This window comes from Paenibacillus sp. FSL H8-0332, from assembly GCF_037963835.1.
Lineage (GTDB): Bacteria > Bacillota > Bacilli > Paenibacillales > Paenibacillaceae > Paenibacillus_AQ > Paenibacillus_AQ rhizoplanae.
Window position 1 is genome coordinate 2,823,884 of sequence record NZ_CP150145.1, and the last position, 115,343, is coordinate 2,939,226.

A 115,343-nucleotide genomic window follows, 5' to 3' on the forward strand; every position below is an offset into this window, starting at 1 on the left:
GCGGAGAAGCGGCGGTCAAGGAGCTGCCGGGCAAGTCTGCTGAGCTGCTAAGTAACGTTACGGCGGAGCATTATATGACCAGTGAAGGGCTGATTACGGAGGATACGATTGCCAGCTCGGAAGCCGGTCTGAAAAAGTCGGAATATATCACAGTCGTGTTTATTCTGCTGATTCTGTTCGTGGTGTTCCGTTCGTTCGTGGCTCCGTTCGTACCGCTGCTGACGGTGGGGCTGAGTTATATCGTGTCCCAGTCGATTGTCGCGTTCCTGGTGGACCGCTTTGACTTTCCGCTGTCGACGTTCACTCAGATCTTCATGGTCGCTGTCATGTTCGGGATCGGGACCGATTACTGTATCCTGCTGATCAGCCGGTTCAAGGAGGAGCTTGCTCATTCGGAGGATACACAAAGCGCGATCATCGCCACTTACCGGAAGGCCGGTGGAACGGTGTTCTATTCAGGGCTGGCCGTCTTCGTCGGCTTCGTGGCGATCGGCTTGTCCAAGTTCATGCTCTATCGTTCGGCGGTGGCGGTGGCGGTCGGCATAGCGGTGATGCTGCTTGCACTGGTGACCGTTGTGCCGTTCTTCATGGCAGTGCTGGGTCCTAAGCTGTTCTGGCCCTCCCGCGGCAAGCTGGAGCACAGTGAGAGCCGGATCTGGGGAGCGGCCGGTTCGTTCTCGCTGAAGAGACCCTGGGCCGCGCTGCTGATTGTGGCTGCGGTTGTGGCACCGTTCCTGCTAACCTACAGCGGGAAGCTGAGCTTCAACAGCATGGATGAGATCGGGCCTAACTACGCCTCGGTCAAAGGGTTCAATATTATATCTGAGAGCTTCGGACCGGGTGAATCCATGCCGGGCAAAATTGTCATCAAGAATGACGACCGGATGGACACTGCTGAGTACATGGGCCTTGCAGAGAAGATCAGCCGCGAGCTGGAAAAAGTGGATGGCGTTAAGGCTGTGCGCAGCATGTCCCGGCCTACCGGGGAGCAGATTAATGACTTCCTGATTCCTACTCAGGTGGCTACGCTGGCGGACGGTCTGGATCAGAGCAGTGAAGGGTTAACCAAGATCCAGAGCGGGCTGAGCGAAGCAAGCAAGCAGCTGAAGGACAATGGGCCTAAGCTTGCCGAGGCCGCCTCGGGCAGCGCGAAGCTGACAGAAGGAACGGCTGAGCTGAAAAAAGGCATTGACGCGCTGGGCGATGGCCTAACGCGGATCGAGGAGGGTATCCGCAGCGGCGGGGCCGGAGCGGGAGAGATCAAAGCCGGCCTGGCGCAGGCGGCAGGCAGTGCGAAGCAACTGGCACAGGCCAATGCCGCGCTGCTCGAAGGGTACAAGAAGATCGGCGGCGGCCTGACCGCGCTGAACGGGGGCCTCACCGGTCTGCAGACACAGCTTCAAGGCGTGGCGGATGCACTTAACGGTCTGGGAGCTTCCTTCACTGGACTGGAAGCCGCCTATCCGGAGCTGCTCCAGGATGTGAATTACCAGACGATCAAAGGTACAGTTACGCAGAGCGGTACGGGAGCTGCGGGACTTGCCGGAGGACTGGGCCAGATCTCGGCCCAGCTGAGCGGTGCGGCGGCCGGATTGACGGAGGCCAATGCCGGATATTCCAAAGCGGCAGCAGGGCAGGCTGCGCTGGCGAAGGGGCTGGATCAGCTGGTAGCCGGTATCGGCAAGCTGCAGTCCGGGCTGAAGCAGGCGGCAGACGGCCAAGGGCAGATTGTCGGCAAGCTTCCGGCGATCACTACCGGGCTTACACAGCTCCAGGGCGGGCAGAAGCAGCTTGCCGACGGGTTCGGTGAGCTTACAGGCCAGCTTGGCCAGCTAACGGACGGACTGACCCAAAGTGCGGATGGTCTGGGACAAATCACCGGAGGCTTAAGCTCAGCGCAGGACTACCTCAAGCAGATTCAGGATGCCAAGGATGATGAGCTGAGCGGGTTCCTGGTTCCGGCAGAGGCGCTCAAGGCCAAGGGGATGCAGCAGGTATTCGATACCTATCTGTCCGGGGACCGCAAGGTCATGACCCTGGATGTGGTTTTCGCCGGTAATCCATACAGCGCGAAGGCTATTGACAGTGTCGGACAAATTCAGGCTGCGGTTGACCGTGCCGTGGCCGGCACCAAGCTGGAGAATGCGGAGACAGCCATGAGCGGCGTGACCAGCACCTACAATGATTTGCAGACCATCTCCAATGAAGATTACACGCGTACAGTCATTCTGATGCTAAGCGGTATTTTCATCATCCTGGTGGTGCTGTTCCGCTCGATGATTATGCCGCTGTACATCATTGCCTCATTGTTAATCACTTACTTTACGGCACTGGGCATCACCGAGGCGATCTTCGTGCATCTGCTGAACTATTCGGGAATCACCTGGACGACGCCGTTCTTCAGCTTCGTTATGCTGATTGCCCTCGGGGTGGACTATAGTATCTTCCTGATGGACCGCTTCAATGAGAATAAAACCTGGGATGTACGGGAAGCCATTCTCCACGCCATGCGCAATATGGGAACTGTAATTCTCTCTGCCGTTGTGATTCTGGGCGGCACCTTCGCCTCGATGTACCCTTCAGGGGTGCTGTCGATGATGCAGATTGCTACAGTCGTGTTATCCGGTCTGGCGCTGTATGCACTGGTATTCCTGCCGTTCTTCGTGCCGGTGATGGTGCGCATGTTCGGCCGGGCCAACTGGTGGCCGTTCCGTCCGGCGGCTGCGGACGATCAGCCGAAATCACTGGATATGTAACGTTCTTCACTACAAGAGATGAAACAATAAAGAGCAGGTTTCCCGGTTATATGGGGCCTGCTCTTTGGCTGTTTACGCAGAAAACATAAAAAATCACCGTGCCGATGTAACCTTATCGGCTTGTACATCATCTAAAGAGTATATGAAAGAAAGCACTGAATGGGGATGCGGCAGCTTCCCGGAAGAAGGGGGGCAATCATATTTGAATAACGGACAAGAGGATCTGGTCAGGCGTGCCCAGGCGGGTGACAGCGAGGTCTTCATCCAACTGGTGAAGAGTCAGGAGCGGCGGATGTACAGTATGGCCAAGTCCATGGTCAGGAGTGACGAGGATTGTGCAGATGCGATGCAAGAGACGGTACTGAAAGCTTTTAAAGCCATCTCAGGACTGAAAGAAGCGGCTTATTTCAACACATGGCTGTTTCGTATTCTGATCAACGAATGCAACTTGATTCTGCGCAAACGGGAGAGGGTAGTCGTCATGCCTAATCCGCCGGAGAGCGTACAAGCCATATCCTCGTCCGCAGAAGAGATGGATCTGCGCCAGGCCATTGGCAGTCTTGAAGAGATATCAAGAACCATTGTTAAGCTGCATTATTATCAGGGGTTAACCGTGCCAGAGATTGCCGGGCTGCTTGAGTTATCAGAGAGCGCCGTCAAGACCAGGCTGCACCGCGCCCGTAAGACGTTACAGCAATCCCTGGAGCAACCTGTAGAAAGGAAGGTGAACGGATGAGCCAGCAGCGGTTGGAGAGCAGGCTGGCAGACCTTCAGGAAGAGACTCTTCCTGAACTGCCGGAGCTTGTGCATCTGCGTATGGAGGAGACTTACCGGATCATCAGTGAAAAGGATGAGGTTGGCTTGGAGGCGGCTTCAGAGCATCAGGAGACGCTCAGACGTAAAAGAATGCCCCGGTGGCTGTCCCGGGTGATGATTAGTGCAGCATCTGTGGCCGGAGGGCTGGTGCTCCTGATTAGCCTGGGATTCATCTCCCCGGCCATGGCAGAGACCTTGAAGCAGTTGCCGTTCATGTCAAGCGTATTCCAGCTTGCAGGAGATGCCGGGCTGCGGAAAGCTAATGAAGCAGGGTTAACCACAAATGTCCAGCAGACCGTTACACAGGACGGGATGACGCTAAACGTATCAGAACAAATGTATGACGGAAGCCGTCTGTCGCTGGTGCTGACCCGGTCGAAGGGCGTGTATGCGCACAAGTCTTTTTCAGATACATGGGCTATCCCTGATCCAGAGACAGGCCGCCTTAACCGCCCCATGGATTTTTATGTAAACGGAGAGCTTGTTAATACGGGAGTGAAGATTGCACCCGGCGGGCAGGAGGCCTCCGATTCTGTCATTATTACAACTCTAAATTCAGGGAATTTGCAGCTTCCGGGCACCTTTGATTTCAAAATGTCTGTCTATCTTCCCGGGTTTGCCGACCCGTTCATTTTTGAGTTCCCCGTAACCCGCCAAGTATCGGAGAGCGTCGTTCTTACACCGGATATCCTGAAAACTCATGATCACATTAATCTGATGATTAAACGGCTGGAGGTAAGTACTACTTCAACTCTGCTGGTGGCAGAATTACAAGGAGAAGCCGGGGCGCACATTACGGCTATAGAAGCAAACATTCCGGACAAATATAAGGTGAATGGTCACTTCCCGGTCTATTTTGAACTTTCAGATGAGCAAGGGCGGGAAGTTAGGGGACTCGGCGGCGGAGGCGGGACGGGCGAAGGCAATTTCTTAACCTACACTTTTAATTATGAACCGTTTGAGACTATGCCGGCCCGCATCACCATTAAGCCTACCATTTGGAAGGATGGACAGAAGCAGTACATTCCTGAGCTGGAGGTCACTGTTCCGGTAAAATAGCATATAAAAGCCTCCGGTCAGCAAAGGTTAATTTGCACCGGAGGCTATTTGCTTAGGAAGACCGGGATGAATTTACTTCAGCTTCGCAAAATAACTGCGCAGCGCCCAGCCGCGTTCCTGACGCTTCTTGTACTTGGGCAAGGAGCGGTAGACGGCCAGCGATTCGTTAAAAGCAAGCTTGGCATCCTCCGTGCGCCCCAGCGTCTTGAACATCGATCCAGCCAGATAATAAGCTTCGCTGGAGGAGGATTGAATCTCCTGGAATTGGCTCACATAGTGGAGCGCCTTGTCCTGGTCCACATGCCGGAAGATCTCGGCCAGACGCAGGTAAGGCTGCCCATATTGCGCCCGGCGGTTGATGTCCAGCCCCTTGAGCATCTGGGCTTCGCCTTCGGCAAGCTGGCCCAGCTTGAGGTTGGCGTATCCCAGCTCCACCCAGTATTCAGCGGATGTCTCATAACGGTCGGCGATGGCACTCAGCAACTCCTTGGCCTCGCTGTAGCGTTTGCGTTCAATGAGTAGCCGGGCCAGATCGAATTTGGCGGTGACATCGTTCGGGTTCTGGGCAATGGTCGTCCGTAGCTTCGACATCTGGCGGCTGCGGCGGAATGGCTTGGAGAGGCTGGGCAGAATGCCGACATAACGGCGGTCTAAGAAATATAGAACGACAAGCAGAATGATCAGGGCCAGAAATGGATTGCCGAGCAGCCGGTAAAGCAGCAGGAAACCTAGAATTTTAATCATGAATATGAATTCCCTCCATTACATTTGTGGTTCATTTGTGCTTCCTGCAAATTGGATATGAATAGGCAGGGTAATTATACCATATCAACCTTTTTAGAGGCCACGATAAAAGAGGCTGGGGGCCGGTTATCCAGTTCCGGGTGATCCATAAGCCCCCAGCTCCTGCCTGCACTGCTGTCATTGACAGGCTGCTGCCGAAGTCATAAGCTTTGTGTACAGTCAGATTGTCTCATCGCTATATTAGCTCTTATATAACAGTGTATTCAACTAACACTTGGAAAGAAGGAAGAACCGTGGAGACATTGACAAGCAAGGTCCAGCTGCGTCCTCTGGGACGCTCTGAGTTATCGGTATCGCCGCTTGGCCTGGGCTGCTGGCAGTTCAGCCGGGGCAAAGGATTCGTAGGCCGTTACTGGAGCAATATCACAGACGCGGATATTCTGGATATCGTGCGGGTCAGCCTGGAAGGCGGCATGAACTGGGTGGATACGGCAGAAGTCTATGGCGGCGGCAAGTCGGAGGAGGCGCTCGCTCATGTGCTGGATCAGCTTCAGCAGGAAGGCAGCCCGCATGCGGCTCCGCTGATTGCGACCAAATGGTGGCCGATGCTGCGGACAGCGCACTCGATTACCTCCACGATTGATCAGCGGATTGCTTGCCTTGGCGGCAGAGACATTGATCTGTACCAGATCCACCAGCCGTTCTCCTTATCCTCCATTGCCAGTGAGATGAAAGCAATGGCGGGACTGGTACAGGCCGGCAAAATCAGGTATGTCGGGGTAAGCAATTACTCAGCCAAGCAGATGGTGGAAGCGCACCGCATCTTGCAGACCTACGGGCTCACCCTGGTCTCCAATCAGGTCAAATACAATCTGCTGCACCGCAGCATCGATCAGAACGGCATCATGGCTGCGGCCAAGGAGCTGGGTATCTCGATCATCGCCTATTCCCCGCTCCAGCAGGGTATCCTGACCGGACGGTTCCACGCAGATCCGTCGCAGATTAAGGCAGTCTCGCGGTCCCGGCGGATGATGTCCGGCCTGGACGACAAGAGCCTGGCCCGCAGCAAGCCGCTGATCACCTCCCTGACCGCACTCGCTGACAAATACGGGTGCACACCGGGACAGATTGCGCTGAATTGGCTGATTCATTATCATGGTGACACCGTAGTTGCGATTCCCGGCGCTTCCAAGGTCCGTCATGCCCGGGAGAATGTCGGCGCTATGACCTTCCGGCTGGAGCCGGAGGAGCTGGAGCTGCTGAATGAGGCCTCCTGGGCTGCCTTGAAGAAGTAACACGGAATTCGGGCAGCTCTTCATTAACTCAAACGGGGAGTGAACTGACATGAATCAGAAATGCTGGCTGGTTGTCCAATATCCCATGAAGAGTCTGCAAGGGAGCCAGCGCGATCAATGGTTGAGGGATAAAGTAACGGAATACCTGAATCTCTTTTTAGCGGATGCGGAGCTTGGCTATGTAGACGGGTCTGAGATGGGCAAAACAGTATCAGACCCGCAGCAATTTGTACTTAACATCTTTTGTGTCATTACGGATGAACAACGGGGTACAGGTCTGATCAAAAAAGTAATAAGAGAGCATAGGCTTGATTATACCCGGATCAAACTGGCCACGATGCCCTTTGAGGGCGGAGGAACCTATACGCTGAAATATGCCTCTAAGAAAGGCGTGACTGATTTTTCGTTATAGCCATTATTTAGTCGAGCTGATGAATGAATAGAATGATACTCAACGGCGGACCCGGACTTTGATTTTCAAGTCCGGGTCCGCTATTTCCATTTTTCTGAGATAAAACTGTTTAGGACTGGAAAGAGCAGGTTATATAAGGGATAAGATGCTTCGCACTCACGCAAATAAGGTGAAGATTATGGAAGGAGGTTGAACTTCAATGAGTATGAGCGTACATAACCTTATGGCTTTTAATCATCAGTTTTTTAGACCTCAGCCTGTTATCAATCCCAAAGCGCAGAGACAGGAAGACAAAGTCCAAAGCTTTCAGGAAGTCCTTAACGAGAAGCTGAGCAACTATGGCGACATGAAGAAATAAGCAATGGAGCAGCAGAACTATTTTCCACAGAAGATCTTGCAGCAAATCATAGAGCATTCAGCAAAAGCAGCAAAAAGGTGCCTCCCGGAACTCGGAAGGCACCTTTTTGCTGCGCGCTGGACATGGTAGCACCTGCTTCATTCTGCCATCCTGCAGATTAACGTTTGCTTCGAACGTGCTTTGATTTACGCAGCTTGGGTTCGGAGCCCGGCGCCTGCCGCATGATCCATTTCAGATAAGCGGCAATCTGCGGGTCGCTGCGCAGTCTCTCCAGTGTCGTAAGGCCAAGAACAACGAGATCGCTGTTGGTATACAAGGCATGAATCTGCCGGTGGCAAGCCTTACACAGAAGGGCAGTCGGGAGCAGGCTGCCGCCTTTCTCGCGGGGGATCAAATGATGAACGGTAGTTGCAAGAGGAGAACGGCCGCACAGCTCACACGTGTCCAAGGCCCGGGCAGTCATATCTTAAGGCCGGACGTCAAAGAATTCACAGCGGCTGCGCGAGTAATAGGTTAGATCACTGACCCGCGACTGGATCACAACATCCGAATCAGTGAACCGCACTATAGTAGCGCCGGAATTCACCAGATGGTCATCCTGGAAGACGCGGACGGGCAGCTTGCGGTCAATCGCTTCCTGCAGATCCTGGTCAGTGAGTAGTGGTCGGTTGATGGGCATGGATATAAATCTCCTTTAGATAGGGATAACTGCTGCTTCAGCAAATACGATCAGTATACCCGTCTGCCCGCCAGAAATCCACTTAACACTTACTTGAGCAGATCCTTCACTTTATAAGTACAGGAGGACGGGATGCCTTGAATGTCATATTGAAGGGTTAGAACTTCATCCTTCCTTGCGGCCTCCACGGAGAAAGCCTGCGCTTCCCGGTTGGTCAACTGCACCTCAAGGGACTTGTTTTTGCCGGTTGAATAATTTCCGTAAGACATCTGCACAACGTTCCCGTTGGTCTCTTCTATAGAGACAGCTCCTCCAGAAGTAGCAGGGGTCGCTACAAAACGGACTGTCGTATAACAGCCTGCGTCTCCGGAAGACAAGGCCCACCTGCCTTCGATATCTGCTGCGATGCCTGAGCGTTTCGTGTATCCGTACCAGCCCAGCGCGGCGATCAGCACAATAAGCACGGGAACTATAATATTCAATTTATTCATCGCTGAAGCTCCTTCCCTGGTAAATAATACATTATTTACTCGTAGGAAATGGATCTTAAGCTGAGCTATCCAAAGGTCACCTCTCCAATTTTAGCATTATATCATTTGATAGATTTTAGTTCGACCAATGAAGGAACTGGCTAAATGCGTTTGGTGCGATAAAGAGGTGGCAAGAGAGCGGGAGTTAAGCACCCCCATATGTATGACATCCAACCAGCGGCAACCGAATGTGTCGTCATTGCTGGAATCATGTTCGCGAGGTCTACAAGGAATCCTGGGGTGAGGACATCGGAGAGTTCAAACCGATTCAGAGGAAGGCTAAGGCCTGAAACTACAACCCTAGTGCAGACCTGTGCAACACTAATTGCTGTCGGGTAGAAACAGTTTGAAATGCGCAGGTGGTCCACCAAACACCGCGGTCCACTTGCCATCCACGCCGGGAGCCGGGGGCGACAAAGGTTACAGCGGCTTATGCCGTCATTGATAGATTACAATGGGAATAAAATTGCGGAGCTAGAACAAGTCGTAGAGGCACAAGAAGGTCGCATATCCGCCTTGGAGAAGCGTCTGAACATCTCCGGCAAGGAAACATATGCTAAGGACTACAAGAAGGCCGTACAGGCAGCTAACGACGGTGGAATCATCACTATATCGGCTGACAAGTCAAGCATTGAATTAAATGTAATCACAATGATGGTGAATGCAAGGCTGGCGAATAAGGCGTTAATTTCATTTTTCAAAAACTTTAAATCTGAGGTGGAGTAATCATGAAAAGCAAATGGCGTAACTAAGGCATGTGGGTATCCTTGACGGCAGCTGTGCTGCTGGGAGTCCAGACGGTCGGCATGGAGCTGGCCCCGGAGAAATATGACGAGGTTACTGCGGCCGTCAGTGCTGTCCTATGTGTGCTAGTAGTGCTGGGGATCGTTAGTATTCCAGAAACTGGTAAAGAATACACAGAGAAAGAATAAATTTATACACCCACTGGCTACGGCTGGTGGGTGTTATATATAACGACAATCTAATTTGATATAAAAAATACATATATTTGAATATTAAATGCAAAATATGTAATTGACATTTGTTAAAAAAGTATATTTATAGAATTAAAAGAAAATAATTTCAATAAAATTAACATAAAAAGGATTAAATATATAAAAATGTTTGTTGTTTGGTTTTTGATTGATGTAATATAAAAATATTCCAAACATAGAAAGAGAGTGCGAAATATGAAAATGAAGAAAATTATGACAACTGGTTTAGCTGTATCTCTATTTGCTGCTTTAGGTTCACCTGTTTTTGCCGAAGATACTGGTAATTCTCAAGTAAGTCCATCTACATTTGAAGTTCGCCAACCCCTTAATACTGAAACAGCTATTGAAAATTCCCAAGATGTTATTGAGAGTTCTTCAAATGCTTTTACCGAAAGTAAAGTTCTAACATTCGATGAAATGGTTGCGGTAATGGTAAAAGACAAAGGTATTACTGCCGAAGAAGCCACTAATTTAATAGTGAATGGTGGAAATACGGCGAGTAGAATGACCCAAGAGGCTAAAGAAGCTGCTGCTAGATTAGCGACGTATAGAACTCTTAGTTCTCAGATTAATGCTTGGACCAATTACAAACCAACTTTAAAGTTTTATTGTGAGACTAGTGAGGGCGGCTCTTTCCATGGAATTGTAAAAGTTCTTAACACATCATTGGATCGAGCTTATAATGGCATGTCTAAAGGATTTAATGGTACTGTTTTTATACATCTAGAACATGCAAATAAAATTCATTTTGTTGTAGATGGAGACTTTTTCAACAACAGCACCTCAACTGTTGGCTTTGATATGAGTCTCGGAGTGGGTGAAGCTGCCAGTATTGGGTTTAATGCTTCGTCAACTTCTAATCAATTCGGATACATGAATTATTCTGGTGATCTTTACTGGTAATAAGAATAACTAATTAAACATACAAAAAACATGAGGGACAATTAAAACAATCCCTCATGTTTTTTGTTATTACTGGACGAAGAGAAGTTTTACAACAATAACAGTCGGAGAATACTCATTAAATTAAACACTGCCTCAATAAGTTAAGGTATAGGTCGTTTCAAAGAGTAGGGTTACTTCGTTGACCTTGGCACATATGATTATACTCTCAATAAAAAAACAAAAAGTTCAATGCTAGCAATATTACGTTTTTTTCCAGATTAGTGTTGTTAAGTAAGGGGATTGGAAATATAATATTCATATGTTCGTATCATTACATTACTTTTGAAGAGTGAAAACGGGAGGGGAACATTTGTGAGTAAGGTCGTATTACTAATTTCAAGTGTCGTTGTAGGTGTGCTTATAATGATATCACCAGGATTTATCACTGGGCATACTTTCGGCTCAACACAATACCAAGGTAGCCTCTATATTGCTGAGTTTGTTGTAAGAAGTTTGGCTTTAATTATTGGATTGATAGTCATATACGATGGAATTAAATCTTTTTTCAAAAGACAGGAAAATATATAAAACAGAGTTTAGAAATACTCTACCCATTACGTGGTAGGGTGTTTCTAAACTTTTCTTTATCGTTACACGAATCGCAAGCACCGAAGCGTGCAAGTCCGAAAGCATCGGCAACGAAAAGCCCGTCATCCTTAACAGGTCGGCGAGCTTTTTTTATAGTGAATAACAAAATAATCTATTTTAAAATTTTGAATATTCATCATATAATGCAAACAAGCTTCCTTGTGTTGGAGGCGATTTTTTGAGTTGTGTTCCAGTTCAATTTACACGTTCATCGAATGCTTTCTCAGAATGAGCTGAATCGGCTGAGTGGCCGCAGGCTGTAAACCAGTAATTGATTCGGATGAATGGGGGCTGATTGACCAGGCGCTCGGGTACTCTCTTTCGAAAGCGGAGCAGATCACAATTATACTATTTGACCCTTACATGATGTGATAAGAGTAGTTACATAACAAAACCCCGGATCGTTATTCCGGGGTTAAATCTATTCACACGCCACTCCGTCACCATCTTTATCAAGCTTTCTGGAGTATCCAGGCTCTCCAGCATAGATCGGCGCAGCACCGGCTGCTCTCACGGCAGAACAGTTCTTGTAGTAAACATCTTGAACTGGTTGCGGGGTTGCTTTTGGTTTCGGTTTTTTAGTAGCGGTAGGCTTCGGTGTTGCAGTGGGCTTAGGTGACGGTTTAACTGTGGGAGTGGGCTGGATAGTAGCTTTAGCCACAACGGTATCATCATATCCTTTATCAGTTGCGTAATCTTTTAAGCTCCATATCCCTAATTTTGCTGCTTGAGCTTTTTTCTGGATAGACCTGAACTGATCAACATTTTTCACATTCGGCTGAAAGACAGCGACTCGTGCAAGACCTTTCTCCAGCAGCAATTCATTTACCATTTTATCATCAACATAGGCGTAAGCAAGGATACGTCCGTACTGGTCACGTTCGGATACATCGAATTCAAGTCTGACTGTATTATCCATAAGCAACTTTGTTGTAAACGCACTCGCCTCTGGCCCGAAGGGCTGTACAGGTTTTGTTTCAGGAGTGTCGATTAGGATGAGCCGCACCTTTTCAAACTTTCCATCTAATTTGACTGTGAAGGTATCACCATCAGTCACTGCGGTGACCTTTGTTTCAATGGTTTTTGCATTCATAGACAAGCTGGCAAGTTCAGCGTTCTTCTGAGTTGTTTCAGATTTAAGCACATATGTGTCGAGAACTTCTGTGTGTTCATCAGTCTTATTAGTAGCTTGTTCCAAGGGAGAGGCTTTTGGAATTGCAATAACGAACAAAATAAAAAATATAATAAACATAACAGCAGAATACTTGGTAATTGTTTTTCGATTTCCCCAGCGAACAATGGCCGGCTTAAACATGCCAACGAACCAAAAAATAATTACAGCAAGTGAGGCAAGAAGAAAGTTCATCCCTAAGGCTTCTCTCAAGGACATGCCTGTAAAAATAGCAATTTCTAATAAAGCGATGATTCCGATGGAAATTAGAAGCTTTTTTGATCTGAACATTAAAATCCCCCTTTGTACGTCTACCTTTTAAACTATCGGTAATTTACAATGATTTGTAAATACTGTAATGATAAAAACTCTCCAGTTTTAGAATCGTAAGTATTTCCACCATAAATCGGCAATATGCCTCCTCAAAAAAAACCGTGGCCTACGGTACACTAAATCTTGTAAAAGAAACCTTTGAGAGGGGTACAGAGGAATGAAAAAAACAAAGAACCTGGCGCTGGCGCTGGTCTCCATCATGCTCATGAGTTCACTCGCAGCATGCGGAGGAAATAACAGCGGCGGCAACAAGTCTGCCGAAGGAAATACGGGTAACAACCCGGCAAGCACAGCATCACCCGCAGCTGAAGGAGACAAGACAGAGCCCGCAGAGAAGGTGGAGCTGTCGTTCTGGACGCTGGGCAACGTGAACTATGAAGAGCTGGCTGCTGCTTACACCAAGGAACACCCTAACGTAACCATTAAAATTCAGAATACCGGTGACCAGACGGCTCACCACAACAATCTGACCACAGCACTCTCGGCGGGTTCGGGCGCACCTGACATTTTCCAGCTTGAGATCGGTTTCATGGAACGCTTCCTGGGAGCCCAGGACAAATTCTACAACCTGAATGATCTCGGAGCCAAAGACATCCAGGCCAACTATCTCGACTGGAAATGGAAGCAGGCTTCCTCCATCGACGGCAGCTTCCAGCTCGGACTTCCGACAGATATCGGCCCGACAGTAGTCTACTACCGCACTGACCTGGCTGAAGCAGCTGGACTGCCAAGCGATCCTGAAGGCTTCGGCGCAGCCATCGATACGTGGGACAAATTCGCCACTGTAGCAAAAGCATTCAAAGACAAGACAGGCAAGTATTTCTCCGACTTGACCGATCTGACGTACAATGCGCTTCGTGACCAGTCGGCAGACGAGATCTACTTCAGCAAAGCGGACGGCAGCTTCATCGGCGATACCAATCCGCAGGTGAAGAAAGCGTATGACTTTACCGTTAAAGGCATTCAAGAAGGCTGGATCAGCAATGTAATGCTCTGGTCGCCTGAATGGGGCCAAGGCATGAACGATGGTTCGTTCGCCGTCGTGATGGGCCCGGCCTGGATGGCCGGCAATATCAAGAGCAACGCGCCGGACTCTTCCGGCAAATGGAAAATCGCCCAGCTTCCTGAGGGCGCTGGTAACTGGGGCGGTTCGTTCATCACGCTGCCGAAGGAAGGCAAGCACTCTAAGGAAGCTTATGATTTCATCCAGTGGCTCGTGAACAAGGATAACCAGCTGGAATCCTTCAAGACCAAAGGCCTGATGCCTTCTATTCCTGCCCTGTACGAAGATCCTGCGTTCGTAGATTTCAAGGATGACTTCTTCGGCGGACAGCAGACGGCGGTGGAATTCGGTAAAGCGGCTAACCGCGTGAAGCCGGTATACTACGGACCGCTGCATGACCAGACCGATACCTTCTTCAAGAATGCGCTGAAAAACGTACTGGAGAAGAAAGCTGATCCGGCCAAAGAGTGGGACTCTGCTGTGAAGCAGGCAAAAACGCTTGCAGAACGCGGCTAACCTGTAATTCGCGGGGAACAGGCTTCCCCAAATGTCCGGATTCACGGAGTATTCCCTCTGTGAATCCGGATTTAGATATGAATTCCCTGGAGGTGTGACATGGCAGAGCCCGTAATTACGAGTCCGCATGCCGAGAGCAAACGACCTTTCCTCACTGAACAAAGACGGAGCCGCTTCACTGCGTATACTTTCATTTCACCGTTCTTTATTCTGTTCTCGATATTCGGACTATATCCAATTTTCTTCACATTCTATTTATCGTTCTACAAGTGGGATGCCTTAGGTCCAATGAAATACGTCGGCTTCAAAAACTTCGAGCTGATTACCTCGGACCCGACCTTCTGGATCTCCTTCAGTAACACGCTGATTATGGGGCTGATGGGTACTGTGCCGCAGGTTATTCTGGCGCTGCTGCTGGCGGTGCTCCTGCATTCGGGGATGACCCGGTTCAAGAAGACCTTCCGCATCCTCTATTTCATGCCGAATATCACTTCGATCGTGGCCGTTACGCTGGTTTTCAGTACGCTGTTCGGCAATAACGGTATGATCAACTGGCTGCTTAACGGAATCGGGGTAGAGAGCATGGCCTTCAACTCCGGCTGGTGGGGGGTCAAAATCGCCATCTCCACCATGGTCATGTGGCGCTGGACGGGCTACAATGCGATCCTGTTCCTCTCGGGCCTGCAGAGCATTCCGATGGATCTGTACGAATCCGCCAAAATCGACGGAGCTAACCGCAGACAGCAGCTTTTCTCCATCACGCTGCCGTTGCTTAAGCCGTTCATTATCTTCGTATCCCTGCAATCTACCATCGGTGCCCTGCAGCTCTTCACAGAGCCTTATGTCTTCCTCGGCCAATCCGGCACCGGATCTACCCGGCAGGAAGGGATCACGATGGTCACTTATTTGTACAGTGAGGCCTTCCGTAACGGCTTCTTCGGCACGGCGGCGGCTACAGCGGTTCTGCTGTTCCTCGTTACGATTCTGTTCTCTGTCCTCAATATGCTGATCTCAAGAGGCGGCAGAGAGACTGGAGGGAAAAAAGCGTGAGTACACTGCGTATGTTCAGAAAAAAACCGGATGATCTCGGCTTCTTCGGCAAGCTGGGCTTCTATCTTCTGCTGATTCTCGGAGCACTGGTCTCCATCTTCCCGTTCTATTGGATGTTTGTGGTCGGGACCAATGACAAGGGAGCCGTGTTCCACGTACCGCCGCTGCTCACCATAGGAGACCAGTTCTTCGAGAACTTCAAGCGGGTACTGGAGAAATCGGACTTCTTCCAGGCGCTCGGCAACTCGCTGTTCGTATCGTCCATGGTGACGGTCTCGGTCGTATTCTTCTGTACACTGGCCGGGTATGCTTTTGCCAAATATGAATTCCCTGGTAAAAACGTGCTGTTCGTCTTCGTCATCGCCACCCTGATCGTTCCCCAGCAGCTTGGCGTATTGCCAACCTATGTCATTATGGCCAAGCTTCACTGGATTGACAGCTTCAAAGCACTGATTGTTCCGGCTATGGTCAATGCCTTCGGCATCTTCTGGATGCGGCAGTACATTTCGTCGGCTGTACCTACCGAGCTGATTGAAGCGGGGCGTATTGACGGGGGAGGACACTTCCGGATTTTCTGGAGAATTGCCGTTCCGGTCATTACACCGGCGATGGCTACCCTGGGTATTCTGAATTTCATGACGGTATGGAATGACTTCTTCTGGCCGCTGGTGGTCTTGAAGAACAAGGAGCATTTCACGATTCAGATTGCATTGCAGCAGCTGTTCACTACACGTGACGGTCTTGATTACGGGATGATTATGTCCGCTACCTTCACGGCCACGCTGCCGCTGCTGGTTGTCTTCCTGCTGTTCAGCCGCTGGGTGATTGCGGGACTGACTTCAGGCGCCATCAAGAGTTAACCGTCTGTCTATCTGGTAAGTAAGAGGATTTACAGAATGCTGTGAAGAATAATAATCAAGTGGAAACGGCTTTGACGTGCTTTTGAAGGACGGCATTCGTTTCAGCGAGAAATAGAAGGATAAGTTAGGGTGTGAAACAGATAAATTCTTCTATTTGGACATAGACCGCAGGAGGAAGGGACCCGTCATGAAGCTCCGCCGCAAAATCTTGTTCGCTATTATTCTTCTTGTATTCATTCCTGTGATTGTTATGGGGATTGTTACGTATGTGAATTATTCGAATGCCATGGAGAAAAAATCAAGTAATTTCTACTGGATCTCCCTGCTGGAGACGGACCGCAAGCTGAAGTTCGCCCTCAGTGAGATTTCATCGATCACCAATTCTGCTATTACACAGCCTGCGATCCAGCAGTCGCTGAAGCAGCAGAATTTCGTCCTCACCTATGACCGCAAGCAGGAAATCAACAACCTGCTGATTAACCATCCGATGATCACCTCGTTTAGCCTATACGGCAAAGACCGGCTGCTGTACCAATACAATGCGCCGATGTCTTTTGCAGATATGCACAAGCAGGTCTGGTTCGGAGCCATGGAGGCTGCCGAAGGGCGTCCTGTCTGGTCCGGTCCCGGAGAGAACGGCTCGGCCAGCGGCGATAAGCCGGTGCTGGTCCATGCCAGAGTGATTAAGGACTATTATTCGCTGGAGGATATCGGCTATCTGGTTGTATACGTGAAGCCGGATCTGCTCGATCAGATTTTCTGGGAGGCTGCGACCCTGAAGAAAGGGGATATTCTGCTGGTCAACAAGCAGGGCAATATCGTCTTTAACAAGTCCGGGGAGCATATCGGAGAACGGACAGATTTTCCTTTTTTGCAGGAGAATTATAACCAGGAGCAGGACTATTACATTGACAATTATCAAGGGGAGCGTTCTCTGATCACTTTCCTGCCTTCACATAACGCGGACTGGTATCTGGCTGCCATTACGCCGATGAACCTGATCTCCTCCGAATCGGTCTCCATCCGCAATATTGCGATTATTCTCGGCATGGTGTCTCTGCTGTCGGCCTTCTTGTTCGACCGTTATTTCATCCGCAGGCTCGTCCGCAGCATTAACAGTGCCGTGAACGGTATGAAGCGGGTCAAGCAGGGGATCTTCACCCCGATTCCGGTTCCGCTGCGGGCCAATGATGAGAGCGATTCCCTGATTGACGGCTTCAACCGGATGAGCTCGCAGATCAATGAGCTGATCGATCAGGTTCAGACTGAACAGGGACGCAAAAAGGAAGCGGAGATGCAGGCGCTGATGGCCCAGATCAATCCGCATTTTATCTATAATTCACTGGAATCGATTAACTCCATGGCGGTGCTGGCAGGCAACCGGGATATCAGCAAAATGGTCATCTCGCTCGGCCGGCTGCTGCGGATCAGCATTAGTCAGAATCAGGAGCTGATCCCGCTGCAAATGGAGTTCGAGCATGTCCGCCATTACCTGGATATCCAGAAGTTCCGGTTCGAGGACAAATTCTCCTATGAGCTGGAGCTGCCCGAGCCGCTGAAATACGTGATGACCCAGAAGCTGATTGTTCAGCCGATTGTGGAGAACGCTTTGTATCATGCCATTGAGCAGATGGAGGAGCACGGGACGATTACGGTCACCGCTCAGGAGAATGGCAAGGATATTATCATTATTGTGAAGGATAACGGGCCGGGCTTCGATCTGGAGGTGCTGATGAGCCAGTGGGATAAGGAGCGGAGCAATCCCAAGAAATACAGCGACAGCGGGGTTGGACTGAAAAATGTGCATGAGCGCCTGAACATCCGGTTCGGCAATCCCTATGGTATTCTGGTCTGCTCCTCACCAGGCTTCGGATCAGCCATCTGCATCCGGATTCCAAGGATACAGCCGTCATGAGAGGGAGAAACGAAATGAAGGACCAGCGGCATGTGCTTAGATGGTTGACCAACTGGGGATGGATTCTGCTCTATATTGTACTGATGTCCGGCGCCGTATGGTTCATTATGCAGGAGGACCGGGAGCAGATTGAGGATACCTCGCCTGAGAAAATCACACTGACCTTCCGGCATTTCTGGATCAAGGAGCATGACCGGCCGCTGCTGGCGATCTTCGAGGAGGTGGTGCGCAGCTACCAGGAGAGCCATCCGAATGTGAAGGTGAACTTCGAGGGGCTGGACCAGAATATCCACCGGGAGCAGAAGCTGAAGAGTGAGATGGTAACCGGCACGCCGCCTGATATGTTCGTTCTGTTCGGCGGGGCGGAGATTGAGCCTTATGTGCGTTCAGACCGGCTGATGGATCTGACCGATTTCACTGTAGAGAACGGTCTCAGCAATCAGTTCAAGGATCTGCATCTCTGGACGTTCAACAAGCATATCTACGGACTGCCGATTGAGGGCAATGCAGAACCGCTCTATTACAATAAAAAAATCTTCACCAAGCTCGGCATTGACACTCCGAATACGGTGGCCGAGCTGGATGCAGTGATGGCGAAGCTGAAGGCAGCGGGGTATATCCCGTTTGCACTGGGGAATGAGGACCGCTGGCCTGCGGGGATATTTGCCCATTATCTGATGGACCGCTACGCCGGACCGGACCTGATTCAGAAGCTGGTTACGGGCGAGGACATGTCGAGCTTCCAGAATAGCGGCTACCTGGAAGCGTTCCGGCACCTGAACAGATGGGTGGAGGCAGGCTATTTCAGTGAAGACTCTAACGATACCTCTACTGAGGGGGCGGTCCGCCTGTTCACTGAAGGCAGAGCAGCCATGTATCTGAACGGCAACTGGGATATCAATTTATTTTCGGGGGACAATGCACCTGACGATTTCCAGAGCCGGGTTGGAGTCATTCCATTCCCTGCGCGGGAGGCCGGGACAGAGCCGTCCATCGCCGGAGGGTATACGATCGGTATCGGGCTGTCTTCGAGCCTCACCGGAGCGAAGCGGACAGCGGCCCTGGAACTAATGAAGGGCTTTTATACGAAAGAGATTCAGACGCGGATTGTCTATGAGGGCCTCCGAATTCCGTCGATGCGGATTGCCTTCGACCCGGATAAGACCGGACCAGTCTTCGCCCAGGTGATGGATATGATGGAGGAGAACCAGCAGAGCTTCGTCCCGTATGACAATCTGTTATCGCCTGAAGTGAAGAAGACCTTCCTCAGTGTCATCGAGGAGATGATTGACGGAGGGCTGCAGGCGGAGCAGGCTTTGCAGCAGCTGCAGGACGCGTCCAAGCAGTATTGGAATCTGATCCGGAGTTCTTCGGGTCAATAAGCCTGGGGGGTGTAAGAGATGAAGGAGCAGCAGGAGAAATATAAGGTACTGCTCGTAGATGATGAGCCGATTATACTGCGCAGCCTGAAGGTTGCGATTCCATGGGATGAGCTGGGCCTGAGCATTGTGGGAGAAGCGAAGAACGGCGAGGCCGCGTTGCAGCAGATTCAGCAGACCGCACCGCACATCATTATCAGTGACATCCGCATGCCGGTGATTGACGGGATCACACTAATGAAGGAGGTGCTGCCGCGCAGCGCCAAGCTGATCTTCATCTTCATCAGCGGCTACGGGGAGTTCGAATATGCCAGGGAAGCTCTGCGGCTGGGGGCCTTTGATTATTTGCTGAAGCCGATTGACCATGACGAGCTGGTGGAGATGCTTAAGCGGGCCAGGGAGCGCCTGGACCGCCAGAAGGAGAACGAGCAGCTGATGCTCTCGGTGCAGACCCTGTCGCTGCTGGCCCGCGAACGCATGCTGGCTGAATTCACGCTGGGCAATCCGCGGCCGCTCCAACATCTCAAATGGCTGGAGAACAGCGAGCTGGAAGGCGAATACTTCATGGCCGTGGTCCGTCTCGACGACTACGCCGCGCTGACGGCGAAATGGAGCGCTGAAGAGAAGCATCTGTGGCTGTTTGCCGTGCGCAATATCCTGGAGGAGTGGTCGCTCGAGAACGGGGCGTTGTCCATCTTCCCGTTCTATAACGGGGAATGGATTCTGCTCTTCCCGGCCAGCCTGAATGACGGCAAGCGGGCACTCGGGGAGCAACTCATTGCCGGGATCAAGCGCTACTCCAAGCTGAACTGCTCTGTCGGCATCAGCAGAAGCACCAGCGGGATTGATCAGCTTAGCACGGTATACCCGTTAGCCTCCCAGGCTCTGTACCAGCGCTTTTATTCCGGTCAGGCCGGAGTCTTCCTGGAAGAGGAGACAGCGGCGGCTGGCAACCGTGAGGTGCAGTATCCGAAGGAGCTGGAGCTGTCCTTAATTGAGAGTATCCGCACGTTGAACCTTGAACGGATGCTGACTCTTTTTGACGAGATGTCCCTCTTCATTGAAGCCCAAAGTCTGCCCCAGCCGCTGGCGGAGCGTCTGATGATTGAGATGAGTGTGGTGCTGTACCGGCAGTTCGAGCATCTGAATACCCATAATGACTGGTCCATTGAAGGGCTGCTCAGCAAGCTGAACGGACTCGGCACACTGCCGGACATGATGAATGTTCTGAAGACCACCTTCCGCGACTGGCTGGAGCAGAGCCATAAGACCGCAGCCCGGGAGGACGGCCGGAGCATCATTGAGAAGGTCAAACGGTACATTGAATCCAACTACCATAAGGATCTCAGCATCGAGGAGGTATCCGAGGTGGCCGATCTCAGCATCAGCCATTTCTGCACCCTGTTCAAGCAAATCTCCGGCTACACATTCCTCGAATTCGTCACCCACTGCCGGATGGAGAACGCCAAATACATTCTGCGCAGCAGCAATGTGAAGGTCTATCAGGTCGCGCCGCTGGTCGGCTATCAGGACCCGAGATACTTCACCCAGGTATTCAAAAAAGCGACTGGCAAGACCCCCACAGAGTACCGTGAGGAGCATGTGAAGCAGGCTTAGCCTTACCAAACCAAGTACAGCAATCTCAACGGAGTACAGAAATATACATAGACAAAAGGTACGTACGTATAAGCGCCTAAGCAACTTAGGTGCTTTTTTGTCGTTTGCTGAAAGGGATAAATACCTCTGAATGCGCCGGAAGCGGGCAATACGGGGAGGAATAACCAATAAAAAATAGACAAATCACAATTAAATCTATAATAAAGTAGACAAAAATAATTAAAGTCTATATATTATTAAACAGATTAGATGTACATCTATTTAGTCTATTTTGAACGATGGAGGATGTTAACGTGTTAAGTAACAAGTATGTACGGATGATTATGCTGTCGAATGTGCTATTGCAGCTCGGGGTGTGGGTGCGGAATTTTGCGATTCTGCTATATGTGACGGAGATTACGCAGAATAATCCTTATTATGTCTCGCTCATTTCAGTGGCTGAATACGGTCCGCTCTTTCTGTTTGCCATCATCGGGGGAACCTTCGCAGACCGCTGGCGGCCCAAACGTACCATGATCGTAAGTGATTTGCTGTCCGCGTGTTCCGTCTTTGTTGTGCTGCTTGTGGTCATGTCAGGCTCCTGGCGGGCTCTGCTGTTCGCAACGATGGTGTCGGCCATCCTGTCCCAGTTCTCACAGCCTTCGGCGATGAAGCTGCTTAAGCGGCATGTGCCTGAAGAGCAGTTGCAGAGTGTAATGGCTATGTTTCAGTCGCTTACGGCGTTCTTCATGGTCATTGGTCCAGTCATCGGCACCTTCATCTATAGTCATTACGGCATTGAGGTCTCGCTTGCGGTGATGGGCGGGATGTTCCTCGGCTCGGCGCTCATTCTGGTCAAGCTACCCGTTGATCATGAGGAGAAGACCGGACAGACCCGCAGCGGGTTCTTGGCGGAGATGATATCCGGACTGAATTATGTGCGTGCAAATCGGGTGCTGAAGAATCTTGGAGTAACCTTTGCCTTCGCCGGGCTTGCCGCCGGACTGGTTCAGCCGCTAGGCGTCTTCATCATTATGGAGAATCTGGGCAGAGACAAAGGCTTCCTGCAGTGGGTGATGATGGCGAATGGAGGGGCGATGCTGCTCGGCGGAATGTTTATTATGAGTAAAGGTAAAACTATAAAGCCGCAAACAATGTTATCCCTAGGTCTCTTGGTCAGTGCGGCAGGAACGGTAGGAGTCGGCTGGTCGCATCACACGGCGCTGACGTTGGCGCTCCATACGGTTAGCGGCTTCTTTTACCCTTGTATCCATATTGGGATCAATACCCTGCTGCTTCGTCATACGGAGACTGCCTATATGGGCAGGGTGGGCGGCATTATGGGGCCGATGTTCATGGGCTTCATGGTGATCGGAATGTCTGTAGCCGGCTATGCCAAAGGCATGCTCTCCCTATCCGCCGTCTTCACCGGGAGCGGCGTGCTGTTCCTTATTGCGGTGTTGATCCTGCTGCCGCTGCTCAGATCGAAGGAGGCGGGGAGGCAAGCTCTCCAGAGTCGACTATGACATTTGTCATATATCAGAGTTGATATTTATGACTTACGGGGATGACACTACTTTCTTTATACTGGAAATATAAGAAGTATCCTTGAATGGATGCATCCGAGGAGGAACCGATCCCGATGACCAACAACCAGATACCCCAGCTCTCTACATTGAAGAAAAGCGTAGCTCCTTACGAGAAAACAGACCTCAGCACAAGCATAAAACAGCTCATCAATACGCTTGGGCCGCTGGTGCTGCTATGGACCGCCGCTTACTTAAGCTTATCCGTGTCCTATTGGCTGACGCTGTTGTTCGCTATTCCGGCTGCCGGCTTTGTCATCCGCACCTTTATTATTTTTCATGACTGCTGTCATGGGTCGTTCTTCAAGAACCGCAAGGCCAATGATATTGTCGGTACCATCACCGGCGTGCTTACCCTGGTCCCTTACCGTCAGTGGAAGCACAGTCATTCGATCCATCACGCCGGAAGCAGCAATCTCGATAAAAGAGGCATCGGAGATATCTGGATCATGACAGTGGACGAATATATGGCTGCCAAACCGCTGACGCGCCTGTATTACCGGATCTACCGCAACCCGCTGGTGCTGTTCGTCATCGGACCGATTGCCGTATTCCTTATCCAGTACCGGTTCAATGCCAAAGGGGCAAGACGCAAGGAACGGATGAATACGTACCTGACCAATGTGTCCCTTGTTGCTCTATATGCTGCGCTTATTCTGCTCATAGGCTGGCAGGCGTTCCTGCTGGTGCATCTGCCGATTGTGTTCGTATCCGGCTTCCTCGGCATCTGGCTGTTCTATGTGCAGCACCAGTTCGAACATACCTACTTCGAGCATGATGAGGAGTGGAGCTACGTGAACGCCGCCGTAGAAGGAAGCTCCTATTATAAGCTGCCGAAGGTACTGCAATGGATTACCGGCAATATCGGATTTCACCATGTGCATCACTTGAGTCCGAAGGTGCCGAATTATAATCTGGAGCTGGCCCACAATGCCAGTCCGCCCTTGCAAAAGGCGACCACCATTACACTCAGCACAAGTCTCGAAGCTCTGAAATACCGTCTGTGGGATGAGGAACGCAAGGTCTTTGTCAGCTTCAAGCAGTTGAAGCAGCGGCTGCGCATGAACGAGCCAGCGTTATCAGAGGGGCTGAAGGTAATCAAACCGGGGTTCCAGAGCGAATAGAAGCAGTAATACGCCAGAAAAGACAGATCCGGAGCCCAGGCTGCCGGGTCTGATCTTTCTTTTGGGGATATCAGCGGGGATGTATGTTAAAATGGGGGTATAAACTTGCTGGCAAAAAGGATGGCTAACATGCAGAAGTGGCATCATATTTTTCATAAAAGCACGGGACTGAGCCCTTATGTGTGGGTTGTTTTTTACATTCTTCCCTTCTATTTCATCTTCCGCTCCTCCTCGGCGAACCGCTGGGTTTACGGGATTCTGATGATTATGGTCTTCTTCGCCTGCTATGTGCTGTCGTTTAAGGCCAGGGGCTGGGTGGTCTATTTCTGGACCAGCGTGCAGATGGTCGTCTCAATTACGATGACGCTGCTGTTCGGGTACATGTACTTTGCGCTGTTTCTGGCTTTTTTTATCGGGAATATTCAGAAAAGGACGGCCTTCTTCACCCTCTATCCGATCCATCTGCTGACAACTATTGTAGCGATTAACTATGAGCTGATTATGCGCAATCCCGTATTCCTCTCGCAGCTGCCGTTCGTGCTCGTCAGTATCATTGCTGTGGTGCTGCTTCCGGTCACAACGTATAACCGCAACAGGCACGATAAGCTGGAGGAACAGCTGGAGGATGCCCATAAACGGATCTCCGAGCTGGGCATTATGGAAGAGCGTCAGCGGATCTCCCGGGATCTGCATGATACGCTGGGACAGCGTCTGTCGCTGATCGGACTGAAGAGTGACCTTGCGGGCAAACTGATTACCAAGAATCCGGCGCAGGCGCTGATCGAGATCAACGATGTGCGGGTGACAGCCCGCAGTGCGCTGAAGGAAGTCCGGGAGATGATTACGCAGATGCGGGGCATCCGGGTTGAAGATGAGCTGGTACGCATCCGGCAACTCCTCCAGGCGGCGGAGATCGGTTATATGCTGGAGGGTGACCCCGTTCTGACCCAGACCTCGCTGATTACCGAGAACGTGCTGAGCATGTGTATGAAGGAGGCGGTAACCAATGTGGTCAAGCATAGCGGGGCCTCGCTCTGCCGGATTCAGATCGAATCCTCGCGGACTGATCTGATTATCAGGGTGAAGGACAACGGCGGAGGGATCGAGAGAACCAAGCTGTATCACAAGGGGCATGGCCTGCAAGGGATGAGGGAGCGGCTGGAATTCGTCAACGGTTCAATGGAAGTGATCCAGGATCAAGGAACTACACTAGTCATTAAGGTGCCGAATGCGTCGCAGCAGCCGGACATGGAGGTGAACGCACAATGATATCCATCGTGATAGCCGAAGACCAGCGGATGCTGCTGGGAGCCTTATCGGCTCTGCTGGACCTGGAGGATGATATGCAGGTGGTCGGTAAGGCAGGCAACGGGGAAGAGGCCGTGAAGCTGGTGAAGCAGCTGCAGCCGGATATCTGTATTATGGATATTGAAATGCCCGCCATGACGGGCCTGGAAGCGGCAGAAGCTCTGAAGGGAGAAGGCTGCAAAATCATGATTCTGACCACCTTTGCCCGGGCAGGGTATTTCGAACGTGCGGTCAAGGCCGGAGTGGATGCCTATCTGCTCAAGGACAGTCCTAGCGAGGAGCTGGCGCTGTCGATCCGCAGTGTCATGGACGGCAAACGCATGTACGCGCCGGAGCTGATGGATGAGGCCTATAGTAAGGAAGCGAATCCGCTGACCGAGCGGGAGAAGGAAGTGCTGGGGCTGATTGCCGACGGCAAGAATACGAAGGAGATCGCCAGCCAGCTCTATATCACCACTGGAACGGTCCGCAACTACATCTCGGTCATTCTGGACAAGCTGGATGTGGGCAACCGGATCGAGGCGATTACGCGCTTCAAGGAGAAGGGCTGGTTTAAATAAAATATCCCTGCGGGGAAGCTGGAACGGCGGCTGTCTTTAGGAGGGCCGGCCGTTTTTTTGTTCGACTATAGAGTTTACATAAACCGCTTAGAACGGAGCTTGACTAGAAGCCAATATAGGACTTATCACCCATCTTTCATCTGAAAGCGATTACTCTATTGGATCGGCCGTCAAGATTTGCTAAAATAAATGCAAACATATGATCCTGTTTGTAGTTGTTTCATGTGAAGTTGGGTAATGAATACTTGTGCCCCGTATGCACGTTCATTCATTCTGCTTACATCCTAATTCAGCCGGGAGGAATCTAATTTGCCAGAGCTAACATCCACGTACGTCGATTCACTTGCACCCAATGCTGCTGCGATCAAGAACGGCCAAGGGCTGGTCCGCAAGAAGAGCTTTGTGGAGCTCCATCAGTCGGAGAACGGAGAGCTATTGTTCGGAAAATGTGCCGGGAGCGGCAAAACGCCCTATGAGTGTTCGGTGGACTTCATCACAGCAGACAGCCCGGTCTTCCGCTGCACCTGTCCCAGCCGCCAGTTCCCCTGCAAGCATGCGCTAGGTCTGCTCTATGCCTATACCGAAGGCCAGACGTTCACGCCTGCCCCGGTTCCCGAAGACATCGCATCGAAGCGCGAGAAGGCCGAGAAGCGGGAAGAGAACAAGGTGAAGCAGGCGGCAGAAGGAGCAGACCCCAAGCCGAAGAAGGTCAACAAATCCGCGCTGAAGAAAAAAATCAACGCACAGCTCGAAGGGCTTGATCTGCTGGAGAAGCTGGTGCTCTCCTTTGTACGCAGCGGCCTGTCCACGATTGACAAGTCTGCGGCCAAGACGGTTCAGGGGCATGTGAAGCAGCTCGGGAACTATTATCTGTCCGGGGCCCAGATTGAGCTGCGCCGCTTCGCAAATCTGATGTTCAGCGGCAAGGATCAGGAGCAGAACTATACATATGCGGTGGAGCAGCTGACACGGCTACACGCATTTATCAAGAAGGGCCGGGCGTATCTCCAGGCCCGGAGCGAGGACCCGGAGCTGGCGCTCGATCACGAATCCACTATTGATGAATGGCTGGGCCATGCCTGGCAGCTTAGCGAGCTGAAGGAATACGGGCTGGTGAAGGAGGGGGCGGAGCTGCTGCAGTTGTCCTTCTACAGCTACAACGATGCGGCCCGTCAGGAGTTCGTAGACCTTGGCTTTTGGCTGGACCTCTCTGCGGAAGGCGGAGAGATTCGCCGGACATTTAACTACCGCCCATACAAAGCGGCGAAGCTGATGCGCGAGGAAGACAGCTTCTTCGACATTGCCGTAGTTCCTCAATTGTACACCTATCCTGGGGACATGAATGCCCGGATCAGGTACGAGTCCATGTCTCCAAGACCCGTGCAAGCTACAGATCTTGAGCGGACGGCCGCCAAGGCTCACCGTTCTTATGTCGAAGTGTTCAAGAAGGTGAAGAACCAGATCAAGAATCCGCTGAGCGACAAGCAGCCGGTCATGCTGCTGCATGCCGCAGCTCTGGGCGTTACAGAGAACGGCCAGTATGTTATGACCGACGGGGAAGGAACAAGGCTGCTCCTGGAGGATCTTCCATCGGTCCCGCAGGGCACGGTGGAACTGCTGCCGTTCCTTCCGGCCGGCGCCCGCGAGGACTGCGCGGTTCTGGTCATGTTCGAGCATGACCTGGACCAGGGACGTCTGCGCGCCCAGCCGCTAAGTGTCATTAAGGACGAAGAGATCACTCGTCTGCTGTTCTAGAGTACTTCACCTATCCACTATCCACATACTTTATTCATATGGGAGGACAATCCATGAGCACAGCGTTATTACAGGAGCTGCATCAGGAATTCAGAAGACTGTATATTGCCGGGAGCGAGCTGGCGGCAGGGGATTTTCGCCTGAAGCGGCTGCTTCCGCAATTTCAGCAACTCGGCGAGCGGTCACCGGTGTTCAAGAAGTTAGGCGAGGGAATCGCTGCGTTGCTTGAACCGGGCAGCCCTGACGGACCTGCACCGGGCGTTCAATTGCAGGAGCATACCCTGCTGCTGGAGTCCGTGCTGTACACCCAGGGAACGACAGCCGTGGGGGGAACTCCCGGACCCTTGCCGGTACGGAATTTCACGCTGCGCACGAATCAGCCATACCGGAAGCTTGCGCCTGTGCTGGAAGCGCTCACCACTACCGGAAGCGGCAGGTATGAGACCGTGCTGGATGCTTATAAGGAAGGGGTCTTTCAGGATCTGCGTCTGCTGCCGCTGGCAATCTCTGCGCTAAATGACCCTTATTCGGAGCTGGCTGAATACGCAATGAACCATATTCTCCCCTCCTATGGGCCGGAGATTGCCGGATACCTGCTGGAGAGCTTCAACCCGGAAGGGGGGCGGAGCGAGGTCCGCAAGCTGGAGGTGATCCGCAAGGTCGGCGCTGACGAATATCTGGATAAGATCTTCCAGGCCGCCGGAAATGGCAGTGAGGAGATCCGGGCTGCGGCTATTCAATGCCTCGGCGGCTATGAGCAATACTTGGATCATCTGCTGGAGTGGTCCACCGACAAGAAGAAAGCCATCCGTGAAGCAGCCTATACAGCGTTGGCGGCAGGCGGTTCGGAGCAGGGCGTGGAACGGCTGGTGGAAGCGTTCACCAAGAAGAAGGACCGCGAGATGCTGGGCAGAGTGCTGGCAGGCGGGCATTCTGCAGAGGTAAGTGCCAGACTGGCGGCATTATTCATGGAGGAGCTGCAGGCCGCGCCGCAGACGAATGCCGACAAGAAGCTGACGGAAAAGGTGTGGGATGAGCTTCTTCCCTACATGACCGCGCTTCGCCACGTGCGCAGCCCGCAGCTGGATGAAATCTACAGCTATATCCTTCAGGAGTATGCCCGTTTCTCCCCGCTGGGCTGGATTCCGCTCATTGACCACGCGGCCTGGTATAAAGAGCGGACATCGGATGGAGCAGCGCTGGCTGAGCTTGAAGAGCTGGATAAGCGGAGCGCGCGGTTCTTGCCGAATTATTTCCGTGTCGCCCAGCAGTCCTTGAGCCCGAAAGAGCTGTACAACCGGTTCGGCGGAAGCTTTATGGATAAATTGAAAGCATTGGTGGGCAAAGAGGCCAAGGATGCGGCTCAGCGCTCGCAATTGCTGATTGATACGATTGAGGAACAGGTGGTGGATATCCGCCGGAGGAATTACGAGGTGGAGTGGGATGCATCAGGAGTCAGACAGCCGTACAGCAGGGAGTTGCTGTCTGCCGAGGAGATTGCGGCAGACTGGGACCCCCGCTGGCTGGACTGGTTCATCAAGCAGGACGCGGTGAATTTGGCCAGTGCCTTTGCCCGGCCGGGTCATCGGGGTGTACAGGACTACCTGCTTGGCAAGCTGCAGGAGCCGTATAAACGCCGCACTTATGATTATATTCCTAATCTCTTCAAAGGCCTTGAAAGGGCGGGAGTGCCGGAGCCGGAGCGGCTGGAACTGCTGATGACCGCCTTGGAGAATAAGAATGTCCACACGCCTTATACGTTTGAGTTCTATGTATTTAAACTGATGGAGCGCTTCCCTGCCAGCTATGCGGACCGGCTGGAAGCGGTCATTCCTAAATATAGATATGAATGTAAGCAGCAGCTGGAATATGTATTGAACAGCCTGCGGAGTGCCAGCTAATACCTGATGAGTCTGGATTCACAAAAACGTTGTATCTAAGGAGAGGTGTACATGTCAACCGAACAAGATCAGCTTCAGGATTACATGCGTCTGCCGGCCGAAATCCTATACCAGGAGGAGCTGGAGGCTCTGCGCAGGGAGGACACTGGACGTATTCCTGCCGGCTGGCAGATGTCACCGCGCTCTGTCCTGACCTTCATCGCTGGCGGCAAGGCGGGCAAGACCGTAATTACCCCGAAATATATCGGGAACACCCGGCTGATCGAGATGGCGGTTGCCACGCTGGTCACCGACCGGGCGCTGCTTCTGATCGGGGAGCCGGGCACGGCGAAATCCTGGCTATCCGAGAATCTGGCGGCGGCGATCTACGGCAACTCAGGCATGGTTGTGCAAGGGACGGCGGGAACAAGCGAAGAGCATGTGCGCTATTCCTGGAACTATGCCATGCTCCTGGCGAACGGTCCAACGCCGGAGGCGCTGGTCAAGAGCCCGATTATGCGGGCGATGGAGGACGGCGGTATTGCCCGGTTTGAAGAAATCTCCCGCTGTGCCTCTGAGGTGCAGGATGCGCTGATTTCGATTCTGTCGGAGAAGACGATCTCCGTGCCGGAGCTCGGCAAGGAGACCAGTGCCCGCAAAGGCTTCTCGATTATTGCCACCGCTAATACCCGGGACCGTGGAGTCAATGAGATGTCCGCAGCCCTGAAGCGGCGGTTCAATATCATTGTGCTGCCTGCGCCGTCGGATCTGGAGACGGAGCTGTCTATTGTGAAGAAGCGTGTCGCTGAGATTGCCTCTTCGTATGAGCTTCAGGCTGCCGTTCCGGCGGATGAAGCGCTGCTGAAGGTGGTTACGATCTTCCGCGAGCTGCGCAGCGGCATGACCCTCGACAAGAAGGAGAAGGTTAAGACTCCAGCCGGTGTGATCTCGACCGCAGAAGCGATCTCGCTGCTGACGAACAGCATGGCACTGGCGGCCAGCTTCGGCAGCGGAGAACTAACTGACAGGGATCTGGCAGCGGGACTCCAAGGGGCGATCGTCAAGGATGACGACAAGGATAAGCTGGTCTGGAAGGAATATCTGGATAATGTAATGAAGAAAAAAGGAGCGGACTGGCGCGGACTCTATCAAGCCTGCAAGGAGATGAACGAGTGAGCAGGGCAGCGGTTGCCGGCGTTCATGTCTTCGGGGTCCGGCATCTGTCTCCGGGCGGTGCCAGGCATGTCCTGGAATACTTGAACGAGCTGCAGCCGACCGCCGTGCTGATTGAGGGGCCAAGTGATGCAAGCGGAGAGATCCGTCATTTAACTCATGCGGTTACGAAGCCTCCGGTGGCTATTCTGGCCTTCACCGAGGATCTGCCCGTGCGGACGGTACTCTGGCCGTTCGCTGTATATTCCCCGGAATATCAGGGGATGAAATGGGCACAGGAGCATGGAGCGGAAGCAGAGTTCATCGATCTGCCTTCCTCTGTAACCCTTGGGCTACAGGATGCGTTGCGGCAGGATGCCGGCGGCCGCCCGGAGCTGCAGCCTGTGGCTGACGAGCAGGGGGAGCCGGCAGAAGAGGAGATTCACGAGCCGGAGTCGGTATACAGCCGGATTGCCCGGCTTGCCGGTGAGCACGACTATGATATGTACTGGGAGCGTAATTACGAGCATAACTCCAGCAGCGGCGCTTACCGCGCCGCGATACTGGCCTTCTCTGCCCAGATGCGTGAGCTGTCGGAGGCCACGGAGCGCGCAGAGCAGCCGCGGGAATATGCGTATAACGCGTTGCGCGAGTCTTATATGCGGCGGCGGATTCAGCTCAAGATTGACGAAGGACATCTGCCGGAGAAAGTTGTCGTGATCTGCGGTGCATACCATGCCGCTGCGCTAGCCGATCCCTCGGAGGGGATGAGCGATGCGGAGCTGGCGTTACTGCCTACACGCTCTACCAAGCTGACGCTGATGCCATATTCCTACTATAAGCTCTCCACTATGTCGGGCTATGGTGCAGGTAACGCGGCTCCCCACTACTTCCAGATGATGTGGGAGCTGATGGCCTCCGGCCGCTCTGAGGAGCTGCCCCATCTCTACCTGTCCTCTGTAGCCCGGCAGGTACGCGGTGCAGGGACACACCGCTCGACGGCCGAAGTGATCGAAGCGGTGCGGCTGGCAGAGTCGCTGGCCGCACTGCACGGCGGAAGCGCACCTACGCTGCGTGATCTGCGCGATGCCGCGCAGACCTTGCTCGGTCACGGCGATCTGGCCGTTATCGCCGATTCGCTGGCCCGGATCGATGTCGGTACGAACATCGGGAGGCTGGCCGATGGCGTCAGCCAGACGCCGATTCAGGATGATCTGAACCGGCTGCTGAAGCGCTACAAGCTGGAGAAGTACAGATCGACTGTAGCCAGCGACCTGGCGCTGGATCTGCGCGAGAACCGCCGGGTGTCAAGCAGCGAAGCGGCTTATCTTGATCTGCACCGCTCCGTACTGTTTCACCGGCTGGAGCTGCTCGGCATCCACTTCGCCCGCAATGTGCCAAGCGGCCAGTCCGGGGCGACCTGGGCAGAGCACTGGATACTCCAGTGGGCGCCGGAGGTGGAGATTGAGATCGTGGAGTCTACCCTGCTAGGGGAGACCGTTGAGGTAGCGGCAGCCTACGTGCTGCGCGAGAAGCTGCTGGAATGCGGTTCGATCACCGAGGCGTCTGCGCTGATCGTCACCGCCTGCGAATGCGGCATGACCACGCAGATGGAGGAGAGCAGCCGCGTGCTGCAGCGGCTTGCGGTAGACAGCCGCGATGTCGTTTCGATTGCCACAGCGGCCAGAGAGCTGGCCAAGATCATCGGCTATGGCGACATCCGCAAGGTGGATACGGCCCCGTTCATACCGCTGCTGGAGGAGCTGTTCCGCCGGGGTTGCCTGTTCCTGCTGGATGCCAGCGGCTGCAATGATGAAGCGGCGGCGCTGATGATCGGCGCGATGAATGACCTGAACAACATCTCGCTGGAGCATAGCGAGACTGCAGATACCGCCCTGTGGCTGCAGGAGCTGCTACAGCTGGCGCAGCGGGATGACCGCAACCCGCGGCTGTCGGGCTTCGCCTGTGCGATCCTGATGGAGCGTGGAGCCATCCCTGCCGGGGAGGTTGCGGCGGAGGTGTCGCGCCGCTTGTCTCCTGGGATACCGGCGGACCTCGGGGCAGGCTGGTTCGAAGGCCTGTCCATGCGTAACCGCTATGGACTGCTGTCGCGGATGAGCCTGTGGGAGCAGTTAAATGACTATATCAACGCCTTGGAGGATGAGGAATTCAAGCGTGCTCTGGTCTTCCTGCGCCGGGCGTTCAGTACCTTCTCCCCGCGTGAGAAGACGATGATCGCCGAGCTGCTGGGCGAGCTGTGGGGCGTGAACACAGAGCAGGCTGCCGAGATTCTGACAGGAGAACTGAAGGAGGAGGAAGCCAAAATGCTGGATGATCTGAATGATTTTGACTTCGGGGATCTGTAGATGGGTGATGAAGAGCTGAAGGAAGAGCTGAAGCATGATGACCAGAACAGCGCCCTTACACGCTGGCGGCTGATTCTGGGGCAGGAAGCGGAAGCGGCTTTGCCCGGATACGGCCAAGGGAGCGGCCGGACGCTAAGTGAGGAAGAGCTGATTATGGATGCAGCGCTGGCTGCTATCTATAATGAGACAGGCGCAGGCAAGGCAGACGGGGGTGCCGCTGCCGGATCGAAGGGCAGAGGTGCAGGCTCGGGACATGCCGCGATTAACCTGTCCAAGTGGCTCGGGGATGTGCGTAATTTCTTCCCGGAGGATGTGGTCTCGGTCATTCAGACCGATGCGATGGAGCGCAAAGGCTGGAAGCAGCTGCTCTTCGAGCCGGAGCTGTTGGCGGCGGTGAAACCGGATATCCAGCTGGTCGGTACATTGCTGGCACTCAAGGGCAAAATCCCGGAGAAAACCAAAGATACCGCAAGAATGCTCGTCCAGGCGCTTGTGGATGAGCTGGTCAAGCTGCTGGAGACCGATATCCGCCGTGCGGTTACCGGAGCGCTTAACAAGCGGCAGCATTCTCCGCTGCCTTCACTCAGCGGGCTGGACTGGAAACGGACGATCGAGCGCAATCTGAAGCACTACGATGCCGAGCGGCGGATGATTATCCCCGAGCGCTTCTTTTATTTCGACCGGGCACGCCGCAGCAAGGAATGGACGGTCATTGTGGATATTGACCAGAGCGGCTCGATGGCCAGCTCTGTGATCTGGGCGTCGGTGATCGGCTCGATCTTCGCCAGTATCCCGGCGCTGAACACGCGTGTCGTTGCTTTTGACACCGAGGTGGTAGACTTGACGGAGCAATGTGCGAATGATCCTGTTGACATGCTCTTCGGCATCCAGCTCGGGGGCGGCACGGATATCCATAAGTCGGTGAAGTATTGCGAGCAGTTCATCGAAGAGCCGAAGAAGACATTGTTCATTATCGTATCGGACCTGTATGAGAACGGCAATCAGGCCGGGCTGGTCCGGCGGATGCGCGAGCTGCGGGAATCTGGAGTGCGGACCATGACGCTCTTGGCCCTCTCCGATGAAGGTAAGCCTTCCTATGATGAACGGCTGGCCGCCCAGCTCGCCCGTGATGGAACGCCTTGCTTCGCCTGTACTCCGGCACTGCTGCCTGTCCTGGTGGAGGGGGCGCTGAAGGGCCAGGAGCTGGGTGAGCTGGCGAAGCGGCTCGGGATGACACGGTAATTTTATGAGAAGAGGAAACACTTACTTTAGAATCACATATTGTGTAACATGCCGCTATCCTTTATAATCGGTTATTAAAAAGCACCTTTCGCTAGGCGCTGCTTGAAAGGAAATGAATTTCATTATGTCGAGGAAGCTCAGAGCGGGTATTGTTGGCGGTACCGGTATGGTCGGCCAGCGTTTCATTGCACTTTTGGAGAATCATCCATGGTTTCAGGTAACAGCGATTGCGGCGAGCGTGAATTCAGCCGGCAAGTCCTATGAGGAGTCTGTTCAAGGCAGATGGAAGCTGTCCACTCCTATGCCCGAAGCCGTCAAAGGCATCATGGTTCAAGACGCCTCCAAGGTGGAGGAAGTGGCTGCGGATGTGGATCTGATCTTCTGCGCCGTAGATATGAAGAAGGAAGAGATCAAGGCGCTGGAAGAGGCTTATGCGCGTACCGGAACTCCGGTGATTTCCAACAACTCGGCACACCGCTGGACACCGGATGTTCCGATGGTGATTCCCGAGATCAACCCGGAGCATCTGGAGGTCATCGCCCAGCAGCGCAAGCGTCTGGGGACAGAGACCGGCTTCATCGCCGTGAAACCTAACTGTTCCATTCAGAGTTATATGCCTACCCTGAATGCGCTTCATGAGTTCAAGCCTTCCAAGGTGGTTGTAACCACTTATCAGGCGATTTCAGGTGCAGGTAAGACCTTTACAGACTGGCCGGATATGGTGGATAACGTGATTCCTTACATCGGCGGAGAAGAAGAGAAGAGCGAGCAGGAGCCGCTGCGGATCTGGGGTAAGGTAACCAGTGAGGGGATTGTCCCAAGCACGCAGCCGGTAATCACCACACAGTGTATTCGTGTGCCTGTTGCTGACGGCCATATGGCGGCTGTCTTTGCCTCCTTTGAACAAAAGCCTTCCCGTGAAGAGATTCTGGAACGGTGGAACAGCTTCCAAGGGCGTCCGCAGCAGCTCGGTCTGCCGAGCGCGCCTAAGCAGTTCATCACGTATTTTGAGGAAGAGAACCGTCCGCAGACCCGTCTGGACCGTGACATTGAGAACGGCATGGGCATCTCCGCAGGGCGTCTGCGCGAGGATTCACTGTACGATTACAAATTCGTCAGCCTGTCCCACAACACGGTAAGAGGCGCTGCCGGCGGTGCGGTATTGATCGCTGAATTGCTTAAGGCCGAAGGATACATTCAGCCCAAATAAGCATCTCTATGCTCTTGGATGGATACCCGTTACGCAGCCTGCCGGAGGTTCTCCGCGCAGGCTGTTTGCAGTTGGACCTGACAATCCGCCCGAAATAATGGTAAGATAGAGTAATGTACGACGAAAACTGAATATTGACGGAGTGATATTGTGGCAAAAAGTAAAGGCGGCGGCACAGGCAGAGGAACAGGCAGCAAGGGCTGGACCCGTTGGAATAAGACGGCAAAACCCGTGAAGCCGGCCAAAAGCGGCCCTCCCGGAACCCCAGGCGCCAAAGGGGCCAAACCAGTCAAGCCAGCTAAGAGCGGCAGCGGCAGCAACAAAACCGGAGGCGCTAAATAAGCGGACATCTGCCCATTGATAATTACCAAATATAAGGGTTATAGGTTGGAGCAACATCTGATTTGTATGTGAATCAGGTGTTCTTTCATATGTAGGACCTGAAAGCGGGCACTTCATGAGAATTAATAAATATATCAGTGAGACTGGTGTTTATCCGCGCAGAGAGACGAACCGGCTGATTGCCGACGGAAGGATCACGATTAACGGGAAGGTCTGTGCGCCTGGAGCAAGTGTGGAGCCTGGAGATGCGGTGGCTGTAGACGGAATTACTGTGACTCCAGACCGGGAGGAGCAGGTCTATCTGGCGCTGAACAAGCCGGTAGGCATTACCTGTACTGCCGCCCGGCACGTGAAAGGGAATATAGTAGATTATATCAACTATCCCTCCCGGATTTTTGCTGTCGGCAGACTGGATAAGCACTCGGAAGGGCTGATTCTCCTGACCAATGACGGGTCGATTGTCAACCGGATGATGCGGTCTGAGCATAGTCATGAGAAGGAGTACCGGGTGAGCGTGGACAAGCCGGTCACGGAAGACTTTTTGGCGGAGATGTCAGCGGGTGTAGATATTCTGGAGACCCGGACCAAGCCATGCCTCACCCGGCGGATCTCGGACAGGGAGTTCATGATTATTCTGACCCAGGGGCTGAATCTGCAGATCCGCCGGATGTGCAAGGCGCTGGGCTACCGTGTGCTCCGCCTGGAGCGGGTGCGAATTATGCATATCACGCTCAGCGGTCTTCCGCAAGGGCAGTGGAGACGGCTAACGGAGGAAGAACTGGGGGAGCTCCACACACAACTGGATGGTTAACCGCAATTCACATACTAAGGTACAGGCTTCCGAAGCAGGCTCTGCGATGGGCACATAGGAAGTCTTGCTGCCACGACACGACATTTAGGAGGATCACATGCGGATTATAAGCTTATTAATAGCCTTAGCAATCATAGCGGGTTGCTCAAGAACAGGGGATGGCGGATCAGCAGATCCGTCCGCAGCGCCAGCCGCTTCCCCGGCAGCGGATCTCTCAGCAGTACCTGGAGGGCATCAGGAGGAAGACGCGGCTGCCGCAGCGCTCGCGGAAGTGTCCCCTGAAATAGCGGATGAGTATTCGGGCTTCGTACATATGGATGCGGTGCAGTTGAACGGGCAGATTTTTCAGGTATATTACTGGAACAAGGGAGAGTTCAGCTACACACAGTTCGCCATCGTCAAGGAGGGCAAAATGGTCTTTGACAGCAAGAAGGCCGGGCTTACCCTGGAAGGCGGCGACATTTGGAATGAGGAAGAGCAGCTCTGGGCCGAAGCGATTGTGCAGAACAACCGGAATACCTTCTTGTTCAGTCTGATGGATAACCGTCCCAAGTACGCGTCTATTGTGGTCGAAGAAATTGACGGCACGATGCAGGTAACCGTTAACGATCTGTTCAGCGTGAATTATGAGGATGTGGATCAGGACGGGAGCGAGGATCTGCTGGCCAGCCCTTATCCGGGGCAATCCCCTCTGGGTCCGGCGCTTATGGGCATCTACCAGCTGGAGGGGACGAATTATGTGCCGGATAAGCTGCTAACCAAGCGATATGCGGTCGATCAGCTTCAGCTCAGTGAGCAGGAGTATAAAAACAATCCGTCCGAGCAGACGTTAGAGCAGCTGCTGAACGCCTACCTGATTCTTGGACAACGCAGTGTCGCGCTGACGCGGTTCGAAGAGTTCCATGAGTGGGCCGGACAGCTTGCCGGTGACGGCGGTTATGTGGACGAATATCAACGGCTGCTGCGCAGCACGGAGACCGCTGAACAAATCAGCGGCTGGATGGACAAGCTGAAGCCGCTGCGTATAACGCGATAAGCCGGAGTGATCGCGGACAAGAAGAAAAGGGATTCCTAGGGCAGGTGATGCTGCTCCGGGAATCCCTTTTCATATACGAATGCGCCTATTGACTTATGAACCTTTTTCATATCATGGACAATATTCTGGGAGATAAAAGAGTTCAAATAATTCTGCAGCACGCCCAGCAGTCCTGACACAACCGTTGTAGCCAGTGAGGCGGCAACGAGCAGGAAGAGCAGCTGCAGATTCTTGTCCGGGAGCGCCCGGTCAATGATCTGCTGAATCAGGAGGGGAGGGAGCAGCCCCAGCACTGCGGATATGCACAGCACGGACATCACCAGCAGCGTCTGCTTCCAGTACGGCACGAAATATTTGACGATGCGTAATAGCAGCGCTTTGGATATCTCCGGCTTCGCCTCCTCCTCATCGAACTTTAATTTGCCATGCCCGAAGCCTCCTCCGGGTCCCATGCCTCTGAAGCCTCTTGACAATAGGGTCACCAGCTTTGCTCAAATTTTAGGGATACTATATATGTAAAAATAATCCTGAAACATGTCTGTCATGGGCATTATACGCCTGGATTTTACGGATGTAAATGCTAAACTGGATAGGCTGGCATGAACCGGAGAACGCGATTGCTGCCTTAAGCTTGGGAGGAGAGAAGCAGAATGATTATTGTTGCACAGGGATATGAAAATAAAGGGCTCCGCTACACGGTGAGATCCGCCTCACCGCAAGATGCCCTGCAGTTGTCCGCGCTGAGGCTGAAGATCGACGGGGAGACGGAGAATTTAGACCGGGTTCAGGGGGAAGGATTCATCGGCCCGGAGGGCTTCCGGTCGCTTATAGCGGCGGATACGGCCAGCGGCACGAACCTGTTCCTGGTTGCCGAGATTCAGGACAGGCTGGCGGGCTTCGCCAGATGTGAAGGAAGTCCGCTCCGCAGACTGGCCCATCAGGCCGAATTCGGAGTCGGAGTGCTGCAGGAGTTCTGGGGATACGGCATCGGCCGGAGCCTGCTGGAGCAGTCTATTGCCTGGGCGGATGCCATCAGCCTGGAGAAGCTGAGCTTGAAGGTTCTGGAGAGGAATGACAAGGCGATCCGGCTCTATGAGAGCCTGGGCTTCGAGGTTGAAGGTGTCCTGCGCAGAGACAAGCGGCTGGCAGACGGACAATTCTATTCTACTATTGTTATGGGCAGATTACGCGGGGACAGCGCAGAAGATTAATGATCTCGGATCTCGGCGGACAAAGGCCGAATGTATGCGGAAAACCGAACACAATGGGTGTGCGCCCTGGCTAAACCTATATGTCACCAGAAAACGGGCGGATGGACAAGTCGGGTATGGTCTATGCGTGGAATGAGGCACCAGCATTGCTCCACCAACATCGTTCCACCCGCAGCGTGCCTGGTTTGAAATTATGAAGAAGGAGCAGTGACGAGCTGCGCGAATCTCCGCGCAGTCTCGCGTATATCCTCAGCTCCGGCAATGGCCGAGATGATGGAGAGACCATCTGCACCCGCCCGGATGACTGGCGGGGCATTCTCCAGGGTGATGCCGCCGATTCCCACTACGGGAATGCTCAGGCCGCTTCGTCTTAGCTCTTCAATGACAGTAGTTCCCCGGACGGCCTGGGCATCATCCTTGGAAGTAGTAGGATAGACAGGGCCGACTCCGAGATAATCGGCGCCGTCCGCGATAGCCTGCCGGGCTTCCGTCAGATTATGTGCGGAGACTCCGATGATCTTATGCTCACCAAGCTGCTGACGGATCAAGCGGGCCGGAAGATCATCCTGGCCGACATGTATCCCGTCCGCATCCAGCGCAGCGGCAAGCTCCAGATCATCATTTACGATGAACGGGATGCCATTGTTCCGGCAGATTTCCCTGAGCTGCCCTCCAAGCTGGAGCAGCGCAGCACCCTTGAGCGCAGAGGGACCTTTTTCCCGGAACTGGAACAGAGTGATACCCCCATCGGCAGCAGCGGTTAATGTATCCTCCGGCGAGAGGCGGCAGTTCACACTGCCCATAATGAAGTACAGCTTCAGCAGTCTGCGCATGTCCTCGCTATCTATCCGTGTCATAGCAGTATCCCCCTTGATCTCATCCGGTTCCCATAAGCAAAATGATTCGTCGGTCCCTGCCCGGCCCCGATGTTCAGACTATCCTCAATTGCCGCTTGAATGAAGGCCTTGGCGGTAAGGACGGCTTCAGGCATGGAATGGCCCAGCGCAAGACCTGCCGTCACCGCAGCCGAGAAGGTACAGCCGGTTCCGTGAGTATGCTTCGTCGCAATCCGCGGGCTGGACATATACTGGAATTCCCGTCCGTCATAGAGCAGATCCACTGCCTCATCTCCTGAGGAGTCATGTCCGCCTTTCAAGATAATGTACTCGGGTCCCATCTGATGAAGCAGTTTTGCCGCCTGTTCCCGGTCTTCCCGGCCCTCAATCTTCATACCTGTCAGCATCTCTGCTTCAGGAAGATTGGGGGTGATGGCAAGCGAGAGAGGAAGCAGGCTTGTAATCAGCGCCTGCACTGCCTCCTGGAGCAGCAGCTGTGAGCCGCCCTTGGCGACCATGACCGGATCGATCACCAGCTTCTGCTGCCAGCCGTACTGCTGCACTTTACTGGCCACCACGCGGATAATGTCACTGCTGAACAGCATACCGGTCTTAATGGCATCCGGCGGCAGATCACTGCCGATCGAATCCAGCTGGGCTGCAACGGTCTCCGGCTCCATCGGATAGACTCCCTGGACACCTAGTGTGTTCTGGGCGGTGAGTGCAGTAAGTGCGGACATGCCGTACACTCCCAGCTCCTGAAAAGTCTTCAAATCCGCCTGAATCCCGGCCCCGCCGCCGCTGTCGGAGCCGGCAATGGTCAATGCTTTGCGTATGCTAGTCATCTTGTTCTCTCCTTTGGTATGTGCCATTTAGGCTTCGAGCAGCTTCAGCCTTGAACGGCTGCTGTATTGCTCCGGGGTCACCAGCGACAATTGATTCAGGAACAAGGTCTGGAAGCTGCCGGGACCTTGGACTTCAGCCGCTTCAGCAGCAAGCTCTGCTGCCACACCGTAGAAAGAGAGGGCTTCAGCAGCAGCCTCAAGTACCTCCCCGCCGCTTACGGCAAGAAATGCGCCTACCACAGCACTGAGCAGGCAGCCGGTTCCGGTCACCCGTGTCAGGATGGAGTGGCCGTTGCTGGCGATATAAGTGCGTTTGCCGTCTGTAATGATGTCTTCCCTGCCGGTGATAATCACGACACAGTTCAGCTTCAGTGCCGCCTTATTGGCTAGAGCGACTACATCGCCTTCGCCTGCTCCGGCATCTACGCCTTTGCTGGCCCAGCTCTCCCCGGCCACATTGGCAACCTCGGCCACATTGCCGCGTAGCGCAGTAAGCTGAAGCTCACTGACCAGCTTAGCCGTAACGTCCGTGCGGTAGGCGGTAGCCCCGGCTCCAACGGGATCAAGCACGAGCGGCACATGGTGGAGGTTCGCAGCCTTCCCGGCCTCGATCATGGAAGCGATGGCGGCTTCATGAAGTGTGCCGATGTTCAGCACAACCGCCCCCGACATGGCGGCGACATCCGCTACTTCTTCGATGGCATCGGCCATGAACGGCGAGGCTCCCAGAGCCAGCAGCCCGTTCGCTGTGAAGTTAGCGACTACGATATTCGTGATATTATGCACCAGCGGGTTCGCTTGGCGTACTTTGGACAGATAAGACATATGAATTCCTCCTGAAGATATAATTTAAAAATTAATAAAGGCATTTTTAACATCCACTTCTCCAGTCAGCAGGCCGTTCTCGCTCAGCCACTGGTTCACCTTCTCCCATGAAGCGCTGTCCTGATAGCCGAAGGGCTGGGAACCGGCATCCATCAGCGGCAGCAGGATCTCCAGACTGCGCTGTTCAATCGCTTCATCCAGCGGTGCGGTGTCCTCCTGATGAGCAAGCAGCAGCTTCAGCGCTTCATCCGGGTGACCGGTTACATACTGCTGGCCTTGTCGTATGGCTTCCACGAATTTGTGATAAAAGCCCTGTGAATCCTGCAGTCCCTGCTCACTGGCGACCAGCACCAGCTCATAATAATCCGGGACCCCGTAATCCACGGGATTGAAGGAGCGGACCGGATAGCCTTGCTGCTCCAGAATCAGCTGCTCATGGTTAATGAACCCGCCCATAATGCCATCCACCCGTCCGGTGGAGAGAGCGGGAATCAGCTCAAAGCCGACATCTACCAGCTTGAGGGAAGAAGGGTCCCCGCCGTCGCTCTTGACCATCGTGTTCAGCATGGCTTCATATAACGGGACGGAGGAATACCCAGCCTGCTTGCCAGACAGCTCTCCCGGGCGGTTAATGCCGCTGTCTGCGGCTACCATGAGATGATTCAGCGGGTGGCGCACCAGCGCAGCGATCGACTTGACCGGAATCTGCTCCCCCCGTGCCATCAATACCTGCGGCTGATAACTGAGTGCCAGATCCACCTTCCCCGCAGCAACAAGCTTCAGCGCATCATTGGTATCGGCCGGCATCTGAATTTCAACCTCAAGGCCTTCCTCAGCGAAATACCCTTCAGCCTCTGCCGCATACAAAAAGGAGTGGACTGCATTGGGATACCAGTCGAGCATAATCGTCAGCTTTTGGGCGGCACTCTTAGTCCCTGCCTCAGAGGTTGCGGTAGTACCAGCCGAGGAGCCGGAGGCCGCCGGATTGTTTGTATTGGCGCAGCCTGCCAGGACAGGCAGCATACAGAGCACCAGAGCAGACAGCAGCATGGCTGGCTTTGAAATCGTATTGTGCAGATAACGGGTATAGCGGATAGTAGTCATGAATAACGTCCTCTTTTCTTCAGAATAATCTTCTCCAGCGCGGCGACTGCCAGAAACAGCAGAATACCGAGTACGGATAACAAGACAACAGCGGCGAACATCTTGGCGCTCTGCAGATTCCCGGCCATTCTGCGGCTGAAATAGCCCAGCCCCTGGCTGCCCCCAAGCCATTCCCCGATCGTTGCACCAATTACACAGTACACAGCCGACAGCTTCAGTCCGGAGAAAAAAGAGGGGAAAGCCAGCGGAACGCCCACCTTCCCGAGAATCTGCCAGCGGTTCGCGCCGTACGTCAGCAGCAGGTCCCGGTAGGCATCCGTGTTCTTGGACAACCCGTCATAGGTGCCAATGACCACCGGGAAGAAAGCGGTCAGGAAGACAACGGCGACCTTGCTCCACAAGGTATAGCCGAACCACATGATGAACAGGGGAGAGAGGGCGATCAGCGGAACCGTCTGGCTGATAATCAGTAGCGGGTACAGCGCCTTAGCCAGCGGACTGAACAGGTGCATGGCGATTCCCAGCAGACTGCCGCAGACCACGGATAGTGCGAAGCCTGTGAGTACTTCAAGCAGGGTAGCAGGCAGATGCACCCCGAATAACAAGCGGCGTTCCTCCAGCAAGGCCTTGCAGACGGCAGACGGAGCCGGAAGGATGAAGGGAGGAACCAGGCCCAGCCGGGCTACAGTCTCCCAGACCGCAAGCGTCAGCAGGGCGAGCAGGGCCGCCGGACCGTAATGCTGGAGCAATCTTCTAGGAGCGGCGGTTCTCATATAGCTTCAGCTCCAATTCCTGGCGCAGGGCGGCGAACTGCGGTTGATAGTTCAGACTGTGATGGCGCGGACGGGGGAGACCGGCTGAGAATTCCTGCATCCCGCTGCCCTCTCTGCCAGTCATTAGATAGATTCTGTCACTGAGCAGGAGCGCCTCCTCCAGATCATGGGTGATGAACAGCACCGTCTTGTCCAGCTCCGCCCATAACTCCAGCAGCCAACGCTGCAGCGAGCGCTTCGTAATGGCATCGAGCGCCCCGAACGGCTCATCGAGCAGCAGCAGGTCATTCCCGGCTGCCACGGTGCGGAGGACCGCCACGCGCTGGCGCATCCCGCCGGACAGCTCCTGCGGATAAGCCCCTTCAGTCTCGTCAAGGCCGAAACGGTGTAGCAGGGTACGGATCTCGGCAATAGCGGCTGCTTTGGGCCGGCTGCGCTTAAGCTCCCAGGGCAGCAGACAATTGTCCAATACGGTGCGCCAAGGCAGGAGGAGATCCTGCTGCGGCATGTAGGCCACACTGCCCAGCCTCTTCGCTGCTGTAGCGGACTCGGCTCCGTTCAGCGTAATCCTGCCGCTACCCGGCTCCAGCAGACCGGCGATGATTTTGAACAAAGTGCTTTTGCCGCATCCGCTCCCGCCTACAATAGAAATGAATTCGCCGCGCTGCACATTCATGGTTAGCCCTGAGAAGACGGGGGTCCGGGACGAACCGGTCCCGAAGGCATAGGACAGATTGCTAATGTTGATCATAAGACTATGTACGAACCTCCTCGGGTTAGATTAAATAACAGCTACGAGAACAACAAAAAGCCCCATTCATTCCCGGAGGCGATGAATGGGGCGGAAGGTACAGTCAGCTGCGGCCCTGTGACGGGAACCACTGTTACATTCTGCTCCACTTCCCTCCGCTGGTATGATCCAGATCAGGTTCAAAGGGTCCGGAGCTTAAGCTCCGTCTCAGTCGGCCGACTCCCCTAGTGAATAATGTTGCTATTGAATTCGTAATTGCTACTTAATATACCACAAATCTCCCTCTTGTAAAGAGCAGGCGGTCAGCGCTTTGCCAGACCGGTCACGAACAAAGTGACGATGCCCCTGGAGATGTCCAGCTTGGAGGCGTGGTGCCGCTTCTGCTCATACAGGTACAGATCGGGACTGAGGACAGAGATTAAGGCTGTGGCCGCAAAGGCCGGATCAATGTCAATTATCTCACCGCCCGCCGCAGCGCGCTGCAGCAGCTCTGTCATCATCACTCCCAGCCGCTGGAAAAAAGGATGCTCAAACTGGGTCAGCTGCTTCTTGCCGGTGAACTCGGCTTTGATCATATTCAGCAGCTCGGCATACTGCTCAATGAAATCAGCAATCTGCTCAATGCTGCTCTGCAGCTGAGCAAGAGCCGGGGCTTCACCGGCACTGGCAGCGACCTGCTGCTCCAGCCCGGACAGGAATTGATCTGCGCTGCCCTTCAGCAGTGCAGAACAGATCTCACCCTTGTCCGTGAAGCGGCGGTACAGGGAGCCTTGCCCTATGCCTGCCCGCTTGGCAATGCTGTACATGCTGACCGCCTCAAGTCCGCTCTCGGTGAACAACTGGCGGGCAGCTTCAAGAATCCGCTGTACATAAGGATCGGCGGACTCGGGCGGAGCGGAGGCTATGGGTTGCGGAGCTGACGGCGGGAGCTGTGCAGCATCGGTGTCTGGCTTTTTCATGAGAACCCCTTTCAGAAAAGAATTGACACTACGGACAATTGTCCGTAGACTATGAATTACACTTACGGACAGTTGTCCGTTCACTCATTATATAGAACAATCTGCCCGCAGGTCAATGTAGAACGCGGACAGCTCAGGAGGAGAAGAGACATGGATCAGACCTTGAAGCAGGAAGCCGATTTCCGGCTGTCCAGTATTCTGGTTCCGCTGCTGGCCATTATTGCAGGAGTATTTATGGTTGTGCTGGACAGTACGGCGATGAATGTAGCCTTGTCCAGGCTGGTGGTTGATTTCAAGACGGATTTGCATACGCTGCAGTGGGTAGTTACCGGATATATGCTGGCTCAGGCTTCCGTTATTCCGTTGTCAGGCTGGCTGTCAGACCGGTTCGGAGCCAAGACGGTCTTCCTGACGGCGGTAATTGTGTTCACGATAGGCTCAATTCTGTGCGCTACACCAAGCAGCGCCGAATGGCTGATTGTTTTCCGGGTCATTCAGGGACTGGGCGGCGGCTGTGTGCTCCCTGTCGGGATGGCCTATGTGTACAGACTGGCTCCCAAAAGCAAAGTTGGCGTTGTCATGGGTATTATGGGCATTCCCGTCCTGTTCGCACCGGCTATTGGTCCGGTATTGTCGGGCTGGCTGGTTGAATACCATTCCTGGCGCTGGATCTTCCTCATTAATATTCCGATTGGCATCATCGCTGTACTGATTGGACTGCGCAAGCTGCCGAATGCGGCGAGGAACAGCGTACCCGGCATGGATAAGCTCGGTATGGTTCTTGGACCGCTGGCTTTTGCTTCGTTAACCTACGGGGTTAGCCAGGGCGCGCAGAGCTGGACCTCTGAGAAAACGCTGATCGGGCTGCTGCTGGGCGCTGTGGCGCTGATCGCTTTTGTCATCGCTGAACTGCGCTCCAAGACACCGCTGCTGGAGCTGCGGATTCTGAAATCCGTTGATTTCACGACAGGAATCATCGTGCAGTGGATTGCCCAGTTTGGCTTATACGGTGCACTATTTTTGCTTCCGCAATTTCTGCAGCAGGCCCGCGGTTTCGGCGCATTTGATACCGGTCTGACGCTGCTGCCGCAAGCCATCGCTTCCGGGTTGATGATGCCGATTGCTGGGATCCTGTTCGACCGGATCGGTGTGCGCTGGCTCGTGGTCTGCGGTCTGAGTCTGGTCTCCGGCGCGTTATTCCAGTATTCCCATGTGGATCTTACCACGCAGAGCCGTGACCTGATCCTCCCGCTGATCATGTGCGGGGCTGGAATGGGCATGATGATGATGCCGATGAACACGCATCTGCTCAACAAGGCGCCAAGCCATCTGGTGAACCGGGTAACCTCGCTCACGAACTCGATGCAGCAGGTAATTACTTCGCTGGCTGTCTCGACTCTGGTGACGATTCTGACTGCAAGAACAACCGCGCGCGGTTTAGAGATGCAGGAAGCGGCAGCTGCTGCCGGGAAAAGTACCACAGGCGCTTCACAGCAAGCGTTGCTGCTGGCCAAGCAAACCGTATTATCGCAGGGCTTCGCGGACACGTTCCACATTATGATGTTTGTCGCGCTTGGCGGTGCGGTCCTTGGACTGCTGCTGCGCCGGGGCCGCCATTCCGGAACTGAACATTCTAAGGAACAGGCAACGCCGGAAATCATGCACGTATAGTAATGCCCATATAGAAGCAGAGCTTATGTTGCCAAAGAGCAGCGATTCTCCTTTTGCCGGAGGATCGCTTTTTGTGTTGATTTCTCTTCTGGATATCCTGATGCAGGAGCAGAAATTGGGGCAAGCTAAGCTATGGAAAATCAATATAACACAAATCCGATGAATATAATCGGAAAAAGTTGTTGACGCAGGTAACACCCCGGTGTTACGATACATTTTGCCGGTAAATACGGTGCCTAAAGAGAAGATACGAGAGGGGATTCATCGAATGAAAAAACTAAGTCTAACTATTATGCTGCTCCTGACCATGGTCACGGCTGCGGCTTGCGGAACCAACAATACTGACAAGACAGCAACGGGCGGCAATACTCCGGCGGAACCCACGGCTGCGGTTACAGAGGGTGCAGCTTCAGGGGAGCAGAACAGCCTGGAGGCCGTCAAAGCCAGCGGCAAGCTGCGCATCGGAACCGAAGGAACCTACGCACCGTTCACCTTCCATGATGCGGACGGCAAGCTGACGGGCTTCGATGTCGAGATCGCCGAAGAAGTGACCAAGCGCCTCGGTGTGAAGCCGGAGTTCATTGAGACGCAATGGGACGGGATTTTTGCCGGGATGGATGCTAAGCGCTTCGATGTGATCTTCAATGAAGTCTCGATCACCGATGAGCGTAAAGTGAAATATGATTTCTCCGATCCGTATATTGTCTCCAAGGCTGTGCTGATCGTCCCCGAGGATAATCAGGATATCAAGACCTTCGCTGATCTGAAGGGTAAAAAAGCCGGTCAGTCCCTCACCAGCAACCTCGGCAAAATCGCCACAGACAACGGTGCGGAGATCGTATCTACCGAGGGCTTCAATCAGGCGATTGATCTGCTGACCTCCGGCCGGATCGATGCTACCGTGAATGACGGCTTGTCCTTCCTAGATCTGAAGAAGCAGAAGCCGGATATCAAGATCAAGAAGGTGGATGAGATTGCCGAAGGCTCGCATAGTGCCGCAGTCTTCCTGAAAGGGAATGACGAGCTGGTGCAGGCTGTGAACGAAGCGCTGACCGCTATGAAGAGCGACGGAACCTACCTTAAGATCTCCGAGAAGTATTTTGGCGCTGACGTATCGAAATGATGGATGACCGCCAAATACAAATATTTCTCGATTCACTGCTGCCTCTGTTTAAAGCCGGGGTGGCTTTTACCCTTCCGCTTGCGGGGGTATCCTTTATTCTGGGGCTGCTGCTGGCGGTGATTACTGCACTTGCCCGGCTGTCCTCCTTCAGGCTTCCAAGGCTGATCGCCCGTTTCTATGTCTGGGTGATCCGGGGAACGCCGCTGCTGGTGCAGCTGTTTATTATTTTCTATGGACTACCCGCCGCCGGGATTGTGCTTGATCCGTTCATCGCCGCTGTCATCGGGTTCACGCTCAGTGTCGGGGCCTATTCTTCGGAGATTGTCCGGGCTGCTATTCTGTCTATTCATAAAGGCCAGTGGGAAGCCGCGTTCTCCGTGGGGATGAGCCGGAAGCAGGCTCTGCGCCGGGTGATATTGCCTCAAGCTGCCCGCGTGTCGGTTCCGCCGTTATCGAATTCTTTTATTAGTCTGGTCAAGGATACTTCGCTTGCGGCCAGTATTACTTATGTCGAGATTTTCAGAAAAGCCCAGCAGATTGTGGCGACATCCTATGAACCCCTGCTGTTATATTGCGAAGCGGCGCTGTTCTATCTGCTGTTCTGTTCCGTATTGTCGGCGCTGCAGAATTACTTGGAGAAGCGGCTGGACCGGTATTCGGCCAGTTAAGGTTAAGGAGGCACACGCATGATTGAAATACGCGATTTACATAAGTCCTTCGGCCCGCTTGCGGTGCTAAAAGGTGTGGATCTCACCGTTGAACACGGCCAGGTGATGGTCATTATCGGACCTTCCGGCTCCGGCAAAACCACGCTGCTGCGCTGCTTCAACCTGCTGGAGACCCCCGACAAGGGCAGTCTTACGCTGAACACGATTAAGCTGGATTTCACCCCGGGCGCCAAAATTCCACAGCGTACCGTACTGTCCCTGCGCCAGCAGACAGGAATGGTGTTCCAGTCTTATAATCTGTTCCCGCATATGACGGCGATCGGCAATGTCATGGAGGGACAGATCACGGTGCAAAAGCGTTCCAAGGAGGAAGCGCGCAGCAAGGCGCTGGCACTCTTGGACAAGGTGGGTCTGGCAGACAAGGCAGATGCGTATCCGCATCAGCTGTCCGGCGGCCAGCAGCAGCGCGTAGCGATAGCCCGCGCCATGGCGGCCACGCCGGAGGTGCTGCTGTTCGATGAGCCGACCTCGGCGCTTGACCCTGAGCTGGTCGGCGAGGTGCTGAAGGTCATCAAGCAGCTGGCCCGGGAAGGAATGACAATGGTCATCGTCACCCATGAGATGAAATTCGCGGCCGATGTGGCCGACCGGATCATCCTGATGGACAACGGAGTTATTTTGGAGCAGGGAACCCCCCGGCAGGTACTGGAGCAGACGAAGAACCCGCGCGCCCTCCAATTCCTTAACCGGTTGAGCGGGGAAGAGTGATTGCGGACGTAGTATATTAAGGCAGACCGGGAGGGGAGTCCTGGTCTGCCTTTTTATTGTTTTGTAGGAAATTATAGTTACTGTCTATTGCGGATAAAGTGTACATAGATTTGTGGAAAAGTGTTCTTGGAATGATACGTAGAGTGACATTGATACTGAATGTGACTCAATGCTGGAGAAGGTATGCTTAAAACCGAATACAATGCAATGGGCTGGTACAGCAGCATATGGACCGAATGTATGTGAAAAACAGTATACATTGTGCTCGTAAGTATGCACACGGTCTGAATATATGTGAAAAACAGCATACATTGTGCTCGTAAGCATGCATATGGACCGAATGTATGTGAAAAACAGCATACATTGTTTTCGCGCGAAGGTAATCTTATTCATCCGTTAGGATGATTTTGTTCATGGGAATCTACGTATAGTTCACCGGAACCTTCCGGAGGTGGGCGGCGAACGTAAATGAAGAGCAGAAGTGCACTTGAATCTGTGTTTGTAACTCCCCCTCTTAAACAGCGGAGCGGGCTCCAAAGCGTCGCCGTAATTTATACTCCATTACAAATACAATAAAAAAAAGGGGGTCCTCATCAGAGCTCCCTCGTTGATATTTCCTCATTTATAAACTAATTTGCCTGAGTAGAAGATGTGATCCTGCGTATGAATCTGGATCACTGTGCTGCCCAGTTTGTGATTGTCACGGTAAGCGGTAACTTCCAGAATGCCGTCCGTGGCTGCGGGTTGGGAAGAGCCGTCTGCTATGGGACTCCAGTAGATTGTGTCACCTGATTGAACTGCGGCAGCTTGCCGCTGTGGGAGTATCTTGGAATCGGCCGGATTCCATAGGAGCAGTTCTCCTTCGGAGGCTTGCAGCTCAATCCTGTCGGCACCTTCAGCAACAAGGGTTAAGGGAAAGCCCGGCACACTGCTCATGAACATAGAATACTTGCCCAACGGAAATTCGACATCGGGTTGTACCGCTACCGGAACGCCGTCTGCTGCATAAGCTGTCACCATGAACCCATTGAATAGTACAGCGGGATTCGCCTGATTTGTACTGCGGACAAGGAGCGGTCCGAGGGCGGCCAGAATGAGCAAAAGCAGGCAAGACAGCGTAACGGCAGTGAACCTCCGGCGAAGGCTCCAGGCCGGGGACTTTGATACGCTTGAATTCACACGGACCCTGCGGATAATGGATTGTTTAAAATCATACTTATGTTTCATCATCGTCGAAATCCCCCTTGAACTTTGTCTTAGCGGAGAATGTTTCACTACACAATAAGCCTACGTATTTCCTGTCAAAAAAACAAGGCTGCCCCCTAGCCGTAACGGCTTCCGGGACAGCCTTTTATCTATCATACGCGGATAAAGCGGTATGAACGAATCCAACTTTCCTTTACTTCTGTGTGCCGCCATCGCTAACGGACTTCAGATAGTCCAGCGTGTTATACAGCATAACTGCTGCTTCAGCGCGGGTAATGGTGCTTTTCGGATTGAACTTACCGCTGGCATCGAGGGTAGTGATCTTGTATTTCAGCGCCCGCTGAATGCTGCCCTGGTAGGAAGGGTCCAGCGCGTCTGCATCTGCAAGTTCAACCGGGACGAGGTTAATCATCGGCAGGTTGCCGGCCTTTTCCACGGCTTGAACCAGCATACTGGTATACAGCTCTTTGGAAATCGGCTTGGCCGGATCGATATTAGCGGGGATATTCACACCATTATAGTGCGCATTGATGAAGGCTTCTGCGTACCAGGCATTATCTTTTACTTTGGAGAAGAGCGCACTTGCCTGGGGAGCCTTATTGAAATCAATTGCCGCCAGGCTAAGCTGGAGACCGCCGGAGATGAACTGTACACCTTGTGCAGTGGATACTATTGCTCCGGGAAGAAACTGGGTATCCGAGATGCCTTTAATGAGGCCCTTTTCCTTTAGTGCATTGATTTGATCCTTGCCGCTTATACTGCCGATATCCTTGAAACTGCTGCCTGCTGCAAACATCTGCCCGCCGAGCGAGAAGGAGAGAAGGGTGGCTGCGGTTAAAGCTGCGATAGTGTATTTTTTCATTGTCATTTGAATTCCACCTCTATTATAGGGTTGGGCCGTTTGGCCTGTATCAACTCCTCTAACGAAGTGAGATCAGAAAAGGTTGCAAGCGTATCAATCCCGATCTGCGGGACCGGTAAGCTACATCACTTCCTGAAATAAAAGATTGCGGTAAGGGTACTTGCTGAACCTGGTTTTGAACAGCAGAGCGATTCCGCTTTCTTCAATCGTAACGGATTTCAGTGACTTGGTCTTCACCAGCCTGCGCACCATGATCCTTACCGCCCGGGTATCCTTACGCCGGATGGCGGCAGCCATAGCTTCCGCGAAGCTCCGGTTAACCGCAAGCTCGCGGTACAACGGGATGATGGAACGCGCTATGCAGCGGTGGGCGTCTGTATTGAAGGTGAACTGGGCGGTTCCCGGCGGAATCGTCGTGCCATTGGTATAGAAGGCAACCGGCAGCGGAAAAGGGAAAGAGATGAAATAACCGATCCCGTTCGTTCCGTAATTCTCCGCGTCTGCAAGTGCGGGGATACTGTGGAGCAAGCTGCCCATCAGGTCCAGGTCGGCAGTGACAATCGCGGTTGTCCATTGCCTGGCATAACTGCGGTTTCCGGCAATTTTCCGGTAGAACGGCAGCATGGCCGCAGCTACGCCGCGCAGTACACGGGCTGTTACAAGCCGCTGCGTCTGCTTAGGTTGTACTTTCGCCATCCGGATCATCCTCACTTTTAAGAGATTAGTTTATATAGAGTATGGGAATTGCGCACAATTCGGAATGGGCAACCACGGTTTCGGCAGAAATATTATCTATGCGTGGAGCGGCAGAGGGGGGCTATTGTGAGCAAGTGATGTTATACTGGTGTCAGGACTTTTCTTTGACGGGCAAGTTTGTTATGCTTATATCGTAACGATTACTAATTATTCTGCAGGAATTGTTCTACTTCCGGAAAGGTGGGAACCCGGGTGAACCGAGTGGCAAATATCAGCCAGCAGTTTGCGGCTCATAATTATAAGCTTACACCACAGCGTGAGGCGATAGTGAGAGTGCTGCTGGATAATGAGAAGGATCATCTAAGCGTGGAAGAGGTATATATGCTGGTCAAGCGCAGTTACCCGCATTTGGGGCTGGCGACGGTCTACCGTACCTTGGAGCTGCTGTGTGAACTTCATATTGTGCAAAAAATGAATTTCGGCGACGGCGTCGCCCGTTATGATCTGCGCGACGACGATCATGTGCATATGCATCATCACCTGATCTGCAATGTATGCGGTAAGCTGGAGGAGATCAAGGATGATTGGCTGGTGGAGCTGGAGGCGCGGGTAGCCCGTGAATACGGCTTCAGTGTGACCGATCACCGTCTGGATTTCAAAGGCACCTATAATAGCTGTCAAAAGAACGGCTGCAAGGGCGACAAGGACTGCCGCGCCGTCTCATAAGCTACATCTGCAACGCACAGAAGGCGCAGGGCTGAAGTTCAGCCTGCGCCTTCTTGTTGTATACGGAATCTGCAGAATACCGCTGCTAGGAGCGGTTCGGCACGAAGGATTTGATCCAGGTTCCGAAGCTGCCGGGATTGCGGGTCTGAACCAGGATCACCCCTTCGCCGCGGAACCGGCAGACCAGGGCCTCGCCGCTGGTTAAGCTGTTCAGCCAGCCGGAGGCTGCTTTTTCCACCTTGTAATCCATATAGTCCGGCCAAGCTACAAGGTGTCCGTTATCGATGATCATCTCTTCGCCCGGTCCGAGGTTAATCGCGTGAATCGCTCCGAAGGAGGAGAGGAAGACGGTACCTCTTCCGCTGATTTCGAGAATGAAGAATCCTTCGCCGGAGAACAGGCCGCGGGTCAGATTCTGCATCTTGGTATTGACCTGAATGCCTTGGGTTCCCGCCAGGAATCCGTCCTTCTGTACGATCAGCTTGTACGACCCATCCAGCTCAATGGCCTGTACATCTCCGATGGAACCGGGTGAGAGCAGCACCTCACTCTGCCCGCGCGTGGCGGTCAGCTCCTGGAAGAAGAATTTCTCCCCGCTCAGCATGCGGCCCAGGCCGCGCATAATTCCGCCGTCCACGGTGCCCCGCAGCTCCACATTCGGTGACATGGCGACCATCGCCCCCATCTCCGCCTTAACGCTCTCGCCCGGCTCCAGCAGGACCTTCAGCATGGCGAAGGCGCCGTCATACAGCACATCATATTTCATATAGTACTCCTCCTCATTTTTGCGGTTATTTGTTATGATCACAGGTATGTATCTTGCTCTTCAAGGATACTGTACCAGATAGTCCAACTGCAAGCTGCGCAAGGATCAGAATAATATGTTAGAATGGAACAGACAGTGCAGCCGCACTGAATATAGGATTGACAAGGAGTGTCGCCGCTTATGGCACGGACAAGAACGCAGAAGGCGCTGCTTAAGGCAGAGCGCTCAGGCACATGGGTTGCAGAAAGAAACCGCAGACTCAATCAGGATTACGGGGCCATCTCCCAGCATGTCAGAGTTACACCCGGCAAACGCGAGCAATTGAATAAGGTCAAACACAAGGAGCGGATCTTCCATGATGGCGCTCCTTTTGCATGTCTGGGCATAACTGCATAATGCTTAAGCCTGTGCCCTGCTGTGAATACGGTACTCCTTGGGCGACATGCCGAACCGGCTGCGGAAGATCCGGTGGAAATAGGTATAGTTCGCAAATCCGCAGGTCTCGGAGACATGCTCCAGCGGCATGGGGCTGAACGTAATCTTTTCCCGGGCCATATCCAGCCGTACATCATTTACATATTTGACAATCGTGGTGCCGAACGCTTCCTTGAACAGATGAACTGCCCGGGAGACCGAGATATCCACATGTGCGGCCACATCCTCAAGCCGGAAGGCGTAAGAGGCATGCTCTTCAACGTACTGCTTCATCCGGTAAGCCAGATAAGCCTTCGGTGAGATCGCGGGCTGATCGATCATCAGCCGGTCAATCTCCATACAGAGAATCTGCAGATAACATGAAGAGATGTCCGGTGAGGAGTCCGACAAGCGGCGCTGCTCCAGCACAAGCTGGCGGAAGAGGCTGAGAATATGATCGTTCATCGGCAGGCGGAGTACCGCCGGACGCTGCTTGCGTCCCCACCATTCTTCAATCCATGGGCCGCTGCAAAAGATATGATAGTCGCCGCTCTCGATCCTCGGCTTGCCGACAGGATAGACTTCTTTGTCGATACTCAGATAGTAGGGGTCATTCGGTGCGAACAGCATGAGATCACCGCTCTCAACGGTCGTAATGGCGCCGTTCTCCCTGGTGCGGCTGCGCCCTTCAGTCTGGAGCCGCAGCAGATAATACTGTACGCCCTCGCTGCGTGACATATGAAATGGTTTGCGGTGGAAGGAGAATCCGGCGGATAGAATGTGGCAAGCGGCAGATGTTGTCATGTGTCCCTCCTAGTCTAATAAATGATAAGCAGATTGTTCATGTTTTAATCATATTATTCATTTTATTATATACGCTTTCATATTACCATGTACCTAAGCGAAAAACATAAAAATGATGTGGAGAAGGCCGTATTGCGGCGCTAAACGCTACATTTACAAACTCTGGAAACAGTGGATGAAACCAAGAGAACTCGTCGTTCTCCAATGTTTACAGCCCGTTTGTTCAGGTGATGTACTTCAGGGAAGATAACCGGGAGTGCGGCGGCAGCAAGAACTGGATAACTCCGGATCATATAAGGAGTGGGAATAATAATGCTTAAGGTTGGACTACAGCTGTACACACTAAGAGAAGAACTGGAACAGGATTTCGAGGGAACTATACGTAAGGTAGCCGAGCTGGGCTACAGCGGTGTGGAGTTCTTCCACTATTTCGGCCGTACGGCCGAACAGGTGAAGGCGCTGCTTGAAGAGACAGGGCTTGTTGCTGTCGGAGCGCACCGCCCGTACGATGCGATGCTGAATGATACGGAGCAGGAGATTCGCTTCAATCTGGAGATCGGCAACCGCAACCTGATCGTGCCTTATCTGACAGAAGAACAACGGAACTGGCAGGAGGTAGCGGCGGGTCTGCGGACCATCGGCGAGAAATGCCAGGCTGCCGGTGCTGTTCTGTCTTATCATAATCATGATTTTGAATTCACGGAGAAGGTTGACGGCCAGCCAGCCTTTGATTATCTGTTCGAAGCGGTCCCTGCTGAGCAGCTTCAAGTAGAGATGGATACATGCTGGGTGTATTTTGGCGGATATGATCCGGCAGAATATATCCGTAAGTACGCAGGACGCCTGCCGATCATTCACCTCAAGGATCTGAAGAAGAAAGAAGACGGCTCACCGGAGACTGTAGTGCTGGGCGAAGGTGAAGTGGATCTGGCTGCGATCATTGAAGCAGCGTCTGCGGCTGGTGTGGAATGGGCAGTGGTGGAGCAGGACTTCTGCAGCCGCTCGCCGCTTGGTAGTGTGGCTGACAGCCTGAACTGGATCAAAACATATGAGAATCAAGGAGGAAGTATTCATGTCTAACAAACTCAAAATTGCTATTATCGGTTGCGGTGGTATCGCAAACGGCAAACATATGCCAAGCCTTGCCCGTCAGGAGAATGCCGAAATGGTGGCATTCTGTGATATCGTGGAAGAACGTGCCCAGGAGGCTGCCAAGACCTACGGCTGCGAAGGCGCTGCCGTATTTACCGATTTCCGTGAGCTGCTGGCAACGGGCGGATTCGATATCGTGCATGTCTGCACGCCGAACGACAGCCACTCCGAGATTACGGTTGCAGCACTGGAAGCCGGCAATCATGTATTGTGTGAGAAACCGATGGCCAAGACCACTGCACAGGCGAAGGAAATGCTGGATGCCGCCAAGCGTACTGGCAAGAAATTGTCCATCGCCTATCAGAACCGTTTCCGCGCAGACAGTGAATATCTGAAGGGGCTGTGTGAAGAAGGGGAACTCGGCGATATCTATTACGGTAAGGCTATTGCGCTTCGCCGCCGTGCGGTTCCAACCTGGGGCGTGTTCCTGGATGAAGAGAAGCAGGGCGGAGGACCGCTGATCGATATCGGTACCCATGCGCTGGATCTGACCCTCTGGCTGATGAATAACTACAAGCCGCGTATGGTAGTAGGTTCTACTTTCCATAAGCTGGGCCAGAAGAAGAATGCCGCGAATGCCTTCGGTCCGTGGGACCCTGAGCAATTCAAGGTTGAAGATTCCGCCTTCGGCTTCATTACAATGGAGAACGGTGCTACAATTGTACTTGAAGCCAGCTGGGCGCTGAACGTATCTGAATTCGGTGAAGCCAAGACGATGCTTGCCGGAACGGAAGGCGGAGCCGATATGAAGGACGGGCTGCGTCTGAACGGCGAACGTGCCGGCCGCCTGTATGAGACTAAGGTGGACCTGTCCTCCGGCGGTGTAGCCTTCTACAGCGGAGCTGCGGAGAATGAAGCAGACCGTGAAGCCCGTCTGTGGCTGGAAGCCGTAAGAGAAGACAAGGACCCGGTGGTTCTGCCGGAGCAGGCCTTCGTAGTTACCCAGATTCTTGAAGCAGTGTATGAATCAGCACGTACCGGACGCGCCGTATATTTCGACGGAAGTTCTGACAACTAAGAGCATCTCCGGTTCACGCGACTATCAGACAAACAGGAGTGGAATCCATGAGTTCAATCAAACATACTGTAGCCATCGTTGGTTACGGCGGAATGGGAAGCTACCATACCCAACTAATCAAAGAGAGTGACCGGGTGGTAGTGACCGGCGCTTTCGATCTGCTGGAAAACCGGCGCGCCTTGGCTGAGGAAGCAGGCTACACCGCTTATTCCAGCTATGAGGAATTGCTGGCAGATCCGGCAGTGGACATCGTTCTGATTGCTACACCGAATGATGTGCACAAGGACATCGCCCTTCAGGCTTTTGAGGCGGGCAAGCATGTAGTCTGTGAGAAGCCGGTTGCCATGTCCTCGGCTGAATTCATCGAGATGCAGGCTGCTGCGGAGTCGGCCGGACGGGTGCTGATGGTGCATCAGAACAGACGCTGGGATGAGGATTTCCGCGTAATCAGGGAGATGTATGAGCAGGCGACGATTGGATCACTCTTTCAGATTGAATCCCGGGTGCACGGTGCTAACGGGATTCCCGGCGACTGGCGTCATGTGAAGGAGCAAGGCGGCGGGATGCTGCTCGACTGGGGCGTGCATCTGCTGGATCAGCTGTTGTTCATGATTGACAGCAAGGTGAGCAGTGTCAGCAGCAGCCTGAGCTTTGTCCTCGGCAATAATGTGGATGACGGATTCGATGCGGTGCTGCAGTTCGAGAATGGGATCAGAGCCATCGTGGAGGTAGGGACAACCAACTTCATCACGATGCCAAGATGGTATGTGAAGGGCACCGGGGGAACCGCTATTATTGAAGACTGGTCGCTGAGAGGCAGAATTGTAGCCCCCAACCACGAATCGGAAAAGATTGAACCGACACCGATCCGCGCAGGTGTAGGCTTGACAAAGACCATGGCCCCGCCTTCAGAAGGCTCGACCGTCCTTGAAGATCTGCCTGCGGCATTAGAGATGCCTTCCAGCTTCTATGATAATCTGGCTGCTGTTATCGAAGGTGCGGCGGAACCGATTGTCAAGAATGCCGAGGTACTTCGAGTGCTGAAGCTCATTGAGGCGATCTTTGAAGCTGCAGAGCGTAATGAGACAGTTAAGAATTTCGATATCTACGGAGCTTAAGCTAAGCTTCAATACGACCCAAGGAGAGGTGGAATCTGCAAATGAAACTTGGAGTATTTATGGTGTTGTTCGGCGGCCGCAAGCTGGAGGATGCATTGGATTATGTGGTCTCCAAAGGACTTAAGGCTGTTGAGATCGGTACCGGAGGGTACCCTGGAAACAGCCATTGCAATCCCAAAGAGCTGCTGGAGAATGAAGCGGCCCTTCAGGAATTCAAGCAGCAAATCGAATCCCGCGGCTTGATCATCAGCGCCCTAAGCTGCCACGGCAACCCGCTGCACCCGCAGAAGGAGCTGGCGGACAAGGACCATGAGGTGTTTGTAGACACCGTGAAGCTTGCACAGAAGCTGGGCGTCAAGGTTGTGAATACCTTCTCCGGCTGTCCGGGCGATCATGAAGGCGCGAAATATCCGAACTGGCCGGTTGCCCCATGGCCGAACGATTACCAGGAGATTCTGGCCTGGCAGTGGGAGAACAAGGTAATTCCTTATTGGACAGAGCAGGCGGCCTTCGCCACTGCACATGATGTGAAGATTGGTCTTGAGCTGCACGGAGGCTTCTCGGTACACACTCCGGCTACCCTGCTGAGATTAAGAGAAGCTGCCGGGGATGCCATTGGTGCGAACCTTGACCCGAGTCATATGTGGTGGCAGGGAATTGATCCGGTACAGGCGATTCATATTCTCGGCCGTGAAGGCGCGATCCATCACTTCCATGCGAAGGATACCGTTATTGATCCGGTGAACGTCAACAAGTATGGCCTGACGGACATGCAGTCTTATGCGAATATGCTGGACCGCGCCTGGCAGTTCCGTTCCGTAGGCTACGGACACGATGTTAAGGTCTGGGCAGATATGATGAGCGCACTGCGTCTGGTAGGCTACGACTTTGTAGTCAGCATCGAGCATGAAGACGGCCTGATGTCCATTGAAGAGGGCTTCTCCAAAGCCGTAGACAATCTCAAGCAGGTGCTGATCGAAGAGCCGCTGTCCGAGATGTGGTGGGTTTAACCGGTGGAGAGCTTCACTAAAGTCCAATTGAACGACCGGCAGCTGAGTCTCTTGACTGCCGCAGCCTTTGGTACAGATATCCAGATCGCCAGCAGCAGGGAGCTGACCGCTGGATTCTTTAATACGGCCTATGATCTAGAGTTAAGCGATGGCCGATCGGTCATTCTTAAGGTGGCTCCGGACCCGGAGACAGAGACTCTAAGCTACGAGAAGGATATCATGCGTGCTGAGGTGGAGGCTCTCCGACTGGTACGTGCTGCTGGCGGTGTGCCTGTGCCGGAAGTGTACAGCTATGACGACAGTCTGCAGTTGGTTCCGTGTCCGTATTTTTTCATGGAGAAGATTGAAGGGCAGCCGTATAACGAGGTGAAGGAGAGTCTCACCGAGGAACAACGGCATTCCATTGAATACGAGCTGGGTCAGTATCAGCGGAGAATCAATGCGATTGAAGGGCCAGCCTTCGGGCTGTTCGGCAAAGAGCCTGACGGGAGCATACTCACCTGGAGGGAGACCTTCCGGTCCATGCTGCTGAATGTGCTTCAGGATGCGGTCAGACTGGAGGTGCGGCTACCGGCTAGTCAGCAGGAAATAGAGCAGGTGCTGGAGCTGTATTTGCCGGCCCTGGACGAAGTGACGCAGCCGCGGTTGGTACACTGGGATCTGTGGGGCGGCAACCTTTTTGTACAGGATGGGGTAATCGTATCGATTATTGACTGGGAGCGGGCGATGTGGGGCGATGTGCTGCTGGAGTATTATTTCCGGCATTTCGAGAGCTCGGCAGCGTTCTATGAAGGGTATGGGTCGGCTTTTACCAGCCGGAATGAACTTCTGCGCAAGCAGCTATACGACCTGTATCTGGACCTTATCATGCTTATAGAATGTTATTCTCGCCAGTACAAGGATGAGAATCATGTGAACTGGGCGCATGACAATCTTGCAGAGTCCTGGAAGCTGTTCTCGGGTCTGGTACTATAGGATACACAAGAGGCCGGATCTCTTCTGAGATTCCGGCCTCTTGAGATTGTGTACAACAGACCAGATGAATGTCAGTCAGCAATCAGTAGCTGCTGTTACGGATGGCAACAACCGGATCGGTGTCAGCCTCATAGTCAACGCCGCCGGATTCGAAGCCAAACAACTGAAAGAACTCGCGTCTGTAACCGGCCAGATCGGAATATTCGTAGACGTTCTCCGTGCTTAGCATGGGCCAGATGCGGTCCACTTCCGTCTGTACAGCATGGCTCATCTCATGGTCATCTATCCGGATACGTCCTTGCCCATCTACCGGAGTCCCTTCCGGGTTGTACAAGAAATCTTTATACAGCCGGTAGGCCTGTTCTATGCAGCCTTCGTGCAGTCCCTGTTCTTTCATGACCTTATAGAGGACTGAGATGTAGAGTGGAACAACGGGAATCGCCGAGCTGGATTGGGTCACCAGGCCCTTGCTGACGGCTACATAAGCGCGGCCTCTGGTGGTTGATAACTGTGCGTTCAGCTGCAAGGCAGTGGCTTCCAGATGATCTTTAGCCCGGCCGATGGTACCGTCGCGGTAGACAGCCTGTGTTAGCTCCGGACCTATATAGGAGAAGGCGAGAGTGACCGCATCTTCTGCCAGAACACCGGAATCCCGGAGCGCTTCAATCCATAGCTGCCAGTCCTCTCCGCCCATCACATGAACTGTATCATCGATTTCAGCTTCGGTTGCCGGTTCAATTTGTACAGTGCTCAGTTCTCCGGTATGGAAATTGACCGTTGTATTGGTATAAGGGTTGCCGATGGGCTTCAATACAGATTGATGAACTGCTCCGGTCTGCGGGTCTGTTCTGCGCGCAGAGGCTACGCTATAGATGACCAGATCAACCTGCCCCAGCTCGCGGCGGATCAACTCTACGGTCCGTTCCTTCGTTTCAGTTGTAAAAGCATCCCCGCATACGCTGTAGGAGCGCAGGCCGGACGTATAAGCCATCTCCTCGAACGCTGCGGAATTATACCAGCCTGCGGAGGCCGTCCGCGTCTCACTGGCTATGCTGGGTCTGTAGACACCAACGGTGGCAGCTCCTGCACCGAAGGCTGCTGCAACCCTGGCTGCAAGCCCATACCCGGTGGAAGCCCCGATCACAAGTACCTTGCGGGGACCGGTGAATTGTCCTTGGCTCTGTACATAGTTCACTTGCTGCTGTACCTGATGCGCACAGCCTGCGGGGTGGGCAGTCGTACAGATGAACCCGCGTGTTCGGGGTTTTATAATCATAGTAGTGTTACCTCGCTTTCCTGGGTGGCCATAGGATATAATTTACTTTATCGAGTGTTATCCCGCAACTTTCCCGGCAAAGAGGCGAATATTATGATGTTGAACTGGCTTCAAATACATATGGACGTAATAAGCCTGCTGTGGCTGCTGCCTGTAGTCTTTATGTTTCATGATTTTGAAGAGATTCTTACAGTGGAGGCATGGGGGAACAAACACGGTCCAGCTATAACAGCGTCGCTTTCCCCCGCATTGCGGAAGCGGATGGCACCTATGATGGGCATGACCACCAGGGATTTTGCCATGGATGTGCTGTTCGTGTATATTCTGATAGTAGGGGTAACCTTCGTTGCGGTATTTTTAGAGTTCTACTGGCTCTACTTAGCTGTCCTCGCTGTGTTTCTGCTGCATGTCTTCACACATTTGGCACAAAGTATGGTTCTGAAGCTGTATACCCCGGGTGTTGTGACAGCCGTGCTTTTGGCTTTTCCGTATTCCTTGTATGCTTTTTACCGCCTGCTGCATGAGGGTATTGTCAGTGAAGCTGACATAGGCTGGTCGCTGCTGCTGCTGTTGATTCTAACACCGCCGCTCGTATGGGGATTGATGAAGAAGCGGACAAGGCATAAGCATAGCGAAGAATGATGATTGTTGACGGTGACGTTTTCAGAAAAATCTTGACGTAAGCCCCTAAAGATAGATAAAATAATAGTATTGCGTGTTTTTTGGAATCACTATCATAACTTGAAAAGAAACAGAGAGGGTGACAGGATGGAGCGCCTTTTAGAGGTAAAAGACCTGGCTATATCATTCAGAACACGCGGAGGAGAAGTTCAAGCAATCCGTGGTGTCAGCTTTCATGTAAATAAAGGGGAGACACTGGCGATTGTTGGCGAATCCGGTTCCGGTAAGAGCGTAACCTCGCAAGCAGTCATGAAGCTGGTTCCTCAGCCTGCGGGCGAATATAAGCGCGGACAGATCCTGTTCGATGGACAAGACCTGATCCGCAAGAGTGAGAAGCAAATGCAAAAAATCCGCGGTAAAGAAATCGGAATGATCTTCCAAGATCCGATGACCTCGCTGAATCCGATGATGAAGGTCGGCCGGCAGATTACGGAAGTGCTGTTCAAGCACGAGAATATTACGAAGGATGCTGCCTACAAACGTGGTGTTGAATTGCTTAATCTGGTAGGGATTCCGTCACCGGAACGCCGTTTCCAGCAGTATCCGCATGAATTCAGCGGCGGGATGCGCCAACGTGTTGTAATTGCTATGGCACTGGCTGCTAACCCTAAGCTCCTGATTGCCGATGAGCCGACAACTGCGCTTGACGTAACTATTCAGGCCCAGATCCTTGATCTGATGAAGGACCTGCAGAAGAAGATTGATACAGCGATCATTTTCATCACCCATGACCTTGGGGTTGTGGCGAGAATGGCTGACCGTGTAGCGGTTATGTATGCCGGACAAATCGTTGAAATGGGTACCGCAGAAGAGATCTTCTATGACCCTAGACATCCGTACACTTGGGGCCTGCTGGCTTCCATGCCAAGTCTGGAGAGCAAGGGTTCGATGCTCACAGCTATTCCGGGCACACCTCCTGACCTGATCAAGCCGCCTAAGGGAGATGCCTTCGCCCTGCGCAGCACGTATGCAATGGCGATTGACATGGAGAAGGAACCGCCAATGTACAAGGTATCGGATTCCCATCTCGTGAAGTCCTGGCTGATGCATCCGATGGCACCAGCGGTGGAGCCGCCGGATGTCGTGAAGAAGCAGCGCCGCGTGTTGAGCAATGCCTATCCAGAGCCGGTACTTGTCGGCAACAGCAGCGAATATTAAATTTGATTGATTAGATCAGCGTCAGGCCCTAATGGGCCTGGCGTTTTTTTGTTATATGGGGGATTATGCTTCATATAAAGATAAAACAAAACTAACTAATATAAATAAAAGTGTTGACTAAATCTCATTTGCCCAGCAAAATGTAAGGGTATACATAGGGAGGTTATGATGAGATGAGAAAAAGATCCTTAACGGCATTGATATCCCTATCCCTGCTGTCGGCATGCAGTGGAGGGAATCCGGAGGGGCCGCCGGAGTTCGGGAATGTATCTGTACACGATCCCTCTGTGATTAAGGTGGAGGATACGTATTACGTGTTCGGTTCGCATCTGGCGTCGGCCAAATCCAATGACCTGATGTCCTGGACGCAGATTTCTTCCGGCGTGACGGATGATAACGTGCTGATACCGAATGTAACGGAGGAGCTCAGCGAGACGCTTAGCTGGGCCCAGTCGGATACGCTGTGGGCACCGGATGTCATTCAATTGGCAGACGGCAAGTTCTACATGTATTACGATGCCTGCAAGGGGGATTCTCCGTTGTCCGCGCTTGGCATTGCCGTAGCCGATGAGATTGAAGGTCCTTACAAGAATAAAGGCATTATTCTGAAGTCGGGAATGTCCGGCATCGGGGATGATGGAGAGGTCTACGATGCCACGGAGAAGCCGAATGTGGTGGACCCTGATGTGTTTTGGGATAAGGACGGCAAGCTGTGGATGGTCTACGGCTCCTACTCGGGCGGAATCTTCATCCTGGAGCTGGACCCGGCTACGGGCTTCCCGCTGGAGGGCCAGGGCTACGGCAAGAAGCTGCTCGGAGGGAATCATGCGCGGATTGAAGGGCCATATATGCTATATAGCCCGGAGACTGATTATTACTACCTGTTCCTCTCCTACGGAGGGCTTGATGCGAATGGCGGCTATAATATCCGTGTCGCCCGTTCCAAGCATCCGGCTGGCCCGTTCGAGGACTCGGAAGGCAAGGCTATGCTGGACGCGCAGGGGACGCCTGGGGTATTGTTCGACGATCCGGCCTACTCACCCTACGGAGTTAAGCTGATGGGGAATCATGAATTTGTGAATACAGACGAAGAAGCCACGGGATCGGGTACAGGTTATTTCTCCCCGGGACATAATTCGGCGTACTATGATGAGACAAGCGGGCAGTATTATCTGATTTTCCACACGCGGTTCCCGGGTCTTGGGGAGCAGCATGAGGTGCGGGTTCACCAGATGTTCATGAATGAAGCGGGCTGGCCTGTTGTCGCACCCCACCGTTACGGCGGCGAGAAGATAGGCAAGTACACGGCCAAGGAGGTGGCGGGTGCTTACAAACTGGTGAACCACGGCAAGGAGATTACGGCTGAGCTGGCGGAGTCGCAGATAGTGGAGCTGAACACAGACGGGACGATTAGCGGGTCAGTAACAGGTACATGGGCCTTGAGCAATGATCATATGGCGAAGCTGACGATAGAGGGTGCGGAGTACAGCGGGGTGTTCCTGCGGGAATGGAATGAAGCGACCTCAAACGTGGTAATGACCTTCACGGCACTTTCAGCGGAAGGCGTAGCAGTCTGGGGAAGCCATGTGTCACCGGAGAAAAAGTAAACTGATCCACTGAGCAGTCACAGCCAGCATCGTATCCTTAACCATTACAAACAGCGGGTCTCCCCTAGAATGGGCGATCCGCTGTTTGCTGTACATAGGAATTAACTGATATTACGCTTCATACTTGCGCAGAACGATTACAGCGTTATGGCCGCCGAAGCCAAAGGAATTGGAGATCCCGATCTTCAGATCCGCTTGGCGGGCTACGTTAGGAACATAATCCAGGTCGCAGTACTCGTCCGGCTGCTCCAGATTAATCGTCGGTGGGATCAGTCCTTCTTGCAGGCTCTTGAGCAGAGCAATGGCTTCCAGACCACCGGCTGCGCCTAGGGCATGTCCGGTCATCGATTTGTTCGCCGTGACTGGAATCCGGTAGGCTTGCTCTCCGAACAGCTTCTTGATCGCCAGGGTCTCCGAACGGTCTCCGACGATCGTGCTGGTTGCGTGCGCGCTGATGACATCTACCTCTCCGGGACTAATTCCAGCCTCGCTGAGCGCCAGCTTCATCGCCTGGTAGGCTCCTATCCCCTCAGGATGGGTGGCTACCATATGATAAGCGTCCGAGCTGGCGCCATATCCGGTGACCTCGCCATAGATGACGGCATCTCTGCACAGGGCATGGGAGAGGGACTCCAGGATCACAATAGCTCCGCCCTCCGCGATGACAAATCCGTCCCTGTCCTGGTCAAAAGGCCGGCTGGCCCCCTGCGGCTCCCCGTTCCGGGTAGACAAGGCGGTCGCATTGCCGAAGCTGGCCAGAGCAATCTCGGTCACCGCCGCTTCCGCCCCTCCGGCGATAATCACATCGGCTCCGCCGTAACGGATCAGGCGGAAGGCTTCTCCGATAGCCGTGTTCCCGATGGAACAGGCGGTCACCGGCGAGAGTGTCGGCCCCTGCGCCCCGAGCTTGATGCTGATCATCGCTGCCGCCATATTGGAGATCAGCATCGGGATCAGGGTAGGGCTTACCCGCTCCGGTCCCCTGGATCGCAGCAGCTCGCCCTGGTCCATTAACGTCTGGATACCGCCTACGCCGGAGCCTACATAGACGCCCAGCCGTTCCCGGTCCAGCTCCTCCAGCCGGAGACCGGAGTGCGTCCAGGCTTCCTCTGCGGCAGCAAGCGCGAACTGGCTGAACCGGTCCATCCGCCGGGCCTCCTTGCGGCCGAATCTGGCATCCGGGTCGAAGGCTTGCACCGAGCCGGCAATCTTGGTTTTGAAATGGGTAGTATCAAAAGAATCAATCGGCGTAATCCCCGATTCTCCTGCCGCCAAACGGCTCCAGAACTGGTCCACGGTATTGCCAAGCGGGGAGATGACACCCATTCCTGTAATCACGACACGTTCCATCTTCTATTCCTCCTGTTAATCTGAATAAGCTTATTTTTTCATGTTGTTTATCCTATTACAAGTTGTAGTTTATACTAGTATAATTACTACTACACTAACAGGTAGATGAACTATATGGCAGGAGGAAGCATGATGTCCAATCAGAACAGGCTTCAAGCATTATCGGAATTTCTGAAAGCCAGACGCGCGGCCATTACCCCGGCAGCGGCGGGGCTCCCGGAGGGCACCCGCAGGCGGACGCCTGGGCTTCGGCGCGAGGAAGTGGCGCAGCTCTCTGGAGTAAGCAGCACCTGGTATACCTGGCTGGAGCAGGGGAGGGATATTAAAGTATCTCCATCCGTTCTTGATTGTATTGCCGCAGCACTTCAGTTGACGAAGGATGAGCGGAGTTACTTGTTCGCTCTGGCGCTGGAGAACGGGCCGGGAGTCTCAGATTATACCCAAGAGGAGCATTCGGTGATTCATCCGTCCCTGCAGAAGATATTGCAGGAGCTGAAAACCTGCCCGACAATCATCTCGGACCGGCACTGCGGCATTGTCGGCTGGAATGAGGCTGCGGCGCATGTGTTTCTTGATTTTGCCAAGCTGGCTCCGCAGCAGCGTAATATGATCTCACTGCTGTTCGAGCGCAAGGAGTTCAGGCGGCTGGCGGTGAACTGGGAGCAGTTCGTCCGGGGATACTTATCGATCTTCCGCGCCTACTATGGGCAATACCTGGAGGACCGCTGGTACGATGAATTCATTGCGGAGATGAAGGGGGGGCATCCGGAATTCAATCATTTATGGGAAGAGAGCCGGGTCAGCTCTGCACCGGATGTTGTCCTGGAATTCCGGCATGCCAAAGCCGGCAAAATGTTGTTCCATCTCACCTCGTTACAGGTGCAAGGCGCTGCGGATCTGCGCTGTAGCATCTACACGCCAGCTGGTGACTCTGGCACAGAAGCCAAGCTGAAGCAGCTCATGGAGCCTAAGTAGGGCAGGCGATAGATTTTTCTTATGGATTCATAAAAAACAATAAATATGCAATATAGATTTTGCAGTTTATACTCCTAATATGATGAATTTCTTCCTGCGGGAGCGAAAAAGGGGCAAAGGTTAATGGCTAAAGTAACGGGATTAGAAGGCGTAGTTGCCGGAGAGACAGAAATTGGATTGGTAGATGGAGAGAAAGGGTATCTGGTGTACCGAGGATATTGGGCCAAGGAGCTTGCGGTGAGCAAAATTTATGAGGAAGTCGCTTATTTGCTCTGGAACGGACACCTGCCTGACGCGGAGGAGCTGGCGCAGCTCAAGGCGCAAATGGCAGCGGAGAGAGTGATTCCTGAATATCTCTGCAAGATGCTTGATCTGTATCCGGCGTCTGTCCCGCTAATGCTGGTATTACAAAGTGCAGTGGCTGCACTTGGGGATGAGGAGAATGCTACCTGGCCGCCCACACTGAAGCAGGCAGTGCGGCTGACGGCAATGCTTCCGTCGATTATTGCTTACAGGTACCGTAGCCTTCAAGGCTTGGAGCCGCTGCAATCGCTTCCTGAGCTTGGCCATGCCGCGAATTATCTGTATCTGCTCACAGGCAAGCTGCCGGAGGAGGCTCATGTGCAGGCGCTCAGTGCCTATCTGATCCTCTGCATGGAGCACGGAATGAATGCCTCGACCTTCGCCGGGCGGGTGGTATTGTCTACGGAATCTGATATCTGTGCGGCCGTAGCCGGATCGATCGGGGCCATGAAGGGTCCGCTGCATGGCGGCGCGCCGTATGAAGTGATATCGATGCTGGAGGAGATCGGAACGAAGGAACGCGCGGAGCCTTGGCTGAGAGGGAAGCTTGAGGCCGGGGAGAAGCTGATGGGCTTCGGGCACCGGATCTACAAGACCAAGGACCCTCGGGCTGAAGCGCTGCAAATTGCAACACTTACGATGATTGGCAAGGATGCCTACTTTGATCTTGCACTTCATGTAGAGGCTACAGCGGTTGCGCTGCTGGAGGAATACAAGCCGGGCCGCCGGCTGTTCACCAATGTCGAGTTCTATGCTGCGGCTATTCTGAAGGCGCTGCAGCTGGCGCCGGAGATTTTCACGCCTACATTCACTGCAGGAAGAATTGTCGGCTGGACGGCCCATCTGCTGGAGCAGTCGGCCCATAACCGGATTTTCCGGCCACAATCTACTTATATCGGACCTATGCCTGAATCAGAGACAGTCTGATAGCAACAGCTTCTCTCTTGAACATGCAAAAGCACCCCCGGCCGTCTATCAGCCAGAGATGCTTAACAAGGGAATGTTAATGAGAGAGTATGAGGGGATACTCTTACATTAGATTAGAAATCAGAGGTTGCCACTTCGATTGTGCCGAAGACTGCACCGGCAGCTGTGCTGAGAAGTCCAGCGACAAGCAGTGCATGAACAGATAGAGTGAGACTGTTAAATGCAGGGATAAGATAAGTGACCACAGGCGCATTTACCCGGTAAATAACAAGATCCACGGGGAACCCGGAATTGTTGTTTACCGTCACTGCCGCGTTGATGCCACCTGCCAGATTTTCATAGTAAGATTTACCTACAGAAGCTGGCAGGTTGAAGAATTGTTGCGGTAACAAGATAGCCATTGTAATGACCTCCTTTTCCTTGTGATAGGATAGTATATTCGGCAAAACTATGATTGCTGTAACGTATGTCATGGGAGATTCACACATTTCAATAGGATGCCGGCAGGTTCATAGACAACCCGAATCTATGGTACACTGGATCTAATCTAGTGACAGGTAAGGGGAAATGACAACAATGAAGCTGGTGTCCTGGAATGTTAACGGTCTGAGGGCTTGCGTGAATAAAGGGTTTAATGAGTATTTCCGGGAGGTTGACGCAGATATCTTCTGTGTACAGGAGACGAAGCTCCAGGAGGGGCAGATTGTTCTGGACCACGGGGAGGAATATGCTCAGTACTGGAATTATGCGCTCAAAAAAGGATATTCGGGTACGGCTGTATTTACCAGAATCAAGCCGCTATCCGTACGATATGGACTGGAGCAGGAGACGGAGGATGAGGGGCGGATTATCACTCTGGAATTCCCGGATTTCTATCTGGTGAATGTGTATACGCCGAATGCCAAGCGCGATCTGACGAGGCTGGATTACCGGATGGAGTGGGAGGACCGGTTCCGCGCCTACTTGCTGAAGCTGGATGAGCATAAGCCGGTTGTCGTATGCGGGGACCTGAATGTGGCGCATCAGGAGATTGACCTGAAGAATGCAAGATCGAACCGGGGAAATTCAGGCTTCACAGAGGAAGAACGCGGCAAAATGACCACGCTGCTCGCAGCCGGCTTCGTGGATACCTTCAGATGGTTCTATCCTGAGCTGGAGGGTGCCTACAGCTGGTGGTCTTATATGCCTAAGGTCAGAGAGAAGAACGTGGGCTGGCGGATCGATTATTTTCTCGCTTCAGAGCGCTTGACCCCGCGTCTGCTGGACGCCGGAATTGAATGCAATGTCCTTGGCAGCGATCACTGTCCGGTGGTCCTTCATCTGGCGGATACGGCGGAAGCATAGACAGAGTGTATATCTATGATATAAAAGAGGCTGTATCCCGGAGTTTGGGATACGGCCTCTTGTAGTTGTGTCAGCGGCTGAGCGGCGGCTTGCCAGGTTATTGTGACGCGCTGCCTGGCTCCAGCACCGGCGGTCGCCTGTGCTTCGTGGCTTGTTCGTAACTATACGCAATCCCTAGCAGCATAGCTTCACTATGGGCTGAGGCACAGAAGGTGATACCCTGCGGTCCCTTGGTAAGATAGCCGCCTGGTGCAACAACACCCGAGCAGGTGTAGCCGGCAGGAACTGTAATCAGCGGATAACCCGCTCTTGCTGCTACTTCACATCCGTGATCTCCGGGGAACAGGAGCGCATCCAGACCGTAATGCTCCAGGGCATAATCGATTCCCTGCTTACCGGCCAGTGAACGGGAAGACTGCAGCTGCTCGAGGTATTCCTGCTCTGTAATTTCATCTCCGGAGGTGTTTAGCCATTCCAGTGTTCCTTGGCCATATTTCAGCGCCTGTTCGCCATGCTGCTGGTTGAAAACTATCAGCTCTTGCAGAGAATGCACAGGAGCCGATTCCGGCAGGCTTCCCAGATAGCGGTTCAATCCTGGCTTGAATTCATATTGCAGAATCGTAGTCTTCCATTCAGTATCCTGACAGGGAAGCTCGACAGGGTCAATGATTTCTGCCCCCAGCTCTCTCAGGACCTCTATGGCAGATTCCATCATATCTAATGCTTCATTATCCAAATTACGATAATAGAATCGCGGAATTCCGATCCGCTTGGCTGCCAGTGCATGAAGCTCCAGACCTGCCGAATAATCCAGTACAGCTGAGGAAGAGTCAGCACTCCCGGCTAATACATTAAGCAGGAGTGCAGCGTCCTTGACCGTTCTGGCCATCGGACCGGCGCTGTCCTGGCTGGCGATTCCCGGTATAATCCCCTTGTTGCTGACCAGTCCCCAGGTAGGCTTAAGGCCGACCAGGGAGTTATGGGCTGCCGGGCTGATGATGGAGCCGGAGGTCTCCGTGCCCACGGCGATGGTGACAAGGTTAGCGGCAACCGCCGCCGCACTTCCCGAGCTGGAGCCGCCAATGAACAGCTCCCCCGGGCCGTAAGGGCTCAGTACAAGACCACCGCGCGAGCTGTATCCGGCCCACATCGCCGATGACATGAAGTTGGCCCATTCGGTCATATTGGCTTTGCCCAGAATCACTGCTCCGGCTGTCCTTAGCTGTGTGATAAGCTCAGCGTCTTCTGCTGCTATGCAATCGGCAAGCGCAAAGGCTCCTGCACTGGTGTGCAGCTTATCTGCTGTTCCGATGTTATCTTTGACAAGTACAGGAATTCCGTGCAGCGGTCCCCGGCTGCCCTGATCCCTTCGTTCCTGATCGAGCTTTGCGGCAATCGCAAGAGCCTCTGGATTCACCTCCAGTACGGAGCGGAGCAGACCGTCCAACCGGTTGATCCGTTTCAAATACCAGTCTACCAGTACCTCGGAGGTTAAGCTCCCTTGTGCCATTTGCTCCTGAATGCTGGTGATGTCTGCTTCTATTAACCACTCTTGCTCATCTGGAGCAGGGGGTATACGGGTGAAGTCGTTATTGTTCATAAGGGTGTTGTGCCTCTATTCATTGTTTACTGTATTATCTTGGGTCTCGCTTGCCGCTGCCTGATGCCGCTTCGGCCAGCTGATTACATTGCGGGTTCTGCTAAGCTCCTCGTAGATGAGTGGACGGTCGCGCTTAATCAACCGCTGTACCAGATGAATGAAGAATGCCAAATCTGCCAATAGGATGACCATTTTCGCAACAGCAGTCAGGGCTGTGCCGATGGAGACGAAGAAGGAGGAGTCTGGCATCAGGGAGTTCATTCCGCCTAAGACACCGTAGAGTAATCCGTATCGTGACCATACCCGCCAGGGTCTGGCCGGGCCGCCGTCTTCACTCCTTAGCCGGATACGTACAACCCATTTGCCGAAGGTGCGTCCGCCTGTGAACAGAGGAATGCTCAGGAAATAGACCATACTAACTGCCCACAGCGAAATACGCAGTGAGAGCAGATTGAGGAGAATGGTCACCGCGAGCAGCAGGATGGAATCCAGCAGGAAAGCAAGGGCGCGGCGGGTGTAAGTTACTTTTTTGGCAGAAAGGTCCTCTTGGCTGTCAAGCTTCTCAATCCTCGGCAGCAGGCCGGAGATCCATAGGGAGAGCTTGAATCCGATCATGCCGCCCAGCGTATTCGTGATCATGTCATCGACATCGAAGATCCGGTAGGGATGGTCGAAGAACCCGTAAATGCCGGTAATCTGGGTGATTTCGAACAACAGCGACAGCGCAAAGGACAGGATAATGCACACCACCCAGCGCGTGCGGAAGTAGTAGCCCAGGAACATACCGAAGGGCACCGTCAGCACCACATTGAAAGCGGCCAGCAGAAAATCCGTCTCCCCCAGCACCTTCAGGTAGCTTGACGGGTCACTGCGCGTAAGCTGCGTGTTATGCATAATATCCTGGATGAATTGCAGCGGTACGAACTGGAGCATGCTCCCGGAGGGGGCTGCATTATGCCTGGAATCAGGTAAGGGCAGCAGGACCAGGAAGAACGCGTTAAGCAGGTACAGCAGCAGCAGATACAGCACTAAGGCCCGGATTTTATTGATATAGCCGTGCCGGCGGTATTGCACAATCAGCAGCGGCAGGGTGAAGAACAGTGCCGCAACCGGAAAAGCCATGAATGCATAGGAAATCGGAAATAGATAAGTCTGAAACATGGGTTCACCTGCTGTCCGTTTTTTGTCATAACGACTTCATTATAGAGTTAAACATAACCTGTCTCAACAGAATTAATCATTCTAACCGTTCTTTCCTGCATAGACATGTTAGGAGAGGAGCGTGAGCACTGTATGGAAAAGAAGGTTCAACAGTATTACAAGCTCAAGGCGAAGCAGAAGGAGCTGGAAAAGGAGCTGGCCGGACTCCGGCAGGAGATCCTTGCCCATATCAATGAAGCGGGGCAGACTGAAGCGGTGTTCGGCAGCTACAAGGTCAAGCTGGTCACTCAGAACCGTAAGGAATATGATGACGACAAGCTCTATCAGACCTTATCCGACCCTGAGCTGTGGAGGCTGCTCTCCCGGGCAGACCCGGCCAAGGTGGCGAGCCTGACGAAGCTGAAAGTGATCGCAGAGGAGAAAATTGCCCATACTTACGATGTGAAGACCATTCAGCTGTTGCAGGTGGATAAGCAGTAGAGCAGCGTTGCCGGAAGCTTAAGCGTTACATCATGCTCAGCTTCCGGTTGTACATAGAACTTAGAGTACGTGCCATCTTCCCGGTCTTCCGCTATAATTATACAGAGAAAGAGAAGAAATGGAGGAAGAGAAGAAATGAAGGATTTTGAGCAGATGCTGGAGAAATACGCAGAGCTGGTAGTGAAGGTCGGTGTGAATGTGCAGCCGGGACAAGTGCTGATGGTTCACGCCCCGCTGGAGACAGCGGAGCTTACCCGGCTGATTGTAGGCAAGGCCTATGACGCAGGCGCGAAATACGTGCTTGTGGACTGGGACGATGAAGCGGTCACACGCATCCGTTACGAGAAGGCTCCTGAGGAATCATTCGGGTATTATCCGCAGTGGCATGCTGATATGCTGGAGGGATTCGCTGAAGAAGGCGGGGCTATATTACATATAAAGGTGCCGGACCCGGAATTGTTCCGCGGGATCGATTCGGCCAAGGTATCCACTGCCGTTAAGGCGGCTGCGGTTGCGCGCAAGAAATACCAGGCCTATACCCGCAACAGCAGAATCAGCTGGTCGCTGATCAAGGCACCGACACGTGCCTGGGCGGACAAGGTGTTCGCCGATCTGCCGGAGGAAGAACGGATTGATGCGATGTGGGAAGCGGTGTTCCAGATGAACCGTGTGAACAGCGAAGACCCGGTGGCCGCCTGGCGCAGTCACATTGGCGAGCTGAAGCAGAGCCAGGACCGCATGAACGCCAAGCGCTACAAAAGCTTGCACTACCGCGCTCCGGGCACGGATCTGCGTGTCGAGCTGCCGGAAGGCCATTTATGGCGGGGCGGCGGCGGGGAGAACGCACGCGGTGTCTATTTTGTAGCGAATATGCCTACAGAAGAGATCTACACGATGCCCCACCGCACCGGCGTGAATGGCACCGTCAAGAGTACGCTTCCGCTGAACCTGAACGGGCGGCTCGTCGACGGAATTACCGTTACCTTTACAGATGGCAAGGTTACAGCTTATGATGCTGAATCCGGCCGTGAGCACCTGACCTCCCTGCTGGATACGGATGAAGGCGCCTCCTACCTCGGAGAAGTGGCACTTGTGCCGTATGATTCGCCAATCTCCAGGCTGAACAGAGTGTTCTACAACACCGGAATTGACGAGAATGCCTCCTGCCATTTCGCGCTGGGCAGTGCCTATCCGGTGAATATTGAAGGTGGTACCTCCATGACCAGCGAGGAACTGATATCCAGAGGGGCTAACGTCAGCCTCACACATGTTGATTTCATGGTAGGCTCCGATGCGCTTGATATTGACGGAGAACTGGCTGACGGCACGATTGAGCCGGTGTTCCGTAAGGGGAATTGGGTGCTCTAGGTGTGACCTATATAAGACGCACTTAAGATTTAAACTTGAAGCTTCATCGTCACTGCGGTGAACATTTGGACTTCCGGCCGCTGCCCATCCCCAGATTTCTTGATTTTGAACCGCTGTTCGCGGGTGAAATCCGGTGACAAAGGCGGACGCTATCGCTCCTACAGTTCCAAATTTCCCCTCCGCTTCTTTTGCTTTTTGTTTATTTCTTTAGTGCTTTTTATATAGTTAGAAGTTAAATAATCTACAGAACTAAGTCATCCTATCGATGAATAGGATTACCTTCGCACCAGCACAATGTATACTGTTTTTCACATACATTCGGGCCATATGCCTGCTTGCGAACACAATGTATACTGTTTTCCGCATACATTCGGGCCGAGTGCCTGCTTGGGAGCACAACGTATGCTGTTTTTCACATACATTTGGTCCAACACACCTTCTCCGCAGCAGCAGGAAACTATAGTTTCCTAGTATAACAAGACAGGCCGCAACATTCCCGGCAGCGGGGGTTGCGGCTTTTCTGTTGAAATATAAGAATTTCATGGAAGTTATAAAATAATTGCCGCAGACTAAAACTGTTTGCATAACCTCTCCGTCTAATTCATGTAAACGTGATGGAGAGGAGAGGGAGAGATGACGATGTCCGGGGCAGAGATGAAGCGGGTCACTGCCGCTGTGCCGCTTGAGGAGACGGATTGGGCCAAAGCGGTGATGGAGCATAGCGACCAGCTATACCATATTGCTTACAGTTATCTGGGCAACCGCAATGACGCACTGGAAGCGCTCCAGGAGACCACCTGCCGGGCTTGGATAAAGCGGCGAACCCTGAAGGACCCGAGCGCGTTCAAAACCTGGCTGATCCGAATATTGATCTATGTCTGTATAGATGAGCAGCGGAGAAGAAAGAAGGCGGTCCCTACGGCTGCAGAGAATATGCAGCAGGGGGTCATGCAGAATAGTACGGATGCCATGGAAATGCAATGGGCGCTCTCGCAGGTGAAGGTGAAATACCGCCATGTGCTGCTGCTCAAATATTATAATGATCTGACCCTGGCCGAGATCGCAGTCCTGCTGGGCAAGCCGGAAGGGACCGTCAAAACCTGGCAGCACAAGGGCCTGAAGCAGCTTAGGGAAATTATGAAGAACCGGGGTGAATGGAATGGACAATAGCAGAGAAGAACAGGCGATGCTGTCCGATGCGATACGTATCCGTGAGGAGGTACGGGTGGATTGCGGGGGCAGTGAGGTCAGAGGGGCGGTTCAGGCGGGAATCGAGCGCGGACGCCGGAAAAGCTGGCAAGGCAGACTCACCAAAGGTTCCTTCCTCGGATTAGCCGCAGCCGCGGTTGCTGCAATAATTCTGTTCCTCATTCCGGTCATTCATGATGCTGCACCTCGTGCTGCCGAACCTGCCGGAGAAGTGAATTGGGGCGGGCTGGAAATGTTCAAGAGGCTATATGAATTCGATTTAGAAGCGCCTACACTGGATACGGCGATCCGGCACGGCTACATTCAGGAAATTAATCAAAGCGCAGCCAGCGGGAATTACCGGATTACCTTGAATGCGGTAACGGCGGATGAGAACAAAATCATCTTTTTGTATACAGCTAATGTCGCGGAAGGACAGGAGATCTATGGAATTAGCAGTGCGAGAATCAAGAATCTGGCAACCGGATACGATCTGGAGAGCGGCGGTCAGATTGGCGCTAATGCTGAGACTAACGGTTACGACGATTATCGCATTTTCTATGGCCGGGGCGTCATCTATCTGGACCGCAGCAAGCCATTCCCGGAGCAGGTTGAAGCCAATTTCCTGATTGCCTCGATGAATGAAGGAAAAATGAAAGATCTGGGGAAGAGCAAGGGTGTGAATTTAGCCGATGTGCATTATTCCCCGAGACTCAAGATCAGCTTCAAGCTGGACCCGAAATTCAAACAGCAGCAGACGGTGATTGTCCAGCCGGAGGAGGATTTCATGCTGGAGGGCATTCAAGTGACACTGGAGCAGGTTGAGCTCTCCCCCCTGATGATCCGTACTGTATTCAAAATTAAGAACGAGTCTGAGGTTACATGGCAGAACCGGCAAAAGATATTTGGCGTGGCATACGGGGAAAAAATTCAATCGATAACGAAGCATGGGACCACCGAGATCGGGTCATCGCTGGGCTCTGGCACCCATGAAGGCTTTGTACAGAATTTCGGCAGCAATCTGCTGGATAAGCCGGAATCGATGAATATGATGATGAAGACAGGTACAGGCAAGAATACCGGGGAGATTAAATTGCCCATTCTGCCGTGATCCTTATCTATTCACATCTCAAAAAAAGCCGAAACTTCCGATATCGGAAATTCCGGCTTTTTCGCTCTGTATATTACTTCGCAGAGACCAGTTCTAAATAGCTAACCGGGCCAGTGGACAGCTTGGTTTTGGTTTTGCCGTCATTGCTGTACCGGTACAGGCAGTCGTTATCCAGACCGTTGATATAATACAAACCGGGAATATCGTCTGTAATTACAGAGTAATCGGATTCTACACCAGCCATTTTGGTCAGGGTCGAATTGGCATTCAGGACGTAAGCATCCGTCTTGGTGAACAATACGGTGGTGAGCGTCGTTCCGTTCTTAACCGTTCTGACATCTTGAACATTCGTCAGTGGAAGAGGCTTGGAGGAGGTGACTTTGCCGTTAGCAAGCGTGCTAATGTAAGCTTTGCCTTTGGAATCTGCATATACCAGCTTATTCGCAGCAATCTCGCTGATGCTGGTCACACTGTTCTGGCTGAGCTGCAGGATCTTCCCGTTCTTATCCATCAGGAAGCCTTTGCCGGTGTTATAGTCCAGCTCATCGCCGGTGGCGTCCACTTTAATGCCTTTATTGAACAGAAAATAATGGTCGGACCAACTGCCGGCAGTAGCAGCATTGGATTCAAGCGGATTTTTGGCATTGGCTGCTTTGGGAGCTCCACCGCTTAGAGGCAGGGTGTAGAGCACCATGGAGTTCAGAGAATACTCGGTTTCGGCAGGTTTATTGTCAATCATAAGGTTAATACTTGTAGCGTAGGGATGATAAAATTTGCTCTTCTGAATTGCTCCGCCGGCTATCCACTGAATGACTCCACTCCCGTCGCGGGACCTCGAAGCAACCCACGTAGTGTTATTCTTCAGCGCATTATAGTAGATCCGCCCGCCTGAGACGTCGAAGGCCCGGAAATTCACATCGGCATTGTCTGCGATAAGGGTAAGCTGTGAATCATCGTCAGCGTCGGCCAAGGTGCGGTAGATGTGTCCTGTATCATCCAGGAAGTACAGATAGGGACCCTCGAACAGGTAAAAGAGGATATTCCGGTCCCCGAGGAAGCTGGTAATTAAAGCATCGGGATCGCTCAGAGACAGCCGCTGAATTCCCATACCGTCATCATAATAAAAATAAAGATATTTGCCGGTCGAGTCTAATCCGTTGCCGTCAAAATTCTCTGCGATCTTCTGTGTCTCACTTCCATCTGTCGTTACACGGTATAGAACATCATTAGAGACATAGTACACATAGGGTTTCGCAGAAGCTGCTGCTGCTGCCGTGTGTGACTGTCTGCCGCCCCCAACTGTACCGAGTGTTGCCAGTAGCAGTACGAGCAGAAGGACACCTGTTTTTCTGGATAGCAATTCTAAAGCCTTCATAGTAATTCTCCCCTTCAGCCAATGTGGTGAACATACGAGCAAATCCTGTTCTAATAAGATATCGGAGAAATTCACGGTTTCAAATATACTGCTTAAGCCCTAAAGAGCTTGCATGAAAGAGAAAATGAACCGTTGCGCTGGACTCATGGTCCAGTAGCATCAATGGGATAAGCAATAGATCAGAATGGCCTGCTGAAGATAGATCAGGCTTTTCTTGAACCCGAATCCGGCAAAATAAGGCGAAGCAATCACCTCTTCACTGACCTCCTCATTGCGGAAGAAGGGAGGACAGGGGTTCAGCAGCGCCCCGGGTCTTGTCTGCTTCATCCGGTCCAGTGTAATCTGATAGGCGCTGATATACTCCGGGGTCAGGAAATCCTTGGGCAATGAATCGGTAAGAATCACATCGCTCTCCGGTAACACGCTGTCCAGGCTCGTATGAAAGGTATAGCCCGGGTGATTGCCGCTGGCCATCTCATGACCTGGCGTGCATACATGATGGAAGGATAGATTGAGGGCTTGCGCCGCCTCCAGCCAAGTTCTTGATATATTACCGGGCGGTCCAACGAAGGTGTAGGTCAACTCCCGGTAGTTGTCCCGGAGGGTGCGCAGAGCATACAGGTCAGCCATAATCTCGCAGGGATGATTATGTGCGGTCATCGCATTAATTACAGGAACAGAGGCGTGTGCAGACAGCTCCTCCAGTTTGCAGAGGTCAGGGGTTCTGGCAATGATTCCATCCCCCCAGTTCTCCAGATAGCGGACGATATCGCCGGGCGCTTCTTTCTTGTTGAGTGTTTCCGGCGGAAAGGTAATGCAGGCCCCACCCAGATCGCTGATGCCTTTCTCGAAGCTGACCCGTGTCCGCAGACTGGTCTCCGGGAAGAAGAGAATCATGGTTTTGCCTGCTAGCAACGGTACTGATTTTCGGAGACGAAGCCGGTCAGTTAATTCGAAGATTTCCAGGATCTGCTCTGAAGTGAGCTGGTTGATTTTCAAAAAATGCATAGATGTATCCCCCGGTAGATGAGAAATCAGCAATAAATGCCGGTTGAATAAATATACAATAAACAGGAATAGTATACAACCCATTTTATGTTAAAAAGCACATTCTACCGGCAGTTGAATAAAAGGGATGCAGCCGTTCAACCAGCGATTGATAGGATTGTGTATGCTGAAATGCTATGCTGTTTTTGACAGTGTGCACTGTACATTTTATTATCTTGGAGGGATATCATGCTCGACTTGCGTAGAATTGGAGCTTATATATCGCGGCTTCGCAAAGACCAGGATTGGACCCAACTGGAGCTTGCCGATCAACTGAATGTAAGTCATCAGGCGGTATCGAAATGGGAGCGGGGCGACTCGCTGCCGGATATTGGAACACTTCCGCAGGTTGCGGGGTTATTCGGCTTAACCGTAGATGACATTTTGAATGCAGGAAACCACGCAGACCATCGGGAGCACCCGCACATGGGTCGGATCGTAGAGGAGATCGCAGGGAACAGGCCGGGACAGGTTGCAGAGATGGTCAATGCGGGTAAGCTGGAGATGGAAGAGCTTGTAGAGGTAGCGCCTTTTGTAAAAGCAAGTGCCCTGCATAAGGTTACAGAGGGCATAGACAGCAGCGCCCTTACGCTAGATGTAATTATGCGGCTGGCCCCGTTCCTTGGAAGAGATACATTGGATGAACTGATTCGTCAGGTAGAAGAGGACACCTTGGGCTGGCAATCTATTAACTGGCATTCCATTCAAGGGCTGGCCCCATTTATTAGCAGGGAAACGTTAGACCGTCTGGTTGACCAAGTTGCAGATGGCCCTGTCGATGCGAACCGGATTATGAGCCTGGCCCCTTTTCTGGACAGGGATAGAATCGGGAAATTATTAGGTGAATTCGAAGCGGATCAGCTCAACCCGGATCTTCTGGCAAGCCTTGCTCCCTTCATGGATCAAGGGACGTTGAGCAGAATGGTGACAGGCTTACTGAATAGAAGAAGGTAGACAGCAAAAGGAAAATAGGCAGGCAAAAAAAACAGAGCACCGGCGTATCCTCCGCCATGCTCTGTTTTGCGTTAAATATGGGCAGTGATGCTACAGCCCGAGCGTATTACCCTTTTCCAGCCGCTGAATCTGCTGTTCCCCGTTATCTGCCAGCTCCCGGAACTGGATAATCGTCTCCCGCATCTTGGGGAGCGCTTCTTGCTTGTAGGTGCTGATCGAATCCAAGGCAGAGAGGACGTCGGTGAAGGCCACCTTCAGCGTATCGACCGAAATACTAGTTTCGAGCGATTGCTTGTGAATGGCTGCACCCTGCTCTTTTAGCATTCTGGAGGTGCCGCTGATCAGATTGTCGGTGGTCTGGTTCAGCAGCTCGATTTTTTGGAGGACGATCTTCTGGTTATACAAGGCGCTGGCGACAGTAACCGAAATTTTGAGCGCAGATACCGTAACATTTCGGGCTCTGTCGACTCCACGGATCAGTTCCTTGTTGTTGCGGATGACCACCTCAATGGCCATAATGCCCTGTTGATTGACCACGAGCATCTGCTGCAGATCCATTACCCGCTGGCGCAGCGGGAACAGGACCTCCTCCGTAATGAACCGCACCTTATCCTCATCTTCATTGCGCTGCTTGGCAGCTTCAATCTGCTTCTCGATTTCCTCATCCATCAGGATGCCGAGCTGAATCTCCTTCTTAAGCCGCTTGGTCAGCTCCCGCAGGGTCTGCTGTTCAATCTCCAGTGTCGTATTGTCATTCTTCAGCACGGCTTTGCCTTTATCCAGGGATAGAATAATATCTGAGATGACGGCATCGGCCTTTTGATATTTGGCGAAATAATTACGCAGGGGGTGGAAAAACTTGCCGAGGAACCCGCTTTTGGCGAAATCGACCGCGCTGGGGTCCAGATCCTTGAGCTGCTGATGCAGCTCGGTTAATCCCTTGGCGACCTGACCGCCTTCATCCCCGGTCTTGGACAGATTGCCCACCGATACCTGAAGCAGGGAGTTCTTCTCCGACGAGGAGCGCATGGTGCCCATCCCGAAGCTGTCAATCGACTGCAGCACGGCCTTGCGTTTCTCCAGAGACTCGAAGTCCAGCTCCAGTATACTGGAGACATTATTAATCGCCTGCTCCTTAAGCTGGGTGACTTCCTCCGGCTCCGGCTGGACCTGCTCCTCGATGACCGATTTCAGCTTCTCGGGGCTGGGAATTTCCATGGTGAATGACATATGAACCCTCCTTCAGAATATAAAGTCTACATTTGCACGTTGAGCAGGTTTCCGATTTTGTATACTACATCCTCTGTGTCGGCGTTAATATTGGCTGCCTCGTTGATGCTGGAGATGCTCTCCAGAGCCTTGATATTAGCGTTGTACCCGATGGTGTATACCGGAATCTTGTACGTCTCGATCAAGCCCCGAATATCATCCAGGGAATGGCCTTCGTTGGTCTCCCCGTCGCTAAGCACGAAGATCAGAGGCTTCATATCCGGGTTCACCGCCAGCTCATCCTTCAGCATCTTCATCGCAACCACCAACCCGTCGAAGGTAGCCGTGCCGCCCACAGGCTGAAGGCTGTTAATCGCCCCTACGAACATGGACTGCTGATTGGTATCATATTTGCCGATAGGCAGGTTGATAGTCACATCACTGGAATAAGAGACAAAGCCGATGCTGTTGTCCTTGCCGAGGAATTTCTGGCCCTTCAGCAGGGACTCCTTGAGACGGTTCAGCGGCTCGCCAGCCATGCTGCCTGAGACATCGGCTACGAACACTGCCGCAATCGGTTTACTGCCGTTCTTTTTCTCCTTCCAGAGCTTCTGGGCCGAGGAGAGAATGGAGCCGTCAACCGGTGCCAGTTCTGAGACATAGTCCTTCAGGCCGTTGAAGCCCTTGTCCGCAGCCGTCTTCTGATACTTATCCTGCTGGACAAATTCGCCGAACTTCTTAATGATCGCGAGCTTCTCCGGCGGCAGCTGCCCAAGTGCATACAATGGGCTGTCATGTCTTACCCCAAATGGGGTGAACACATAGCCGCTGGTCAAATCCTTCGCATTGACGAAGGTCTGATACTCAAGGACGAAGGCATCCAGCATGCCGGATTTGGCCGCTTCCCGCATTTGCAGGGTGGTGGAGGCGATGAAGGGCACGTTGGCCTGGAACTTCTCGAAGCCTTGAACCGCCTTGGCTCCGAGCAGATCCGTACTGTCGAAGGTGCTCAGCGCGGTGACCAGGAAGTTCAGCCCCGTTGAGCTGGCAAAAGGATCGGTGTACCCCATCGCCAGCTCATTACCCGCAATGGAATCGGTAATTGTCTTCACGTTGATCGAGCCGTATTTGTCGACCAGCTGATCGTATTTCTGCTTGCTCATTACCACTCCGGCCACGTTGCCGGTCAGACGCTTCGTAACCAGCTCGGCCTGCACGCCGCTGGCCTTAACCATCTCGCCCCATAGCTCATTAGAGGGAGTGAAGGCGTCAGGCACATATTTGCCGGACCGGATATAATCAGCGGCTGTGCCGGAAGCGATGTTGCGGATTTTGACTGAGGCCGGTTTGCCGTCTATTGTAATACCGGCAGCGTTGAAGTCTGCGGCGACCTCATTCAGCCAGCCGTCATTGCCTGTTCCGGATTTCTCCGTGGAGGAGAAAATCTCGACGTAGCTGTCCGTGGTGCTCTCAACGGAGATGGGGAACTTGGAGATATCGGGCAACGAATCGCCGATGGACGCCGGATCAAGATCAATCTGCCCTTTTACAGGCTCAGCACTGGTCACGTTGATATCCTTATAGATGCGGTTCAGTCTTTTGTCGGCGTCTTCGGCAGAGATTTCTGTCTTGGATTTGCCCAGATTGGACGTTAAGGTAATACCGAAATAGACAAGTGCGAAGACGGATGCGGCGATAATGCCGAGTATGAACAGTGTTTTGCCTTTCCTCATCGGTTCATCTCCTTTTCCTTACTGATAGAGTTTCGTCTGCCCGATCAGGGCGGTCAATTCCTGCATGCATGGCATCTCTTCCACATTGGTATAATCTGCGCTGCCCAGCTCGGTAATCTCCAGCAGCAGCTGATCCAGCTTCAGCAGAATTTCCTCATTGGCCCCGAGGCAGCCTTTGACATAAGAGAGATATTCATTGTATAGCGCAGTTTTCTTCTGAATCAGGGCGCTGGAGAATCGGCTTGACGCGTTACCGGCACTGAACTTGGCAAATTCTGAGGCATCGAACACACTGAGCTTGTTGAGCAGCCCCCGGATATTCAGATAAAAGAGCTTCTCGACCTCCGTAATGACGGAATGAAACTTGCGGAAGCTGAGCTCAGCCGGATCGAACCTGCGGCCCAGCACTTGGAGCAGTGTGGTCTTCTTCTTCTCAATCCGCTCCATCTGGTCGAGGGCGAGGGAGATATCCTCCTTCAGCACCTTCACATTCCGGTGACGGCCGAGGCCGGCAATGTAATCCTCCCGCGTCTCTAATTGCACGCTGACGGGCGTGGCAGCCGGAGGTCTGAAGAGCAAGGTGTAACTCCCGTATAGGACGACCAGCAGACTGATGATTAGCAGGGTTACTGCCGATGCCGTTTCCAGCGGGCTTCCGCCGATCTCGATACCGAGCAGGCCGGGAGATAGAACGATGACATTTAAAATTACAACTCCGGCAATCATGCCGAGGAGCTTAACGGGCCCGGATCTGTTCAGGATCTACACCTCCTTCAGTTATGTATATTTCGGTAAACCATGGGATCATTCATGCCTCCGGGTGATCACGCGGTTCCCTTCACAATATTACCCATCTCACATAGAAATGATTGGAATAAAGGGCGGTTACACACTGATACGCAGCGTAACTTGTCTTTGTTTCAAATTTTTACTTTATTTATTCATAGAGGGCTGCCCTTGGATTGCTGTTCATTACAAATAAATGGAAGTATAATAGGAAGGTTAACAGAATCTATGAGAATAAAGTAAATTACAAGGGGGAAAAGCCATTGTTACTTCGTAAATCAAAGCTTCTCATCGCATCACTTCTGATATTATCCTTATGCTTTCCTGCCGGCAGCGAGGCCGCTGCTGCGGTGCCCAGAGCTGTAAGTGTATCGGGCGGCTCTGCGCATGGAATTGCGGCTTGGAGTGACGGGACGGTAACAGGCTGGGGAGATAATAAGTTCGGTCAAGTCGGGGACGGGACAAGTATTAACCAATACATCCCCAGACAGGTGGAAGGTCTGAGCGGGATTGTGCAGGTGGCGGCGGCAGGAAGAGTGTCTTTTGCACTCAGCAGGGATGGAGAGGTATGGGGCTGGGGCCTGGACTACAGCAGCTATATTGAGAATGATCCTCTGTTGAGGTATCAAAAACGGGGAGGTCCGGTCAAGCTGGAGGGTCTTCGGGAAGTATCCTCCATCACTGCGAATGGTAGCCTCGGCATCGCTGTAAAAAAAGACAGGACGGCCACCCTGTGGTACCCTTCCTACGATCAGCCCGGTGTGCTTCCGGTGCAGATTCACTATTTGGAGCTCAAGGCAGTTACGGGGATTAGATCCGCCCTAATTAACGGTAACGATGCGTTGTTTCTTACTGAAGAGGGCAGTGTGAAGCAGATGAGTATTGTTAACACAGTGTATAACCGTATCCGCTTGGAGAGTGATCCGGTCAGTGTAGCTACGATTGCTTCATCCTCGATAACCGGTATGGCAGCATCGCAAGGTGAGCTGTTCCTGCTGCGCAGTGACGGCCAAGTCTTGCGCTGGAACAGGGGGCTTAAAGCACCATCTGCCGTTGCTGGCCTTAATAATGTCTACAAGCTGGATACCGGCTTCTACCGGCTGTTTGCCTTGAAGAGAAACGGAACGCTCTGGCAATGGAACTATAATTCTGGAGTGCTGGCTAAGCCGTATCAGATAAAAAAAGGAAATCAAATCAGCAATATTTGGGGAAGCAGTGGAACCTTTGGTTTTGCTCAGCACAAGGATGGGACGCTTCTGGGCTGGGGCGACCGCTTCGACACGGGACTTGCGACCGGGAGGGGGACAGTGACCAAGGATCAAGCTGGATATATCCTGACACCGGTCCGACAGCCATTGATGTTCTTCGTCAACGGTGAGCCGTTCTCATTCTATGGCACGCCCTCCATCAAGGATGACAAGCTGTATGTACCGCCGACTAGTGTATTCAAGGCGCTTGGCGTACAGGTAAGCTATGGGACATTTAAAGCTGATCCGAAATATGGAAATGATCCATTCACAGGCTGGTCTTTTGTATACGGTAATAACATCGTTCAGGTGAAAGTCAGCGATCCGCTCGAATTGTATATCAATGGCAAGAAATCAGACCGCGAATTTACAATGAACAGGCTGCCGGATTCGGCACAATTCCCGCTGGAGGCAATATGTGATCTTCTCGGTATTGGCTTACAGTGGAATAAAAGTACGGGTGAAGTAAGGCTGGAGAATTGAAAAGAAAGAGGTCTATCTTTCCTAAATTTCAAATTTAAAATAATTAAGGCTTGACGTCAGCTCACTTGGCGTGTAACATATGAACAGTCGTCAATCAGGCAATACTTCACAACTCTATATTGTTCTCGTATAACCTCGCAGCCATTCAGATGTCACAGGGCGAGGGTTTCTACAGGAAGCCTATTCTTCCTAACTACGATGATAAGGACCATGAACCAGCGGTCCCTGTCCCGGAGTTAGGATTTTTTGCGTCTGGCGGTCCTTGACCTTGACGCAACATGATTCAGATCAAAAGATTCAGGAGGCATAATCAGAATGAAAGATATGAAATATTTAATCTCCGTACTTGTAGGCGCGATGAGCTACGGCATTTTATCAACGATTGTTGTATTGGCCTACGGGCACGGTTACAAGCTGGGAGAGGTGGTCGGCACGCAGCTCTTAACCGGCTGTATTCTCGCCTGGCTGCTTGCGTTATATACCAAGCTCAGAGCGAACCGCAACGAGCGCAGCACAGCGAACGTTACAGCACCCGCCAAGGCGGTTCCCACCCGGCTGACCTGGAAGCATAGAGTGTTCTTGATGATGGCCGGTGCGCCAACCGTGGTTACGGGTCTGCTGTACTACCAGTCACTCCGGTATATTCCGGCTTCGCTGGCGATTATCCTGCTGTTCCAGTTCACCTGGATCAGTGTGCTGATTCAGGCGGTAAGCAAACGTCAGCGCCCAGACAAAATCACGGTGCTGACGCTGATCCTGCTGTTCGGCGGAACCCTGCTGGCCGCAGGTATTCTGAATCAGGGAGCTGCTGAGTTCAACCTGCTGGGGCTGGTACTCGGATTATTATCGGCAGTCAGCTATTCCATGTTCATTATCTTCAGCGGCAAAGCCGTTCCTTCGGCCCATCCGGCCTACCGGAGCGCCTGGATGGTCACTGGCGGCCTGGTGCTGCTGTGCATCCTGTTCCCGCCGACCTTCCTGTTTAACGGTATGCTATGGGGACCACTGCTGCTGTTCGGCTTCCTGCTGGGCTTGTTCGGCGCCTTCATCCCGCCGCTGCTGTTCGCCATCGGGGTTCCGCATATCGGCGGCGGCATGGCCGGTATTCTGGGCGCCGTCGAACTGCCTGTTGCCGTCTTAATGTCTTCGTTCGTATTGCAAGAGCATGTAAGTCTTCTGCAATGGACCGGAGTGGTGCTGGTGCTGCTGGGTGTGGTATTGCCTGAGTTATATAAGCTGCGGTGGGGCAATGGAAATGCCCAAGCCGTGAGTTCGTCATCGGTCTGAGTTCAGGCGGAGAGAAGAGGAGTGTTCCCTGTGAATAGGGGGCGCTCCTCTTTGCAGGTTGATAGATTATGTAAGCGCAAACATTTTTGTTGCCAAAAGTGAAATTAGGTGCTATTCTGAATTTGGGATTGTTACTGCAAAGGCAAAACCCAAAACATGGTCACGTGTTTTGGGTTTTGCCTTTCTTTATGTTAAGGGCCCTGCGGGACGCCGAAAGGAACCTTAACCCGTCTAACATCCTGTAAGCAGTGCCAAAATGAAATTCGGGGTAAAGGAGGGCAGCTTGGTTGATTATCGAGAAGATTTTCAATAACAATGCCATTATTGCCAAGGATTCAGGTAAGGATGAATTGGTTGTTATGGGACGCGGCATCGGCTTCAAGAAGAGCCCGGGCGATCCGGTGGATGTCTCTCTGATCGAGAAGACCTTTGTACTGAAGCGAAATGACGCGTCCGAGAAATTCAAGGCCTTAATGGCGGATGCCCCCGCCGAATATGTAGCCTTAAGCTATGACATTATCGAGTATGCCAAGCAGACGCTGAAGGCCCGGCTGAGCGATTATATCTATGTGACCTTGACGGACCATTTGACTCATGCCTTAAGGCTTCATGAGCAGGGTATCCGCAATCACAATCCGCTTCTCTGGGAGATTCAGCGCTGTTATCCGAGGGAATATGCCATCGGGCATCATGCCATGGGGATGATTGAGCAGTATACCCGTATCCGCCTGCCGGAGGATGAGGCCGGGAACATTGCACTCCATCTGATTAATGCGCAAATGAACAGCTCGGGCAACAAAATTGCAGACCTTACCAGGCAGACCCAGCAGATTGATGACATCCTCAATATTGTGAAGTATTCCTATAACAACGAAATTGATGAGCATACGGTCAGCTACGAACGGTTCATCACCCATCTGCGGTATTTTTTCCAGCGCTCGCGCAAACAGGAGTCTGAGGAGTCCGTGGACGATTTTCTGCTCAAGCAGGTGAGGATGAAATACAGGAAGGCGCATCACTGTGTGCTCAAAATTGAGAAGTATCTGGACTTGAAGCTCCTGGATGAAGAAATCCTGTATCTAACGATTCACATTCAGCGGGTAACGCAAAGACAAACTGAATAAAACCACTTGGATTGTTACTGGTCATGCAGGCGAAACCAAATCAGGCAGGAAGCTGCCGGGATGGTTTCGCCTTTTGCATATCATTCATCAGGAAACGGGAGGACTTACTATGAAATATGAAGCACTAGCCAAGGATATTATTAAGCATGTCGGCGGCAAGGAGAATATCAACGGACTCAGCCATTGCGTGACCCGTCTACGCTTCAAGCTGAAGAATGAGGCGGTTGCGAATACGGATGTGCTGAAGAATATGGACGGAATTGTAACGGTGATTCAGAGCGGCGGCCAGTACCAGGTCGTGATCGGAAATCACGTATCTGAGGTCTATGCCCAGGTGATGACAGCGGGCGGATTACAGGAAGGCGGATCTGAGACAGCCTCCGGCGAGAAAATGGGTCTGTTCAACAGCTTCATCGATATGATCTCCGGCGTATTCTCGCCGACCCTTGGCGTACTGGCTGCGACCGGGATGATTAAGGGCTTCACCGCCCTGTTTCTAACCGTGGGACTCCTCACCAAGGAGTCGGGGACCTACCAGATTCTGAATGCGCTCGGAGATTGCCTGTTCTACTTCTTCCCAATTTTCCTGGGGTATACCTCGGCCAAGAAATTCGGGGCCAACATCTTTATCGGGATGGCCATAGGCGCTACGCTGGTGTACCCGTCCTTCGGCAGCATCACGGCGGCGGGCGAACCGCTGTACACGCTTTTTAGCGGAACGATCTTTGAATCGCCTGTGTACATTACCTTCCTGGGGATTCCGGTCATTCTGATGTCCTATACCTCCAGCGTCATTCCGATCATCATCTCGACTTATATTGGCTCCAAGCTGGAGGCCTTCTTCCGAAAAGTGACGCCGAGCGTGGTACGCACTTTCCTCGTCCCGTTCTTCACCCTGCTGGTCACCGTTCCGCTGGCGCTGATTGCCATCGGTCCGGTCTCCACCTGGGCCGGACAGCTGCTGGGGCAGGGAACCTTGTTCCTCTACAACCTCAGTCCGGTTATTGAGGGGCTGCTGGTAGGCGCATTCTGGCAGGTCTTTGTGATCTTCGGACTGCACTGGGGTCTGGTGCCGATTGCCCTCAATAACATGGCTGTACTGAAATCCGATCCGATTCTGGCGGCTTCCTTCGGCGCTTCGTTTGCTCAGACCGGTGCTGTGCTGGCGATTATGCTGCGGACCAAGAACGCCAAGCTGAAGTCATTGTCGATTCCGGCGATTATCTCTGGCATCTTCGGAGTTACGGAGCCTGCTATTTACGGAATTACACTGCCGCGCAAGAAGCCGTTCATCTTAAGCTGTGTCGCTGCTGCAGTCGGTGGCGGTATTGTCGGTCTGATGGGCACCAAAGGCTATATTATCGGCGGTCTGGGGATTTTCGGAATCCCTAGTTATATCAGTCCTGAAGGGATGGATAAAGGCTTCTATGGCGCGATTGCCGCCATTGTGATCAGCTTCATTCTCGGGTTCATTCTCGTCTTCTTCTCCGGGTTCAAGGATGAGGAAGCGGTGGACAGTAAGAGCGGCGGGACTGCCCGGAGCGTTTTGGTGAAGCAGGAGACGGTGGGAAGTCCGCTGAAGGGTCAGATCAGAGCCTTGTCGGAGCTGACAGACGAAGCCTTCTCTACAGGCGCAATGGGCAAAGGGATAGCGATTGAACCGCTGGAAGGCAAGGTATACTCTCCGGTTGACGGGGTACTGACCACCTTGTTCGCCTCCGGCCATGCAATCGGCATTACCAGTGATAATGGGGTCGATATTCTGATTCATGTCGGCAAGGACACGGTCAAATTGAAGGGCAAACACTTCACCCCCCGGGCCAAGCAAGGCGATACGGTCACTAAAGGCCAGCTGCTCATGGAGTTCGATGTTGCCGCGATCAGAGAGGCGGGTTATACGCTGACCACGCCTGTGATCATCTCCAATTCCGGCGAGTATCTTGATGTCATTGAGACAGACCAGAAGAGCATCGATTACCGGGAGAATCTGCTGACCGTCATGATCTAATCAGTAACCTAATCCAATCTCAGGAGGAACTAATATGAATATGAATAAGAATATGAGTGTGAACAATAGAAGCTTTCCGGACAATTTCCTGTGGGGCGGCGCAACGGCTGCGAATCAGCTCGAAGGCGGGTTCGATTCGGGCGGCAAGGGGTTAAGCACGGCGGATGTCATGACCGCCGGAACACATACGGTCTCCCGGAGAATTACTCCGGTGCTGGAAGCCGGAGCTAATTATCCGAGCCATGAAGCGGTGGATTTCTATCACCGGTACGAAGAGGATATCGCGCTGTTCGCTGAAATGGGCTTCAAGGTGTTCCGCATGTCGATCGCCTGGTCGCGGATTTTCCCGAACGGGGATGATGCCATGCCAAGCGAAGAAGGGCTTAAGTTCTATGACCGGGTGTTTGCTGAGCTGGCCAAGCACGGGATTGAACCGCTGGTGACGATCTCGCATTATGAAGCGCCTTACCATCTGGCTGAAGCCTATAACGGATGGGCGGACCGCAGAATGATTGATTTCTACGTCCGTTACTGCGAGGTGATCTTTAACCGCTACAAGCACAGCGTGAAGTATTGGCTGACTTTCAATGAGATCAACATCCTCACGATGCCGTTCGGGACATTCATGGCCGGGGCGATGAAGCCGGAGGGAAGTGCCGAGCTAACGGCATCCGCGCAAACTGACAATGAGCAACTAAGATATCAAGCGCTCCATCACCAGTTCATCGCTAGTGCCAGAGCCGTGAAGCTGGGACATGAGATTCATAAGGATTTTCAGATCGGCTGTATGATTGCCTACATGTGCTCTTACCCGCTGACCTGTAATCCCGAGGATGTGCTGCTGGCCCAGCAAAAGGATAATCTGAGTAATTTCCTCTGCTCCGATGTTCAGGTGAGAGGCGCTTATCCGGGCTTCGCGCTGCGATACTTCCGGGAGAATCAGATTGAGCTGCAGATGGAGGAGGGTGACGAGCGGATTCTTAAGGAAGGCTGTGTAGACTTCTACACCTTCAGCTACTATTCATCCACCTGCGTAAGTGCAGCCCCGGATCAGGAGGCGATTGGCGGCAATATGTCGCTGGGTCTGAAGAACCCGTATCTGCAGGCAAGCGCGTGGGAATGGCAGATTGACCCGCAAGGCCTGCGGTGGTCCCTGAATAATATCTACAACCGTTACGGACTGCCGATGATGGTGGTGGAGAACGGCCTTGGCGCAGTAGATACTGTAGAAGCAGACGGTTCTATCAAGGACATTTACCGGATCGAATATTTGCGGGAACATGTCCGGGCGATGGGGGAAGCGCTGGCTGACGGCGTGGACTTGATCGGATACACCTCTTGGGGCTGTATCGATCTGGTCAGTGCAGGCACCGGAGAGATGAAGAAGCGCTACGGCTTCATCTATGTGGATAAGGATAACGAAGGCAAGGGGACGCTGGACCGGTCCCGCAAAGACAGCTTTTTCTGGTATCAAAGGGTAATCGCCAGTAACGGAGCTGAGCTGGAGTAATCCGCGTCTGCCTTCAGCTCACTTTTACAAATATCTGTCTGCTGTTTCAGTCTGTGGTCCCTACGGTATATGATTATTAATAACCATTAAAGGGGATTTCCTATGATCATAAAAGGGATCGAAAACATGGACGGCGGCAATATAATGAGCCAGATTCAGCAAGGGGGCAAGTTCGTGATCTACACGTATTGCTTCTCTGTTGTCCTGATGACGTTCAGACGAAGCTCGGGCATCTATTTCATCAAGGCGGGCGAGGGCTCCGTCAAAAAAGGATTGAAGTACACCCTGCTGACGGCCCTGGTGGGCTGGTGGGGGATTCCCTGGGGGCCGATCTATTCCATCGGCGCGTTCATCACCAACTTCAAGGGCGGCAAGGACGTCACGAGTGAAGTGTTAGCGGCTCTGTCGAACCAGAATGCTTCATAAATAGAAGTACACATACGAGAAGCTGTCCCGCATGCCGTGAAATATGGCTGGTTAGGACAGCTTCTTATTTAAAAATAGAAGAATTTATATGTTGCACACGAGTCTACTCACTGGAATAACCACTTAATTATCTATAGCTCCTTATAATATGTTATAATGAATTTCGGATTTCATACTAAGCAGAATAGAGGTCGCCAGAGGATGAAAGTAAAAATTAACCGCAATGCAGCTAAAGTTCTAAAAGATATGCTGAACAGCCCGGAAGCGGAAGGCAAGAAAATCCGCGTAGTCATCACCCAGAATCACGGAGATCACGGACACTATGATGTGGCGCTGGATACACCTACTGAGCACGATGAAGTGGTTGCTACAGATAAGGATATCGAGATTCTGCTGGATACCCGCGAACCGCTGCTCGACGGCGTCTGGATTCAGTATTTCTATGTGCCGCAGGAAGGCTTCTTCATCACCAATCCGTCTACCGGATTCCTGGAGAAATAAGCAGCAGTTAACTATGATCTGTGTTGCCTTAAGGCGGCGCTGTCTGAATCAGCCTCACCCGGCTGGTAAGACGGTGCCGTTTTTTTGTGCTGGGCATTACCAGCAGAAAGCACTTAAAAGGGATTAAGAAGCAAAAAGGAACGGAGGGGAAATTTGGAACTGGAGGAGCGGTAGCGTTCGCCTTTGTCAACGGATTTCAACCGTGAACAGCGGATTGGATCAAGAAATCTGTTGACGGGCAGCGGCCGTAAGTCCAAATGTTCACCGCAGTGACGACCAAGCTTCAAACTAGATTGTAAGTCTACGCCTAAAAGTCGTTGCAAAAGTATGCATTATCGTTGAATGCCTATATTAGCGGGGCGCGGAATTTTTATTATACTGTTCTTGTAAGCGATTACACACATATAGCTGGGGGGAATTCTAGTGAATAAGAAAAAAGCAATGACACTGATGTCCAGTATTCTGATGATCTCTCTGCTCAGCGCGTGCGGAGGCGGTAACGGGAATGCCGGTGGAAACGCGGCGGAGCCGAAGGCCTCGGCCGCAGCAACGGAAGCTGCAGGAACGAATGCCCAACCAGCCAAGGATGCCGGTGCAGTGGATACATCCCAGCCTGTTACCCTGAAGATGATTTTCGTAGGTCCGAAGCCGGTTGATTATGATCAGGTATTCGGAGAGATCAATAAGAAGCTCAAGGAGAAAATCAACGCTACACTGGAAGCCGAGTTCCTGGACTGGTCCGACTGGGCGCAGAAATATCCGCTTAAGCTGGCGGCTAACGAGGACTTCGATCTGATCTATGCAGCCAATTGGGCAGGCTATAACGACCAGTCACTCAAAGGCGGGTTCCTGGAGCTGACGAACGAAATGCTGGAGAAATATGCACCTATGACCTGGAAGGCGATGCCTGAGGTGGCCTGGGGTCAGGCGAAGGTGAACGGCAAGCTGTATATGGTGCCTCAGAACCGCGGCGAAACCGTGGAGAAGCTGATTCTGTACCGCGAAGACCTGCGCAAAAAATATAACCTGCCGGAGATCAACAGTCCGGAGGCATACGCCAACTATCTCAAGACTATATCCGGTAAAGAGAAGGGGGTTACCCCATTCGTACCGGAGACCGGAGACTGGAAGCTGCATAATCTGGACCGCATCCTGCTCAAGCAGCAGAACGAATGGAATCTGTTCGACCTCGATCTGCCGATGGGCTTCAAGCTGGATGATCCGGCCGGCAAAGTATTTAACTTATATGAGACTCCTGAATTCAAGGAGCTTGTCTACTATTATAAAGATCTGGCTGAGAATAACGCCTGGTCGAAGAGCGCACTGAACAGCAAGCTGGATCATCAGCAGGAATTCAAGGCAGGCAAGGCAGCCTCCATCACCCACAATCTGGGTACGCTTGGCGCCTTGATGACCGATATGCGGGAGAAGAACTCCCCGTATGAGCTGGCTCTGGCCGATATTAACCCGGATAAGAAAAAATCCGTTGCCGTCTCTACGCAGAACGGCGTAGCGATTCACTCCACCTCCAAGCAGCCGGAACGTGCACTGATGATGATCGATCTGCTCCAGAACGACAAGGAGCTGCATGATCTGATGATGAACGGCATCACGGCGGTGCATTATAATCCGGTCGGCGAAGATAAATTCACGAACGCCGAGAAGAATGCGAACTATACCGGCTTCTCGAACTGGGGCTTCAACTCGCCGCTGAACCGGGATAACGCCTCCTTCCCGGATGAAGCGAACGCCCTGACTGACAAATGGGAGAAGGAGGTCTATCACTATCCGCTGGAGACCTTCGTCTTCGATAACAGCAAGGTGAAGACCGAAGTGGCCAATGTCGGCAATGTGATGCTGCAATACGGCATTCCGCTGGAATACGGCACTGTGAAGGACGTAGATGCGGGTCTGGCCAAGCTCCAGCAGCAGGTTAAGGCAGCCGGTATCGACACCATCATCGCAGAGGTGCAGCGTCAGATTGATGAATTCCTGGCGAATTCAGGCCAATAAGCCTGACAGCTTAGTTACACCTTATATGTACAATATGGCAGCGGTTCTCCCGTCTTGGGATGGAGAACCGCTGCTTTATGTTTTTATGCTCAATTCATACAGGTTTCATCTTTACCGGCCCGTCATTCAGCTTGTAGTACGGGCTGGCGGGATACTCTGCGGATTGTTGAACACATTCCCGGGATCATATTTTGCCTTGACTCTGCGTAATCTGGCATAGTTCGTTCCATAATAGACCGGCCCGGAAGGCTTGATACCCTGGTCAGGCACGTTGATGTAGCTTCCTACGATGAACGGCTGCAGCTTGCGGCGGGTGTTGCGGACGTAGAATATATTTTTGGCGGCCTCTGATTTCTTGACCCAGGAGCTGTTCCACTCCACGTAGAATTTGGCTTTACGCCAGTAGAAGGCTGTAGATTTAGGAGATTTACGGCTTACCGCCCCACCCCAATTGAGGAAAAAGAACCCGGCGTCCTTCCCCTCCACCTTCTCCAGGAACTCACGCATCGGCTTAAATGCCTGATCCGGGAACGGTTTCCTGCCGAAGGCACTGGAGAACTGGTTGCTGAAGCGCTGAGTCTGTACCGGATCGGGAGCTAACAAGAAGCTGACCACTTGCGGATAAGGCAGGGAACGGATCGTTTGGATCGTAGGCGTTCCTACACTTGTAATGGGCTTCAAGAGGCGGACAGCCTCAGCCTTAGATCCGAGGAACAGTCCCAGCATGCTGACATTTCCACCCTTTTTGGGACCGATGGATAATTCGCTGCCCAGTCTGGTATTCACGGAGGGAGCCCAGCGCTGCCAGGTCTTAAGGACCTTCTCGAACTGGCCCCAGGGCCAGGTGATGCGGAATACCGTTGCTGTGGCAGGAGCCGGGCGTACTTTGAATTTGTAACGGGTGCATACTCCGAAGTTCCCTCCGCCGCCCCCGCGGGAAGCCCAGAGCAGATCGGCATTACTTTTCTTATTCGCAATAATAATTCTGCCCTTGGCATCAACCATTTCGAGCTCCACGAGATTATCGCTGACCAGTCCCAAGGTACGCTGAAGCGGGCCGATGCCGCCGCCCAGTGTAATGCCGCCGATTCCAACGGTAGGACTGTCCCCGAAAGGCGCCATATACCCCTTCCGGGCAAGCGTATGGGCGATTCTCCCGACTGTATTTCCGGCTCCGACGACGGCTGTACCGGTTTTGCGGCTTAGCTTAATGCTGTTCATCTCACTGACATCAATGACGATGCCGCCGTTCACCTGGGACAGATTGACCTCCAGTGCATGTCTGCCGCCTCTGGGCCGGATGGGAATCCGGTGCTCGTTGGCCCATTTAATGGCGTTCGACACATCTTGCGTCTTCTGGGCGAACACGAATACTTTGGGGAATCTGTCGGTATGCGGGTCCCAATTTTTGCGTGCTGCCTCATAACCCGGGTCACCTTTAAAGATTACCCGTCCGGTAAGCTTTGTTCTTGAATTCACTGGTTTCCAGCTCCTTTTGAGCTAATAATAGAAATACATAGGCATAGGTCTGACTTTGACTAGGTATTGTATGCAGGGCGTTAGTCTATGGCGTGGGCTATAATGCGGCCTACAAATGAGAATTTCACACGAACACTATCTTTCTACTTCTTGCTGTAACGGCACAATACTAGTACAAGGACGGTACAGGCGTTTCTATTTGTCTATTGGCCGACAGCAGGAGTTAATTATTGCTAGATTGTACAGGTTTGTTGTTAAACACAGTGCATACATTAATCTGAAGGGGTAGATTAAATCTAGCAATTGTGAGGAGGAATAAGTATGGCGATTTTATCGACAGGTCCCATTGAGAATAGTCCTGCCGGCGGGGTCAGACCCTCTCAACTGGTAACGATCAAATTCGATAACCGGGACCCGCTAATCTCTTCGGTGATTCTGGTAGAAGGCTATGTCTTGAACGGAACCCGGACGCTGTATGCGCAAGAGGAATTCTCTATCGCTCCGAATGAAGTGATCACGAAGAACTACTTCGCCGATCTGAATGCATTTGAGTTTGTTTTCACGATCGACGATGCCGCTTCAGAAGTGATTCAAATCTCGGCATGGGGCAAAAATTCGGCAGGGCAGCTGGTTACAGCTCACCGCCTGGTATCCTCTGAAGTACTGGATCCCGCAGGATCAGTGGTTTTTGAATGGGGTGAAACGATCTTTTGGGCGGATTCGGCAGCTCCAGGGCCGGGCAGCGGATCTCCGTTTGATCCGTTTAACTCACTGCAGGCGGCCATTGATGCCGCAGCCAACAGTCCTTTAGCAGTGGCTATCGGTATGAGAGCACGCTGTATTGTGCTCATTGCGGCTAATTCAATTTTTGATGAAGATGTCGTCATCCCGCCTGCCCGGCACATTCAATTGCTTGGTCTGGGTCCGTGGGTACTTGGCAATTCGGATCTGGCGAATTTCGGATCATCAACTCCGCGCAATGTAACGATACAGACCGACCCGGCTGCCGAAGACGTATACAGTGATCAAGGACCTGCCTTTGTTGCGCGCCCGGTTACTGTGATAGGCACGTTTGATAACGGCACCTCCGTAAGCACCCATACGAACTATACGGATGGAGCCATTATCAGCGGCGACATTACTTTCCAGAATGTGGCTGTGGGGGATCCCTTTACAACTATAGAATTTCAGCTTCTGAATGCCCGGGTAGTCGGAGGTATCATCCAGGCGGGACACATGGGGAATTTAAATACCTATTTATATCATAGCCGCATCAATACAATGGTTCATACGGGACTTAATATTCAGCGTATGGTTGACAGCCAGTCGGACGGGATCATCAATGTCCGCGGATATTCCCATATCACGAATACAAATATTAATGGTGCAGTCACTGTAACACTTGCCTTGACAGATGTGCCGCCAACCGGGATTTTCAGCAGCCAGTTCGCCACCATTACTTGGACCGGTCCGCTCACACTGGATACATCGTCCAACTATTATTTTGTGAACAGCGGTTCAACGTTAATCGGCACCAAAACCGTCTTATTCAGCTTGGCTTAGGATTTCCTGTGTCATGTGTTGTGTTTCTTGCCACCGGGCTGCCCTCCGTCTACTTGGATCAGCATTCTGTTAAGGCCCGGTGCGCATGCTCATCTGCCGGGTTGCCGGGCTTCAACCAGACGGTCTTCACCTTGTGCGCTTTGTGAAGCGTCTGCTGCTGCTTTCCATAAATAACTGTGATTGATAACACTTTAATTATTTACATTTCGTGTAATGTATATATACTTAACATTTGAAGGATTCATATCTCCGGGTTAACCGGCAAGGGAGGATATTACAGACATGACTTCAACTATTAGAGTAGGGATCGTCGGATACGGAAATTTGGGCAAAGGGGTACAACAGGCCATTGCGCAGAACTCCGATATGGAGCTGGTAGCCATATTTACCCGCAGAGATCCGCAGCAGCTGGCAGACATCACAGGAACGCTTACCGAACACATATCAGCCGCCGAGCAGTACATAGGCAAGATTGATGTAATGATTCTGTGCGGCGGTTCCGCGACAGATCTGCCGGAGCAGACTCCGCAGCTGGCCCGGTTGTTCAATACGGTGGACAGCTTTGACACTCATGCCAAAATCCCCGATTTCTTCGCAGCGGTGGACAAGTCCGCCCGCGAAGGCGGCAGCGTAAGTGTGATTTCCACCGGCTGGGACCCGGGCATGTTCTCCATGAACCGGCTGCTGATGCAGTCGATCCTGCCGGTAGGCGAGGATTATACATTCTGGGGTACGGGAGTCAGCCAAGGGCATTCGGATGCGATCCGCCGGGTTCCCGGCGTCAAGGCAGGCGTACAATATACCGTGCCGGTCCAGGAGGTCATTGACAGCATTCGCGGAGGCGAGACCCCGGAGCTGTCCACCCGTGAGAAGCACCGCCGGGAATGTTACGTAGTGGCTGAAGCAGGAGCTGACCGCGATGCCATTACCCGGACGATTGTGGAGATGCCGAACTATTTTGCCGATTATGATACAACGGTGCAATTCATCACGGACGAGGAGCTTGCCGCTGAGCATTCAGGGATGCCGCACGGCGGCTTCGTCATCCGCAGCGGAGTGACTGGAGGCGGAAGCAAGCAGATTGCCGAATTCGGGCTGAAGCTGGACAGCAACCCGGAATTCACCGCCAGCGTCCTGGCCGCCTATGCCCGCGCTGCTGTGCGCCTGAAGCAGGAGGGCCAGACAGGAGCCAAGACGGTATTCGACATTCCGCTCGGCCACCTGTCCCCAAGATCTGCTGAGGAGCTGCGGCGCGAGTTGCTGTAGGCAACAATGAGAGGGATAAATCCCTTTGGTGAGGTCAAGTGTGACTGAAGGAGAGTAATGAGGTGCACAAGTGCACCTGAATTCACCGGACTCAGGCTAAATGAGCGAATGAGAAGCATTAGTGCTCCTTCACCCGTCGTTGGCCCCTGTATCTGCCATTCGTACGCATAAGACCAGCCAGGTGCGCCCAGCATAACTACTAGCGAGCACAGGATCACCAACCATCCATTTCCTAAACCTAAAAAAGAGGTGTCCCCAGCCAAATGGCTTAGGGACACCTCTTTTTGTATCAAAATATAAGAATTTATAAGTTTTACGCTATAAATTATCCTTCTATTTCTCGCTGAAACGGTACCGTCCTTTAAAAGGACGGCAAAGCCGTTTCCACTTGTTAAGTCTACAACAGTTACACGATACCCTGCGCCAGCATGGTATCGGCGACTTTCAGGAACCCGGCGATGTTGGCGCCGGCAACCAGGTTACCGGCGACGCCGTAATCTTCAGCTGCCTGAACGGTTCTGCTGTAGATATTTTTCATAATGCCTTGCAGCTTCTCGTCCACCTCTTCGAAGGTCCAGGACAGACGCATGCTATTCTGGCTCATCTCAAGGCCGGAGACCGCTACGCCGCCGGCATTGGCAGCTTTGGCTGGAGCAAACAGCACCTGGTTCTCCAGGAACAGCTCCACCGCTTGGAGGGTGGTCGGCATATTGGCACCTTCGCCAATGGCCTGAACTCCGTTCAGAATCAGCGTGCGGGCGGATTCCAAATCCAGCTCGTTCTGTGTGGCACACGGCAGGGCGATATCGCAAGGCAGAGACCAGATTCCGCTACAACCCTCAACATACTCGGCATGCGGGTGCTCCTTCACATATTCGCTGATACGCAGGCGTTCGGTTTCCTTCAATCTTTTGACGGTAGCCAGATTGATGCCCTGAGGATCATGGATGTAACCGTTCGAATCACTGCAGGCAATCACGTGGGCCCCAAGCTGCTGAGCCTTCTCGATAGCATAGATGGAGACATTCCCGGAACCGGAGATGACCACCTTGCGGTCCTTGAAGCTTGCTCCGCGTGCTGACAGCATCTCTTGCACGAAGTATACACAGCCATAGCCGGTAGCTTCCTTGCGCGCCAGACTGCCGCCGTAGAGCAGCCCTTTTCCGGTTAGAACTCCGGCAGCATGCCCTCCGTGAATCCGTTTGTACTGGCCGAACATATAGCCGATCTCGCGCGCGCCTACACCGATATCTCCTGCGGGAACATCTGTATCCTGCCCAATGTGGCGGTACAATTCCGTCATGAAGCTCTGGGTGAAGCGCATAACTTCTTGATCCGATTTATCCTTGGGATCGAAGTCGCTGCCGCCCTTGCCGCCGCCCATGGGCAGGCCAGTCAGCGAGTTTTTGAAAATCTGCTCGAAGCCCAGGAACTTGATAATCCCGAGGTAGACGGAAGGATGGAAGCGCAGGCCGCCTTTGTAGGGACCGATGGCACTGTTGAATTGAATGCGGAAACCGCGGTTCACCTGGGTATTACCGGCATCGTCCACCCAAGGAACACGGAAGGAGATGCTGCGCTCAGGTTCAACCAGCCGCTCGAGAATCCCGTGCTTCATATACTGCGGGTGGTGGGTCAGAACGGGGGTGATGCTCTCCAGGAATTCCTGGACAGCCTGGTGAAATTCTGGCTCATGCGGGTCGCGCTTCTGGACCTCTGCATAGATCCGCTGCACGTACTGCACAGCCTCATTTGATACTTCTGACGATAGTGTAGGAACGATGGACACTTTGGCAAGCACTCCCTGTCTGATTGTAATTCGGGCTATCCCGTATTTAATTCGAATTTAAAAGAATTCTATAAAACCTGACATCAATTTGCCAATCAATTATTTTTGGCATAGTCATTAAGAAATTCTATGAACCTTACATATTATGCAAGCTATATGCGGCAGAATGTTAATAAACCTCTGGTCAATTCAGGATTGCAGTTCCCCTTGAATAGGGTATATATAAATAGCGGCAATAGCATAAAGCATTGAGAGAGAGGCGTTAACATATGCATTTATTATCTGTAGCAGAATTGGTAGATGTGGAGAACCACGCCTGGGAAGAGATCAGGGAGCTGCTGAGTCAGGGATCACGCACCTACCGGCTGGAGGCGGCAGAGCCGGAGGCAGCAGCGCAGACACTGGTCCGGCTGCAGGTCAGCACGAAATCCTATCTGGGAGCGATAGCCTATGAGACAGGAGGAATTGTGTTCGAGCATGGCTGGATTACGCTGCTTGGTGCGGGAGCCGAAGGGATCTTCGGAAGCCTGGCCTCTTGGAATGGCCTGTCTACAGCGGATGATATTTCTCCCATGCCGGGGATGTTGATCGTGGCCTATGATGCGGCAGGCGGATTCTTCGGCCTGGATACGGGGCGGTTCGGGCAGACCGGTCATATCTATTATTATGCCCCGGATGTGCTGCAATGGGAGACCACCGAACTGACCTATTCGGGCTTCATCGGCTGGCTGGCGGAGGGGGACCTGGATCTGTTCTATGAAACGTTCCGCTGGGAGGGCTGGGAAGAGGCTGTCCAGCAGCTTGAGCCGGGCCAGGTCATGGGCTATTACCCGCCGCTGTGGACGAAGGAAGGCAGCGGCCCGCTTAGCCGCAAAGCACCAGCTTCTATTCTGGAGGCCTGGCGTTCAGCGAGAAGTGAGGGCGCTATAAATGAAGTAGAGTAAGGCCCGCGGCAGCCAAGGGATTCTATGTGTTGTCCGTAAACTTTACAAACAGCATCGGAATAGGTATAATTTAAGTATATTTCAGGGTTTGAAACAACAAAGAGGGGCCTAACGCCATTAGGCTCCTTTTGTATTTTCACCCATGTTAACAGGAGGGCGAAAGTCATTCACAAGGAAAAGATTTTGGTATGTGTTCATTATGGGCCGCATGGGGAGCGTCTAATCCGGCGTGGTGTCGAGCTGTCTGAGATGCTTGGGGCACCGCTCTATGTGCTTAATGTGGATAGTTCAGACAGCGATGAATATAATCATAGCAAAGAAATGTATATGGCTGTCTGGAAGCGTCTGGCGGAGGAAGCCGGAGCGGAATTTCTGGTCCGCAAACGCCGGGGCCGCAAGACAACGGATGTGATCGTTGAAGCAGCAGAAGAGAAAGAGGTCACTCAGATCATTATTGGCCAATCCGCCCAGACCTTGTGGCAGGAGCTGACCAAACGCAACTTCGTCAATGAGCTGATCAGCAAGATGAAGATGATGGATCTGCATGTCGTTGCAGTTCAGCGTATGCGCGCCGGCCTCGAAGAGACCCATGAAGAAGGGGTAATCTCTTATCTGGTGAAGAATGAGGGCGTATACCAGCTCAGCGATGAGCCGGAAGGCAACGATTACATCAAAGGCAAATTTTTTCATGAATTGCACACAGAATTTGAGAATGGCTTGTTCAGAATTGAGCAAGATGGTAAAGCAAGATATTTGCATATCTGTGAAGGGACGTTGACCGAGCCATTATAATCGGCTCTTGTCTTCAGGAAGTAAGTACCAGCGTTCACAACCCAAATTGTAAAATGGAAAAGGAGGCTTGCCTTTGCTGCATATAACCGTTCTTGTTCCGTTTCTCCTGGCCCTGATGATAGCGCTTCTGCGCGGGAGGATGCGAAAGCTCCATAGAGGATGGCTTGTATTAGCCGCACCGCTGGCGTTATTCATATATTTCTTGACCCGGATTCCAGTCATCAAGGGAGGGGATCTCGGATATGAGACCTTGTCTTGGATTCCTTCCCTTGGTATTGATCTGGTCTTCCACCTGGATGGATTAAGTTTGCTGTTTGCCTTATTAATTACGGGAATGGGCACCCTGGTCTTTATCTATTCCATCTTTTATCTGGATAAACGCAAGGAAGAGCTGACGCCGTTCTATGTATATCTTCTGCTATTCATGGGGGCGATGCTTGGAGTCGTGCTGTCCGATAATCTGATGGTGTTATACGGATTCTGGGAGCTCACGAGTGTCTCGTCGTTCCTTCTGATTGCCTACTGGCACCGGAGACAGAAATCACGCTATGGCGCACAAAAGTCAATGCTGATTACCGTCTTCGGAGGTCTGGCAATGTTCGCAGGCTTCTTAATGCTGTATGTGATGACCGGTACGTTCAGTATCCGCGAGATCTGGAGCCAGGCCGGCGACATCAGCGGACAGACGCTGTTCATTCCTGCAATGCTGTTAATTCTGCTGGGTGCCTTCACCAAATCGGCCCAGTTCCCCTTCCACATCTGGCTGCCTGATGCGATGGAAGCACCGACTCCGGTCAGTGCGTATCTGCACTCGGCAACTATGGTCAAAGCCGGTTTATATTTGGTAGCACGTTTCAGCCCGGTGTTCGCGGGGCAACATGAGTGGTTTTGGATTGTGTCGGGTGTCGGCCTGATCACCTTGATCTATGGATCGATCCAGGCGATGAAGCAGACGGACCTGAAGGCTCTGTTAGCCTATTCTACAATCAGTCAGCTCGGACTGATTATGGGACTACTGGGAATGGGATCGGCCGCGTCCTTCTATACAGGGGAAGAGGCTGTATTCTATACCGCCGCAACAACGGCAGCACTATTTCATTTAATTAATCATGCCATATTCAAAGGTTCGCTCTTCATGGTGGTCGGAATTGTCGACCATGAGACGAATACACGTGATCTGCGCAAGCTTGGGGGGCTGGTGTCTCTGATGCCGGTAACCTTTACGCTGGCGCTGATTGGCAGCTTCTCGATGGCGGGGCTTCCCCCGTTTGCCGGATTCCTGAGCAAGGAAATGTTCTTCACGGCTGTGCTGAATATCAGACAGCTGGATATCTTTAGCCCCGGGTCTTTTTTCACCATCTTCCCGGTTCTGGCGTGGATTGCAAGCATATTTACCTTTGCATACAGCATGATTATGGTCTTCCATACCTTTTTTGGCAAATATCAGCCGGAAAAGCTGGACAAAAAACCGCATGAAGCGCCATTCGGCCTTCTGCTTCCACCAGTTCTCCTGGCGCTGCTGGCTGTTGTCACCGGATTGTTGCCGAACATGCTGTCGAAGACACTGATCGTGCCGGGGATGAATGCCATTCATCCGCAGCTTGCAGCAATCGCACCTTTTGAGGTGAATATTCATTTCTGGCATGGATTCACAACCGAGGTCTGGATGACTCTGGGCGTGATCATTCTGGGGATTATTGTATACCGTGTATATGGCAGGTTCAGCCTTGTTGAGAAGGAATGGCGCAGCGGATATACGCTGACACAGGCATATGACGCGAGTATCCGTCTTGTTGAGCAGGCCTCACGTGCAATCACAGGGCTATATATGACAGGTTCCATGCGTCAATATCTGATGTACATTTTCACCTTGATTATTGTAACGGTTGGCGGCTCCATGCTGTATTCGGAAGGCATTACGTTCGGCCAGGGGAGCTACGCTCCGGTCACCTTCTTTGAAGTTGTTGCTGTACTGGTCCTGCTGACAGGCGCGCTCGCCATTCCGTTCGCAAAGTCCAGAGTCTCGGCGATTCTGCTGACGGGAATGGTCGGGTATATGGTGACCTTGCTCTTCATCCTGTTCCGCGCACCCGATCTGGCACTGACACAGATGATCGTTGAAGTGGTATCGGTCACGCTGTTCCTGCTCTGCTTCCGGCATTTGCCGAAGCTTGAGCGGGAGAAGGTCCGGTTCCGGCTGAAGGTACCCAAGCTGATCATTGCCGTAGGATTCGGCGCAACGATGACACTGGTTGCCCTGGCTGCGCTCGGCAGCAGTCCGTTCGAGTCGATCTCAACCTACTATGTGGAGAATAGTTATAAGCTTGGCGGCGGCAAGAACATCGTCAATGTCCTGCTGGTGGACTTCCGCGGCTTCGATACCATGTTCGAAATTACGGTGCTGGGATTGGCGTCGCTGGCCATCTACTCGATGATCAAGCTACAGCTGGAGCAGGATAATACACCTGTTCTGCCCAGAAAAAGACCAGAGGAGAGCAAGCGCCGCTATACCCGCAGCAATGATGTATTGTTACAATCGGTGGCAAAAGTAGCCTTCGTGATCATCATCACTTTCTCCCTGTATCTGTTCTTCGCGGGTCATAATCAGCCGGGAGGCGGCTTCATCGGAGCGCTGATGGCGGCGGCGGCACTCGTGCTGATTGCCATTGCCTTTGGTATGGAATTCGTTGAGAAGGTGCTGCCTGTCGATTATCGTAAGTTAATAGCCGTCGGAATCTCTATTGCTTTTCTCACAGGCATGGGTTCCTTTGTATTCGATGTTCCGTTCCTGACCCAAGCCTTCGGCTATTTCGAATTGCCGGTCATGGGCAAGACAGAGCTAACTACGGCGATGCTGTTCGATCTGGGCGTATACCTCTCGGTCATCGGTGTCACTATGAATATCATCTTTACGGTCGGGAGGGATAACTGATGGAGATCCTTATTGCCCTGGCGATCGGTGTCTTGTTCACCGTAGGTGCATATCTGGTCCTGTCCAAAAGCCTGCTCCGCATCCTGCTGGGAACCACGCTGCTGGCTCACGCCGTTCATCTGCTGCTGCTGACCATGGCGGGACTGAAGACAGGCGCTTCCCCTCTGCTTGGGGAGAACGCGGACAGCTATACCGATCCGCTGCCGCAGGCGCTTATCCTTACTTCGATTGTAATCAGCTTTGGGGTATCCGCGTTCTTCATCGTCCTGGCCTACCGGGCCTACCGCTCGGCGGGTACGGATGATGTGGAAGGAAGCAAGGGGGAGAGACCATGAACAACCTGCTGGTACTGCCTTTGCTAATTCCGGCCTTTACGGCGGTCATCCTGATTTTTCTGAAAGAGAAAGTGAAGCTGCAGCGTATACTCAGTGCCATCAGTGTGCTGGTGAACATCGCAGTAGCGCTTATCATTGTGTACCAGGTCCGTACGGACGGGATTCAGACGCTGTATATGGGAGGATGGCTACCGCCTTACGGCATCGTCTTCGTAGCCGATATGTTCGCAGCGCTGCTCGTATTGACGACTGCGGTGGTGGGGGCGGCCTGTCTGTTCTTTTCCTTCGCAAGCATTGGTGAAGAGCGGGAGCGGTTCTACTATTATACGTTCTTCCATTTCCTGCTGACCGGTGTGTTCGGCTCGTTCCTCACGGGAGACCTATTCAACCTGTTTGTCTGCTTCGAGGTCTTGCTGGTGGCCTCCTACGCCATGATTGTACTCGGTGGAACGAGAGTCCAACTGCGTGAGACACTCAAATATGTACTGGTTAATGTCATTTCCTCCACCTTGTTTGTAGCCGCAATCGCCTATCTGTACGCAGCAACCGGGACACTGAATATGGCACATCTCGCCATGCGTGTAGCGGAGGCCGGGCAGGGCGGTGTGATGAGTGTTATTGCCGTATTGCTGTTGCTGGTGTTCTCGCTCAAAGCGGGTCTGCTGCTGTTCTTCTGGCTGCCGGATTCGTACAGTGCCCCTCCGCAGGCAGTAAGGGCCTTGTTCGGAGCCTTGCTCACCAAAGTGGGACTGTATGCCATTACCCGGACGTTCTCACTGATCTTCGTGCATGATATGGGTCTGACGCATACGCTGATCGGCTGGATGGCAGGAGCCACTATGATTCTTGGAGCCATCGGGGCGCTGGCATACAATGATCTTAGCCGGATCTTCAATTATAATATTGTGATCAGCGTGGGATTCATCGCATTCGGCATTTCTGTCGCAACCCAGGATTCTCTGAGCGGGGTAGTGTTCTATCTGATGCACGATATGATTGCCAAGGCGCTGCTGTTCTTCCTGGGAGGACTCATTATCGCCGCCTCGGGAACCGAGCAGCTTAAGCTGATGGGCGGTCTAATCCGCCGGTATCCATGGACGGGCTGGATGTTCTTCATCCTGACGCTGGCCCTGGTGGGAGTCCCTCCGCTTAGCGGTTTTGCCGGGAAGGTCATGATGGTCCGCAGCGGCTTCGGGGAGCAGCACACTGTGCTTGCGCTCATTGCTCTGGCTTCGAGCTTCGTGGTCTTGTATTCGCTGATCAAAGTGTTCCAGCAGGTATTCTGGGGAGGCGAGAAGAACGAAGAAGAAATCCGCCCTCTGCGCTACAAAGCCATGATGGCACCGGCTGCCGTGCTGTTTGTGCTCGTCATCCTAATGGGTATCGGCGCTGAGCTGGTGAACGGCTATGTAATACAGGCCGGCGCAGTCCTCGCTGATCCGGCAGCGTACATTAATGCTGTCATAAGGAGTCGATGAAGATGGCCTTTCAAATATTATTGAATCTCATGATAGCCTTCCTGTGGATGTTCCTGAATAATGACTGGACGGCCTCCGGCTTCATAATCGGCTATGTGCTGGGGGTGGCCGTTCTCATTGTCATGCGCCGCTTCTTCGGCGGGCGGCTGTATCTGGGCAAAGTATGGGCGGTGCTGAAGCTGGTGGCCTTGCTCCTGCGGGAGCTGATCGTATCCAGTTATGTAGTGGTGAAGGCAGTGCTAAGACCGAATCTTAACATCCGCCCGGCTATTCTGATGTACCATACAGAGCTGAAGTCGGACTGGGAAGTAGCGGTGTTGATCACCATGCTCTGCCTTACACCGGGCTCTGTGGTGCTGGAGGTATCCAAAGACAACCGCACCCTATATATTCATGCGATGGATATAACAGATGTGGAGCAGTTCGACGCGAATATCCGCAATACGTTTGAACGCGCGATTCTGGAGGTGACCCGTTCATGATTCACTTTATCCTCATGCTGTCGCTTTCGATTATGGTAATCTCTATTGCCATCTGCGCCTGGCGGCTGGTCAAGGGACCTTCACTGCCTGACCGGGTGGCCGCGCTGGATACCATTGGAATCAATCTGCTGGCGATGGTAGCGGTTCTCTCGATCCTGTTTAAGACTGAGGCTTATATCGAATATATTCTGCTCATCGGAATTCTCTCTTTTATCGGCACGATGGCACTGGCCAGATATATCGAAAGGGGAGTGGTGTTTGAATATGGAAATGATCAAGACGGCAGTTGAATTACTCTTTGTCCTGCTTATTCTGACTGGTGCACTGCTAAGCGCTGTCAGTTCTGTGGGGCTGATCCGCTTGCCGGATGTCTATTTGCGATCACATGCCGCAGCCAAAAGCGCTACGCTGGGTGTGCTCTGTATCCTCAGCGGCGCGTTTCTCTATTTTGCCTTTTTTCTCGATTTCGTCAGTGCGAAGCTGCTGCTCGGAATCGTGTTCGTATTCATGACTTCGCCGCTCTCCGCTCATCTGACAGGCCGGGCGGCCTACCGCTCCGGTGTTCCGCTCTGGAACCGCCGCGTCCAGGATGACCTCAAGGGGGCACTGGAGAAGGAACAGCTGGAGGAACAGGTGAAGACCGATTCATCCTCGTCATAATCAAATAAGAACAGGGATGTCCGAAGCACCTTGAGTCGCTGCGGGACATCCCTGTTGTGATATTTGGCTATGAACGGATGGCAGAGGTTAATGAGAAGCGTGCTGGTGTACGGTTCGTCTGCGGTACAGATGCAGCAGCAGATACGAGGCAGCAAAGGCTGCCGTAACCAGCCACAAGGGGATTCGCGGGTCCAGCTTGTATGCCCAGCCTCCGATAATGCCCGCAGGTGCGGTGAACACCAGGATCAGCACGGACAGCATAGAGAATACCTTCGCCCGTTTATCATCATCAATCGCGTTCTGCACGGCTGCCTCCAGATAAGGAGAGCTGATCATTAGTCCCACAGCTGCGAGAATGGTGCTAAGCCCGATCCAGATGAAGCTTGCAGAAGGATAGAGGACCAGCATGGCATTCGAGAGAGCAGATAAGCCGAAGCCTGCCATCATGGCGCGGTTGGCGCTCTGATCCGGGATTCTGGGCATCAGCAGCCACAGGGTCAGCAGCATGATGACAGAGGACACTGCCGGGAACAGAGAGAGAATGCCGCTGTCCAGATGAATATAATCTGCGAGATAGAGATACAGGTAGGTGCTTTTCAGCGTGGCCTGGAAGTTGAACAGAATATAGACGCCGAAGATCAGCAGCAGATTGCGCTCAGCCCCAAGGTCACGGAAGGCACCGCCGTATTCGATCATACTCTCCCTAAGGCCGAGCTCCCGGGTCTCCTGTCTTTTGCGAATGCCGGCTTCGGTCTCCCGGGTGGTCAGATGACGGCCCACGAACTGGAAAGTCATGAAGAGGAAGGCCAGCACGTACATGATCCTCATGCCCGTGACCATGCCATACTGGTGGACAAGCAGACCACCCAGCGGAGCGAACAGACCTCCGATCACCCCGATGATCTGTAGCAGGGTGAATACATAGGTCCGGTCTGAGGGACGGGTATCTTCCACAATCAGGCAGTAAAAGGCGATATGCGGCACACGCTGGAAGCCGTTGATCACCGCAGCCGCCACAAAAAACCACAGGTTCTGTGAAAAGGCCCACAGCAAGGTTGCCAGACTCCAGCTAAGCAGGTCGAAATATAAAATAGCCCGCTTGCGTCCCAGACGGTCCGTTAAATATCCGCTGAGCAAAGAAGAGAACACCTGTACAATCAGTCCGATGGTTGTGATCCATCCGATGTTCAGCTCCGTCAGTCCCAGCTCGTACATGTACAAGGTGGCATAGGTAGAGAACATACTAAAGGGAATCAGGAAAAAAGGCTCAAAGGTCAAGCAGCCCCGGCTGTTTCCCTGCAGCCGCGGAAAAAAGGGTTTGGCCATGATGAAATCCTCCAGGTTGTCATTTGAGTACACTATATTTATTTAACACAAATTGGAGCTGAGTGCATGTTTATTATTCTCGGGCTGGTATTTATTACGATATACGCCTTAATTGTATTCTATATTGGCTGGAGCGGCTGGGGCTGGATTAAGCCGGTAGTGTCAGGCAGATTCCGGCTATTCTATATCATTGCGCTGATCTTCCTGGCCAGCTCGCTGATCCTCTCCAGAGTGGTGGCGGGGTCAGCGGTCTTAAGCGTCATCGGCAGTTACTGGCTGGCCATATTCAGTCTGCTCCTCATGCTGCTTCCGCTGGTGCATCTTATGGTCTGGCTCACGAAGCTGAGCCGTCTGCCGCGCCATGCCGTTCAGAAGTGGTCCGGTATCCTGACGCTGGTGGTGCTGGTGGGCCTGATTGGATATGGGAGCTACAATGCTTACAGCCCGGTTGTGCGTTCTTATGAGGTACAGATCGACAAGCCGGGACCGGCGAACGGTGAGCTTCATGTCGTGATGGCTTCAGATATGCATTTCGGCTATTTATCCGGCAAAAGCCATGCGGTGCGGATGGTCAAGGAGATCAATGCACTACACCCGGATCTGGTCCTGCTCCCCGGCGACATTGTAGATGATGATGTCCGGCCGTATAAGGAGAAGGGGATCGGCGAAGTTTTATCGGAGATTAAGGCTCCGCTTGGCGTGTACGCCTCGCTTGGGAATCATGACCGGTTCAAAGGCGGGACCGAGGAGATCCTCAGCCTGCTGGAGGAGAGCGGGATTCAGGTGCTCTATGACGAAGACGTCGAGGTGGGAGGCTGGCTGACGCTGATTGGACGCAAGGATTATAGTGATAAGGAACGCGCGAAGCTGGCGGATCTGACCAAGAGCATAGATCCTGCCAAGCCGGTGTTCATGCTGGAGCATCAGCCGGTTGAATTCAGTACCGCCGAGGAGCAGGGAGTCGATCTGATGGTCTCCGGCCATACGCACCGCGGGCAGATTGCGCCTGCCAATCTGATCACTTCCAGAGTGTTCGAGAATGACTGGGGTTATCTGCAGAAAGGACAGCTTCATACCATCGTCTCTTCAGGCTATGGCTTCTGGGGGCCGCCGATCCGTATCGGCTCACGCTCGGAGGTGGTGTCCATTCATGTTCGATTCTCGAATGCACAATAAGTAAGGCGGAAGGGCTGACCTCAAGCTGGGGTTGGCCCTTTTTGTATGTCATAAGAGTGTGGTTATTTAGCAGGTTTACAAAAACCAAGAGATCAGTTATATTGTACTGGTACAATAAGTACACTGTTCGCACAAGGAGGAAGCGTGTGGAGATCATCATCAGCAGCAACAGAAACAAGCCCATTTATGAACAGATCACTTCGCAGATCAAAGGCAAGATCATGAGTGGGGAGCTTCAGGCGGGAGATCCTATTCCTTCCATGCGTTCCTTGGCCAAGTCTATTCAAGTCAGTGTTATCACCGTACAGAAGGCGTATGAGGATTTACAGCGTGATGGCTTCATTGAGACTACGGTTGGCCGGGGCAGCTTCGTTTCCGCCGTGAGCCAGGACCAGTTTCAGGAAGAGCAGCAGAAGCAAGCAGATCAACATCTGAGACAAGCCGCAGAAATCGCCCGTGCGGGCGGAATCAAACTGGAGAAGATGGTAGAGATGCTGACTATCTTTTATAAGGAGGGTAATCATGAATCTTAGTTTAGAAATAACCGGGCTGACCAAGTCCTATGCTGATTCTGATTTTGTGCTGGACGATGTATCCTTCTCCATTCCCAGCGGAACGATTATGGGGTTCGTGGGGGAGAATGGGGCCGGGAAGACGACAACCATCAAATCTATATTGAATACCGTTCATAAGGACAGCGGGACGATCCGGCTGATGGGCCAGGAGATGACGGATAGAGACACTGCATTACGCGAAGACATCGGGGTTGTCCTTGATTCAGCTAATTTCCCGGAGGTATTGACCCCAGGCAAGCTTGCTAAGGTAATGCGCGGAATCTACAGGCAATGGGATCAGGCGCTCTACGTGAGGCTTACGGACAAGTTCGCCCTGCCCATGAATAGAAAGATCAAGGAATTCTCCCGGGGCATGACGATGAAGCTTGCCATAGCCGCCGCCATGTCGCATCATCCCAAGCTGCTGATCCTTGATGAAGCGACCTCAGGCCTCGACCCTGTGACCAGAGAGGAGATACTGGAGGTATTCCTGGAGTTCGTAGAGGATGAGCGCCACGCCATATTGATGTCCTCCCATATCACAAGCGACCTTGAGAAAATTGCCGATCACATCACCTTCATACATCAGGGGAAGATTATTCTGACAGCAGTGAAAGATGAGCTGATCTATGACTATGGTGTTGCCCGCTGTACAAGAGAACAGTTCAAGCGGATTGCGGAAGGAGATCGGCTGACTTATAGAGTAAGGGAGCATCAGATTGATGTGCTGGTCGAGGATAAACAAGGCTTTGGACAGAAGTACAGCGGCGTTACGGTGGATCAGGTATCCATTGATGAGATTCTGCTGCTGCTCGTAAAGGGGGAGAAATAATATGCGCGGGCTGCTGTTAAATAATTATTACTCACTGCAAAATAACATCAAATCCTCCCTTGGCATTGCGCTGCTTCTGTCGCTGGTTTCCTTTGCCGGGGTGGATCACAGCGTACTGAATGCAGTCATCGCGGCGCAGATTTGGATTTTTGTGTTGAGCATCGGGGCCTCCCTGCAGATGGATGAGGCTTCTAAATGGAACCGGTTTGAACTCACCATGCCGATCAGAAGGAGAACAGTCATCCATGCGAAGTATTTGTCCTTCCTGATGTTAATCCTCATGGGCACCGCTGTAAGTCTGGTTACTCTGGCATTAACCTATGTAAGCAAGGGAGACATAGCACATTTGAACCTGTCCACCGGGTATACCTTCGGTTTATCTTTATCTATCTCCACCCTGGCGATCTACTATCCGGTCATTCTTAAATTCGGTGTGGAAAAAAGCGAGCAGATGGTGATGATATCGGCAGGGCTATCGGTGGGCCTTCGTCTCCTGGTGTGGATGCTGCTGAACCTGTATATGGACGATGTGAACTATAATGGTCCTGAGACCGGGTATGCCACCCTGATCCTTGCTGTTCTCCTGTTCGCGGTGTCCTATCTGATTGCCGTGCGGATTCATCGGAATAAAGAATTCTGATTGTTGTTAAACGTCCGGGCTGGCCTGATACAACCGGGTTAATTCCTGCATGTGGTGATTGTTCATGGGATCAACTATTCCGAAATAAGGGAGCTGCCATGTCTGAGTAGCTACAGCCTGCTTATTGGTCACGGTATTCCAGGCTGGATATACCCGTATCGCCATTTTTCCCGGTGCATTACCGGTTGCCAGCACGCCATGCATTTTCAGCAGGTCCTTCGGAAAGACAAACTGTCCAAGCTCCCCGCTAACGGGATGGAAGGTGTTAATGACCAGCAAATCAGGGGCATCGGCATAAGAGAAAGCCTGGTTTTTGCTATCGGTATTTTTTTCCCACATCGCGACAAATTGTCCTGTCTTCGTCGGAGTGATTTTGGCCACCCGAAACCGGACCGACAGGGCACCCAGCTGGAATGTACCTGCTCCATATTCGGCATTCTGCGGTTCTTCACGTATGGAATCGGCAATTAAGCCGGCTGGTGCGTACAATGTTTCATTAATATAAGCTAATGTGGTGTGGAATTTATTCATGCGCTGTCCCTTCTTCCATGAAGATAATCATGCTGCTTCTACTAAAGATACTATCAGTGAAATCGGCCGAAAGGAAATTTCCCGGTAATCGGCGAGGTTTTTTGTTAGAATTAGGAAGGCAACAGGATTTTACTTGGCTAAAGGAGAGGTTTTATTTTGAAAAGAGGATTCACACTAGTGCTCTTGGTGCTGTTGCTGCTCTCGGGCAGCATTACAGCATTTGCCGCAGAGCAAAGCAGTGCTGGAGCAGTTGGAGCTACCCCATCCGGCATACCTTTGACCGGGCTGGAGGCTTTTGTAGACGATTATGTAAAAGAGTACATAGGAAAGCAGACCGTAGGCGCTTCCGTTGTGATGGTGAAGGATGGACAGGTCGTACTGTCCAAGGGGTACGGCTACGCCGATGTGGAGCAGCAGATCCCCGTCACCCCGGATACGGTCATGGAATGGGGCTCCATCAGCAAGCTTGCTGTATGGGCATCCGTCATGCAGCTGGCGGAGCAGGGCAAACTGGACCTGAATCAAGATGTCCGTAAGCTGCTGCCGGAGAATTTCCTGAAGAAGCTGAAATACGATGAGCCGATTACGATGCTGAATCTGATGAACCACAACGCCGGATTTGAAGAGTATATGTTCGATATGGCCTACCAGTCCCCTGAGGAAGTGCAGTCACTGGAAGAGGGGCTGAAGCTGGCTCAGCCGGCACAGATATACAGACCCGGAGAGGTAGTCGCTTATTCTAACTATGGCAACTCACTGGCTGCCTATATTGTGGAGCGCATCAGCGGACAGGCGTATCATGAATACGTCCAGCAGCATATTTTTGAGCCGCTGGGTATGAAGCATTCCATGGCGTATTCTGTGGTGGAAGACCGACCGGAGCTGCTGGAGCATAAGGCCAAGGGATACTTCTTCGCCGGACCAGGCTCCTTCAATCAAGGATCATGGAATTATATGTCCATGTACCCGAACGGCGGAAATAACGGGACGGCTGAGGATCTGGCCAAGTTCGCCATGGCCTTCATGCCTGCCGCCGGAGAGCAATCCCCGCTGTTCAAAAAGTCCGGTACACTGGATACGATGCTGACCCGCAGTCATTCCGCTGCTGAAGACATGCCGGGCATCGCCCACGGGTTCTGGGAGTATCCGGGAGTTCACCGGACGCTGGGGCATGGCGGGAACACGATTGCTTTTGCCACCAATCTTATGCTGGTGCCTGAAGACCGGTTTGCAGTCGTGATTATGACGAATCAGGCGGGCGAATCCCATATTGTTCATGGTCTGACCAAGGCAGTAGTGGGACAGAGAGCGCAGACGGAGGCAGCGGTTCTGCCGGATGTGTCAGAGGTGGAAGGCAGATTCGTGGCAGCGCGCCGTCCCGGACATGGCTTCATGAAGCTGTTCCCTTATCTGACGATGATGAAGCTTGAGCCTCAGGGGGCAGGTCAGCTTCAGGTGTCACTTGCCGGGATGAGCGGAAGCTATCAGCAGGTTCAGCCTTACCTCTATGAGAAGACGGGCGGGGATTCAGGGCTGGATGCCTGGCCGATGCTGTACGCCACAATGAAAGAAGGAAAGGTAGAGTCTGTCTCGGTGTACACCTCCGATTATCTGCCGCTGTCTCCGGGCCGGTCCATGCCGTTACTAATTCTAAGTGCAGCACTTGCGGCTCTGGCCATCGTCTATTTCGCAATCGCTCCATTTGTGTTGTTGGTACAGGCACTTCTGAGCAAAAGGAAAGCTCGTCGTAACGGTCCTGCCCGCCGTTCCGCCAACCGGAAGCTGACGGCCGGACTGACTTTAACCGGTACAGGTCTGGTGGTGAACAATCTGGTGCTGGCCTTACGGATGCTTAGCAACAATGAACGTGCCTATGCGGAGGTGTATCCGCAGATTATAGTGAACTATGGCCTGAGCGGACTGGCTGTCCTGTTCATAGCCGCACTATTGCTAAGCCGAAAGAAGGACCGGAACTCGTCGGGCTTAACAGCCCGAAGCCGCTGGTCCGCTATCGTGCCTGTGGTGATGATGGTGGTTTTGCTGGCCCAGCTTATATTCTGGGATTTTTACAATTAAGCAGCAGGGGAAGGGAAAAAGCGGCTATCTGAGGACAAGAAGCCAGGGTGCGGGGGAGAGCGGGCGTACGTTTTTTCACTTGCCTGCTACTTTAGAATTACTTATTACATCCCACGTGTGCGACAATCATCTGTTCGTAGCGATGGACAGAATACCTTTCATTTTCTGTATAAATGGCTACGCTGTCCTTAAGAGGATGGCGTAGCCGTTCTCATTTCTGCAATAGGGCTAAGCAGCCTCTCACTTGAACTGTATCCCCAATTATTATTGATGTCTAACCTATGTACAATTCATTGGGTTCGTTAGCGATAGAAGTCCACCATATCTCCAAACAGCCGTTTAATAAATTCGAGCTCGCTTTCGTTATATCTTTCCAAAAATTCGTACATTCTTTGCTTTTCCTTCGCATGAAGCTCATCATGAGCAGCAAATAGCTTTTTGCCGATAGGCGTTAGCCGAAAATACACTTCCTTTTTGTTGTCGTTGAACTGGGCTTTTCGCACCCAACCTGCCTTTAGTAATTTATTTGCGATCTTGGAGGTATTTCCTTTACTTAAATTGATTCTCTCCGCGATGGAAGTGAGATTGATCGGCTCCTGCTCT

108 protein-coding genes and 1 riboswitch (2 of these 109 running past the window's edge) are annotated in these 115,343 nt (G+C 52.7%); of the genes, 75 read left to right on the forward strand and 33 right to left on the reverse strand.

Features of this window, described 5'->3' with window-relative positions; all coding sequences use genetic code 11:
- The 3 genes from NST43_RS12125 to NST43_RS12135 form a co-directional block, all read left to right on the forward strand.
- Positions 1-2,756, forward strand: the 3' portion of a protein-coding gene (locus NST43_RS12125) for an MMPL family transporter (RefSeq protein ID WP_339224676.1). 403 nt of this gene lie to the left of the window's left edge; 2,756 of the gene's 3,159 nt are visible here — the last part of the coding sequence; its start codon lies beyond the left edge, outside the window; its stop codon occupies positions 2,754-2,756.
- 202 nt (positions 2,757-2,958) lie between these two features.
- Positions 2,959-3,492, forward strand: a complete 534-nt coding sequence (locus NST43_RS12130) for a sigma-70 family RNA polymerase sigma factor (RefSeq protein WP_339224677.1) — start codon at positions 2,959-2,961, stop codon at positions 3,490-3,492.
- Positions 3,489-4,631: a DUF4179 domain-containing protein gene (locus tag NST43_RS12135; protein ID WP_339224678.1), complete on the forward strand. Its 1,143-nt coding sequence runs from the start codon at positions 3,489-3,491 to the stop codon at positions 4,629-4,631. The genes NST43_RS12130 and NST43_RS12135 overlap by 4 nt, the downstream gene beginning before the upstream one ends.
- Before the next feature lie 72 nt (positions 4,632-4,703).
- Here NST43_RS12135 and NST43_RS12140 read toward each other — a convergent pair whose 3' ends face one another.
- Positions 4,704-5,375: a tetratricopeptide repeat protein gene (locus NST43_RS12140; protein WP_339224679.1), complete on the reverse strand. Its 672-nt coding sequence runs from the start codon at positions 5,373-5,375 to the stop codon at positions 4,704-4,706.
- A gap of 293 nt (positions 5,376-5,668) precedes the next feature.
- Here NST43_RS12140 and NST43_RS12145 point away from each other — a divergent pair, with 293 nt between their 5' ends.
- The 3 genes from NST43_RS12145 to NST43_RS12155 all read left to right on the forward strand — a co-directional run bounded on the left by NST43_RS12145 (position 5,669) and on the right by NST43_RS12155 (position 7,440).
- The gene (locus NST43_RS12145; RefSeq protein WP_339224680.1) at positions 5,669-6,670 is read left to right on the forward strand and encodes an aldo/keto reductase; all 1,002 of its coding nucleotides are present in this window, start codon (positions 5,669-5,671) and stop codon (positions 6,668-6,670) included.
- Positions 6,671-6,719: 49 nt separating this feature from the next.
- A complete protein-coding gene (locus NST43_RS12150; protein WP_339224681.1) occupies positions 6,720-7,082 on the forward strand; it encodes a hypothetical protein in 363 nt (120 codons plus the stop codon).
- 199 nt (positions 7,083-7,281) lie between these two features.
- Positions 7,282-7,440, forward strand: coding sequence for a hypothetical protein (locus NST43_RS12155; RefSeq protein WP_209985653.1), 159 nt, complete (start codon positions 7,282-7,284; stop codon positions 7,438-7,440).
- A 157-nt stretch (positions 7,441-7,597) separates the two neighbouring features.
- Here NST43_RS12155 and NST43_RS12160 read toward each other — a convergent pair whose 3' ends face one another.
- From NST43_RS12160 to NST43_RS12170, 3 genes are all read right to left on the reverse strand, one after another.
- A complete protein-coding gene (locus NST43_RS12160; protein WP_339224682.1) occupies positions 7,598-7,903 on the reverse strand; it encodes an HNH endonuclease in 306 nt (101 codons plus the stop codon).
- Positions 7,904-7,906: 3 nt separating this feature from the next.
- On the reverse strand, positions 7,907-8,119 hold the full coding sequence (locus tag NST43_RS12165; protein ID WP_339224683.1) for a hypothetical protein: 213 nt from the start codon (positions 8,117-8,119) through the stop codon (positions 7,907-7,909).
- An 89-nt stretch (positions 8,120-8,208) separates the two neighbouring features.
- Complete coding sequence (locus tag NST43_RS12170; protein WP_339224684.1) at positions 8,209-8,610, reverse strand: hypothetical protein; 402 nt, start codon at positions 8,608-8,610, stop codon at positions 8,209-8,211.
- Positions 8,611-9,090: 480 nt separating this feature from the next.
- On the opposite strand from NST43_RS12170, the gene NST43_RS12175 reads away from it, so the two are divergent.
- The 4 genes from NST43_RS12175 to NST43_RS12190 all read left to right on the forward strand — a co-directional run bounded on the left by NST43_RS12175 (position 9,091) and on the right by NST43_RS12190 (position 11,117).
- The gene (locus tag NST43_RS12175; protein ID WP_339224685.1) at positions 9,091-9,375 is read left to right on the forward strand and encodes a hypothetical protein; all 285 of its coding nucleotides are present in this window, start codon (positions 9,091-9,093) and stop codon (positions 9,373-9,375) included.
- A gap of 29 nt (positions 9,376-9,404) precedes the next feature.
- Entirely contained in the window at positions 9,405-9,581 is a 177-nt protein-coding gene (locus NST43_RS12180) for a hypothetical protein (protein WP_339224686.1), read from the forward strand.
- 258 nt (positions 9,582-9,839) lie between these two features.
- Complete coding sequence (locus tag NST43_RS12185; protein WP_339224687.1) at positions 9,840-10,547, forward strand: hypothetical protein; 708 nt, start codon at positions 9,840-9,842, stop codon at positions 10,545-10,547.
- A gap of 354 nt (positions 10,548-10,901) precedes the next feature.
- The gene (locus NST43_RS12190) at positions 10,902-11,117 is read left to right on the forward strand and encodes a hypothetical protein (protein WP_339224688.1); all 216 of its coding nucleotides are present in this window, start codon (positions 10,902-10,904) and stop codon (positions 11,115-11,117) included.
- A 481-nt stretch (positions 11,118-11,598) separates the two neighbouring features.
- Here the strand turns inward: NST43_RS12190 and NST43_RS12195 are convergent, their stop codons facing one another.
- Positions 11,599-12,639 carry a thermonuclease family protein gene (locus tag NST43_RS12195; RefSeq protein ID WP_339224689.1) on the reverse strand — a complete coding sequence of 347 codons (1,041 nt, stop codon included), beginning with the start codon at positions 12,637-12,639 and terminating at the stop codon, positions 11,599-11,601.
- A 199-nt stretch (positions 12,640-12,838) separates the two neighbouring features.
- Here NST43_RS12195 and NST43_RS12200 point away from each other — a divergent pair, with 199 nt between their 5' ends.
- The 19 genes from NST43_RS12200 to NST43_RS12290 all read left to right on the forward strand — a co-directional run bounded on the left by NST43_RS12200 (position 12,839) and on the right by NST43_RS12290 (position 37,372).
- The gene (locus tag NST43_RS12200) at positions 12,839-14,200 is read left to right on the forward strand and encodes an extracellular solute-binding protein (protein WP_339224690.1); all 1,362 of its coding nucleotides are present in this window, start codon (positions 12,839-12,841) and stop codon (positions 14,198-14,200) included.
- Between the two features lie 99 nt (positions 14,201-14,299).
- Entirely contained in the window at positions 14,300-15,250 is a 951-nt protein-coding gene (locus tag NST43_RS12205; RefSeq protein ID WP_209985665.1) for a sugar ABC transporter permease, read from the forward strand.
- Entirely contained in the window at positions 15,247-16,110 is an 864-nt protein-coding gene (locus NST43_RS12210; protein WP_209985668.1) for a carbohydrate ABC transporter permease, read from the forward strand. Before NST43_RS12205 ends, NST43_RS12210 begins: the two co-directional genes overlap by 4 nt.
- Positions 16,111-16,297: 187 nt before the next feature.
- Positions 16,298-18,025 (forward strand): histidine kinase, encoded by a 1,728-nt coding sequence (locus NST43_RS12215; RefSeq protein ID WP_209986376.1) that lies wholly within the window; start codon positions 16,298-16,300, stop codon positions 18,023-18,025.
- Positions 18,022-19,407, forward strand: coding sequence for an extracellular solute-binding protein (locus NST43_RS12220; RefSeq protein ID WP_339224691.1), 1,386 nt, complete (start codon positions 18,022-18,024; stop codon positions 19,405-19,407). The genes NST43_RS12215 and NST43_RS12220 overlap by 4 nt, the downstream gene beginning before the upstream one ends.
- 18 nt (positions 19,408-19,425) lie before the next feature.
- Positions 19,426-21,021, forward strand: a complete 1,596-nt coding sequence (locus NST43_RS12225) for a response regulator (RefSeq protein ID WP_209985671.1) — start codon at positions 19,426-19,428, stop codon at positions 21,019-21,021.
- Between the two features lie 293 nt (positions 21,022-21,314).
- The gene (locus NST43_RS12230) at positions 21,315-22,526 is read left to right on the forward strand and encodes an MFS transporter (protein ID WP_339224692.1); all 1,212 of its coding nucleotides are present in this window, start codon (positions 21,315-21,317) and stop codon (positions 22,524-22,526) included.
- A 116-nt stretch (positions 22,527-22,642) separates the two neighbouring features.
- A complete protein-coding gene (locus tag NST43_RS12235) occupies positions 22,643-23,710 on the forward strand; it encodes a fatty acid desaturase (protein ID WP_339224693.1) in 1,068 nt (355 codons plus the stop codon).
- Between the two features lie 129 nt (positions 23,711-23,839).
- A complete protein-coding gene (locus NST43_RS12240) occupies positions 23,840-24,979 on the forward strand; it encodes a sensor histidine kinase (protein ID WP_339224694.1) in 1,140 nt (379 codons plus the stop codon).
- Positions 24,976-25,578, forward strand: a complete 603-nt coding sequence (locus tag NST43_RS12245) for a response regulator transcription factor (RefSeq protein WP_339224695.1) — start codon at positions 24,976-24,978, stop codon at positions 25,576-25,578. Before NST43_RS12240 ends, NST43_RS12245 begins: the two co-directional genes overlap by 4 nt.
- A 309-nt stretch (positions 25,579-25,887) precedes the next feature.
- Positions 25,888-27,333: an SWIM zinc finger family protein gene (locus tag NST43_RS12250; protein WP_339224696.1), complete on the forward strand. Its 1,446-nt coding sequence runs from the start codon at positions 25,888-25,890 to the stop codon at positions 27,331-27,333.
- Between the two features lie 53 nt (positions 27,334-27,386).
- Entirely contained in the window at positions 27,387-29,234 is a 1,848-nt protein-coding gene (locus NST43_RS12255) for a HEAT repeat domain-containing protein (protein ID WP_339224697.1), read from the forward strand.
- Positions 29,235-29,285: 51 nt separating this feature from the next.
- Entirely contained in the window at positions 29,286-30,389 is a 1,104-nt protein-coding gene (locus NST43_RS12260) for an AAA family ATPase (RefSeq protein WP_339224698.1), read from the forward strand.
- The gene (locus tag NST43_RS12265) at positions 30,386-32,731 is read left to right on the forward strand and encodes a DUF5682 family protein (RefSeq protein ID WP_339224699.1); all 2,346 of its coding nucleotides are present in this window, start codon (positions 30,386-30,388) and stop codon (positions 32,729-32,731) included. Before NST43_RS12260 ends, NST43_RS12265 begins: the two co-directional genes overlap by 4 nt.
- Complete coding sequence (locus NST43_RS12270) at positions 32,732-33,973, forward strand: VWA domain-containing protein (protein ID WP_339224700.1); 1,242 nt, start codon at positions 32,732-32,734, stop codon at positions 33,971-33,973.
- 124 nt (positions 33,974-34,097) lie between these two features.
- Positions 34,098-35,183 (forward strand): aspartate-semialdehyde dehydrogenase, encoded by a 1,086-nt coding sequence (asd, locus tag NST43_RS12275; RefSeq protein ID WP_209985698.1) that lies wholly within the window; start codon positions 34,098-34,100, stop codon positions 35,181-35,183.
- 147 nt (positions 35,184-35,330) lie between these two features.
- Entirely contained in the window at positions 35,331-35,525 is a 195-nt protein-coding gene (locus tag NST43_RS12280) for a DUF3934 family protein (protein WP_339225401.1), read from the forward strand.
- A gap of 115 nt (positions 35,526-35,640) precedes the next feature.
- The gene (locus NST43_RS12285; RefSeq protein WP_339224701.1) at positions 35,641-36,336 is read left to right on the forward strand and encodes a pseudouridine synthase; all 696 of its coding nucleotides are present in this window, start codon (positions 35,641-35,643) and stop codon (positions 36,334-36,336) included.
- A 97-nt stretch (positions 36,337-36,433) separates the two neighbouring features.
- Positions 36,434-37,372: a hypothetical protein gene (locus NST43_RS12290; RefSeq protein WP_339224702.1), complete on the forward strand. Its 939-nt coding sequence runs from the start codon at positions 36,434-36,436 to the stop codon at positions 37,370-37,372.
- Between the two features lie 35 nt (positions 37,373-37,407).
- Here the strand turns inward: NST43_RS12290 and NST43_RS12295 are convergent, their stop codons facing one another.
- Positions 37,408-37,824, reverse strand: a complete 417-nt coding sequence (locus NST43_RS12295; RefSeq protein WP_339224703.1) for a hypothetical protein — start codon at positions 37,822-37,824, stop codon at positions 37,408-37,410.
- Between the two features lie 198 nt (positions 37,825-38,022).
- Between NST43_RS12295 and NST43_RS12300 the strand changes: the two genes are divergently transcribed.
- A complete protein-coding gene (locus NST43_RS12300) occupies positions 38,023-38,583 on the forward strand; it encodes a GNAT family N-acetyltransferase (protein ID WP_209985707.1) in 561 nt (186 codons plus the stop codon).
- A 191-nt stretch (positions 38,584-38,774) separates the two neighbouring features.
- Here the strand turns inward: NST43_RS12300 and thiE are convergent, their stop codons facing one another.
- The 7 genes from thiE to NST43_RS12335 form a co-directional block, all read right to left on the reverse strand.
- Positions 38,775-39,440: a thiamine phosphate synthase gene (gene thiE, locus NST43_RS12305; protein WP_339224704.1), complete on the reverse strand. Its 666-nt coding sequence runs from the start codon at positions 39,438-39,440 to the stop codon at positions 38,775-38,777.
- The gene (gene thiD, locus NST43_RS12310; protein ID WP_339224705.1) at positions 39,437-40,264 is read right to left on the reverse strand and encodes a bifunctional hydroxymethylpyrimidine kinase/phosphomethylpyrimidine kinase; all 828 of its coding nucleotides are present in this window, start codon (positions 40,262-40,264) and stop codon (positions 39,437-39,439) included. Before thiD ends, thiE begins: the two co-directional genes overlap by 4 nt.
- Before the next feature lie 27 nt (positions 40,265-40,291).
- Positions 40,292-41,089: a hydroxyethylthiazole kinase gene (gene thiM, locus NST43_RS12315; protein ID WP_339224706.1), complete on the reverse strand. Its 798-nt coding sequence runs from the start codon at positions 41,087-41,089 to the stop codon at positions 40,292-40,294.
- Between the two features lie 24 nt (positions 41,090-41,113).
- A complete protein-coding gene (locus NST43_RS12320; protein ID WP_339224707.1) occupies positions 41,114-42,193 on the reverse strand; it encodes an ABC transporter substrate-binding protein in 1,080 nt (359 codons plus the stop codon).
- Positions 42,190-42,966, reverse strand: coding sequence for an ABC transporter permease (locus NST43_RS12325; RefSeq protein ID WP_339224708.1), 777 nt, complete (start codon positions 42,964-42,966; stop codon positions 42,190-42,192). The genes NST43_RS12320 and NST43_RS12325 overlap by 4 nt, the downstream gene beginning before the upstream one ends.
- Positions 42,947-43,717, reverse strand: coding sequence for an ABC transporter ATP-binding protein (locus tag NST43_RS12330; protein ID WP_339224709.1), 771 nt, complete (start codon positions 43,715-43,717; stop codon positions 42,947-42,949). Before NST43_RS12330 ends, NST43_RS12325 begins: the two co-directional genes overlap by 20 nt.
- Before the next feature lie 133 nt (positions 43,718-43,850).
- Positions 43,851-43,953: riboswitch (TPP riboswitch) on the reverse strand.
- Between the two features lie 66 nt (positions 43,954-44,019).
- Positions 44,020-44,676 carry a TetR/AcrR family transcriptional regulator gene (locus NST43_RS12335; RefSeq protein WP_339224710.1) on the reverse strand — a complete coding sequence of 219 codons (657 nt, stop codon included), beginning with the start codon at positions 44,674-44,676 and terminating at the stop codon, positions 44,020-44,022.
- A 150-nt stretch (positions 44,677-44,826) separates the two neighbouring features.
- Between NST43_RS12335 and NST43_RS12340 the strand changes: the two genes are divergently transcribed.
- The 4 genes from NST43_RS12340 (at position 44,827) to NST43_RS12355 (ending at position 48,906) form a co-directional block, all read left to right on the forward strand.
- The gene (locus tag NST43_RS12340; protein ID WP_339224711.1) at positions 44,827-46,347 is read left to right on the forward strand and encodes a DHA2 family efflux MFS transporter permease subunit; all 1,521 of its coding nucleotides are present in this window, start codon (positions 44,827-44,829) and stop codon (positions 46,345-46,347) included.
- A 268-nt stretch (positions 46,348-46,615) separates the two neighbouring features.
- Positions 46,616-47,470: an amino acid ABC transporter substrate-binding protein gene (locus tag NST43_RS12345; protein ID WP_339224712.1), complete on the forward strand. Its 855-nt coding sequence runs from the start codon at positions 46,616-46,618 to the stop codon at positions 47,468-47,470.
- Positions 47,470-48,138 (forward strand): amino acid ABC transporter permease, encoded by a 669-nt coding sequence (locus NST43_RS12350; RefSeq protein WP_209986391.1) that lies wholly within the window; start codon positions 47,470-47,472, stop codon positions 48,136-48,138. The genes NST43_RS12345 and NST43_RS12350 overlap by 1 nt, the downstream gene beginning before the upstream one ends.
- An 18-nt stretch (positions 48,139-48,156) precedes the next feature.
- Entirely contained in the window at positions 48,157-48,906 is a 750-nt protein-coding gene (locus tag NST43_RS12355; RefSeq protein WP_339224713.1) for an amino acid ABC transporter ATP-binding protein, read from the forward strand.
- 618 nt (positions 48,907-49,524) lie between these two features.
- On the opposite strand, the gene NST43_RS12360 is transcribed toward NST43_RS12355, so the two are convergent.
- From NST43_RS12360 to NST43_RS12370, 3 genes are all read right to left on the reverse strand, one after another.
- Entirely contained in the window at positions 49,525-50,136 is a 612-nt protein-coding gene (locus NST43_RS12360) for a hypothetical protein (RefSeq protein ID WP_339224714.1), read from the reverse strand.
- A 169-nt stretch (positions 50,137-50,305) separates the two neighbouring features.
- The gene (locus NST43_RS12365) at positions 50,306-50,980 is read right to left on the reverse strand and encodes an S-layer homology domain-containing protein (protein ID WP_339224715.1); all 675 of its coding nucleotides are present in this window, start codon (positions 50,978-50,980) and stop codon (positions 50,306-50,308) included.
- A gap of 114 nt (positions 50,981-51,094) precedes the next feature.
- Positions 51,095-51,670: a hypothetical protein gene (locus tag NST43_RS12370; RefSeq protein ID WP_339224716.1), complete on the reverse strand. Its 576-nt coding sequence runs from the start codon at positions 51,668-51,670 to the stop codon at positions 51,095-51,097.
- A 252-nt stretch (positions 51,671-51,922) separates the two neighbouring features.
- On the opposite strand from NST43_RS12370, the gene NST43_RS12375 reads away from it, so the two are divergent.
- The gene (locus NST43_RS12375; protein WP_036729146.1) at positions 51,923-52,396 is read left to right on the forward strand and encodes a transcriptional repressor; all 474 of its coding nucleotides are present in this window, start codon (positions 51,923-51,925) and stop codon (positions 52,394-52,396) included.
- An 85-nt stretch (positions 52,397-52,481) separates the two neighbouring features.
- On the opposite strand, the gene NST43_RS12380 is transcribed toward NST43_RS12375, so the two are convergent.
- A complete protein-coding gene (locus NST43_RS12380; protein WP_036729143.1) occupies positions 52,482-53,162 on the reverse strand; it encodes a TIGR00266 family protein in 681 nt (226 codons plus the stop codon).
- Between the two features lie 180 nt (positions 53,163-53,342).
- Here NST43_RS12380 and NST43_RS12385 point away from each other — a divergent pair, with 180 nt between their 5' ends.
- Positions 53,343-53,558: a hypothetical protein gene (locus NST43_RS12385; protein ID WP_209985754.1), complete on the forward strand. Its 216-nt coding sequence runs from the start codon at positions 53,343-53,345 to the stop codon at positions 53,556-53,558.
- 3 nt (positions 53,559-53,561) lie between these two features.
- Here NST43_RS12385 and NST43_RS12390 read toward each other — a convergent pair whose 3' ends face one another.
- A complete protein-coding gene (locus NST43_RS12390) occupies positions 53,562-54,380 on the reverse strand; it encodes a helix-turn-helix domain-containing protein (RefSeq protein WP_209985756.1) in 819 nt (272 codons plus the stop codon).
- 312 nt (positions 54,381-54,692) lie between these two features.
- Between NST43_RS12390 and NST43_RS12395 the strand changes: the two genes are divergently transcribed.
- Genes NST43_RS12395 through NST43_RS12415 form a run of 5 tightly spaced genes read left to right on the forward strand, consistent with a single transcriptional unit; the run spans position 54,693 to position 59,653 of the window.
- Positions 54,693-55,460, forward strand: a complete 768-nt coding sequence (locus tag NST43_RS12395) for a sugar phosphate isomerase/epimerase (protein WP_339224717.1) — start codon at positions 54,693-54,695, stop codon at positions 55,458-55,460.
- On the forward strand, positions 55,453-56,550 hold the full coding sequence (locus tag NST43_RS12400) for a Gfo/Idh/MocA family oxidoreductase (RefSeq protein ID WP_209985761.1): 1,098 nt from the start codon (positions 55,453-55,455) through the stop codon (positions 56,548-56,550). The genes NST43_RS12395 and NST43_RS12400 overlap by 8 nt, the downstream gene beginning before the upstream one ends.
- 47 nt (positions 56,551-56,597) lie before the next feature.
- Complete coding sequence (locus NST43_RS12405; RefSeq protein WP_339224718.1) at positions 56,598-57,668, forward strand: Gfo/Idh/MocA family oxidoreductase; 1,071 nt, start codon at positions 56,598-56,600, stop codon at positions 57,666-57,668.
- Positions 57,669-57,709: 41 nt separating this feature from the next.
- A complete protein-coding gene (locus NST43_RS12410; RefSeq protein ID WP_209985768.1) occupies positions 57,710-58,678 on the forward strand; it encodes a sugar phosphate isomerase/epimerase in 969 nt (322 codons plus the stop codon).
- A 3-nt stretch (positions 58,679-58,681) separates the two neighbouring features.
- A complete protein-coding gene (locus NST43_RS12415; protein WP_339224719.1) occupies positions 58,682-59,653 on the forward strand; it encodes an aminoglycoside phosphotransferase family protein in 972 nt (323 codons plus the stop codon).
- Between the two features lie 82 nt (positions 59,654-59,735).
- Here the strand turns inward: NST43_RS12415 and fabV are convergent, their stop codons facing one another.
- The gene (gene fabV / locus NST43_RS12420; protein ID WP_339224720.1) at positions 59,736-60,929 is read right to left on the reverse strand and encodes an enoyl-ACP reductase FabV; all 1,194 of its coding nucleotides are present in this window, start codon (positions 60,927-60,929) and stop codon (positions 59,736-59,738) included.
- A gap of 120 nt (positions 60,930-61,049) precedes the next feature.
- Here fabV and NST43_RS12425 point away from each other — a divergent pair, with 120 nt between their 5' ends.
- The 3 genes from NST43_RS12425 to NST43_RS12435 all read left to right on the forward strand — a co-directional run bounded on the left by NST43_RS12425 (position 61,050) and on the right by NST43_RS12435 (position 64,375).
- The gene (locus NST43_RS12425) at positions 61,050-61,571 is read left to right on the forward strand and encodes an HXXEE domain-containing protein (protein ID WP_339224721.1); all 522 of its coding nucleotides are present in this window, start codon (positions 61,050-61,052) and stop codon (positions 61,569-61,571) included.
- Between the two features lie 126 nt (positions 61,572-61,697).
- On the forward strand, positions 61,698-62,768 hold the full coding sequence (locus tag NST43_RS12430; protein ID WP_209985780.1) for an ABC transporter ATP-binding protein: 1,071 nt from the start codon (positions 61,698-61,700) through the stop codon (positions 62,766-62,768).
- Positions 62,769-62,941: 173 nt separating this feature from the next.
- Positions 62,942-64,375 carry a glycoside hydrolase family 43 protein gene (locus tag NST43_RS12435; protein WP_339224722.1) on the forward strand — a complete coding sequence of 478 codons (1,434 nt, stop codon included), beginning with the start codon at positions 62,942-62,944 and terminating at the stop codon, positions 64,373-64,375.
- Between the two features lie 111 nt (positions 64,376-64,486).
- Here the strand turns inward: NST43_RS12435 and fabF are convergent, their stop codons facing one another.
- The gene (gene fabF / locus NST43_RS12440) at positions 64,487-65,725 is read right to left on the reverse strand and encodes a beta-ketoacyl-ACP synthase II (protein ID WP_339224723.1); all 1,239 of its coding nucleotides are present in this window, start codon (positions 65,723-65,725) and stop codon (positions 64,487-64,489) included.
- A 132-nt stretch (positions 65,726-65,857) separates the two neighbouring features.
- On the opposite strand from fabF, the gene NST43_RS12445 reads away from it, so the two are divergent.
- Positions 65,858-66,700, forward strand: a complete 843-nt coding sequence (locus NST43_RS12445) for a helix-turn-helix transcriptional regulator (RefSeq protein ID WP_339225402.1) — start codon at positions 65,858-65,860, stop codon at positions 66,698-66,700.
- 123 nt (positions 66,701-66,823) lie between these two features.
- The gene (locus NST43_RS12450) at positions 66,824-67,930 is read left to right on the forward strand and encodes a citrate synthase/methylcitrate synthase (protein WP_339224724.1); all 1,107 of its coding nucleotides are present in this window, start codon (positions 66,824-66,826) and stop codon (positions 67,928-67,930) included.
- 113 nt (positions 67,931-68,043) lie between these two features.
- On the opposite strand, the gene NST43_RS12455 is transcribed toward NST43_RS12450, so the two are convergent.
- Positions 68,044-68,331 carry a hypothetical protein gene (locus tag NST43_RS12455; protein WP_036694360.1) on the reverse strand — a complete coding sequence of 96 codons (288 nt, stop codon included), beginning with the start codon at positions 68,329-68,331 and terminating at the stop codon, positions 68,044-68,046.
- Positions 68,332-68,506: 175 nt separating this feature from the next.
- On the opposite strand from NST43_RS12455, the gene NST43_RS12460 reads away from it, so the two are divergent.
- On the forward strand, positions 68,507-69,274 hold the full coding sequence (locus tag NST43_RS12460) for an exodeoxyribonuclease III (protein ID WP_339225403.1): 768 nt from the start codon (positions 68,507-68,509) through the stop codon (positions 69,272-69,274).
- 97 nt (positions 69,275-69,371) lie between these two features.
- On the opposite strand, the gene NST43_RS12465 is transcribed toward NST43_RS12460, so the two are convergent.
- Both NST43_RS12465 and NST43_RS12470 read right to left on the reverse strand, forming a co-directional pair.
- A complete protein-coding gene (locus NST43_RS12465; protein ID WP_339224725.1) occupies positions 69,372-70,874 on the reverse strand; it encodes an amidase family protein in 1,503 nt (500 codons plus the stop codon).
- A gap of 15 nt (positions 70,875-70,889) precedes the next feature.
- Complete coding sequence (locus tag NST43_RS12470) at positions 70,890-71,996, reverse strand: VanZ family protein (protein ID WP_339224726.1); 1,107 nt, start codon at positions 71,994-71,996, stop codon at positions 70,890-70,892.
- 171 nt (positions 71,997-72,167) lie between these two features.
- Here NST43_RS12470 and NST43_RS12475 point away from each other — a divergent pair, with 171 nt between their 5' ends.
- The 4 genes from NST43_RS12475 (at position 72,168) to NST43_RS12490 (ending at position 76,182) form a co-directional block, all read left to right on the forward strand.
- Positions 72,168-72,515, forward strand: coding sequence for a hypothetical protein (locus NST43_RS12475; RefSeq protein ID WP_209873329.1), 348 nt, complete (start codon positions 72,168-72,170; stop codon positions 72,513-72,515).
- A gap of 135 nt (positions 72,516-72,650) precedes the next feature.
- Complete coding sequence (locus NST43_RS12480; RefSeq protein ID WP_209985800.1) at positions 72,651-73,883, forward strand: aminopeptidase; 1,233 nt, start codon at positions 72,651-72,653, stop codon at positions 73,881-73,883.
- Positions 73,884-74,516: 633 nt separating this feature from the next.
- Positions 74,517-75,053, forward strand: coding sequence for a sigma-70 family RNA polymerase sigma factor (locus NST43_RS12485; RefSeq protein ID WP_339224727.1), 537 nt, complete (start codon positions 74,517-74,519; stop codon positions 75,051-75,053).
- Positions 75,043-76,182 (forward strand): DUF4179 domain-containing protein, encoded by a 1,140-nt coding sequence (locus NST43_RS12490; protein ID WP_339224728.1) that lies wholly within the window; start codon positions 75,043-75,045, stop codon positions 76,180-76,182. Before NST43_RS12485 ends, NST43_RS12490 begins: the two co-directional genes overlap by 11 nt.
- A gap of 73 nt (positions 76,183-76,255) precedes the next feature.
- Here NST43_RS12490 and NST43_RS12495 read toward each other — a convergent pair whose 3' ends face one another.
- Both NST43_RS12495 and NST43_RS12500 read right to left on the reverse strand, forming a co-directional pair.
- Entirely contained in the window at positions 76,256-77,557 is a 1,302-nt protein-coding gene (locus NST43_RS12495; protein WP_339224729.1) for a DUF5050 domain-containing protein, read from the reverse strand.
- Between the two features lie 159 nt (positions 77,558-77,716).
- On the reverse strand, positions 77,717-78,565 hold the full coding sequence (locus tag NST43_RS12500) for an ornithine carbamoyltransferase (protein ID WP_339224730.1): 849 nt from the start codon (positions 78,563-78,565) through the stop codon (positions 77,717-77,719).
- A 228-nt stretch (positions 78,566-78,793) separates the two neighbouring features.
- Between NST43_RS12500 and NST43_RS12505 the strand changes: the two genes are divergently transcribed.
- Positions 78,794-79,558, forward strand: coding sequence for a helix-turn-helix transcriptional regulator (locus tag NST43_RS12505; protein ID WP_339224731.1), 765 nt, complete (start codon positions 78,794-78,796; stop codon positions 79,556-79,558).
- 90 nt (positions 79,559-79,648) lie between these two features.
- On the opposite strand, the gene NST43_RS12510 is transcribed toward NST43_RS12505, so the two are convergent.
- Genes NST43_RS12510 through NST43_RS12520 form a run of 3 tightly spaced genes read right to left on the reverse strand, consistent with a single transcriptional unit; the run spans position 79,649 to position 83,226 of the window.
- On the reverse strand, positions 79,649-80,788 hold the full coding sequence (locus NST43_RS12510) for a toxic anion resistance protein (RefSeq protein WP_339224732.1): 1,140 nt from the start codon (positions 80,786-80,788) through the stop codon (positions 79,649-79,651).
- A 26-nt stretch (positions 80,789-80,814) separates the two neighbouring features.
- Positions 80,815-82,500 (reverse strand): VWA domain-containing protein, encoded by a 1,686-nt coding sequence (locus NST43_RS12515; RefSeq protein ID WP_339224733.1) that lies wholly within the window; start codon positions 82,498-82,500, stop codon positions 80,815-80,817.
- Between the two features lie 18 nt (positions 82,501-82,518).
- Complete coding sequence (locus NST43_RS12520; protein WP_339224734.1) at positions 82,519-83,226, reverse strand: hypothetical protein; 708 nt, start codon at positions 83,224-83,226, stop codon at positions 82,519-82,521.
- Positions 83,227-83,636: 410 nt separating this feature from the next.
- Here NST43_RS12520 and NST43_RS12525 point away from each other — a divergent pair, with 410 nt between their 5' ends.
- From NST43_RS12525 to NST43_RS12560, 8 genes are all read left to right on the forward strand, one after another.
- Positions 83,637-85,016, forward strand: coding sequence for a chromosome condensation regulator RCC1 (locus tag NST43_RS12525; RefSeq protein ID WP_209985827.1), 1,380 nt, complete (start codon positions 83,637-83,639; stop codon positions 85,014-85,016).
- A gap of 324 nt (positions 85,017-85,340) precedes the next feature.
- Positions 85,341-86,303 (forward strand): EamA family transporter, encoded by a 963-nt coding sequence (locus NST43_RS12530; protein WP_209986399.1) that lies wholly within the window; start codon positions 85,341-85,343, stop codon positions 86,301-86,303.
- A 287-nt stretch (positions 86,304-86,590) separates the two neighbouring features.
- Complete coding sequence (locus NST43_RS12535) at positions 86,591-87,427, forward strand: PRD domain-containing protein (RefSeq protein WP_339224735.1); 837 nt, start codon at positions 86,591-86,593, stop codon at positions 87,425-87,427.
- A gap of 109 nt (positions 87,428-87,536) precedes the next feature.
- A complete protein-coding gene (locus NST43_RS12540; protein WP_339224736.1) occupies positions 87,537-89,435 on the forward strand; it encodes a beta-glucoside-specific PTS transporter subunit IIABC in 1,899 nt (632 codons plus the stop codon).
- Positions 89,436-89,475: 40 nt separating this feature from the next.
- Positions 89,476-90,945, forward strand: coding sequence for a 6-phospho-beta-glucosidase (locus NST43_RS12545; RefSeq protein WP_339225404.1), 1,470 nt, complete (start codon positions 89,476-89,478; stop codon positions 90,943-90,945).
- Positions 90,946-91,047: 102 nt separating this feature from the next.
- Positions 91,048-91,371, forward strand: coding sequence for a hypothetical protein (locus NST43_RS12550; RefSeq protein ID WP_339224737.1), 324 nt, complete (start codon positions 91,048-91,050; stop codon positions 91,369-91,371).
- 201 nt (positions 91,372-91,572) lie between these two features.
- A complete protein-coding gene (locus NST43_RS12555) occupies positions 91,573-91,872 on the forward strand; it encodes a heme biosynthesis protein HemY (protein WP_036729071.1) in 300 nt (99 codons plus the stop codon).
- A gap of 423 nt (positions 91,873-92,295) precedes the next feature.
- Positions 92,296-93,885, forward strand: a complete 1,590-nt coding sequence (locus NST43_RS12560) for an ABC transporter substrate-binding protein (protein ID WP_339224738.1) — start codon at positions 92,296-92,298, stop codon at positions 93,883-93,885.
- Positions 93,886-94,011: 126 nt separating this feature from the next.
- On the opposite strand, the gene NST43_RS12565 is transcribed toward NST43_RS12560, so the two are convergent.
- A complete protein-coding gene (locus NST43_RS12565; protein ID WP_339224739.1) occupies positions 94,012-95,364 on the reverse strand; it encodes an FAD-binding oxidoreductase in 1,353 nt (450 codons plus the stop codon).
- A 321-nt stretch (positions 95,365-95,685) separates the two neighbouring features.
- On the opposite strand from NST43_RS12565, the gene NST43_RS12570 reads away from it, so the two are divergent.
- Together NST43_RS12570 and NST43_RS12575 are read left to right on the forward strand one after the other, a co-directional pair.
- Entirely contained in the window at positions 95,686-96,927 is a 1,242-nt protein-coding gene (locus NST43_RS12570; protein WP_339224740.1) for a hypothetical protein, read from the forward strand.
- Between the two features lie 282 nt (positions 96,928-97,209).
- A complete protein-coding gene (locus tag NST43_RS12575) occupies positions 97,210-98,193 on the forward strand; it encodes a diaminopimelate dehydrogenase (protein ID WP_209985847.1) in 984 nt (327 codons plus the stop codon).
- Positions 98,194-98,599: 406 nt separating this feature from the next.
- Here the strand turns inward: NST43_RS12575 and gdhA are convergent, their stop codons facing one another.
- Positions 98,600-99,976 (reverse strand): NADP-specific glutamate dehydrogenase, encoded by a 1,377-nt coding sequence (gene gdhA, locus NST43_RS12580; protein WP_339225405.1) that lies wholly within the window; start codon positions 99,974-99,976, stop codon positions 98,600-98,602.
- A gap of 275 nt (positions 99,977-100,251) precedes the next feature.
- On the opposite strand from gdhA, the gene NST43_RS12585 reads away from it, so the two are divergent.
- The 8 genes from NST43_RS12585 to mnhG all read left to right on the forward strand — a co-directional run bounded on the left by NST43_RS12585 (position 100,252) and on the right by mnhG (position 107,605).
- Positions 100,252-100,926 carry a DUF2625 family protein gene (locus tag NST43_RS12585; RefSeq protein WP_339224741.1) on the forward strand — a complete coding sequence of 225 codons (675 nt, stop codon included), beginning with the start codon at positions 100,252-100,254 and terminating at the stop codon, positions 100,924-100,926.
- A gap of 183 nt (positions 100,927-101,109) precedes the next feature.
- Positions 101,110-101,718, forward strand: a complete 609-nt coding sequence (locus NST43_RS12590; protein ID WP_339224742.1) for a universal stress protein — start codon at positions 101,110-101,112, stop codon at positions 101,716-101,718.
- 67 nt (positions 101,719-101,785) lie between these two features.
- Complete coding sequence (locus tag NST43_RS12595) at positions 101,786-104,650, forward strand: Na+/H+ antiporter subunit A (protein WP_339224743.1); 2,865 nt, start codon at positions 101,786-101,788, stop codon at positions 104,648-104,650.
- On the forward strand, positions 104,650-104,985 hold the full coding sequence (locus NST43_RS12600; RefSeq protein WP_339224744.1) for a Na(+)/H(+) antiporter subunit C: 336 nt from the start codon (positions 104,650-104,652) through the stop codon (positions 104,983-104,985). Before NST43_RS12595 ends, NST43_RS12600 begins: the two co-directional genes overlap by 1 nt.
- Positions 104,982-106,463 carry a Na+/H+ antiporter subunit D gene (locus NST43_RS12605; RefSeq protein WP_209985859.1) on the forward strand — a complete coding sequence of 494 codons (1,482 nt, stop codon included), beginning with the start codon at positions 104,982-104,984 and terminating at the stop codon, positions 106,461-106,463. The genes NST43_RS12600 and NST43_RS12605 overlap by 4 nt, the downstream gene beginning before the upstream one ends.
- A 2-nt stretch (positions 106,464-106,465) precedes the next feature.
- A complete protein-coding gene (locus NST43_RS12610) occupies positions 106,466-106,945 on the forward strand; it encodes a Na+/H+ antiporter subunit E (RefSeq protein ID WP_209985863.1) in 480 nt (159 codons plus the stop codon).
- Entirely contained in the window at positions 106,942-107,235 is a 294-nt protein-coding gene (locus NST43_RS12615; protein ID WP_173126715.1) for a Na(+)/H(+) antiporter subunit F1, read from the forward strand. The genes NST43_RS12610 and NST43_RS12615 overlap by 4 nt, the downstream gene beginning before the upstream one ends.
- Positions 107,210-107,605, forward strand: a complete 396-nt coding sequence (mnhG, locus tag NST43_RS12620; protein ID WP_209986412.1) for a monovalent cation/H(+) antiporter subunit G — start codon at positions 107,210-107,212, stop codon at positions 107,603-107,605. The genes NST43_RS12615 and mnhG overlap by 26 nt, the downstream gene beginning before the upstream one ends.
- 87 nt (positions 107,606-107,692) lie before the next feature.
- Here the strand turns inward: mnhG and NST43_RS12625 are convergent, their stop codons facing one another.
- The gene (locus NST43_RS12625) at positions 107,693-108,931 is read right to left on the reverse strand and encodes an MFS transporter (protein ID WP_209985866.1); all 1,239 of its coding nucleotides are present in this window, start codon (positions 108,929-108,931) and stop codon (positions 107,693-107,695) included.
- Between the two features lie 66 nt (positions 108,932-108,997).
- Here NST43_RS12625 and NST43_RS12630 point away from each other — a divergent pair, with 66 nt between their 5' ends.
- From NST43_RS12630 to NST43_RS12645, 4 genes are all read left to right on the forward strand, one after another.
- Positions 108,998-110,107, forward strand: a complete 1,110-nt coding sequence (locus NST43_RS12630) for a metallophosphoesterase (RefSeq protein ID WP_339224745.1) — start codon at positions 108,998-109,000, stop codon at positions 110,105-110,107.
- 146 nt (positions 110,108-110,253) lie between these two features.
- A complete protein-coding gene (locus NST43_RS12635) occupies positions 110,254-110,640 on the forward strand; it encodes a GntR family transcriptional regulator (RefSeq protein ID WP_339224746.1) in 387 nt (128 codons plus the stop codon).
- Positions 110,630-111,493, forward strand: a complete 864-nt coding sequence (locus NST43_RS12640; RefSeq protein WP_211723632.1) for an ABC transporter ATP-binding protein — start codon at positions 110,630-110,632, stop codon at positions 111,491-111,493. The genes NST43_RS12635 and NST43_RS12640 overlap by 11 nt, the downstream gene beginning before the upstream one ends.
- 1 nt (position 111,494) lies before the next feature.
- The gene (locus tag NST43_RS12645; protein WP_339224747.1) at positions 111,495-112,133 is read left to right on the forward strand and encodes an ABC-2 transporter permease; all 639 of its coding nucleotides are present in this window, start codon (positions 111,495-111,497) and stop codon (positions 112,131-112,133) included.
- Positions 112,134-112,139: 6 nt separating this feature from the next.
- Here the strand turns inward: NST43_RS12645 and NST43_RS12650 are convergent, their stop codons facing one another.
- Complete coding sequence (locus NST43_RS12650) at positions 112,140-112,664, reverse strand: MepB family protein (protein ID WP_339224748.1); 525 nt, start codon at positions 112,662-112,664, stop codon at positions 112,140-112,142.
- 156 nt (positions 112,665-112,820) lie between these two features.
- On the opposite strand from NST43_RS12650, the gene NST43_RS12655 reads away from it, so the two are divergent.
- Positions 112,821-114,740: a serine hydrolase domain-containing protein gene (locus NST43_RS12655; RefSeq protein WP_339224749.1), complete on the forward strand. Its 1,920-nt coding sequence runs from the start codon at positions 112,821-112,823 to the stop codon at positions 114,738-114,740.
- A 302-nt stretch (positions 114,741-115,042) separates the two neighbouring features.
- Here the strand turns inward: NST43_RS12655 and NST43_RS12660 are convergent, their stop codons facing one another.
- A protein-coding gene (locus tag NST43_RS12660; RefSeq protein ID WP_339224750.1) for a MarR family transcriptional regulator crosses the window boundary here: on the reverse strand, positions 115,043-115,343 show its 3' portion. It continues 179 nt past the right edge of the window; the window shows 301 of its 480 coding nt (coding positions 180-480); its start codon lies beyond the right edge, outside the window; it ends in the stop codon at positions 115,043-115,045.

What these genes read in the sequence shown, in the direction of transcription:
- NST43_RS12135 (WP_339224678.1), top strand. Translation starts at nt 3,489, where the DNA reads ATGAGCCAGCAGCGGTTGGAGAGCAGGCTGGCAGACCTTCAGGAAGAG.
- NST43_RS12140 (WP_339224679.1), bottom strand. Translation starts at nt 5,375, where the DNA reads ATGATTAAAATTCTAGGTTTCCTGCTGCTTTACCGGCTGCTCGGCAAT.
- NST43_RS12150 (WP_339224681.1), top strand. Translation starts at nt 6,720, where the DNA reads ATGAATCAGAAATGCTGGCTGGTTGTCCAATATCCCATGAAGAGTCTG.
- NST43_RS12155 (WP_209985653.1), top strand. Translation starts at nt 7,282, where the DNA reads ATGAGTATGAGCGTACATAACCTTATGGCTTTTAATCATCAGTTTTTT.
- NST43_RS12160 (WP_339224682.1), bottom strand. Translation starts at nt 7,903, where the DNA reads ATGACTGCCCGGGCCTTGGACACGTGTGAGCTGTGCGGCCGTTCTCCT.
- NST43_RS12165 (WP_339224683.1), bottom strand. Translation starts at nt 8,119, where the DNA reads ATGCCCATCAACCGACCACTACTCACTGACCAGGATCTGCAGGAAGCG.
- NST43_RS12170 (WP_339224684.1), bottom strand. Translation starts at nt 8,610, where the DNA reads ATGAATAAATTGAATATTATAGTTCCCGTGCTTATTGTGCTGATCGCC.
- NST43_RS12180 (WP_339224686.1), top strand. Translation starts at nt 9,405, where the DNA reads ATGTGGGTATCCTTGACGGCAGCTGTGCTGCTGGGAGTCCAGACGGTC.
- NST43_RS12185 (WP_339224687.1), top strand. Translation starts at nt 9,840, where the DNA reads ATGAAAATGAAGAAAATTATGACAACTGGTTTAGCTGTATCTCTATTT.
- NST43_RS12195 (WP_339224689.1), bottom strand. Translation starts at nt 12,639, where the DNA reads ATGTTCAGATCAAAAAAGCTTCTAATTTCCATCGGAATCATCGCTTTA.
- NST43_RS12200 (WP_339224690.1), top strand. Translation starts at nt 12,839, where the DNA reads ATGAAAAAAACAAAGAACCTGGCGCTGGCGCTGGTCTCCATCATGCTC.
- NST43_RS12205 (WP_209985665.1), top strand. Translation starts at nt 14,300, where the DNA reads ATGGCAGAGCCCGTAATTACGAGTCCGCATGCCGAGAGCAAACGACCT.
- NST43_RS12215 (WP_209986376.1), top strand. Translation starts at nt 16,298, where the DNA reads ATGAAGCTCCGCCGCAAAATCTTGTTCGCTATTATTCTTCTTGTATTC.
- NST43_RS12220 (WP_339224691.1), top strand. Translation starts at nt 18,022, where the DNA reads ATGAGAGGGAGAAACGAAATGAAGGACCAGCGGCATGTGCTTAGATGG.
- NST43_RS12225 (WP_209985671.1), top strand. Translation starts at nt 19,426, where the DNA reads ATGAAGGAGCAGCAGGAGAAATATAAGGTACTGCTCGTAGATGATGAG.
- NST43_RS12235 (WP_339224693.1), top strand. Translation starts at nt 22,643, where the DNA reads ATGACCAACAACCAGATACCCCAGCTCTCTACATTGAAGAAAAGCGTA.
- NST43_RS12240 (WP_339224694.1), top strand. Translation starts at nt 23,840, where the DNA reads ATGCAGAAGTGGCATCATATTTTTCATAAAAGCACGGGACTGAGCCCT.
- NST43_RS12245 (WP_339224695.1), top strand. Translation starts at nt 24,976, where the DNA reads ATGATATCCATCGTGATAGCCGAAGACCAGCGGATGCTGCTGGGAGCC.
- NST43_RS12255 (WP_339224697.1), top strand. Translation starts at nt 27,387, where the DNA reads ATGAGCACAGCGTTATTACAGGAGCTGCATCAGGAATTCAGAAGACTG.
- NST43_RS12260 (WP_339224698.1), top strand. Translation starts at nt 29,286, where the DNA reads ATGTCAACCGAACAAGATCAGCTTCAGGATTACATGCGTCTGCCGGCC.
- NST43_RS12270 (WP_339224700.1), top strand. Translation starts at nt 32,732, where the DNA reads ATGGGTGATGAAGAGCTGAAGGAAGAGCTGAAGCATGATGACCAGAAC.
- asd (WP_209985698.1), top strand. Translation starts at nt 34,098, where the DNA reads ATGTCGAGGAAGCTCAGAGCGGGTATTGTTGGCGGTACCGGTATGGTC.
- NST43_RS12285 (WP_339224701.1), top strand. Translation starts at nt 35,641, where the DNA reads ATGAGAATTAATAAATATATCAGTGAGACTGGTGTTTATCCGCGCAGA.
- NST43_RS12290 (WP_339224702.1), top strand. Translation starts at nt 36,434, where the DNA reads ATGCGGATTATAAGCTTATTAATAGCCTTAGCAATCATAGCGGGTTGC.
- NST43_RS12295 (WP_339224703.1), bottom strand. Translation starts at nt 37,824, where the DNA reads ATGGGACCCGGAGGAGGCTTCGGGCATGGCAAATTAAAGTTCGATGAG.
- NST43_RS12300 (WP_209985707.1), top strand. Translation starts at nt 38,023, where the DNA reads ATGATTATTGTTGCACAGGGATATGAAAATAAAGGGCTCCGCTACACG.
- thiE (WP_339224704.1), bottom strand. Translation starts at nt 39,440, where the DNA reads ATGACACGGATAGATAGCGAGGACATGCGCAGACTGCTGAAGCTGTAC.
- thiD (WP_339224705.1), bottom strand. Translation starts at nt 40,264, where the DNA reads ATGACTAGCATACGCAAAGCATTGACCATTGCCGGCTCCGACAGCGGC.
- thiM (WP_339224706.1), bottom strand. Translation starts at nt 41,089, where the DNA reads ATGTCTTATCTGTCCAAAGTACGCCAAGCGAACCCGCTGGTGCATAAT.
- NST43_RS12320 (WP_339224707.1), bottom strand. Translation starts at nt 42,193, where the DNA reads ATGACTACTATCCGCTATACCCGTTATCTGCACAATACGATTTCAAAG.
- NST43_RS12325 (WP_339224708.1), bottom strand. Translation starts at nt 42,966, where the DNA reads ATGAGAACCGCCGCTCCTAGAAGATTGCTCCAGCATTACGGTCCGGCG.
- NST43_RS12330 (WP_339224709.1), bottom strand. Translation starts at nt 43,717, where the DNA reads ATGATCAACATTAGCAATCTGTCCTATGCCTTCGGGACCGGTTCGTCC.
- NST43_RS12335 (WP_339224710.1), bottom strand. Translation starts at nt 44,676, where the DNA reads ATGAAAAAGCCAGACACCGATGCTGCACAGCTCCCGCCGTCAGCTCCG.
- NST43_RS12340 (WP_339224711.1), top strand. Translation starts at nt 44,827, where the DNA reads ATGGATCAGACCTTGAAGCAGGAAGCCGATTTCCGGCTGTCCAGTATT.
- NST43_RS12345 (WP_339224712.1), top strand. Translation starts at nt 46,616, where the DNA reads ATGAAAAAACTAAGTCTAACTATTATGCTGCTCCTGACCATGGTCACG.
- NST43_RS12350 (WP_209986391.1), top strand. Translation starts at nt 47,470, where the DNA reads ATGGATGACCGCCAAATACAAATATTTCTCGATTCACTGCTGCCTCTG.
- NST43_RS12355 (WP_339224713.1), top strand. Translation starts at nt 48,157, where the DNA reads ATGATTGAAATACGCGATTTACATAAGTCCTTCGGCCCGCTTGCGGTG.
- NST43_RS12360 (WP_339224714.1), bottom strand. Translation starts at nt 50,136, where the DNA reads ATGATGAAACATAAGTATGATTTTAAACAATCCATTATCCGCAGGGTC.
- NST43_RS12365 (WP_339224715.1), bottom strand. Translation starts at nt 50,980, where the DNA reads ATGACAATGAAAAAATACACTATCGCAGCTTTAACCGCAGCCACCCTT.
- NST43_RS12370 (WP_339224716.1), bottom strand. Translation starts at nt 51,670, where the DNA reads ATGGCGAAAGTACAACCTAAGCAGACGCAGCGGCTTGTAACAGCCCGT.
- NST43_RS12380 (WP_036729143.1), bottom strand. Translation starts at nt 53,162, where the DNA reads ATGAAATATGATGTGCTGTATGACGGCGCCTTCGCCATGCTGAAGGTC.
- NST43_RS12385 (WP_209985754.1), top strand. Translation starts at nt 53,343, where the DNA reads ATGGCACGGACAAGAACGCAGAAGGCGCTGCTTAAGGCAGAGCGCTCA.
- NST43_RS12390 (WP_209985756.1), bottom strand. Translation starts at nt 54,380, where the DNA reads ATGACAACATCTGCCGCTTGCCACATTCTATCCGCCGGATTCTCCTTC.
- NST43_RS12395 (WP_339224717.1), top strand. Translation starts at nt 54,693, where the DNA reads ATGCTTAAGGTTGGACTACAGCTGTACACACTAAGAGAAGAACTGGAA.
- NST43_RS12400 (WP_209985761.1), top strand. Translation starts at nt 55,453, where the DNA reads ATGTCTAACAAACTCAAAATTGCTATTATCGGTTGCGGTGGTATCGCA.
- NST43_RS12405 (WP_339224718.1), top strand. Translation starts at nt 56,598, where the DNA reads ATGAGTTCAATCAAACATACTGTAGCCATCGTTGGTTACGGCGGAATG.
- NST43_RS12410 (WP_209985768.1), top strand. Translation starts at nt 57,710, where the DNA reads ATGAAACTTGGAGTATTTATGGTGTTGTTCGGCGGCCGCAAGCTGGAG.
- fabV (WP_339224720.1), bottom strand. Translation starts at nt 60,929, where the DNA reads ATGATTATAAAACCCCGAACACGCGGGTTCATCTGTACGACTGCCCAC.
- NST43_RS12425 (WP_339224721.1), top strand. Translation starts at nt 61,050, where the DNA reads ATGGACGTAATAAGCCTGCTGTGGCTGCTGCCTGTAGTCTTTATGTTT.
- NST43_RS12430 (WP_209985780.1), top strand. Translation starts at nt 61,698, where the DNA reads ATGGAGCGCCTTTTAGAGGTAAAAGACCTGGCTATATCATTCAGAACA.
- NST43_RS12435 (WP_339224722.1), top strand. Translation starts at nt 62,942, where the DNA reads ATGAGAAAAAGATCCTTAACGGCATTGATATCCCTATCCCTGCTGTCG.
- fabF (WP_339224723.1), bottom strand. Translation starts at nt 65,725, where the DNA reads ATGGAACGTGTCGTGATTACAGGAATGGGTGTCATCTCCCCGCTTGGC.
- NST43_RS12445 (WP_339225402.1), top strand. Translation starts at nt 65,858, where the DNA reads ATGTCCAATCAGAACAGGCTTCAAGCATTATCGGAATTTCTGAAAGCC.
- NST43_RS12450 (WP_339224724.1), top strand. Translation starts at nt 66,824, where the DNA reads ATGGCTAAAGTAACGGGATTAGAAGGCGTAGTTGCCGGAGAGACAGAA.
- NST43_RS12455 (WP_036694360.1), bottom strand. Translation starts at nt 68,331, where the DNA reads ATGGCTATCTTGTTACCGCAACAATTCTTCAACCTGCCAGCTTCTGTA.
- NST43_RS12460 (WP_339225403.1), top strand. Translation starts at nt 68,507, where the DNA reads ATGAAGCTGGTGTCCTGGAATGTTAACGGTCTGAGGGCTTGCGTGAAT.
- NST43_RS12465 (WP_339224725.1), bottom strand. Translation starts at nt 70,874, where the DNA reads ATGAACAATAACGACTTCACCCGTATACCCCCTGCTCCAGATGAGCAA.
- NST43_RS12470 (WP_339224726.1), bottom strand. Translation starts at nt 71,996, where the DNA reads ATGGCTTTTCCGGTTGCGGCACTGTTCTTCACCCTGCCGCTGCTGATT.
- NST43_RS12475 (WP_209873329.1), top strand. Translation starts at nt 72,168, where the DNA reads ATGGAAAAGAAGGTTCAACAGTATTACAAGCTCAAGGCGAAGCAGAAG.
- NST43_RS12480 (WP_209985800.1), top strand. Translation starts at nt 72,651, where the DNA reads ATGAAGGATTTTGAGCAGATGCTGGAGAAATACGCAGAGCTGGTAGTG.
- NST43_RS12485 (WP_339224727.1), top strand. Translation starts at nt 74,517, where the DNA reads ATGACGATGTCCGGGGCAGAGATGAAGCGGGTCACTGCCGCTGTGCCG.
- NST43_RS12490 (WP_339224728.1), top strand. Translation starts at nt 75,043, where the DNA reads ATGGACAATAGCAGAGAAGAACAGGCGATGCTGTCCGATGCGATACGT.
- NST43_RS12495 (WP_339224729.1), bottom strand. Translation starts at nt 77,557, where the DNA reads ATGAAGGCTTTAGAATTGCTATCCAGAAAAACAGGTGTCCTTCTGCTC.
- NST43_RS12500 (WP_339224730.1), bottom strand. Translation starts at nt 78,565, where the DNA reads ATGCATTTTTTGAAAATCAACCAGCTCACTTCAGAGCAGATCCTGGAA.
- NST43_RS12505 (WP_339224731.1), top strand. Translation starts at nt 78,794, where the DNA reads ATGCTCGACTTGCGTAGAATTGGAGCTTATATATCGCGGCTTCGCAAA.
- NST43_RS12510 (WP_339224732.1), bottom strand. Translation starts at nt 80,788, where the DNA reads ATGTCATTCACCATGGAAATTCCCAGCCCCGAGAAGCTGAAATCGGTC.
- NST43_RS12515 (WP_339224733.1), bottom strand. Translation starts at nt 82,500, where the DNA reads ATGAGGAAAGGCAAAACACTGTTCATACTCGGCATTATCGCCGCATCC.
- NST43_RS12520 (WP_339224734.1), bottom strand. Translation starts at nt 83,226, where the DNA reads ATGATTGCCGGAGTTGTAATTTTAAATGTCATCGTTCTATCTCCCGGC.
- NST43_RS12530 (WP_209986399.1), top strand. Translation starts at nt 85,341, where the DNA reads ATGAAATATTTAATCTCCGTACTTGTAGGCGCGATGAGCTACGGCATT.
- NST43_RS12540 (WP_339224736.1), top strand. Translation starts at nt 87,537, where the DNA reads ATGAAATATGAAGCACTAGCCAAGGATATTATTAAGCATGTCGGCGGC.
- NST43_RS12545 (WP_339225404.1), top strand. Translation starts at nt 89,476, where the DNA reads ATGAATAAGAATATGAGTGTGAACAATAGAAGCTTTCCGGACAATTTC.
- NST43_RS12550 (WP_339224737.1), top strand. Translation starts at nt 91,048, where the DNA reads ATGATCATAAAAGGGATCGAAAACATGGACGGCGGCAATATAATGAGC.
- NST43_RS12555 (WP_036729071.1), top strand. Translation starts at nt 91,573, where the DNA reads ATGAAAGTAAAAATTAACCGCAATGCAGCTAAAGTTCTAAAAGATATG.
- NST43_RS12570 (WP_339224740.1), top strand. Translation starts at nt 95,686, where the DNA reads ATGGCGATTTTATCGACAGGTCCCATTGAGAATAGTCCTGCCGGCGGG.
- NST43_RS12575 (WP_209985847.1), top strand. Translation starts at nt 97,210, where the DNA reads ATGACTTCAACTATTAGAGTAGGGATCGTCGGATACGGAAATTTGGGC.
- NST43_RS12585 (WP_339224741.1), top strand. Translation starts at nt 100,252, where the DNA reads ATGCATTTATTATCTGTAGCAGAATTGGTAGATGTGGAGAACCACGCC.
- NST43_RS12600 (WP_339224744.1), top strand. Translation starts at nt 104,650, where the DNA reads ATGGAGATCCTTATTGCCCTGGCGATCGGTGTCTTGTTCACCGTAGGT.
- NST43_RS12605 (WP_209985859.1), top strand. Translation starts at nt 104,982, where the DNA reads ATGAACAACCTGCTGGTACTGCCTTTGCTAATTCCGGCCTTTACGGCG.
- NST43_RS12610 (WP_209985863.1), top strand. Translation starts at nt 106,466, where the DNA reads ATGGCCTTTCAAATATTATTGAATCTCATGATAGCCTTCCTGTGGATG.
- NST43_RS12615 (WP_173126715.1), top strand. Translation starts at nt 106,942, where the DNA reads ATGATTCACTTTATCCTCATGCTGTCGCTTTCGATTATGGTAATCTCT.
- mnhG (WP_209986412.1), top strand. Translation starts at nt 107,210, where the DNA reads ATGGAAATGATCAAGACGGCAGTTGAATTACTCTTTGTCCTGCTTATT.
- NST43_RS12625 (WP_209985866.1), bottom strand. Translation starts at nt 108,931, where the DNA reads ATGGCCAAACCCTTTTTTCCGCGGCTGCAGGGAAACAGCCGGGGCTGC.
- NST43_RS12630 (WP_339224745.1), top strand. Translation starts at nt 108,998, where the DNA reads ATGTTTATTATTCTCGGGCTGGTATTTATTACGATATACGCCTTAATT.
- NST43_RS12640 (WP_211723632.1), top strand. Translation starts at nt 110,630, where the DNA reads ATGAATCTTAGTTTAGAAATAACCGGGCTGACCAAGTCCTATGCTGAT.
- NST43_RS12645 (WP_339224747.1), top strand. Translation starts at nt 111,495, where the DNA reads ATGCGCGGGCTGCTGTTAAATAATTATTACTCACTGCAAAATAACATC.
- NST43_RS12650 (WP_339224748.1), bottom strand. Translation starts at nt 112,664, where the DNA reads ATGAATAAATTCCACACCACATTAGCTTATATTAATGAAACATTGTAC.